This window comes from Halobacillus karajensis, assembly GCF_900108515.1.
In the GTDB taxonomy this organism is placed as follows: Bacteria; Bacillota; Bacilli; order Bacillales; family Halobacillaceae; genus Halobacillus; species Halobacillus karajensis.
The window spans coordinates 1-87,371 of record NZ_FNWW01000012.1 but is presented as its reverse complement, the minus strand read 5'-3'; the positions used below and the strand labels follow the sequence as shown (position 1 = coordinate 87,371).

90 protein-coding genes, 3 pseudogenes and 1 riboswitch are annotated in these 87,371 nt (G+C 39.2%); of the genes and pseudogenes, 26 read left to right on the top strand and 67 right to left on the bottom strand.

The window, feature by feature from the left end; genetic code table 11:
• Positions 1-191, bottom strand: a 191-nt coding sequence (locus BLW54_RS18375) for a KGG domain-containing protein (RefSeq protein WP_074736186.1), incomplete at its 3' end; no start/stop codon positions are given.
• An 85-nt stretch (positions 192-276) separates the two neighbouring features.
• A complete protein-coding gene (locus BLW54_RS18370; protein ID WP_074736184.1) occupies positions 277-1,701 on the bottom strand; it encodes a DUF2254 domain-containing protein in 1,425 nt (474 codons plus the stop codon).
• 290 nt (positions 1,702-1,991) lie between these two features.
• Between BLW54_RS18370 and BLW54_RS18365 the strand changes: the two genes are divergently transcribed.
• Entirely contained in the window at positions 1,992-2,171 is a 180-nt protein-coding gene (locus BLW54_RS18365) for a hypothetical protein (protein ID WP_074736182.1), read from the top strand.
• A gap of 81 nt (positions 2,172-2,252) precedes the next feature.
• On the opposite strand, the gene BLW54_RS18360 is transcribed toward BLW54_RS18365, so the two are convergent.
• The 3 genes from BLW54_RS18360 to BLW54_RS18350 all read right to left on the bottom strand — a co-directional run bounded on the left by BLW54_RS18360 (position 2,253) and on the right by BLW54_RS18350 (position 4,319).
• Positions 2,253-2,558: a hypothetical protein gene (locus BLW54_RS18360; RefSeq protein ID WP_341853320.1), complete on the bottom strand. Its 306-nt coding sequence runs from the start codon at positions 2,556-2,558 to the stop codon at positions 2,253-2,255.
• A gap of 440 nt (positions 2,559-2,998) precedes the next feature.
• The gene (locus tag BLW54_RS18355) at positions 2,999-3,598 is read right to left on the bottom strand and encodes a class I SAM-dependent methyltransferase (RefSeq protein WP_074736180.1); all 600 of its coding nucleotides are present in this window, start codon (positions 3,596-3,598) and stop codon (positions 2,999-3,001) included.
• A 202-nt stretch (positions 3,599-3,800) separates the two neighbouring features.
• On the bottom strand, positions 3,801-4,319 hold the full coding sequence (locus BLW54_RS18350) for an SRPBCC family protein (RefSeq protein ID WP_074736178.1): 519 nt from the start codon (positions 4,317-4,319) through the stop codon (positions 3,801-3,803).
• Positions 4,320-4,543: 224 nt separating this feature from the next.
• Here BLW54_RS18350 and nhaC point away from each other — a divergent pair, with 224 nt between their 5' ends.
• Both nhaC and BLW54_RS18340 read left to right on the top strand, forming a co-directional pair.
• Positions 4,544-5,971 (top strand): Na+/H+ antiporter NhaC, encoded by a 1,428-nt coding sequence (gene nhaC / locus BLW54_RS18345; protein ID WP_074736176.1) that lies wholly within the window; start codon positions 4,544-4,546, stop codon positions 5,969-5,971.
• 308 nt (positions 5,972-6,279) lie between these two features.
• Positions 6,280-6,468 (top strand): hypothetical protein, encoded by a 189-nt coding sequence (locus tag BLW54_RS18340; RefSeq protein WP_074736174.1) that lies wholly within the window; start codon positions 6,280-6,282, stop codon positions 6,466-6,468.
• A gap of 141 nt (positions 6,469-6,609) precedes the next feature.
• On the opposite strand, the gene BLW54_RS18335 is transcribed toward BLW54_RS18340, so the two are convergent.
• Positions 6,610-6,822: a hypothetical protein gene (locus tag BLW54_RS18335; protein WP_035511501.1), complete on the bottom strand. Its 213-nt coding sequence runs from the start codon at positions 6,820-6,822 to the stop codon at positions 6,610-6,612.
• 100 nt (positions 6,823-6,922) lie between these two features.
• Positions 6,923-7,981: a M20/M25/M40 family metallo-hydrolase gene (locus tag BLW54_RS18330; protein WP_074736172.1), complete on the bottom strand. Its 1,059-nt coding sequence runs from the start codon at positions 7,979-7,981 to the stop codon at positions 6,923-6,925.
• 118 nt (positions 7,982-8,099) lie between these two features.
• Here BLW54_RS18330 and BLW54_RS18325 point away from each other — a divergent pair, with 118 nt between their 5' ends.
• Both BLW54_RS18325 and BLW54_RS18320 read left to right on the top strand, forming a co-directional pair.
• Positions 8,100-8,651, top strand: coding sequence for a thioredoxin family protein (locus tag BLW54_RS18325; RefSeq protein ID WP_074736170.1), 552 nt, complete (start codon positions 8,100-8,102; stop codon positions 8,649-8,651).
• Positions 8,652-8,750: 99 nt separating this feature from the next.
• On the top strand, positions 8,751-9,749 hold the full coding sequence (locus BLW54_RS18320) for a potassium channel family protein (protein ID WP_074736168.1): 999 nt from the start codon (positions 8,751-8,753) through the stop codon (positions 9,747-9,749).
• On the opposite strand, the gene BLW54_RS18315 is transcribed toward BLW54_RS18320, so the two are convergent.
• The 4 genes from BLW54_RS18315 to yugI all read right to left on the bottom strand — a co-directional run bounded on the left by BLW54_RS18315 (position 9,732) and on the right by yugI (position 13,651).
• Positions 9,732-10,148, bottom strand: coding sequence for a YugN-like family protein (locus tag BLW54_RS18315; RefSeq protein WP_035511510.1), 417 nt, complete (start codon positions 10,146-10,148; stop codon positions 9,732-9,734). The genes BLW54_RS18320 and BLW54_RS18315 overlap by 18 nt on opposite strands.
• Positions 10,149-10,231: 83 nt before the next feature.
• Positions 10,232-11,581 (bottom strand): glucose-6-phosphate isomerase, encoded by a 1,350-nt coding sequence (locus BLW54_RS18310; protein WP_074736166.1) that lies wholly within the window; start codon positions 11,579-11,581, stop codon positions 10,232-10,234.
• Between the two features lie 267 nt (positions 11,582-11,848).
• Entirely contained in the window at positions 11,849-13,015 is a 1,167-nt protein-coding gene (locus BLW54_RS18305; protein WP_035511515.1) for an iron-containing alcohol dehydrogenase, read from the bottom strand.
• Positions 13,016-13,267: 252 nt separating this feature from the next.
• Complete coding sequence (yugI, locus tag BLW54_RS18300) at positions 13,268-13,651, bottom strand: S1 domain-containing post-transcriptional regulator GSP13 (protein WP_035511517.1); 384 nt, start codon at positions 13,649-13,651, stop codon at positions 13,268-13,270.
• A 168-nt stretch (positions 13,652-13,819) separates the two neighbouring features.
• Between yugI and BLW54_RS18295 the strand changes: the two genes are divergently transcribed.
• Both BLW54_RS18295 and BLW54_RS18290 read left to right on the top strand, forming a co-directional pair.
• Positions 13,820-14,062, top strand: a complete 243-nt coding sequence (locus tag BLW54_RS18295; RefSeq protein WP_074736163.1) for a helix-turn-helix domain-containing protein — start codon at positions 13,820-13,822, stop codon at positions 14,060-14,062.
• 427 nt (positions 14,063-14,489) lie between these two features.
• Entirely contained in the window at positions 14,490-15,668 is a 1,179-nt protein-coding gene (locus tag BLW54_RS18290; protein WP_074736161.1) for a MalY/PatB family protein, read from the top strand.
• Between the two features lie 167 nt (positions 15,669-15,835).
• On the opposite strand, the gene BLW54_RS18285 is transcribed toward BLW54_RS18290, so the two are convergent.
• Together BLW54_RS18285 and BLW54_RS18280 are read right to left on the bottom strand one after the other, a co-directional pair.
• Positions 15,836-16,411, bottom strand: coding sequence for a superoxide dismutase family protein (locus tag BLW54_RS18285; protein ID WP_074736159.1), 576 nt, complete (start codon positions 16,409-16,411; stop codon positions 15,836-15,838).
• 88 nt (positions 16,412-16,499) lie between these two features.
• Positions 16,500-16,694 carry a hypothetical protein gene (locus BLW54_RS18280; protein WP_035511525.1) on the bottom strand — a complete coding sequence of 65 codons (195 nt, stop codon included), beginning with the start codon at positions 16,692-16,694 and terminating at the stop codon, positions 16,500-16,502.
• 123 nt (positions 16,695-16,817) lie between these two features.
• Here BLW54_RS18280 and kapB point away from each other — a divergent pair, with 123 nt between their 5' ends.
• On the top strand, positions 16,818-17,198 hold the full coding sequence (gene kapB / locus BLW54_RS18275) for a kinase-associated lipoprotein KapB (protein WP_074736157.1): 381 nt from the start codon (positions 16,818-16,820) through the stop codon (positions 17,196-17,198).
• Between the two features lie 91 nt (positions 17,199-17,289).
• Positions 17,290-18,000 (top strand): purine-nucleoside phosphorylase, encoded by a 711-nt coding sequence (gene deoD, locus BLW54_RS18270; protein WP_074736155.1) that lies wholly within the window; start codon positions 17,290-17,292, stop codon positions 17,998-18,000.
• A gap of 269 nt (positions 18,001-18,269) precedes the next feature.
• Here deoD and BLW54_RS18265 read toward each other — a convergent pair whose 3' ends face one another.
• Positions 18,270-19,745: a leucyl aminopeptidase gene (locus BLW54_RS18265; RefSeq protein ID WP_074736153.1), complete on the bottom strand. Its 1,476-nt coding sequence runs from the start codon at positions 19,743-19,745 to the stop codon at positions 18,270-18,272.
• 185 nt (positions 19,746-19,930) lie between these two features.
• Here BLW54_RS18265 and BLW54_RS18260 point away from each other — a divergent pair, with 185 nt between their 5' ends.
• Positions 19,931-20,413: a divergent PAP2 family protein gene (locus BLW54_RS18260; protein ID WP_035511530.1), complete on the top strand. Its 483-nt coding sequence runs from the start codon at positions 19,931-19,933 to the stop codon at positions 20,411-20,413.
• A 45-nt stretch (positions 20,414-20,458) separates the two neighbouring features.
• On the opposite strand, the gene spsC is transcribed toward BLW54_RS18260, so the two are convergent.
• The 3 genes from spsC to BLW54_RS18245 all read right to left on the bottom strand — a co-directional run bounded on the left by spsC (position 20,459) and on the right by BLW54_RS18245 (position 23,101).
• Positions 20,459-21,139: a stationary phase survival protein SpsC gene (gene spsC / locus BLW54_RS18255; RefSeq protein WP_074736151.1), complete on the bottom strand. Its 681-nt coding sequence runs from the start codon at positions 21,137-21,139 to the stop codon at positions 20,459-20,461.
• A 185-nt stretch (positions 21,140-21,324) separates the two neighbouring features.
• On the bottom strand, positions 21,325-21,642 hold the full coding sequence (locus BLW54_RS18250; protein WP_035511531.1) for a YuiB family protein: 318 nt from the start codon (positions 21,640-21,642) through the stop codon (positions 21,325-21,327).
• A gap of 238 nt (positions 21,643-21,880) precedes the next feature.
• Positions 21,881-23,101 carry an NAD(P)/FAD-dependent oxidoreductase gene (locus tag BLW54_RS18245; RefSeq protein WP_074736148.1) on the bottom strand — a complete coding sequence of 407 codons (1,221 nt, stop codon included), beginning with the start codon at positions 23,099-23,101 and terminating at the stop codon, positions 21,881-21,883.
• A gap of 301 nt (positions 23,102-23,402) precedes the next feature.
• Here BLW54_RS18245 and BLW54_RS18240 point away from each other — a divergent pair, with 301 nt between their 5' ends.
• Positions 23,403-24,389: an NAD(P)/FAD-dependent oxidoreductase gene (locus tag BLW54_RS18240; RefSeq protein WP_035511534.1), complete on the top strand. Its 987-nt coding sequence runs from the start codon at positions 23,403-23,405 to the stop codon at positions 24,387-24,389.
• A 252-nt stretch (positions 24,390-24,641) separates the two neighbouring features.
• Here the strand turns inward: BLW54_RS18240 and BLW54_RS18235 are convergent, their stop codons facing one another.
• The 3 genes from BLW54_RS18235 to BLW54_RS18225 form a co-directional block, all read right to left on the bottom strand.
• Positions 24,642-24,998, bottom strand: a complete 357-nt coding sequence (locus BLW54_RS18235; protein WP_035511536.1) for a HesB/IscA family protein — start codon at positions 24,996-24,998, stop codon at positions 24,642-24,644.
• A 131-nt stretch (positions 24,999-25,129) separates the two neighbouring features.
• A complete protein-coding gene (locus BLW54_RS18230; protein ID WP_035511537.1) occupies positions 25,130-25,360 on the bottom strand; it encodes a YuzB family protein in 231 nt (76 codons plus the stop codon).
• A gap of 66 nt (positions 25,361-25,426) precedes the next feature.
• Positions 25,427-25,762, bottom strand: coding sequence for a YuzD family protein (locus BLW54_RS18225; protein ID WP_074736146.1), 336 nt, complete (start codon positions 25,760-25,762; stop codon positions 25,427-25,429).
• A gap of 166 nt (positions 25,763-25,928) precedes the next feature.
• On the opposite strand from BLW54_RS18225, the gene BLW54_RS18220 reads away from it, so the two are divergent.
• Positions 25,929-26,150 (top strand): NifU family protein, encoded by a 222-nt coding sequence (locus BLW54_RS18220; RefSeq protein ID WP_035511544.1) that lies wholly within the window; start codon positions 25,929-25,931, stop codon positions 26,148-26,150.
• 39 nt (positions 26,151-26,189) lie between these two features.
• Here BLW54_RS18220 and BLW54_RS18215 read toward each other — a convergent pair whose 3' ends face one another.
• Complete coding sequence (locus BLW54_RS18215; protein ID WP_035511546.1) at positions 26,190-27,155, bottom strand: 2-hydroxyacid dehydrogenase; 966 nt, start codon at positions 27,153-27,155, stop codon at positions 26,190-26,192.
• A gap of 185 nt (positions 27,156-27,340) precedes the next feature.
• On the opposite strand from BLW54_RS18215, the gene BLW54_RS18210 reads away from it, so the two are divergent.
• Positions 27,341-27,847, top strand: coding sequence for a phosphatidylglycerophosphatase A family protein (locus BLW54_RS18210; protein ID WP_035511548.1), 507 nt, complete (start codon positions 27,341-27,343; stop codon positions 27,845-27,847).
• A gap of 237 nt (positions 27,848-28,084) precedes the next feature.
• Complete coding sequence (locus BLW54_RS18205) at positions 28,085-29,644, top strand: hypothetical protein (RefSeq protein WP_074736144.1); 1,560 nt, start codon at positions 28,085-28,087, stop codon at positions 29,642-29,644.
• Between the two features lie 74 nt (positions 29,645-29,718).
• On the opposite strand, the gene nucF is transcribed toward BLW54_RS18205, so the two are convergent.
• Together nucF and BLW54_RS18195 are read right to left on the bottom strand one after the other, a co-directional pair.
• The gene (gene nucF / locus BLW54_RS18200; protein ID WP_074736142.1) at positions 29,719-30,486 is read right to left on the bottom strand and encodes a 5' nucleotidase NucF; all 768 of its coding nucleotides are present in this window, start codon (positions 30,484-30,486) and stop codon (positions 29,719-29,721) included.
• A gap of 24 nt (positions 30,487-30,510) precedes the next feature.
• A complete protein-coding gene (locus BLW54_RS18195; protein ID WP_074736140.1) occupies positions 30,511-30,948 on the bottom strand; it encodes a DUF86 domain-containing protein in 438 nt (145 codons plus the stop codon).
• 177 nt (positions 30,949-31,125) lie between these two features.
• Here BLW54_RS18195 and BLW54_RS18190 point away from each other — a divergent pair, with 177 nt between their 5' ends.
• A complete protein-coding gene (locus tag BLW54_RS18190) occupies positions 31,126-31,392 on the top strand; it encodes a DUF3055 domain-containing protein (RefSeq protein WP_035511559.1) in 267 nt (88 codons plus the stop codon).
• 103 nt (positions 31,393-31,495) lie between these two features.
• Here BLW54_RS18190 and BLW54_RS18185 read toward each other — a convergent pair whose 3' ends face one another.
• A complete protein-coding gene (locus BLW54_RS18185; RefSeq protein WP_035511561.1) occupies positions 31,496-31,771 on the bottom strand; it encodes a YutD family protein in 276 nt (91 codons plus the stop codon).
• A gap of 136 nt (positions 31,772-31,907) precedes the next feature.
• Here BLW54_RS18185 and BLW54_RS18180 point away from each other — a divergent pair, with 136 nt between their 5' ends.
• Positions 31,908-32,528 carry a YhcN/YlaJ family sporulation lipoprotein gene (locus tag BLW54_RS18180; RefSeq protein ID WP_074736138.1) on the top strand — a complete coding sequence of 207 codons (621 nt, stop codon included), beginning with the start codon at positions 31,908-31,910 and terminating at the stop codon, positions 32,526-32,528.
• 95 nt (positions 32,529-32,623) lie between these two features.
• Positions 32,624-33,544: a M23 family metallopeptidase gene (locus BLW54_RS18175; protein ID WP_279626565.1), complete on the top strand. Its 921-nt coding sequence runs from the start codon at positions 32,624-32,626 to the stop codon at positions 33,542-33,544.
• 37 nt (positions 33,545-33,581) lie between these two features.
• Here the strand turns inward: BLW54_RS18175 and BLW54_RS18170 are convergent, their stop codons facing one another.
• From BLW54_RS18170 to BLW54_RS18115, 12 genes are all read right to left on the bottom strand, one after another.
• Positions 33,582-33,680, bottom strand: a complete 99-nt coding sequence (locus tag BLW54_RS18170; protein ID WP_074736134.1) for a methionine/alanine import family NSS transporter small subunit — start codon at positions 33,678-33,680, stop codon at positions 33,582-33,584.
• Position 33,681: 1 nt separating this feature from the next.
• Positions 33,682-35,208 (bottom strand): sodium-dependent transporter, encoded by a 1,527-nt coding sequence (locus BLW54_RS18165; RefSeq protein ID WP_074736131.1) that lies wholly within the window; start codon positions 35,206-35,208, stop codon positions 33,682-33,684.
• A 459-nt stretch (positions 35,209-35,667) separates the two neighbouring features.
• The gene (locus tag BLW54_RS18160; RefSeq protein ID WP_074736129.1) at positions 35,668-37,227 is read right to left on the bottom strand and encodes a Na+/H+ antiporter NhaC family protein; all 1,560 of its coding nucleotides are present in this window, start codon (positions 37,225-37,227) and stop codon (positions 35,668-35,670) included.
• 133 nt (positions 37,228-37,360) lie between these two features.
• Positions 37,361-37,544, bottom strand: a riboswitch (Lysine riboswitch).
• 54 nt (positions 37,545-37,598) lie between these two features.
• Complete coding sequence (yunB, locus tag BLW54_RS18155) at positions 37,599-38,372, bottom strand: sporulation protein YunB (RefSeq protein WP_035511570.1); 774 nt, start codon at positions 38,370-38,372, stop codon at positions 37,599-37,601.
• A gap of 114 nt (positions 38,373-38,486) precedes the next feature.
• Complete coding sequence (locus BLW54_RS18150) at positions 38,487-39,872, bottom strand: bifunctional metallophosphatase/5'-nucleotidase (protein WP_035511571.1); 1,386 nt, start codon at positions 39,870-39,872, stop codon at positions 38,487-38,489.
• A gap of 11 nt (positions 39,873-39,883) precedes the next feature.
• Entirely contained in the window at positions 39,884-40,696 is an 813-nt protein-coding gene (locus BLW54_RS18145; RefSeq protein ID WP_074736126.1) for a sulfite exporter TauE/SafE family protein, read from the bottom strand.
• A 546-nt stretch (positions 40,697-41,242) separates the two neighbouring features.
• A complete protein-coding gene (locus BLW54_RS18140; RefSeq protein ID WP_074736124.1) occupies positions 41,243-42,808 on the bottom strand; it encodes a glycoside hydrolase family 32 protein in 1,566 nt (521 codons plus the stop codon).
• Positions 42,809-42,900: 92 nt separating this feature from the next.
• Positions 42,901-44,376: a levansucrase gene (gene sacB, locus BLW54_RS18135; protein WP_074736122.1), complete on the bottom strand. Its 1,476-nt coding sequence runs from the start codon at positions 44,374-44,376 to the stop codon at positions 42,901-42,903.
• Positions 44,377-44,536: 160 nt separating this feature from the next.
• Positions 44,537-45,826 (bottom strand): ABC transporter substrate-binding protein, encoded by a 1,290-nt coding sequence (locus BLW54_RS18130; protein WP_035511579.1) that lies wholly within the window; start codon positions 45,824-45,826, stop codon positions 44,537-44,539.
• A complete protein-coding gene (locus tag BLW54_RS18125; RefSeq protein ID WP_035511581.1) occupies positions 45,819-47,006 on the bottom strand; it encodes a response regulator transcription factor in 1,188 nt (395 codons plus the stop codon). The genes BLW54_RS18130 and BLW54_RS18125 overlap by 8 nt, the downstream gene beginning before the upstream one ends.
• 37 nt (positions 47,007-47,043) lie before the next feature.
• Positions 47,044-48,801: a sensor histidine kinase gene (locus BLW54_RS18120; RefSeq protein WP_074736119.1), complete on the bottom strand. Its 1,758-nt coding sequence runs from the start codon at positions 48,799-48,801 to the stop codon at positions 47,044-47,046.
• A gap of 512 nt (positions 48,802-49,313) precedes the next feature.
• Complete coding sequence (locus BLW54_RS18115; RefSeq protein WP_035511585.1) at positions 49,314-49,877, bottom strand: hypothetical protein; 564 nt, start codon at positions 49,875-49,877, stop codon at positions 49,314-49,316.
• 211 nt (positions 49,878-50,088) lie between these two features.
• Between BLW54_RS18115 and BLW54_RS21060 the strand changes: the two genes are divergently transcribed.
• Positions 50,089-50,493, top strand: a complete 405-nt coding sequence (locus BLW54_RS21060; protein ID WP_231622456.1) for a hypothetical protein — start codon at positions 50,089-50,091, stop codon at positions 50,491-50,493.
• 425 nt (positions 50,494-50,918) lie between these two features.
• On the opposite strand, the gene BLW54_RS18105 is transcribed toward BLW54_RS21060, so the two are convergent.
• The 3 genes from BLW54_RS18105 to BLW54_RS18095 all read right to left on the bottom strand — a co-directional run bounded on the left by BLW54_RS18105 (position 50,919) and on the right by BLW54_RS18095 (position 55,516).
• Positions 50,919-51,182, bottom strand: coding sequence for a hypothetical protein (locus BLW54_RS18105; protein ID WP_035511587.1), 264 nt, complete (start codon positions 51,180-51,182; stop codon positions 50,919-50,921).
• A gap of 624 nt (positions 51,183-51,806) precedes the next feature.
• A complete protein-coding gene (locus tag BLW54_RS18100; RefSeq protein WP_181949682.1) occupies positions 51,807-54,209 on the bottom strand; it encodes a M14 family zinc carboxypeptidase in 2,403 nt (800 codons plus the stop codon).
• Between the two features lie 812 nt (positions 54,210-55,021).
• Positions 55,022-55,516 (bottom strand): DinB family protein, encoded by a 495-nt coding sequence (locus tag BLW54_RS18095; RefSeq protein WP_035511592.1) that lies wholly within the window; start codon positions 55,514-55,516, stop codon positions 55,022-55,024.
• A 374-nt stretch (positions 55,517-55,890) separates the two neighbouring features.
• Here BLW54_RS18095 and BLW54_RS21230 point away from each other — a divergent pair, with 374 nt between their 5' ends.
• Together BLW54_RS21230 and arr are read left to right on the top strand one after the other, a co-directional pair.
• A complete protein-coding gene (locus BLW54_RS21230; RefSeq protein WP_262365327.1) occupies positions 55,891-56,013 on the top strand; it encodes a hypothetical protein in 123 nt (40 codons plus the stop codon).
• A gap of 476 nt (positions 56,014-56,489) precedes the next feature.
• Positions 56,490-56,906: an NAD(+)--rifampin ADP-ribosyltransferase gene (arr, locus tag BLW54_RS18090; RefSeq protein ID WP_035511594.1), complete on the top strand. Its 417-nt coding sequence runs from the start codon at positions 56,490-56,492 to the stop codon at positions 56,904-56,906.
• Between the two features lie 69 nt (positions 56,907-56,975).
• On the opposite strand, the gene BLW54_RS18085 is transcribed toward arr, so the two are convergent.
• From BLW54_RS18085 to BLW54_RS18000, 18 genes and pseudogenes are all read right to left on the bottom strand, one after another.
• On the bottom strand, positions 56,976-57,518 hold the full coding sequence (locus BLW54_RS18085) for a VanZ family protein (protein ID WP_231622457.1): 543 nt from the start codon (positions 57,516-57,518) through the stop codon (positions 56,976-56,978).
• 247 nt (positions 57,519-57,765) lie between these two features.
• A pseudogene (locus BLW54_RS21345) lies at positions 57,766-57,891 on the bottom strand (GNAT family N-acetyltransferase); the annotation flags it as partial.
• Positions 57,892-58,274: 383 nt separating this feature from the next.
• Entirely contained in the window at positions 58,275-59,687 is a 1,413-nt protein-coding gene (locus tag BLW54_RS18080; protein WP_074736117.1) for a sugar porter family MFS transporter, read from the bottom strand.
• 242 nt (positions 59,688-59,929) lie between these two features.
• Positions 59,930-61,492, bottom strand: a complete 1,563-nt coding sequence (locus BLW54_RS18075; protein WP_035511599.1) for a response regulator — start codon at positions 61,490-61,492, stop codon at positions 59,930-59,932.
• Positions 61,486-62,940 carry a sensor histidine kinase gene (locus BLW54_RS18070; protein ID WP_051743993.1) on the bottom strand — a complete coding sequence of 485 codons (1,455 nt, stop codon included), beginning with the start codon at positions 62,938-62,940 and terminating at the stop codon, positions 61,486-61,488. Before BLW54_RS18070 ends, BLW54_RS18075 begins: the two co-directional genes overlap by 7 nt.
• Positions 62,937-63,935, bottom strand: a complete 999-nt coding sequence (locus BLW54_RS18065; protein ID WP_035511601.1) for a sugar-binding protein — start codon at positions 63,933-63,935, stop codon at positions 62,937-62,939. Before BLW54_RS18065 ends, BLW54_RS18070 begins: the two co-directional genes overlap by 4 nt.
• 183 nt (positions 63,936-64,118) lie before the next feature.
• Positions 64,119-65,981, bottom strand: coding sequence for an ABC transporter permease family protein (locus tag BLW54_RS18060; protein WP_139254220.1), 1,863 nt, complete (start codon positions 65,979-65,981; stop codon positions 64,119-64,121).
• Between the two features lie 324 nt (positions 65,982-66,305).
• Positions 66,306-66,677 carry a DUF4181 domain-containing protein gene (locus BLW54_RS18055; RefSeq protein ID WP_035511604.1) on the bottom strand — a complete coding sequence of 124 codons (372 nt, stop codon included), beginning with the start codon at positions 66,675-66,677 and terminating at the stop codon, positions 66,306-66,308.
• Positions 66,678-66,769: 92 nt separating this feature from the next.
• A complete protein-coding gene (locus BLW54_RS18050; protein WP_035511606.1) occupies positions 66,770-67,279 on the bottom strand; it encodes a GNAT family N-acetyltransferase in 510 nt (169 codons plus the stop codon).
• 226 nt (positions 67,280-67,505) lie between these two features.
• Complete coding sequence (locus BLW54_RS18045) at positions 67,506-68,003, bottom strand: DUF5643 domain-containing protein (RefSeq protein WP_139254219.1); 498 nt, start codon at positions 68,001-68,003, stop codon at positions 67,506-67,508.
• Between the two features lie 649 nt (positions 68,004-68,652).
• Positions 68,653-68,913 carry a hypothetical protein gene (locus tag BLW54_RS18035; RefSeq protein WP_035511612.1) on the bottom strand — a complete coding sequence of 87 codons (261 nt, stop codon included), beginning with the start codon at positions 68,911-68,913 and terminating at the stop codon, positions 68,653-68,655.
• A 54-nt stretch (positions 68,914-68,967) separates the two neighbouring features.
• Complete coding sequence (locus tag BLW54_RS18030; RefSeq protein WP_167358837.1) at positions 68,968-69,906, bottom strand: hypothetical protein; 939 nt, start codon at positions 69,904-69,906, stop codon at positions 68,968-68,970.
• A 504-nt stretch (positions 69,907-70,410) separates the two neighbouring features.
• Entirely contained in the window at positions 70,411-71,112 is a 702-nt protein-coding gene (locus tag BLW54_RS18025) for an ABC transporter permease (protein ID WP_035510722.1), read from the bottom strand.
• Positions 71,109-71,960, bottom strand: coding sequence for an ABC transporter ATP-binding protein (locus BLW54_RS18020; protein WP_139254218.1), 852 nt, complete (start codon positions 71,958-71,960; stop codon positions 71,109-71,111). The genes BLW54_RS18025 and BLW54_RS18020 overlap by 4 nt, the downstream gene beginning before the upstream one ends.
• A 188-nt stretch (positions 71,961-72,148) precedes the next feature.
• Entirely contained in the window at positions 72,149-73,207 is a 1,059-nt protein-coding gene (locus BLW54_RS18015) for a LytTR family transcriptional regulator DNA-binding domain-containing protein (protein ID WP_051743994.1), read from the bottom strand.
• A gap of 335 nt (positions 73,208-73,542) precedes the next feature.
• Positions 73,543-73,725 carry a hypothetical protein gene (locus BLW54_RS18010; RefSeq protein WP_035510718.1) on the bottom strand — a complete coding sequence of 61 codons (183 nt, stop codon included), beginning with the start codon at positions 73,723-73,725 and terminating at the stop codon, positions 73,543-73,545.
• A 215-nt stretch (positions 73,726-73,940) separates the two neighbouring features.
• The gene (locus BLW54_RS18005; RefSeq protein ID WP_414625737.1) at positions 73,941-74,324 is read right to left on the bottom strand and encodes a VOC family protein; all 384 of its coding nucleotides are present in this window, start codon (positions 74,322-74,324) and stop codon (positions 73,941-73,943) included.
• A 168-nt stretch (positions 74,325-74,492) separates the two neighbouring features.
• A pseudogene (locus tag BLW54_RS18000) lies at positions 74,493-74,944 on the bottom strand (YoqH family protein).
• Between the two features lie 770 nt (positions 74,945-75,714).
• Here BLW54_RS18000 and BLW54_RS20820 point away from each other — a divergent pair.
• From BLW54_RS20820 to BLW54_RS20520, 4 genes are all read left to right on the top strand, one after another.
• Positions 75,715-75,879, top strand: coding sequence for a hypothetical protein (locus BLW54_RS20820; protein ID WP_155996998.1), 165 nt, complete (start codon positions 75,715-75,717; stop codon positions 75,877-75,879).
• A 139-nt stretch (positions 75,880-76,018) separates the two neighbouring features.
• Complete coding sequence (locus BLW54_RS17995) at positions 76,019-76,327, top strand: hypothetical protein (protein WP_035510715.1); 309 nt, start codon at positions 76,019-76,021, stop codon at positions 76,325-76,327.
• Positions 76,296-76,667 (top strand): DUF2512 family protein, encoded by a 372-nt coding sequence (locus tag BLW54_RS17990; protein WP_244153544.1) that lies wholly within the window; start codon positions 76,296-76,298, stop codon positions 76,665-76,667. The genes BLW54_RS17995 and BLW54_RS17990 overlap by 32 nt, the downstream gene beginning before the upstream one ends.
• Positions 76,668-76,761: 94 nt before the next feature.
• Positions 76,762-76,929 (top strand): YfhE family protein, encoded by a 168-nt coding sequence (locus BLW54_RS20520; protein WP_074736113.1) that lies wholly within the window; start codon positions 76,762-76,764, stop codon positions 76,927-76,929.
• Positions 76,930-77,419: 490 nt separating this feature from the next.
• On the opposite strand, the pseudogene BLW54_RS17975 reads toward BLW54_RS20520, so the two are convergent.
• Together BLW54_RS17975 and BLW54_RS17970 are read right to left on the bottom strand one after the other, a co-directional pair.
• Positions 77,420-77,975 (bottom strand): annotated as a pseudogene (locus BLW54_RS17975) (cysteine hydrolase family protein).
• Between the two features lie 128 nt (positions 77,976-78,103).
• Positions 78,104-78,895 (bottom strand): aminoglycoside adenylyltransferase domain-containing protein, encoded by a 792-nt coding sequence (locus BLW54_RS17970; RefSeq protein WP_035510707.1) that lies wholly within the window; start codon positions 78,893-78,895, stop codon positions 78,104-78,106.
• 334 nt (positions 78,896-79,229) lie between these two features.
• On the opposite strand from BLW54_RS17970, the gene BLW54_RS17965 reads away from it, so the two are divergent.
• Positions 79,230-80,432, top strand: a complete 1,203-nt coding sequence (locus BLW54_RS17965) for an IS110 family RNA-guided transposase (protein ID WP_074736111.1) — start codon at positions 79,230-79,232, stop codon at positions 80,430-80,432.
• A 171-nt stretch (positions 80,433-80,603) separates the two neighbouring features.
• Here the strand turns inward: BLW54_RS17965 and BLW54_RS17960 are convergent, their stop codons facing one another.
• From BLW54_RS17960 to BLW54_RS17925, 8 genes are all read right to left on the bottom strand, one after another.
• Entirely contained in the window at positions 80,604-80,798 is a 195-nt protein-coding gene (locus BLW54_RS17960) for a hypothetical protein (protein WP_035510705.1), read from the bottom strand.
• A 297-nt stretch (positions 80,799-81,095) separates the two neighbouring features.
• Positions 81,096-82,379: a TRAP transporter large permease gene (locus BLW54_RS17955; RefSeq protein ID WP_035510703.1), complete on the bottom strand. Its 1,284-nt coding sequence runs from the start codon at positions 82,377-82,379 to the stop codon at positions 81,096-81,098.
• Positions 82,376-82,870, bottom strand: coding sequence for a TRAP transporter small permease (locus BLW54_RS17950; protein WP_035510701.1), 495 nt, complete (start codon positions 82,868-82,870; stop codon positions 82,376-82,378). Before BLW54_RS17950 ends, BLW54_RS17955 begins: the two co-directional genes overlap by 4 nt.
• A gap of 58 nt (positions 82,871-82,928) precedes the next feature.
• Positions 82,929-83,945: a DctP family TRAP transporter solute-binding subunit gene (locus BLW54_RS17945; RefSeq protein ID WP_035510699.1), complete on the bottom strand. Its 1,017-nt coding sequence runs from the start codon at positions 83,943-83,945 to the stop codon at positions 82,929-82,931.
• 18 nt (positions 83,946-83,963) lie between these two features.
• Positions 83,964-84,608, bottom strand: coding sequence for a GntR family transcriptional regulator (locus BLW54_RS17940; RefSeq protein WP_035510697.1), 645 nt, complete (start codon positions 84,606-84,608; stop codon positions 83,964-83,966).
• A 496-nt stretch (positions 84,609-85,104) separates the two neighbouring features.
• Complete coding sequence (locus tag BLW54_RS17935; RefSeq protein ID WP_074736109.1) at positions 85,105-85,851, bottom strand: hypothetical protein; 747 nt, start codon at positions 85,849-85,851, stop codon at positions 85,105-85,107.
• A 183-nt stretch (positions 85,852-86,034) separates the two neighbouring features.
• Positions 86,035-86,424 carry a hypothetical protein gene (locus tag BLW54_RS17930; RefSeq protein ID WP_035510693.1) on the bottom strand — a complete coding sequence of 130 codons (390 nt, stop codon included), beginning with the start codon at positions 86,422-86,424 and terminating at the stop codon, positions 86,035-86,037.
• Between the two features lie 199 nt (positions 86,425-86,623).
• Positions 86,624-87,028 carry a hypothetical protein gene (locus BLW54_RS17925; RefSeq protein WP_035510690.1) on the bottom strand — a complete coding sequence of 135 codons (405 nt, stop codon included), beginning with the start codon at positions 87,026-87,028 and terminating at the stop codon, positions 86,624-86,626.
• Between the two features lie 90 nt (positions 87,029-87,118).
• Between BLW54_RS17925 and BLW54_RS17920 the strand changes: the two genes are divergently transcribed.
• A partial coding sequence (locus BLW54_RS17920) for a transposase (protein WP_139254217.1) occupies positions 87,119-87,371 on the top strand: 253 nt, incomplete at its 3' end.

Sequence of the window (87,371 nt, the reverse complement as noted above, 5' to 3'; positions counted from 1 at the left end):
GTAGTCTCTCCGCCTTTTTGTCCGATATCTTGATAGAATTCTTTATCATGCTCTTGAGAGGTAGTCTCTCCGCCTTTTTGTCCGATATCTTGATAAAATTCCTTGTCGTGTTCCTTGGAGGTCTTGTTTCCGCCCTTTTGACCTGCTTCCTCTACAGTCATGTTGCGATTGTTATTGTTCTGTTTAGCCATTTTCAATTCCTCCTTTGGTGTTATATATATACCCTTCCTCCTTAGCTACGGGGTTAAAACACACATTATCCACAAATGGGTTTATTTAATGGTTTTGTAACATTCTGTCGTTAAATTTTACAGAGGAACCTTCATATTGTTTGGGGTCCTCCTCTATCAGATTCCTATAATCATCCTCATTTCCCGTTGCTTGTGCGATATTTAACAGCTCATCATAAAACTTTCTTTCATCCAAATGATGCATATACTTTTCAAATCCGTAGGCCGTATATACCGCAAATTCCCAGACAAATCGCTCATCTCGTTTACCTACTGCCCGCGCAATCGCATTGAGAACTTTCAGTAACTCAACGGTAATGACCACATTATCTCTTGCATAATGACGTATAGAAGCGAATCCAATATATAAATAATCGTCAAAATTAAGATTTTGTAAAATTAGGCGAAGGTTATACTCTTTATCGGTCAAATAGGGGGTGAATTTCGCCTTCTGAGAAATGTTTATAAGTAAATCTCCAATATCATAAATGGTGCCTGTTGCTGTTTTGGGGTCATTATTCCCCAAGGCACGGATAGCAATTTCAACAAATTTATTGATACTGAATTCAATATCCTGAATTTCTGTTTGGTTCTTTCCGATATGAAACATATTTTTATATTTAAATTCATCAATGGTTGTTTCCTCTCTCCTTTTCCAATAGGTTAATAATGGGGTTGTTCCAAAGACGAAATTCCCAACTTTGTACTCTAACCGAATAATGAGATCATCCCTACATGCCTCCTCAATCAATGGAATAAAATCAATGGTTTGTAAATAACCAGAAGAATCAATCCCTATTCGATGTCCCTGGTATTCCGGGATTTGGCCCTTTACTGTCTTTTCATCCTCTACCCTGTAAGGCTCAAGCTCACTAAGCAAGGAATTCTCAATAATTCCGATGGATTCCCTTTTCATTTCACCCGTCATATTGGATACTTGAAGCCAGGTGACAATGTGATTAATAAAAAAAGCAAACGTTCCTATACATAAAGCCGTCAGAAATGTAGCTGTTACGGGAATCAAGGAATATTGGGAAGCTGTTTCCCCGTTAAGAAACAGTAGGCAAAACAACACATACAGGAAGCTCCCGTTAAAAATCCCAAGTGTTCGCTGGGTCACTTTCGTCATCATAAAATTCTTTAGGATTCTTGGGGAATATTGGCCGGCGAAGGTCGTTAGAGCTGTTAACACCCCATAAAAGGTAAAGGAATTTAATGATAAAAGTCCTCCTGTTAGTGTACTTAATATGGTTTTGGTCAATTGATAATTTGCACTTAGAATCGAAGGCAACATGCTGCCAAACTCCATCTTCAGATCTGCCCACACCGTTAAGGCAAACAGCAATAGGGATAACCCTGCATACATAATAGGCGTAACCCAAAGGTTTGAGTAAATCTGGTGCCATTTCTCTCTTTTTGACATGTTTTTGTACTTCTTCATTTTGGTTTGGAGTTTATTCCAATTCTTCATCTCGACATCCTTTCAGGGCATGATATTCCCTCTATCCCCCCCTTTCTCGTGTTCTAATCTGTACAGGGAAATGTTGGCTGATCGAACGGTCTTTTAAGTATCAAAAAAATAACCAGCTAAATAATCAGCTGGCAACCTTGAAATTAGTATTGTAACCCCGTGTTAGAACAGGGCTAGTTGAACGGATTGTTTTTGGGGACGAACTCTACTGTAATTAAAATGTTATGTTTATCTTTTGCTTCCTTGTGTTACCGTTTTATTGGAAGCCACCCATTTTCTGGAGGGATAAAATGAGTCAGTACCAGGTAGGAGAATGGATTCAAAAACGATGCAGAAAATGTTTTCATAACGAGTCGCAAATTATTAAGGTTGATGAAAAGGACCTCAATAAAAGGACGGGCACAATTCTGTGGTGTCAATGCCCGGAATGCGGATTGAATGATCATGAACTTACACCAGAAGAAGTCTAAAGAAAGGACCGGAGTTTAACTCTTTTAACTCTGGTCCTCTACATATTCCATTAAAGCGCCCGATTGTTTTACAATACGCCCCTATCCCGATTTAAAAACAACGTAAGTGCATTTAATAAAATGGTAACAATGACAAGTACTGTTGAAGCAACAGCTACACCACGCATTATCCCCCAGAGCAACCCAGTCTCCAATTTTTACCAAGTGAAGGTTATAAAAAATTTGTAAACATATTGCGATAGCGCAAGCGCTGAAACTGATAATAGAAAGAGCAATCCATTTCATATTCTTCTGTTTTTTATCTCCCGCATGATTAATAATAGAAATTATCCAAGCTACTAATCCAAGTATCAAACTGCCGACGTTAAGCCAACCAGCATCAATCATATTTCATCCCACCTTCATTTTTTCTTTCTAAATTTCTCCTCAACAAAATGGCCCTATACATAAAGAAAAGCGCAATCCTTTGCTCGAGAATTGCGCCCTTTTCATGAAGACTTGATTTCAAGATAATACATATGTTCTTACTGCAGAAAGGCTCCTCTCTTTTCAGGAATAAGGCTTGTACTAGTTAGCTTAAGGTTATTTACTGGATCCACTTATTGTTAACGTGTATTAAATTTGTATTAACATTTTACACAGAAACATTTTTACAGTGTGGAATTGACCTCCTCGCTAATATTTGCTATTGGAGGACCTATTTGGCTATTGCTATGGCAATGAATTATAAAAAGTCACAAAGGAATATTGCATCAGTGGGTGCATTTCTTATCCCAGAAAAGCGCCTGTTAATTAACTCACTAAAACTTGGGTTAGAAAGAAAGTCCTTATGGTTTAGCCCATATCAAATATAAATAACCTGCCAATTGGCGCTCTTCCCTAATAATTTTTAAACGAGACTTTTTTACAATTTCAGTAATATTTCTATTCTGATGACACCCTACAAAATTTAATGCTAAAGGATCCAAGGTTTTTTGCAACCAAGCCAATGGTTTGTTGGTGCTGATCCCGTGCTCCATCAAAAGTATTCTTCCTTCTGGCTTACACCATTTTTGAAAGTTATTTAGGACATTGCCAAGTTTTTGATACGCGCATAAGGTTCCAGAAGATACGATTGTATCGAAGGTGTTTTCATTAAATTCAACAAACTCAACATCTTCTTGTATAAATGTAGCTTCAAAAGGATATTCTTTTGCGGCATCCCGTGCTGTTTTCAACATTTCACGACTGAAATCCACCCCTGTCAATTCAACCTCTTTATTGTAGAAGGGAAAATTAAGACCAGAACCAATGGCAACCTCTAGAACCTTGCCTTCTGCCTCTTGAAAAATTCGTTCACGGAATTTATATGCACTGTCATTTTTTCGTCTTTTATTGTATTTATTTGCCTGTTTATCAAACTTTTTAATTAAGGATTCACTATCCATATCTTACCCCTTTCTCCTGTCATATCGAGAAAAGTTCACGGCTCTAGTACATTTATAGCTATGTATTTTGAAAGGTTTCATTCATTCTTATTCAATTAAACGGCCCTATACATTTAGAAAAGCGCAATCCTTTGCTCAAGAATTGCGCCCCTTTGATTGAATAAAAGTTATTCATTAACTTTCATTATTCGGAGTCTCTTCATTACACATGCTGAATCTGTTTCAAATGATCATCAAGACATCTGTATTGTGAATCGGTTCCTTTCACTACACCCATTTCCACAACCTTTTGAAGTGCTTCAACTGACTCAAATTGAGAATGCACAATGAGTTTCGTTACTTCTCCCTGCTCAACAAAATTCATTGTTACCTGCGTCGCTGGCATACCATCAGCCGAATTACCTTCCTCATCCGAGAACACATCGGTGTAAACAATTTTCTCAGGCGGATTGATTTCACTATAAATTGTTTTACCCCAGGATTCCATACCATAGAAGTCTCCTTGATTTTCATCTTTACAACGCATGCAATAATGCCACACACCACCGGGAACAAACTCAAATTTGCGACTTTCGGTTTCCCATCCTTCTGGCCCCCACCATTGTTCCAGGTGATCAGACTCGGAAAATGCTTTAAATACCAGTTCTCTCGGTGCATCAAACATTCTCTCCATCACGAGTGTCCGGCCTTCCGTTTTGTACGTTAATTTGTTCTCTGACATTTAATTTCCTCCTAAAGATAAAAAGTGCCAACTTTTTTTTGCACTATTTTCGTTGCTCACCCCAATGCTGCAACATGCCTAATTGGCACAGAAATTGCATTTTATTTTTATAAAATTATATAATGGAGGGGCGCTTATTTTCAAAATTATACAAAAACTAGTTAGTGGAATGGAATAAAATGATAATTTTGCATTAATCCCAAAGTGAAAGGGGAAACCACCTGATGGAAACACGTCATAAAGAAATGCATTTTGTACTAGCCGTTATCCCGCTGGTTGTTATGATAGCAGCTATGCTTGTTACAATTGTGTTGTTTGATGGAAGTCCTCATATTCCTTTAATTTTAGGCACTTCTGTATCCGCTTTTATAGCCTGGACACGCGGTTATAGGTGGAAAGAGCTTGAGGAAAGCATGTATAAAGGGATTCGTCTTGCCCTTCCCGCCGTGGCCATTATCATGATGGTCGGCCTTACTATCGGGGCATGGATTGGCGGTGGTATCGTTGCGACCATGATCTATTATGGATTAAAGATTATTACACCTTCACTATTTCTTGTTGCGATTGCAATTATTTGTGCCATTGTATCCCTTGCGATTGGAAGCTCCTGGTCAACAATGGGTACTATTGGTGTCGCCGCCATGGGAATTGGAATGAGTATGGGCATTTCCGCGCCAATGGTAGCAGGAGCCATTATTTCAGGGGCTTACTTTGGTGATAAAATGTCACCGCTTTCCGATACAACAAACCTTGCATCAGGTCTAACAGAAACGAATTTGTTTGAACATATCGGGCATATGTTGTATACAACAGTTCCCGCTTTTATGATTACACTTGTTATTTATTGGTTCTTTGGAAGAGATTTCGGTTCCAAAGAAATGGATAAAGGAACAATCGACCAAACCATGAGTGTTATGCAAGATTCCTTTTTTATTTCACCTTGGTTGCTCCTTGTTCCGGTCGCCGTGATCTTTCTTGTTATGCGTAAAGTTCCCGCTTTGCCCGCCTTATTCTTCGGTATTATACTAGGATTTTTATGTCAAATATTGATGCAGGGAGGAAACATTGGCGACGCAGTTAATACGCTGCAAACAGGTTATTCTATCGATACAGGAAATAAAATGGTTGATGGCCTTTTTAATCGCGGAGGGCTTGAATCGATGATGTATACCGTATCTATGACAATTGTCGCGATGACGTTTGGCGGTATTCTAGAAAATACAGGGATGTTAAAAGCGATTGTTGACCAAATTTTAAAATTAGCGAGGTCTTCAAAAGGGCTTATCCCTACAACAATATTGTCTGGATTTGCGACAAATGCTACATGTTCGGAACAATATATTTCGATCGTTGTGCCGGCAAGAATGTACTCCAGAGTATATGCAGAGAAAAAACTTCATTCAAAAAATTTATCCCGTGCTTTGGAAGACGGAGGAACACTGACATCCGTTTTTATACCCTGGAACACATGCGGCGTGTTTATTTTTGGAACATTAGGTGTCCATGCGTTTGAATACGCGCCTTATGCTATACTTAATTTTACCGTTCCAATCATTTCAATTATTTATGCGCTGTTCGGTTTTACAATTGTAAAGTTATCAGATACCGAACAGAAGCAAGTATTAAGCCGATCTGAACAGAAATCAATGTGACAGTGTTAAACAGAATATCAATCGTTTTATGATAATTAGCGAATCACCATGAAGCATGGATACGAAAGGTCAACTGTCAGTTGGAAGCGTGTCATCGAAACAATCAGGTGGTCTAAACCAAACTGTTTTGTAACCGTTTTGAATTGAGTTTTTCATCTAAAGAAACTGTCTCATTCCATTCATTGGGTTAGAATTGGAAATATCCATTTGAATTAACACAATCTGACCTGTTTAGATAACCTCTTAACAGGCAAACTAAATGTGTTCTTTGAAAAAGGACTAAAAATTTCTATAAGGGATGATGACTAATGAACGGTCGACAAAATGGAACTTCATGGTTAGCTTTAGGTACTGCTGGGGCTATTGGTGCTGCAGCTATGTATGGGGTATCACGAATGAATCGTAATGGCGGGGCCCAACAAATGGCTCAGAGAGCAAGAAATAGCCAACCGATGCAAAACCTGCAAAATACACTCCCTGATTTTGATGGGAAATAATAGCTTTTTCCCATCCAATTGCATTTGCGCTATCTGAACAATAGAAATAATGAATAAGAAGAGGCCTTGCAGGGCCTCTTCTCTTATGTCTGAAAAAGTTTCAGTTATAAATGGTTAGAGGTAAACAATGCAAGAATACATTTAAGCAGACGGATGCTGAAGCTTTTCCGTTGCATCAATAAACAAGCGGAGGGTCGAAGAAACCGTTGATACATCCACAAGACCGTCTTCACTATCTTTCACTTTATCAAGCTGCATAAGAAGATATTCATCATATCCTTGCAATTCCAGCTGGCCAGCACAAATTTTTCCTTTTAATCTTAAAATTTGTTGGTGCAGTACTTCCCGATCCATGCAGATCACTCCCTAATATAGAAGATTATATCTGCTATTCTTTCCAATTATGCCACAAATAAACAAAAGTGCCAGGAATGATCCTGACACTTCACACACCCTAATCTTCTAAGGGATTTAAACTCTCTTTCCCTGTCATATTCTTAATCATTTCTACCAATAAAGAGATTTCTTTCTCAATATCATCAATACTTACCGTTTCCACTGGAGAATGCATATAACGGAGAGGCAGGGACACAAGGCTTACCGGCACTCCTCTTCCCGTAAGTCGCATCTTATCTGCATCTGTTCCAGTAACACGCGGAGTCAGTTCATATTGTACATCCATATCCAAAGATCTGGCTCTATTTTCGAGCAGCTTGTTGATCTTTCTGTTAATCGGCGCCCCTTTGGCTAATACAGGACCCCCTTCTAATCGGACATCCCCATATTTATTTTTATTGACTCCTGGGTAATCGGTGGCAAACGTCACATCACATGCTATGGCCATTGTTGGTTCAATACCAGCAGCTGCAAAATAAGCCCCGCCCATGTTTGTCTCCTCATTGACGGTACTGGCTGCATACAAACCGACGTTTATCTTTTCTTCTGAGAGCCTCCTTAGCACTTCTCCCACGATAAACTGCCCTGTTCGATTATCCAATCCGCGACCGGCTATGTAACGATCCATCAAAATTTCTGACTCTCTCTTGTAAACAGCGAGGTCCCCTATTTGAACAAACTTCTCCATTTCCTCTTTTGAGTGAGCCCCACAATCAATAAATAGATCATCTAGACCGAAATCGCCTTTCAGCCCTCCATGGTGTTGAGCATTCACTCCGATTACTCCCGTCACTTCTTTCGCATAGCCGAGCACTCTAACTTTCATGCCTACCGCGGCTTTTGGGTTTATGCCTCCCATTTTATCGATGTGAAGGTACCCTTGTTCGTCTATACGATTGATGACAAGTGCAATTTCATCACAGTGTCCGGCAAGCAATATTTTAAAATCAGCCTCTGGATTAAGGATGGCAATAGCATTTCCTGCGTGGTCGGTTACAATTTCATCAGCTACAGGATCCATCTCTTTGATCCATCTTTTTTGTATTTCCATTTCCATACTGGAAGGAGATGGTGTGGATAACAGTTCCAATAAAAAGTTCAATCGTTCTTTTTCCATGATGTACCCCCTTTTCTTTTATCATAACAAAAAAAGCGATTATCGATTAGAATTAAACGCTTATTCTTTTTTAATTGAGGGAAGATGATGTTGTATGAGTTTTTAGGAGGGATATGAAGTGAATTTAGGAGAATGGTACGCCAAAGGGATGACAACCCAAACCTATGTGGATCAAATGCAGACACATAAGAAAGATTTCATCTATATTTATGAAAACTTCTCTGTGCCCGTAGAAGATCAACCCTTATTTGACAAAATCCAACAACAGAAAATTCGGGCACTTATCCTGACTGAAGATTGGTGTGGGGATGCGATGCTGAACATACCCATCTTTCTGAGGATGGCAGAGAGTGGTCATATTCCTGTTCATTTTCTTCGGAGGGATGAAAACTTGGAATTAATGGATCAATATCTAACCAATGGTGTTTCAAGATCTATTCCTAAAATTATTTTCATCGATGCCACCGGCCATGAAATCAGCCACTGGGGCCCACGAGCACCTGAACTGCAAAAATTTATCGATCAATCGATAGCTGGACTCCCAGAAGAAAAGGCGCCGGACTATCAAGAGAAGAAAAGGGAAATGCTGACATTCGTCACAAAAGCATACCGAGATAATAGAGACTTCTGGTCGTATGTATACAATGATATAAAAAAGCAATGGCTGTAACGCTTAAGGAAAGGTCTTACTTTCAACAGAAGTAAGTCCTTTTTATGTTTGAATAAGATATGGAACAGACATACTGAGGATAAAAAAGGGGCGTATGGTATGCAATCATTACTTCGCCTATACTTTCAACTTCCATTATTTATACGGTTAATAACCATTGTCTTTCTCACAATGACAATCTTCGGATTCCTTATCCATATCATAGAGCCTGCAAATTTCCCTACTTTTTTTGATGGATTATGGTGGGCAATCGTCACAGGCGCCACGGTAGGCTACGGTGATTATGTACCATTGAGCACAATGGGAAAAATAGTGGCCATGGGCCTTATCCTCTCCGGAGGGGGACTGGTAACTTTTTATATGGCTACCATATCCGCTACCACGGTAAAGCATGAAAAAGATTTAACAGAAGGAAAAGTAGATTTTAAGGGAAGTGATCATCTTGTTATTATTGGCTGGAATGAACGAACCAGGCATTTAATCAACATGCTTGAACAACAAAATCTTCATGAACGTATAGTTCTTATCGATCGAAGTATGGATCGTTTGCAGCAAAATATGGCAAGTGTACACTTTGTCCATGGCAGTGCAACGAATGAAGAGATTTTAGAAAAGGCGAACGTAGGTAAAGCAAGAATGGCCATCATTACTGCTGATCCATCTTTGGAAGAAGAACAATCCGATCAAGCCGTTATTCATCAGATTGTCTCCCTAAAGGGCCATCACCCCGGATTATTTATTATTGCCGAGGTGTTGACAGAGAAACAAAAAATCAATGCTGAAAGAGCTGGGGCAAACACTGTCATTCGATCGAATGATTTTATGAGCAGTCTCTTCTACCAGGAACTTTATCGTAATGACCCCGTCAAACCATTTGAACTTCTTCTGGATTTATTGACCGAAAGACAATTTCACGAAGAGAAAATTAATGGAAATCTTGTTGGGATATCGATATTGAACGCTTACGAGCACTTCTTGAAAGAACATTACCAAATCATAGGCATAAAAAAGGGCGAAGATCTTTCGTATGATCTTCACCCAGATATCATATTGGAAGAAGGAGACATCCTTGTTGTTTTCTCACCCCTTCGAAAGTAAAACTTGTTCGACTTGGGCCAGAAGTTCCCTTCCTGTGTTAATATTCTCTTCAGGAAAAGAAGCGTCTTTATCTACAGGTTCCTGAAACTGATCAAACATGGCTCTTACATTTCCTTCTTTGACATGATCGTCAAGACCAGGGTTGTACTTATGAGATAGTAAAAAGGGCTCCTTCATCTCGATCATGGCATAATCACCGGGAGCATCCAGCGACCCGGAGGTCACAACGAAGGGCAGACGGATGAACTGATATCCAACATGATCATCAATCTTATAATCGAAGTAACCATGTTCATAATCCCAGTTATCAGACAGCTTGAAACCCATAGCCTTCAATTCACTTTCCACATCATTGAAGGTGTAGACTTGCCCCGTAATAGGGGAAGATAATGGAAGCACACTCATCAACTCCTTTATGGCTTACTATGCCCAAACATAAAAAACAGAGGCCATCCATTTACTGGATATCCTCTGCTTTTGTATTATTTCAATCGTTTTTCAAGTGCTTTCTTCTCTTCTTCAAATCCTGGTTTCCCAAGCAATGCAAACATATTTACTTTGTATGCTTCTACACCCGGCTGATCAAAAGGATTGACACCTAATAAGTAACCACTAATCGCGCAAGCTTTTTCAAAAAAGTAAACAAGGTACCCGAATGTATAGGCATCACGCTTTGGCAAATGCAAGATCAGGTTCGGAACATCGCCATCTGTGTGTGCAAGCATTGTTCCAAGATAAGCTTTTTCATTAACTTCATCCACTGTTCCACCCGCCAGGTAGTTCAATCCATCTAAGTTCTGCTCATCCTCTTCAATGGTAATGTCAGAAGTCGGCGCTTCCACATGGAGGACCGTTTCAAATAAATCACGGCGTCCTTCCTGTACATATTGACCAAGAGAGTGTAGATCTGTGGAGAAGTTAGCCGACGCAGGGAAAATCCCCTTCTGATCTTTACCTTCACTCTCACCAAACAGTTGTTTCCACCATTCAGAGAAATACTGAAGAGAAGGCTCATAATTAACAAGCATCTCAATCGTTTTTCCTTTATTATAAAGAACATTTCTTACGGCTGCATATTGATAGGCAGGGTTATCAGAAAGGTTGTCTGTACTTAATTCACTCCGAGCAGCCTCGGCACCTTTCATCATTTCATCAATATCAATTCCACTTGCTGCAATCGGAAGAAGACCCACTGCTGTTAATACAGAGTAACGGCCTCCTACATCATCAGGTACAACGAAGCTTTCATAACCTTGTTCGTTTGCAAGAGTCTTCAAGGCTCCTTTTTCTTTATCCGTCGTAGCATAAATACGTTTACGAGCTTCCTCTACCCCATACTTATCCTCAAGGAATTTACGAAAAATACGGAAAGCGATCGCAGGCTCTGTAGTCGTTCCACTCTTTGAAATAACATTGACCGATACATCTTTGCCTTTTAGAACATCAAATAATTCATTCATATATGGTGCACTGATGCTGTTACCAATGAAGAACACTTGAGGAGTCTTTCGGTCATCAGAAGACAACTCGTTATAAAAGCTATGGTTTAACATTTCAAGTGCAGCCCGAGCACCTAAGTATGACCCGCCAATCCCAATAACAAGCAAAACATCAGAATCAGATTTGATTTTTTCGGCCGATTGTTTTATACGGGCAAATTCTTCCTTATCATAATCTTCAGGTAAGTCCAACCACCCTAAAAAGTCGTTTCCTGCACCTGTTTTTTCATGCAAAGACTTGTGTGCAAGGGATACCGCACCTTGCATATATTCAAGTTCATGCTCACCAAAGAAAGGCAGAGCTTTTTCGTAATCAAAACGAACATGTGTCATATATTACCCTCCATATCATCATTTTTCACCTTGACCAATTTCACTTTATCGAAACCTATCCATCAAATCAAGATACCACCAAATTGTAAACGGATACATGTTAAGATTAAATTTAAAGGTCCTGTTTATGGAATAAAATTGGAAAAATCCCGTCCGGGAAAGGAATCCTTTAGAACAAAGGAAGTGGCCAATTTCTACTCCGGGCGTCTATCTAGTATAAAAAGGAAAGTTCAGAGTACATTCTGAACTTTCCTTCCACATGAATCTTTATTTAGACATTTCCAAAATGTTTTTGACGTCTTCATCATGCAATTTATTGAAATTACCAAATGGACCACGTTTCATAGCGCGATCAATGATGACATCAAATTGATCGTCTCCGATTTCATAATCCGCCAAGGTTTCTGGTGCACCGATTGAACTCCAGAATTGTCGTAAAGCCTGAATTCCTTCTTTAGCCACTTCCCGATCGCTCTTACCTTCAGGGTTGACACCGAACACTTTCGTTGCCAAACGACGGAAACGCTCTTCGTTCACATCCAAGTTGTGTTTCATCCAATTAGGGAACAAGATAGCCAGCCCGCCTGCATGAGGAATATCATACACAGCTGATACGGCATGCTCGATGTTATGACTAGCCCAGTCTCCACGATAGCCCATTTGAAGCATTCCATTCAACGCTACCGTTCCTGCATACAGAATCGTTTCGCGATGTTCAAGTGATTCGAGATCCTCCAGTAATTTCGGTGCTGTTTCGATCACAGTTCTTAGAACACCTTCAATCATTTCGTCCTGGACAGGAGATTGGGTAGGGTTGTGGAAATATTGTTCGAACAAGTGTGTCATCATATCCACAATACCGTAAATCGTTTGATCTTTTGGTACACTGACCGTATAGGCAGGATCCAGAATTGAAAAGGTTGGGTTCGTTAATGGGGCGGCTCCCCATCCATATTTCTCATTCGTTTCCCAGTTCGTAATGACTGCCCCAGCATTCATTTCTGAACCTGTAGCTGCAAGAGTCAATACAGTACCAAAAGGAAGGGCCGAATCAGGTGTGGCTTTACGTGTAACGAGATCCCATGGAGCTCCCTCATATTTCGCCCCTGCAGCAATCGTTTTTGTGCAATCAATAACGCTTCCTCCCCCTACAGCAAGAAGGAAATCAATGTTTTCTTTTTTACAGATTTCGACACCTTTTTCAACGGTGGTCAATTTTGGATTAGGCTCGACTCCTGATAATTCAAGAACGTCTACACCCACTTTATTGAGTTGTTCCATTACTTGATCATAAACACCATTTTTCTTAATGCTTCCTCCACCATAAACGATCAGCACTTTTTTTGTACCGTTTGGAAGTTCTGACGGCAACTGGCTAATTTGGTCTTTACCGAAAATTAATTTCGTTGGATTATGAAATTTAAAAGCATCCATGTAAACATACCCCTTTCTCATCTATGCGTGCCATCCTATTATCCCCGATTTACAAAGTATTCTCAAAGAATATGCAACTTGTATAATATTTTCACTTGCGTTAAAGCTATGAACGAATGGATAAAAAAAGAAAGTTTTTTAATGATTTGGCTGAATTGCATTGCGGAGCAGCCGACTGGGACTCATTGGTTTGTAGGTGAACCCGCTAAATGCAAAAAAGGACCTGTCCATGGGACAAGTCCTTTTGCTGTCTTATTTACGGAATTTTTCTCGATCGTCGGATTGTTTGATCCAATCTTCCAGCTTATCTTTCAGCGTGTTAAAACCAGCTGTGGATTCTTCCTGCTTAGGTGCTACTGCTTGCTTACGAGGGCGGCGTACAGCTTTAGGTGCTTCTTGTGTCGCACGAATGGAAAGAGAGTATTTGTTGCTCTTTTCATCAATGTTAAGAATTTTAACTTGTACTTCATCTCCTTCAGAAAGGTGCTCATTGATATCCTTCACGTAACCATGTGTAACTTCAGAGATGTGGACAAGACCTTGTACTTGTTCGTCAAGTGCAACGAATGCACCGTATGGCTGAATTCCTGTAACTTTACCTTCTAATACTTGACCTTCTTGAAACTTATCTGACATTTCTATACAACTCCTGATTTTTTATTATTCGCTTCTTTTCACGCAATAAATGATTTTACCACAAAAGGGGCCTTTTAGCAAAGAAACTTATATTCTTCAAAAATCGTTCAAAATCTTCACCCTTACAAAATGGTATAATATAGGAAAGAAAAGAGGAGGCTGATTTCAATGTCCACCGGAAACAATATACGTAAGTACCGGGAGTTGAAGAACTTCACAAAAGAGGAGCTCGCTCTTAAAGCAAGAATAGGTATTCAAACTCTAGAAGCTTATGAATCTGACGAACGGGAGCCTAAACTGGATACAATTCTTAAGATCTCAACTGTCCTTGATATTCCTGCCTCTGATTTACTGGAAAACAAAGAAAAGAATACGGAGGAGATGGATTCTGAATTGAAAGAACCTCATTAATGAAATCGACATCAAACATTCCTCCCTATTAAAAAAGGCGCTGGCTTCTTGGAAACAAGATGTTCTTAGAGCCATGAAGCTTCTTTTCGATTTAAATCTGTAAAATAATAAAAAAAGGTTTATAATCTATGAAAACGGGTTATATTAAATAACGTAAGACTTTCTCGTATTCCCCCTGTGTAAGCAGAGCGAACATTCGCTTTGCTTTTTTTTTTGGGTTTTTTAGGAATTTGGAATTTTATTTTACAGACTCAGAAAATGAAGGAATATGAATCCTTTATATAATGGAAACCATTCAACCACATATCGATCCAAAGTGATAGCGGACATCCCCTTAACGCAGATATCATCCACAAACAGCTTAGTTTCATTCCATCCATAAATTCGGGTATGATAGATAAAAAGCGGAGTATTAGGAGGAAAGACAATGGAACGTTTCGAAAAAGTAGTACCAAGAAAAGGAACACGATCTGTTAAATGGGATATGGCAGAAGACTTATATCAAGACAAAGACGTATTGCCTATGTGGGTGGCAGATATGGACTTCGAAACCCCACGGGCTGTAACAGAAGCTTTAAAAGAAAGAGTAGAACACGGAATCTTCGGATATACCATCCCTGATGACCTAGTGAAAAAAGAAATTACTCAATGGTTGGAAAATCGTCATCGATGGGAAATTCACGCCGATTGGATTTCTTATAGTCCTGGAGTTATCCCTTCATTGCACATGATTATCCAGTCACTTACTGAAATTGGTGATCACATCCTTATTCAAACACCTGTATATCCTCCCTTCTATAGTGTGATTAAAGATCATGGCAGGCATGTAGTCAAAAATCCACTTTATCTGAATGAGGAAAGGTACAACATAGACTTTGATGATTTTGAGAAAAAAATAAAAGAAAATCAGGTCACCATGTTCATTCTCTGTAATCCTCATAATCCTGTCGGCCGAGTATGGTCTAAAGAAGAATTAGAAAGAATGATGGATATTTGTTTGAAACATGATGTAAAAGTAGTGGCGGACGAAATTCACGCAGACCTTATTTATAAAGGAAATGTCCATATACCAATCGCTAGTTTATCTAAAGAGGCTGCTAATCAAACCATTACCTGTCTTTCACCAACCAAAACTTTCAATCTGGCAGGATTGCAAGCCTCATATCTAGTCATCCCCAATGATTCAGATAAAAAGAAAGTCGACCGTCACTTTAAAAACCAAGGAATGATGATGCTCAATACGCTAGGAGTAACGGCAATGGAGGCCGCATACCGGCATGGTGAGGAATGGCTTGATCATTTAAATACAGTATTAGAAAGCCACCGTGACTATGTCATTCACCGTTTCCATAGCGAAACATCCTCTATTCGAGTTCTTCCAGCAGAAGGTACTTATTTGTTATGGATGGACTGTCGGGAGTTAGGAATGACTCAAAGTGAGCTGAAATCCTTTATGCAGAAAGAAGCAAAGGTCGGATTAAATGACGGGGCCTCTTTCGGCGTAGAAGGAGAAGGCTTCATGCGCCTTAATATCGCCGCGCCAAAATCAATCATCGAAGAAGGCGTTTCGCGAATGGTTAAAGCCGTACAAGATAAAGAAAAATAACGAAATTCAGAACAAAACGGCGAACGCTTTCTCAGCAAGAATGGGCTTAGCTAACGAAGGTATTGGTAGCTCATCCTCCTTCCATCATGGAAATATATATACAAAAAAACTTGTAGAGAATTTAGGGTTCTCTACAAGCTGAAAGTCTCTCCTATGGGGAGGCTTTTTTAATTTCCTTCTTGCTTTTTATCTGGTTCAGTGGGGTCACTTGCCTCATCTTCATCCGCTTTAAGGGTTATGGCACCACATGCAACCCGCTCTCCTGCGTCTCCCGCCGGCTGTGTCATCCCATCATCTTGTCCACTATGAATGACAATCGAAGTCCCCTCATCACGTAATAATGATTTTTGGCCTTCCTTCATCTTCGCTTCAGGCAGCATTAATTCTGTATCGATCATACCACTTTGATCAGCTTCGACATTTGGCATATCACCAACATGAGCACCTTTGGGGTTCATTAGTCCGTGCTCTTTGGATAGAGGGTTAAAGTGATTGCCCGCACTTTTAAAGTCAGGAGTTTCACATTTCGGAAACTCGTGAACATGCACAGCATGCATGCCAGGTTCCAGTCCCTCTACCTTCAGCTTCACTTGTACACCGTCTGGCTGCTCTGTTAGTGTTGCCGTTCCTATTTTATCGTTGTCGGCGTTATAGATGGAGGTTTTCAACGGGGATCGTTCCTCGCCGGAGCACCCTGAGACCACCAGTAATAATGCACTCAATACACCGATTATAACTTTCATTAAAGATCCTCCGTTCCATGAAATATTCCATGGATAGTATCCCCATTGTTGAAGAAAAATATAACAAAGCCACGTTCTGGCTTATACCTTAACGTGGCTCTTTGTTCCGTTGTTTCACCTTTTGTTCTACATTGTAGGTCTGATCTATTTTTTGTTCTTCTTTCTGAGAAGCTCTTATGATCCAGATCATTGTTACAGCAGCACCGACAATAAAAAGCAGCAACATGATAACAGCAGGGATATACTCTGATTTATCTTGAGGAAAGTAAAGAAATTCCATCATAGTGCAACACATCCTTCTAAACCCAGTATATCAGAAACCAGTCCTCCCCTTGAAGTCCTTCACGATATCTACATATTTTCATTTTTTGTTACAATAGAAAGAGATTGTAGGAGGGGTGGATTTATGTCAGATATACAAAATGGAACCATCGTCACAGCTCATTATAAAACAGGTATCTATATTGGAGAAGTCATGGAAGACCGCAACCGTTTTTACTTAGTTAAAGTTCTTGCTGTTCAAAAACATCCGATGCAAGGGGACCTCCATAATCCTGGCAAAACGGAGAATGTCTTTTTTCATCAACGCAAAGCGTTAAGTTATAACGAAAAAGCAAACGTGCAAAAAGAAGCGGTCAAGGCGTATGATGGTGAAATCCCATCATATGAGGAATCCCTAAAAAATGCTGTTCTTGCCTTGAAAACGAAATTGACCAGAAGAGAAACGGAATTCAATCAGAGCGCTAAGCAACAGCTGGATGATTTAGAAAGCCACTATTTCGGATAAGCGCGATGATGAGAGCGCTTTTTTGAATTTGTTTTCTGCCAGAGGGTATGGTAATTTTATATAGTCAAAAGTAATGGAGGAGGTCATATCCATGACAACACATATCGGCGCAAAGCCCGGAGAAATTGCAGAAAAGATTCTTCTTCCTGGTGATCCACTCCGAGCAAAATATATTGCCGAAAACTTTTTAGAAGACGCAACATGCTATAACGAAGTCCGAGGCATGTATGGGTATACTGGTACTTACAAAGGTGAAAAAATCTCCGTTCAAGGAACAGGCATGGGAGTGCCATCGATCTCTATTTACGTTAATGAACTAATGGACAGCTATGGGGTTCAGAAGTTAATCCGTGTTGGTTCTTGTGGCGCGCTGCAAAGTGACGTAAAAGTACGTGACGTCATCCTTGCTTCCACCTCAACAACAGATTCTCAAATGAATCGTATGGTATTCGGAGGCATTGACTTCGCTCCAACAGCTGACTTCAACCTATTAAAGAACGCTTATGATGCCGGTACAGACAAAGGATTAAAGCTGCGTGTCGGTAATGTATTTACAAGTGACAGCTTCTATCGCGATGAAGCGATGGACCTTTTCAATTTATTGGCTAAATATAATGTTCTGGCTGTAGAAATGGAAACAACAGCCTTATATACTTTAGCAGCGAAGTATAACCGACAAGCGCTATCCGTTCTAACCGTAAGCGATCATATCCTGACTGGTGAAGAAACAACAGCCGAAGAACGTCAGACAACATTCAATGAGATGATTGAAGTCGCTCTGGAAGCTGCCATCCAAGACTAATACGACTGTATTGAATAGGAAACACAAACAGGCACCCCTATACTTGTAGCGGGTGCTTTTTACTATGATTTCACTGCGCAAATCTGTACTCCGCTTCCTGTCTATCCTTTCTCTACCCAAACTCTTTCATCCTGACCTCAAAAGGGCCCTTGTGAACTTTGTCCAGCAGCCAACCGAAACATTTAGATCCTTCTAGACCTTTATACTCAGTGCCCGGTAATGGTCTGTTAAAAGATAAGAACCCCCTCCCAGAAGAGGAAGGGGGGTGGTTAACTTATAATATATCCTGACAGTGTTTTGGCCATGACACCTGTCGGTCCTTTGGGCCCTAAATCATGAGCGCCTTCAACTACAGAAGTACCAGCAATATCCAAATGAACCCAAGGTACTTCTTCTACGAACGCCCCCACAAAAGCTCCACCCATAACCGCATGAGCCTTTCTTGTTGGCGAATTATTTAAGTCTGCAATGTCGCTTTTTCTTACTTGTGCTTTGTAGTCTTCATTATAAGGAAGAAGCCAAATAGGCTCTCCTACAGACTTTCCAACGTTTTCAATTTCTTTATAAAAATCCTCGTTGTTTGTCATAGCCCCTGTCATCCATGAACCAAGGGCAGTCACAACTCCACCTGTCAAAGTGGCTACATCAATAATACGATCTGCTCCCTTGCTTTGTGCGTAAGTCACACCATCAGCAAGGGCTAAGCGACCTTCAGCATCTGTATTCAGCACCTCGATCGTCTTCCCACTCATCGATGTGATCACATCATCCGGTTTAAACGCATTTCCGGAAATCATGTTATCTGTGGAAGGAATAACAGCGATGACATTCTTTTTTGGTTTCATTTGACCAATGGTTTCCATAGCCCCAAGGACAGCTGCAGCTCCGCCCATGTCTCCTTTCATCCCAAGCATCCCTGTTTTCGTTTTAATCGAATAACCACCGGTATCGTAGGTAATGCCTTTCCCGACAAGAGCGGTAATATCTTTCCACTCTTCCATCCCCTGATATTTAAGGACAATCATTTTTGGCGGTTCTACGGATCCTTGATTGACTGCGAGCAAAGCCCCCATCCCGAGCTCTTCCATATCTTCTTTTCCTAAAACATCTAACTCAAAATCATAATCTTCTGCCATCGTTGTGGCAAATTCAGCCATCTCAGAAGCAGTCAAAACATTCGCAGGAAGATGGGTCAAATATCGCGCTGTGTTTACCCCGTCGGCTAAAGCACGACCCTTTTCAAGAGATTTATGGATGATAATGGAATCTTCTTCTGTCCATATCGTAAGTTCTCTATCTTCCACATCCGTCTGTTTACCTGTTTTGAATGTTGGAAGTCGGTATGTAGAAGTCAACATGGCTTCAGCAATGAGTAACGAACACCTTTCCTTACTCCAATGATCAGGTGTAAAGCTTTCTAGCAGAATAGCCGTAGATAAAACATGATCAGAATCGATTTTTTTAAACAAACGGCCTATCATTTTCCTATAGTTATTTTCCCCAAGATTTTGAGAAGAGCCTAAACCAAGAAAATAAATTCTTACTAATCCTTCGTTCTTCGGTATGAGCACTTTTTCGATATGGTTCTTATGAGAAGATAGATCATCCGTCTCCATATATGTTCTCAAATCCACTCCAAACAAACTTTCAATCTTACGAAAAACCTCCCTCTTTTTCTCTTTTTCATCAAAAAGTCCAACCATTAGAGTCTGACCTTTATTCCATTCATTTGTCACTGTAAACATTTATTTAAGCACCTCCACATCAAGTATACATAAAGAAAAGATTTTTGACTCCTAATACCGAATCATCCTTCGCTCTGTCTGGTGAAAATATGGTATAATGACTTTGTTTCTATACTATATGAAAGCTTTGACAGACTACATAAAATTTCATTTCTACCCCTCGAAAAGTAAGAAAGGATGTCATGATGCTATTAGATTTACTGCATAATTTCCCTCTTTGGGCATCGATCGCGGCTATTTTTTTCGCCCAAATCATCAAAATTCCGATTCAATTTATCGCTTCCCGACAACTTAACACGAGTCTCGCTTTTAGCACAGGTGGTATGCCAAGCAGTCACTCTGCTGCCGTTACAGCCTTAGCTACAGGTGTGGGAATCGAACAAGGGTTTGGCTCATCCGTCTTTGCTATCGCTTGTGTATTCAGTATTATTGTTATGTTTGACAGCACGGGGGTTAGACGGCAGACAGGCGAACAAGCCATTATGTTGAACATCCTGCTGAACGATTTCAATAGGTTTGTAAGTGAGGCCAAGAGCTGGCAGCAAAAAGAAGGATATCAGAAAAAAGAAGAACTGAAAGAACTGCTCGGCCACCAGCCTATCGAAGTTTTTTTCGGGGGTCTTACAGGTATTTTACTCACGTTTCTCTTACATGCACTCATTTATTAAAGGCAAAGCAAAAACTCTTCCGTCCTGCTTTTACGGAAGAGTTTTTTATTGGCGTATTTGGGAGCGAAACACTTGTAAAGATTCATCTTGATTTAAATTCTCCAAATCCTCTTCAGTTATCTCACCTGTACCTTCTTGAACGACATAAACATCCAGCGTTTGTTTTCCCCATTGTTGGTACACGTCATTTACCGTCGGGAAGTAAAGATCAAGTTTATTTCCCTTGATCGCTCCCCCTATATCCGCCACGACTCCATAACCATAGCCCGGAATAAAGAGAATCGTTCCTAAAGGAAACAGATCTAAATCAGCGGCAATGGTTGAGTACAAGTCTCGTTTCACATTCACTCCAGAAAACGTGACCCCGTACGCAGGATGTTCCGGCGTTTTACCAGTCGACTCATAACCAGCTGTATAACCTGTCGCCACTACCTCACGACTTGGATATTGACTAAGGTCAATAGATTCCTCAAGCAGCTGAACAGCTTCAACCACCGCACTGGAAACATAAGTCTGTGGAGCGTTTTTCGCTTTCAGTCCTTTTTCAGACAACTCTTGTTCTTTATAGATAAGTGCTTCTACATCACGCGTTTCTTTATTATTAAATTTAGCAGCCATCCATTCATCAAGATCTGAGAGAGATAGATTTGTCACATGAGAAACAGTACTGTAAAAAGCAAAAAGAAACAACAAAATGAAAAAGACGGATTTCGTGCGTTTAGACATGATATCACCTCTAGGTGTAATCATGTCCAAGCCTATCCTGTTTTATTCAAATATACCTGTCCAAAAAGTCCGATTAAGCCAGTTAGCTTTTCCGTCGATTTTTACACCAATCGCTCACCATCCTGAGAACTTTGACGCCTCTAAAAAAAGCTGCCAAGGAGTTATAACTCTTTGGCAGCTTGAGTTCAAAACATTTGATATCCACTTTTGCGAAGTTTCTTAATGACTATCCCTGCCACAATCGTTCCAGCAAACCCACTGGCCAGGATCACAATATCCACTACTTTCAAATTTGCCAACCGCCCAAAAACGGCCGGAAATGCAGTACCCGGTTCTGAGAAGTAATGGGTCCAAGTGAAATTATCTACGATAAACAGAACAATGATTGGGTATACAAAAGACATAATCCATGATGAACGCAGGAGCATATTTAATAAAAATGAAATTCCAAAAAAGAGAACAAAAAACAATAACATTGAAACAATGAACTGCACGATATTCACTAACGTTTCCCCCTATGTATGTTCAACAAAACACAAACGAATCCAAACCTCATTCTATAACGGTTACAAAAAAAGCGCAAGAGTCCTAGTGATCATTGATTAAGCGGAATCAGGGAACCCTTCACATTCCAGGTAGTCCTCCAAACTACCAATGGAGATGCCTTTGAACTTCAACACTTACCTCCTTTTCAACATAAAAAAGCGAAAGCAGATTGTCGCTGCCTTCGCTTTCATCTATTTAATAAAAGAAATTAAGCTTACCTTTTTTAAGAAGTAATGGAAGACCTCCAAGTTTAAGTAGGTAACGATTATCGATGATTTTCTTCATCGCCGTTGCTGACCAACCAAATAACTTCTTATCACCGAATACAACCCCAATGGCATCGTTATGACCAAGGGATGCTACTGTACCTTTCAAGTCAGGTTCAAATGGTTCTAAATGGTCCTCACCTTTGATAAGGCCAGTCAGATTCGCCGCCGTCTGTTCTGCTTGCTGGATAGCAATCTGAGCCGTTGGCGGGTAAGGGCGGCCTGTCTCTTCGTTTATAATCAAAGCACAATCACCCACTATGAACACATCATCATAACCAGCAGGACGAAGATCACCTTGAACGGGAATACGGCCACGGTTGGCTTCAAATCCTGCTTTCTCAACAAGAGAATGACCACGAACACCGGCAGCCCAGACGACAGTATTGGTTTCAATTTCTTCCCGTTGTCCGTCTTTTTCAAAGACAAGCTTGTTTTCTGTAACTTCTTTAATCATCGCACCGATTTTGAATTCAACCCCGCGTGCTTCTAAAGAATTCATTGCATATTCAACAAGTTCCGGATCGAATCCTGGAAGCGCAGTAGGAGCAGCTTCGACGTTAATAATACGTACGTCTTCAGGTGGTATATCATACTCTTTGCAAAGTTCTGGAATTCGATTCGCAAGCTCACCAACAAACTCGATTCCAGTGAAACCCGCTCCACCCACAACAATATTCAAGCGTTCTTGTTTTTTCACTGCTTCATTGTTGTATTTTGCAAAGTTATATTCAATGTGTTGACGAATTAAGCGAGCACTGTTAATACTTCCTATCGTGAATGCATTTTCCTTCAATCCGGAGATGCCGAACGTGGCTGCCTCGAATCCAAGACCAATGACAAGATAATCGTATGCAAGCTCACCGCTTTCAAGCGTTACTTTCTTTTCTTCTGGTTTAATCTCTGTCACTGTATCTTGAACAAACTTGATTTTGCCTGTGTTTATAACATCCTTAATTTGGATGCGGGTACGGTCATGATGGAGGGTACCTGCTGCATTTTCATGTAGCCAAGTTGTTTGATAGTGATAACTATGCTTGTTCACTAGGGTTACATTTGCATCGTTGGCACCTAAGCTCTTTTGTAATTTAACTGCTGTCATAATTCCGCCATAACCAGCTCCAAGAATGACAATGTTAGGGTTTCTCATGAATAATCACTTCCATCTTTTATTTATGAAATCCGTTAACTCTCCACTTGTGACACTTTTCACACAAGAAGCTATTAAAAAAACCTGCATCTATTCCAGGTGAATTTTGTCACAAAATGTTCTTAATATAAGATCTGATCTCATATTAGACCTTTTATCCTTGATTTTCAACCCTTAATCAATTTATCGAAATTGTGTAACAACTCTTTGTTTGTAAGGGCTTACATCGACCCATAGTTCCCATCATAAAAATTTTTATGATAGAATGTACATTAGTGAAATTTCCATCAGGAGGTAAATTATGAGTGAAAAAATATATGATATAACGGTGATCGGCGGAGGCCCTGTCGGTTTATTCACAGCATTTTATGGTGGGATGCGTGAAGCAAGCGTCAATATAATAGAGAGCCTGCCACACCTTGGCGGCCAACTAACAGCCCTGTATCCGGAAAAATACATCTTTGATGTCGCTGGTTTTCCAAAAGTGCGTGCCCAAGAATTGATAGATAACTTGGAAGAACAAGCCATGGCCTTTAACCCAACGGTTTCCTTAAATCAAGAAGTTGTCTCTGTTGAGCGCATGGATGATGAAACTATTAAGCTTACAACAGATAAAGCTGTTCATTATACAAGAACCATTGTTATCACCGCTGGAAATGGTGCATTCCAGCCACGAAAACTGAAAATGGAAGATACCGAACGTTTTGAACAAACGAATCTGCACTACCATGTCAGCAACATGGATCAGTTCCGTGACAGAAAGGTTATGATCGCCGGTGGTGGTGATTCGGCTGTCGACTGGGCACTCATGCTGGAACCGATTGCTGAACAAGTGACCCTCGTCCATAGAAGAGATAAATTTAGAGCACATGAACATAGTGTGTCACAGTTAAACGACTCCAAAGTAAGGATAATGACTCCTTTTACACCTGAAAGAATGATTGGTGAGGATCGTATCGAACAAGTGGAGTTAACTGAAGTAAAAGGCGATCGAGTAGAAACCATTGATGTGGATGATGTGATTGTAAACTATGGTTTCATTTCTTCCCTTGGCCCAATAAAGGATTGGGCATTAGAAATCGATAAAAACAGTATCGTTGTAAATTCCAAAATGGAAACCAACATTAAAGGAATCTACGCTGCTGGAGACATATGTACCTACCCAGGTAAAGTGAAGCTTATTGCTTCTGGTTTTGGCGAAGGCCCAACAGCCGTCAACAACGCCAAAGCTTACATGGATCCCAAAGCTCGTGTCCAACCAAAACACTCAACCAGTATGTTTTCCTAAAACCAAAAGGAAGAAGTCCGCTTTTCACCAAGGACTTCTTCCTTTTCATTTATGATGGAGATGGCCGTATCCTTATATTGATATTCATTCCGATTCGCTCCGAATGCCGTGTAGAGCAATAGTTATTTCATTTAGATGTTTTGTGACCAATGGGGCGGTCTTTTTAAATAGTGGATCTACATTCGTCGTAAAAATACCATGCCTGAATAAAACAAAAACCCTTCTGTATGAAACAGAAAGGTTCCCTATATATTAGCAGTTCGGATCAGGTGTACCCGCATTAGTCGCCGTCTTAAAGGAAGAACCGCAACCACAGGATACAATGGCATTCGGGTTATCAATCGTGAACCCGCCCCCCATCATATTCTGTTTAAAATCAATCGTCGTACCCTCAACAATAGCAGCATCCTGCCGATTGATAACAATAGGAATTCCTCCGGATTCTTCTAATAAGTCAAGCTCTTCATTAATCTCGTCTTCGAAGCCCATGGCATAAGACAATCCACTACAGCCTCCACCTTTAACACCGAAGCGAAGACGTACATCTCCTTCTTCTTTCATCATCTCTTTAATCTGATGACTTGCGGCCTCTGTGATGTTCAGGATCATACCAAGCCTCTCCTTTCTCTTCTTATTTTCAGTATACTAAAGGGGCGGTCTTTTTATCAAATATCCAGATCATCCTTGTCATACAAAAGGCATCCCTATCAGGATACCTTTTCATTGCACGGCTACACCTGTTATAGGGTTTCGTCCAAATGTTCATATATTTTATCGACTAATTCATCAGGTGTGTCCGCCATAACACGATTTCCCTCTACAACAGCATATAAAGTCTGTGAACATAGTCCGCAGTTACGTAAGCAACCATATTCGACGACATCAAGATCTGGATCCTTTTCAAGCCTTTCTTTGGCTTCCTGAGATCCACTGATCAGATTGTTAATACAGAATTCAATTAATGGATTCATCCGTTTCACCTCTTATTGGATGAAACCCTACTCTCCCTAATCATATCATACCCGCGTCAGAATCTGCTATAAATTTCCCAGCTGCTTTATCCCATGTCTTTCCAATACTTGATAAACCTTTTTTAATCTGGGGTCTCCCTCGGTGACCACCTCATTTTCAATCATGACTAGTGGGTAAAATAACTCACCATTCAGAATCTGTTGAATTATAGAATGGTCAGCGTCAGCTTGTTTCTCTTCATGAATATCATAATAAGCATAGATAATATGCGAGTCGTTAAACTTTCTTCCTATAGCTGCCTGCAGCCATTCATAAGTCTCCCTTGAACCAGGTGCGTTCACACAGCTGGCGCATTTCACATCTGCTCCATAAACAACCACACGAATTCCTTTATCCTTCATCGATACCCTTCTCCCCTCAAGGTTTCAATTGGTTTCTATTTTACAAAAGAAGTCATAAAAGATAAAATGATAATAGTTCTCAATATCTTAATACAGAGACAAAGACGACCATAGATTTTTTTTGCATTTCGTTTTATAATAATACTAAGAAAGGGGAAGATTGAACATGCATGAACAAGTTCAAGAGGTACTGAACAAACTTCGCCCATTTTTACTCCGTGACGGTGGAGATGTTGAACTCGTCGATGTAGAAGACGGGATCGTTCGCCTGCGACTAATGGGGGCTTGCGGAAACTGCCCTAGTTCCACAATCACATTAAAAGCAGGTATCGAACGTGCACTTGCACAAGAAGTACCTGGTATTTACGAAGTCGAACAAGTCTTTTAATACAACCATGTTGAAAAGCCGCTCCTATGAGCGGCTTTTTTATGTAACTGGTGTCAATAGCGGTTTCCCTTGGAAATGGCGGACAAGGTTATCCAAACTGAGTGTCATCATTTTATACCTTGTTTCTTTCGTTGCCGATCCAATATGAGGAAGGCAAATAACTTCTGGTAGCGCAAGTAATGGATGATTAGATAAAATCGGTTCTTCTTCAAAAACATCAAGGCCTGCCCCTGCTATTTCATTATCTGTGATTGCTCTATACAAAGCTTGCTCGTCCATGGTCCCTCCTCGTGATACATTAATAAAAAAGGCCTCCGTCTTCATCTTCTTAAATGCAGAAGCATCAAACATGTGTCTTGTTTCATCAGTTAAGGGGGTTAAACAAACGACATAGTCCGCTTGTTCCAGCAAAGAATCAAATGCTGTATAGATGGCTCCAAGATTTTCTTCTACCTCTTTTTTCCGTGAGCGGTTATGATAAAGCACCTTCATACCAAACCCCTTCGCTCTTTTAGCTACGGCTTCACCAATCCTGCCCATCCCAACAATACCTATTGTTTTCCCATGAATGTCACTTCCCGCCAACATGAGTGGCGACCAGTTCTTCCACTGATTGTCTTTTATGTATTGGTTCGCTTCCACTAATCTTCTCGCCGTAGCCATGAGCAAACAAAATGTAAGATCTGCGGTTGTTTCTGTGAGCACATCAGGAGTGTTGGAGACAGCTACATTTTTCTTCCGTGCCCTCACCACATCCACATTGTCATAGCCAACCGCCATATTCGCTACAATGGAGAGGTTCTCCGATTGCTGAAGAAGTTCCTTATCTACCGAATCCGTTAGCATTGTCAAGAGCCCCTCGGATGTTCGGGCATGCTCAAGCAATATGTGGCGGTCTACAGGGACTTCTTTTTCGGGCCACATTTCAATATCCAAATCACCTTTATACGGCTCAATGATTTCATCTGGAAGATTTCTGGTAATATAAACTTTCGGCTTTGACAATTGAATCCCTCCATTCGTTTCCTTACATTTTATCATAGCATCATCGATTTACTCACTGCTCAGTATTTCCGTTTTGCACCTTCTTGACAAAGTTTTGATATAATATACATAATTCCCATCGTTTGTGTAAAAATAAACGCGGGTATGGTACAGTGCAAGTCATGATGAGCAGGGAGGTTTTCACTATGGCAGAAGACAGAAAAGTATCCACTCTTGAGAAAACAGCAAGGGAATGGCTGGTGGATAGAGGGGTCACCATTGATGATATCGCAGATCTCGTCTATTACTTACAGTCCAAATACCATGAAGACTTGTCTATGGATGATTGCCGCTTCAATGTTAATAAAGTACTGACAAAGCGAGAAGTTCAAAATGCAATCATTACTGGAATTCAGATGGATCGGCTGGCAGAAAAAAATATGCTTGAAGAACCATTACAGTCCACCATTGAAGTGGATGAAAGCCTTTATGGAATAGACGAAATTATCGCCTTTTCCATCGTTAACGTATACGGATCTATTGGTTTCACTAATTACGGATATATTGATAAACAAAAACCAGGAATATTACAAAAATTGAATGATAAATCTTCAGGGGAATGTCATACATTTCTTGATGATATTGTCGGGGCCATTGCCGCTGCTGCTTCCAGCCGACTCGCCCACAGTATTGCAGGAGATCCTGAAGACTAAGGTTTAAAAGTCCCAAGTAGTTCAATCAGGGGGTTAAAGAAATTGTCCCTCACCATTGAGCTACTTTTTATTTTGAAAAGAAGGACCGACTATTCAGCCAACATTAAGAAGGAACCCCATAACTCCCCTTCCATTATTCACATTCCTCCCTTTGACTAATAATCTTTTTATTTTTCTGAAACTTTTTTAATTACTCGCACGTAAGCAAATTAGATAAAAAAAGGAAGGGGGAAATGCATGAAAAAATGGAGAGGAAAGATGGTATGGCTGCTTCCATCCCTGATCATTTGTATAGCAGTCCTTCTGCTATTTAATCATAACTACCAGAAGGTGACAGAGCCACCTGATGACAATTGGAGTCGTGCACTGGACATAGGAACAACGCCCATATTACGCTCTCCTCATGCAAAAATGATGAAAGGAAATGCAACTGTTTCCTTCCTTACCCCCAATGGAATTCAAGAGAATAGTTATAATGAGGACTTTGAAAAGGTGGAACGAAAAAATCACGATATTCCTGTAGATAAATTCACACAATTTTACATAGAAGAAGACAGAGTCGTTTATACAGATTACTACCACCTATACGATGAAGAGTCAGGGAAAAAAATTAGTGAGATTCAAAAATTTTTCCCTTTAAAGTCTGAGGCTTTCTACAGAAATGAGGATAAGCTATTCCGTTTAGATACCCATCAACTAGAAGGCGAAGCACTTTTAACCTTAGCTAATCCAAAAGCAGAGCTTAAAATGATAGAAACAGAAAATGGAGTTTATTTACTAATCCGTATGGTATCTATAGAAGGAAACCAACTGACATATTACCAAGTAAAAGGAAACAACCTGCAAAAACTTGGGGAAAATGCTTTTGCAGTAAAAGGTTCAGAAGAAGTACGTGATATTCAATTCACGGTCAAAAATAACATGTATCACATTCTAGTTTCCACATTACAAAAACAAAGCCAATCTGGAGAGGTTGAAAATGATTACTATTACGCTGAAGGACCATTTGAGGAAGATCCCAACTTAAATAGATTAAGCTTTTCTGATCCTTTTTCCAGCACAGAATTAAGAGAAGTATCTGATTTAAGTATGGAATATACGGAAGATGGTACGCTTTTGCTTTTTAAAGCAACTGGGTGGACCGAAACACGATTTCGGGAAAATACCCAATTCAATATTTATCAAGCTAAAATAAAGAATAACAACGAAACAGAAGTCACGCGTTTAAGCAATACGCCCTCATTTTCCAATTTTCCTATACGCGTGAATCCAGATACCATCATCTGGGTGGATCATGGAGGAGAAAATCATAATCTTTTGGTATCTTCCAGCCGGCCAGAGGTAATAACAAAAGCTGATCAAGTTACAAAGCAAGCGCTGTTACACACATCTGGAAAAACCATTGGAATGCTGTCAGCCGGTTTATTTGCTCTGCTTATTTCAATCATTTGGTTTTTATGGCCGCTGCTTTTTATGATTATTATTATGTTTACGAGAGTAGAGGCCATGGATCAAGATCGTTCCTGGGTACTTTATACAGGCATTTTCATTTATCTAATCGCTGCCATATGGACAAAAGATCTATTGTTTTCAGAATCACTTCTTTCCAGAGCGCCGGAATACCTAAGTTTTCCTGGCAGTCCAATCCTTTACTTACTAAGCTTTGGCCTTATCTCTTTTGCCATGTTGAAGATCGGATCCCCCACAAAAGATTGGTCAATCCCTGTCCAACTGACCTATTTCATTGGGGTCCATGTACTCTTGATCACCGTAATCTTCGGTCCATATTTGTTATAAAATTATGGGGAATATACACAAAAAAGACCAGAGTTAGGCTCTGGTCTTTTTTGTAAAAGAGCTATTTGAGAGGTCTATCTTCGCATCCACTCATGTAAGTCTTTATATTTATAGGTAGGTTGATGGTCATAATGTTTAATTTCTTCAAAGGTACTTAATCCTGTTTCCACCATCAACGTGTCCAATCCAGCTGTCATTCCCGCCTTTATATCCGTGTTGTAATTATCCCCGACCATCAAAACCTCTTCTTTCTCATACCCTAAGCGTTTAAGAGCTCTGGACATAATCAAGGGTTCTGGTTTCCCTACGAAAATGGGGGATACCCCTGTACTTACAGATATAACCGAGGTCAGGGCACCGTTACCAGGAACCAGTCCTCTTTCCGTTGGAATAGCTATATCACCGTTCGTACTCACTAATGCCGCACCCGCTCTAACCTCTAAACACGCACGCGCCAGTTTTTCATAACTGATATCGTGATCTATTCCCATCACCACAAAATCTGCGCGTTCCTTCACTAGCTTTAATCCTTTTTTTTCTAAGGCATCAAACAACCCTTCTTCCCCTATCGCAAACACACGAGCCTCTGGTTTTTCACTGCTGATATATTCAGCGGTTGCAAGACTGCTTGTATAAACTTGCTCAGGTTTGGCACGAACACCCATATGGTTTAATTTATCAGCTATTTGATCAGCCGTCTTGGAAGAATTATTCGTTAAATACAGAAAGGGAAGCCCTTTTCCCTCTAAGTGTTCAACAAATTCAGCAGCACCCTCGATTCTTTGTTTTCCCTTATACATCGTTCCATCCAGATCCACCAAGTATCCCTTATACCTTTTCATATTCTTTTCACCTTTCATCTTCTCTCAACTTTTCGAAAAAGCCGAAACTGGTCCGAGTTCATTATCCAAGTAATGACGGATCTTTTCTGGAAATGCTTTAATCGTGTCCCCGTGTGCTTCCCAAACTGTCTCTATTTGGGAATGGTCCACTTCTGTATATTGTTGAATGATCATCTTCCGCAGTTTAATAAATGGTTTATAAGCTTTTTCGTCTACATCAGATAACACTTGTTCGTCTGTAAGAATGTCAATGATATCCTCATAGCTGCCCGGATCTCTCATAATAAAACCATCAATCATCTTATTTCCAACATCAATAATGGCTTCAATATGTAAATGGGTGATCCTTTCCAAAAGAAGTCGGTCCATAAAGTTCTCATAAGTGCGCCCTGTCATTTCCTCTTGAATGGTTTCCATATATGATAAAATCTCTTCAATTTTTTCTCGATCAACAAAATACAATGCGTGAACCTCCTCAAAAAGAATGCTGTTACCCTTATCATACCATAAATGATTTTCAGTATTTTCATCTATCCATGGGACTATTTTTCATGTGAATGGGCATACTAAACCCAAAGTTTTTAACCGCAGCGGATGACAACGTTAAAAACAATTACATCAAACAGGAGATGATACATCATGGCAGAACGTCCGCTTCTTGAAGACATCACTCAAAACACCAGTACCCGTTTTGTTTCTTTTACAGCGGGCAGCCATCGTTTTGAGCTTGCTCTCATGAAAGCAGAGTATTTTAATAATCAAACAATGGTCATCAACTTACCGAAGAATCGTCAAGCCTTACTCGACCATGAGAAAATCAACGAAAATGGCCATCTTGAACACATGTTTCAACTAAGTGCTGTGGAAGCTGAAGAACTTAGAAATTACCTCCCGTACTTACTATAAGAAGTGTCAAAGCATAATGAAATCTCCACGGTCTATTATGAAGCAAAAGGATCTTTTAAATCCATATAAAAAACCGGTGTGCGTGTATACGCGCGCCGGTTTTTTATTTTCGAATCCTTTTTAATACAAAATAGGAACAGCCAAAATTACAGTATTCATACAAATAATCTTCCAATGTGCTGATTTTTGTATCAAACGTGGCTTTGGAATTCTGGTCATCATAAAATCCCTTTAAACGCAACTGTCCATAACCCCAGTCACCAACGATAAAATCATATTTATTTAAAATATCACTAAAACGGCTTTCTACTTCTTCCTGTTGAAAACCTTCCTGGTAATCCTCTAAGATGTCATATGTTTTTCCAGAGAGCTCTATCACATGTATCACCTCTATCCTAAATTTAGTGTATCACATTTCTACAAATCGGAGAAAACCCTTATTAGGTAAACAGGTATGTTTCCTATAAAAATGCTAAATCTAAGGATGACAAAACCACTCTCTTCAAGGAGGAATTATGTTGAATAAATTTTGGAAAACCATTAGCCTTTTTGGAATATTGACCCTCATTACAACAGGATGCCAGGAGACAAAAGAAGAAGAAGCCCGAAACAAAATGGACGATGATACGTTAAATGGAAACGCTATGGATGGATATAATGAAAAACCAAAAGATGGTCAAGTAGGTTATGTTCGTTTCAATAAAAATCAGCTGGACCAGGAATCAGAAGAACATCGAGAAATCAAAGTGAACCGTGAAGAAATGGCCGATATGATCTCCCGGATGGTTTTACGCTACGACCAATTTGACGATGTAGCCACAGTAGTCACCGATAATGAAGTCCTTGTCGCCTACCAAAAAGCCAATGACTTTGATCGTAATAAAGCAGCCGATATGGTGCGAAAAACTGCGTATTCCCTAGTACCAAGCTTTTACCACGTGTATGTATCCGATAATCCAGCATCCTTTGGTGATGTCCAAAGTTTAAGTAATTCCACAGTTTATGATCAAGGCTACAATGACCAAATTAACAGCATCATTAAAAAGATGAAAGAGTCACCACAGGGGAATGTAAAGGAAACGGATCATGAGCGAACAAATTCAGGCGGAAATGAAGAAACCCCTATGGAAAACTGATCACAACCCAATATTTCCATTCATAACATAGGCTCACCTGCTCCATCCTAAAGGTATCAAACACGGAAGGTGAGTTTATGAAATACATCAGTTCGATGATCATATGCCTTTCTATATGGACATTCGTCCCATTCAGCGAAATTCATGCGGATGAAGAAAGCGATGCGCGTATGGCATTATATAAAAAATCAGCAGCCATTACGGATATCCCCTGGGAATACTTGGCTGCTGTCGATCAATATGAAAGACAAGTTCATGATGATCCAAAGAAAGGTCGAGTAACCGCAATCGAAGTTGATCCTATGTTTTGGACTGGATCTACAGGAGAAATGCCATCCACTTTCTTCCCAGATGGCTGGGGGGCTGATGGAAATGGTGATCAGAAAATAGAATTGGATAATGATGAAGATGTTTTATACTCGATAGGTAAATACATCCAATCATACGGAACAACAAAAGAAGATATTAAAATCGCTTTGTGGAATTATTATAAGAGAGATCTTACCGTCCAGACCATTATGAATACAGCTCAGGTATTCAAGAAATTTCAAACGGTCGATTTGACGAACCGCGATTTCCCCCTGCCTATTCAGGCCAACTACAGCTATAGAAGTACATGGGGAGATGCCCGCGGCTTTGGAGGACGGCGCATCCATGAGGGTACTGATATCTTCGCTAATTACGGGGTGCCTGTTAAATCAACCACTTATGGCGTCGTAGAAATGAAAGGTTGGAACAAGTTTGGCGGATGGCGTATAGGAATTAGAGATATTTACAATATTTATCATTACTATGCCCACCTGCAAAGCTTTTCAGAAGATATCCAAGTTGGTGACATTGTTCAACCCGGTGACCAGATTGGCTCTGTCGGGGCATCTGGGTACGGGCCTCCTGGTACCTCTGGGAAGTTCCCACCTCACCTGCACTATGGAATGTATCAAGACAACGGAAAAAATGAATGGTCTTTTGATCCCCATCCTTTCTTAAGGAAATGGGAACGAATGGCCAAAAACTAAAAAGCGCCGCACTTATTTCAAGTGCGACGCTTTTTGCTTATTTCGACTTTTTCACCGCGTTTGTAATACTAGCAGCTAAACCTCCCCAGATCACAATCATACCGACAACCATCATTATAATAGCGCTTGCTGTCATATTAACCTACCTCCTTCTTCACCTCATCGACTGCTTTTGCATCCCAACGTTTCAATGTCATTAGGAAGCCGACAATGATTGCAAAGGCTGCGACAAACCAGCCGCCGTACAAAATGAATCCATCTGTATAACCTTCATAGTTTCCTGTCTCGGTATCAAATTGTTTAAGAAGGTTCGTCTTAAAGAGATCAAACATCATAAAACCAAGGACAATTGGTGTGATAACCCCGAGACAAATTTTCCACCATCCGCCGAGGCGAATATCGGAAATCCCGTTGGCATGTGCCTGAAAATCACTAAGATTATGCAAGAACCAAGCAATGACCACAACCTCCACGAGACCTATAAACGCGACACCAAATTGGTTAATAAAATAATCAGCAGCGTCTAAGAAAAACAGTCCGCCTTGGGTAGCGAAAAGCAAGGAAATAATCGCTGCAAGGCCACCCCCGAATCCCACTGCCGCTTTTCTTGATAATCCAAATTTTTCACTAAACCCAGCTACATAAGTCTCTGAGATAGAGATAAGGGAAGAGAGCCCGGCGAGTACGAGTGAAGCAAAGAACAAGAAACCAAACAGCCCATTCAATGCAGGGAACTCATTAATGATTTGCGGGAAGACTACAAATGCAAGCCCTACTCCTCCACTTACCACTTCACTTACAGGAACATTACTCTGTGATGCCATGAATCCTAAAGCACCAAAGACCCCAATCCCAGCTAAAAGTTCGAAACTTGAGTTACCAAAACCAGCAATAAACGCATTATTCGTTAAATCCGATTTTTTTGGAAGGTAACTGGAATACGTAATCATGATTGCAAATGCAATAGAAAGACTAAAAAATATTTGCCCATACGCCGCTACCCAGACAGAACTGTCGGTAATAGCTTCAAAATTCGGAGCAAAGAACGTTTGAAGTCCTTCAGCAGCTCCTGGAAGGGTAATCGCACGTATCACAATGATTAAGAAAAGAACGACTAGTGTAGGAATGAAAATCTTGTTTGCCACTTCAATTCCTTTTTTGACTCCTTTGAAAAGAACACCTAAAGTAATCACCCAAACAATTAGGAGTGGAATGAGAACACCAGGTACTAGGCTTCCTGTCTGACCAGGATCTACGGATAATTGCAAATAATTATTAAACAAAAAGCCTTCTGTGTCATCACCCCAAGAAAGGTTGAATGAAAAAATACTGTAAGAAATTGCCCAGGCAATAATAACAGCATAATATGTTGAAATAACGAATGATACAAGTACAGCCCACCATCCAAGCCACTCAGTCTTCTTGTTCATTCTAAAGAAGGATAGCGGAGCAGAACCTTTAAACTTGTGCCCAATAGTAAATTCCATCACCAGGAGCGGAATTCCCGCTGTAAGAAGGGCAAATAAATAAGGAATAAAGAAAGCCCCACCACCATTTTCATAAGCTACTGCGGGGAAACGCCAAATGTTACCTAAACCAATAGCTGAACCGACAGCTGCTAGTATAAAACCAGCTCGTGTTCCCCATTGTGCACGATTTTCCATGCAAAAGACCTCCTGAGTAAACACCTTAAAGGAAGATGTTTTTAAATTTTTATTTTTCTGATTATTCTGCTTAAATTATAACCATGAAAGAACGGCTTGTCAAAATAATTTTTAAATTTTCAGAAATTGGTAATGGGTTAAAGGTTTTGAGTGTTATGAACTAACTGAAGATGAAAATTTATGTATTAGTCAAAACTTTATACTCAGTTCGTCATCCGAAAACCCAACGAAAGTTCTGATTTCAAGGAAGATACAAAGCAGAAAGTGCTGTCACAGACCTACAAGGAAGGAATCTATTACCAAACTTCCTCTTTAGTCAGCAGCCTGCATTACCGTTCGGCATAATTTCTTAATAAAGAACAAAAGCGCCTCCTTACTCAATCCCGGATCATAAGCGGTATTTGGTCATAAAACAAAACGCGTATGGAACCTTTTTGGTTCCATACGCGTTTTGTTTTTTTATGACTTGCTGGATATCTTAGGATTAAACTTGTGAATACTCAATGCGATCACTACAACAATAACTAATGTAAGAAGTAATGGCAGCCAGACACTCCCTGACAAACCAAGAATAATATATCCTATTGAAGCAGCTATAGCAGCAATCAGAGCATAAGGAAGCTGTGTCATTACGTGATCAATATGGTTCGATCCTGCCCCTGTAGAAGAAAGGATAGTGGTATCCGAAATTGGGGAACAGTGATCTCCAAAGACAGAGCCTGCTAGAACTGCGGACAGTGCTGGTAAGAGCAACGCAGGGTCACTTACAGCAGCAATTTCACCGGCAATTGGGAGCATAATGCCAAACGTACCCCAGGATGTACCAGTGGACAAAGCCATAAATCCTGATAAAAGGAAGATAATTAGCGGCAGATAGGCCATGTTAAAGTCCGCTTGGCTGAATTGTTGTGCCAGGAATTCGCCAGTTTGTAACTGTCCAATAATATCCCCTATCATCCACGCAAAAATCAGTATATAGATAGCGGGCAGCATTGCTTTCACCCCGTGCCCAAAAACAACAGCAATTCCCGACTTTGGAGCCGGCTGGCTTACATACAGAACGAAACCAACGAGCACCGAAATGACTCCACCTATGAACAGAGAAATATTCACATTCGTATTTGCAAAGATGGACAGGATATCTGCAGACCCTTCTGTATTACGAATTCCTGTAAGAATCATCGTGACTACTGTTCCGGCAACCAAAGCAACAATCGGCCAGATCAAATGGGAGATCTTACCATTATCATGATCTTTGAATTCATCGTTCAAATCGCCAGGAACATCACCTTTTTCAGGGTTGTTCAATTCACCTGTTTCCAACGCTCGTTGTTCATGGACTTTCATAGGACCAATATCCAATCGGAGATAAATGGTCAAAAAGACGAGCAATAACGCTGCAAACACATATAGGTTTGATGGAATCATCAGAACAAATGCCTCAAAAGCCTGATACTTCGTAATTTCATTAGCAGCTAGAATACTCCCAATTGTACCTATAATGTAGGCTCCCCAACTTGATATTGGGGATATAACAGTAATTGGAGCCGAAGTGGAATCAATATAATACGCTAACTTAGCTCGAGATAAGTGATGACGATCCGTCACAGGGCGAGCAACTTGTCCTACAGCCAGCGCATTGAAGTAATCATCGATAAAAATGACGATTCCAAGTAATGAAGGAACAAGTCCGGCTCCTTTTCTTGTACGAATCCGTTCAACGGCCCAACGTCCAAAGGCTTTACTTCCCCCTGAAGCTGTCATGAAGGCGGTGGTAACTCCTAATAAGAATAGAAATGATAGCAGATAAATACTTCCCATATTCAGGGAACCTTCACTAACAAAGATGTTTGCAAAGATCGACCAGATCAAAGCAAGTCCTGCCCCTATATCCATTTGTGTGAGCATGAATGCTCCTATGATTATCCCGATCCCTAAGGATAGGATAACTTTCCTTGTCAGCAAAACAAGGACTAACATTAAAACTGCTGGAATTAAAGAATAGATGGTTCCTTCCATAATGTTTCCCCTCCGTAAATCTTGGTGTAGCGGGATTCGGAAGGCTACTGCGGATAAAATTGAGGAATAAAAAAAAAGACAATGATAGAAAATAATCTACCATTGCCTCGTGGCAATTTGATTATCCTCCATTTCGATCAGTAGCGCCCCATGCACCCAAAAGCATGCATGACAGTGTATCTCTTATTCAGATATACACCAGCGTTTCATAACTTGACTCACCATGAAACACTTCGGCAAACATCCCCTTCCATCAATGATCGTCGCTTGTCGAGCTCCTATTGATTACTGATGGTGTCTGCACCTCTACCTCACCGATCTGATAAGGTCACGCATATTCAATTCTTAGCCATTTTAACAATTGATTGCTCCTATTGCAAGGGTTCCATTGGAACAGAGAAAGATGGATTTTCTCCTTCGCCTCCCATTCCACCATAAAAACGAGGAACCTCTCCCAGAATAGTCGCTTGGTCTATCGGAATATTATTTGTTACTACTGTTGTTTCTGTTGAGAATGGAATGACAATCCTTACATTAACTTCAAAATGAATGGTCAATTCAAATAAAGCTGCATTAATCCCATATTCACTCATCTCAATTTCGACTTCTGATTGGACATCTCCGATGACCCTTAGCTGTACAGGCACTGTTGGTCCAAGGTTTGCGAGCAAGCTGTTATTCGTTGCCACACCTATTGGAAGTTCGATGAGAGTGGCTGGTTGTTCTCCTAACTCTTCCTGACTCATATCAGGATCTATATCAGGCTCAAGAGAGGTATCTTCCATAGGAAGCTCCCCGAGTTCCATCCGTTTAAGGAAATTTTGAACACGAATAGTCGTGTCCCTTAATGCTCTATTGACAACAACAGAATTCCATCCCATATACACGATATTTCCTTGATCGTCTTTTTCCATTTTTACAAGATCATTGAATTGTAAATCTTCTGCAATGGTTTTGCTTACAGCTTCATTAATTGCGTCCCGGGCCAACTGCTGGGCCTTTGTTTCTGCGATTTCTACAAGTGCCGGAGTCACCCCTCTGTTAATAAACCACAGACTTAATGCTGTGAAAAGAGCGAAAAACAGCAGACTAAGTACAATCCGCTTTCCGATCGTGGAGCCAGTAGTCGCACTCTTCTTTGGCATAGAACAACCCTCCTCATCTATCTATATGAAAGAGAAGGAGGGTTTAAGCATGAAGTTAAGATGTTAACTGGCCATCAGTATTTTAAAAGCTGTCTTCTAAGGCAGCTTTTAAAACTATGATTTAAGAGCTTCCGACAAAAGGTCCCGAAGCAATTCCGGCATGTAATATTTCTTTGATTTTGAATAAGCAATCTCTGGAAAAAACCTTCCAAATGTAAACGTATCAGCTGTAGCGAAGCGATAAGTTCGTTGATGGTCAATGGGCTCCCCATTAAAAAACACATTTTTTACATGCTCTTCTCCACTATCATCTTTGTCTATACCAATATCAACCCCAGAAAAAACCATCTTCCCAATGACTTCCCCTCTAAACCCGAAACCTTTCAACCTTATTTCTGTAAGCTCTTTAGTATAAGCCGCACGGATCACCTCAAGCAGCTCATCACCTCTCAGCTCAACACGACACGGATTCATCGGATGTGGACAAATGCGATGAATATCTTCATAAGTAATGTTACCGGCTGGTAAATGATCAAGGAGGACACCTGCGTTCAACATGGCGATATCCGCAGAAGTCCAAATTCTTAACTGTTCTGTTAAACGATCCATAAGTGGTGTGTTCTGAAACCAGGCAATGTGAAGCGGTTCTTTCAAGGTGGTAATAGGAGTTCCTAGTTCATGGACAGCTTTCGAACGGATCTCCTGGACTTTTCCTGTCACCCCGCCATCTTTTCTCATATGTTCCGTCGGAATAGCATAGGCTTCTTTTTTCTCTAAATGACGAGTATCGACATTCCATTCTACTGCGATTTCACCAAGGTGGGTGCCGTGCTTCCCAGCAGCTGTTAAGAGAGCACCATCAATATATTCCCCGTTTTTAAACAAATGATGGGTATGCCCACCAATAATGATGTCAATATCGTGATATCTTCTGGCTATCTCTTCATCTTCATTTATACCAAGGTGTGAAAGCAGGATGATAATGTCTGTCTCTTTTCTGATCTCTTCCATGAGACCGTCCAAAACATCAAATGGGGGTAGGACGTCCCACCCCAACTGTTCATAAAAGGCTTGGAAAGGGGCAGTTAGACCAATGATTCCTATACGAGTACCATAGGAAGACTCTAGAATATGATACGGTTTCAACCAGGAAGGAGAAGAAGTGTGACGGCAATCCAAATTTGCGCAAACCACACGGAATTTTGCTTGGTCATATAAGGAATGCAGATCTTCAGCAGCTAATGTAATTCCTTCATTATTACCAATCGTAGCGATGTCATATCCTGCTTCATTTAATAATTCAACATTCCCTTTTCCCATTAACCCTTCAGCAATGGGATGAAATCGATCGACATGATCCCCATTATCGAATAGCCAGCATTCTTCCCCTTTTTTTTCATGCTTTTTTTTCTGGTCGTTAAAATACCCGACAATTTGGGGCCAATTTTCAAAATGACTGTGTAAATCGCTTGTATAATAAAAGTATAATTTTTCCTTCATCATCAGTCTCCTCACCCTAAACCTTGCCAGATTAAGCGTATGCCGATTAATACAAGCAGTACTCTCAGAAACTTTTCGACCGCTTGTCCATCAAGCAGTCGATTGATCCAGGCACCTAACATTCCTCCTAAGTAAGCTCCCGGAATAAACCATAGTGTATGGCTCCAATCCACATGTCCCAGGATTATATGGGCAGATGAGCTAGTAATGCTTGCAAAAAAGATCATAAACATGGACGTCGCTGTCGCTATATGTGGCGGTATATTCAAAAGAAGAATCATAGCAGGAACCATCAAAGATCCTCCACCTATGCCTAATAAGCCTGAAAGCATCCCCACAGCAAAAGATAAAATTAAACCGACCACAAAAGGCATACGGTATTTATAAACGGTCCCATCGATAACTTTTTCCCTCTCTATTCCCGTTTTAAATAGAGAGTGACCAGCTGTTCTCCTTGGAATAAAAAACAACAGGGATACAGCTATCATAACAATTCCAAAAAATAACGAAAAACCATCAGTTTCAAAAAATTGATTTAACCAAGCTCCCAAAATCCCTCCGGGAATACTACCAAAGAGAAACACTAGTCCAATTTTTTCATCCACACGCTGATGTTTCATATACGAAATAACCGAAGACATTCCAGTAAAAATCATCACAACAAGTGAGATTCCAACAATCGACTGAGGGTTCACCCAATCAAATGAAACAAAATGGTCTCCCAAAAAAAGGAGAACAGGCACCAAAATGACGCCTCCGCCAAGACCGGCTATACTGCCGACAAGGGCTGTAACTATACCTATAATTAACATAACCAAAAACATACTTTATCTTCCTTAACTCTTAATAGATAATATTATAGTATCATGTTTTGTATTCATAAAACATCTTGTCTGAAACACGCACTAAAATTGACGTGATGCCTTTGCTGAGTTGATTCCAGATTAGTTGTCATGCTAAGAACGAATAAGATCTTGAGGAAAGAGGAACTTGTATTGGGCTAGGTACAACTTGCTATTCTTTTGTTTTCTATTTTATCCTCCTAATAAACCACAATTTCTGTTTTTAATCTTCTAACATCTATAATATATAACCATCCGTATTTCTTCTGTGTTATTTTCCCTATAGAGCAACCCCATGGTATGCCTGTATCAAGGAAATATAATGAACATACAAAGAGCCATATTTATTACGGGCGAAGATGTGTTAAAAATAAACCCTTGTCAGAAACATATTCTAACAAGAGTTTACAGTTCTTAAGCGATGGAACTTTCCATTTTAAAATTATTCCAATCGTCGTTCTTATACACTTTTCTTACAATGAGAGAAACATGAGATCGATATTTTTCCTCTTTATTTCTTTAGGCGTTTTAATTATGAGCGGAGTCCATATGTTTAATTTTTACATTTTCAAAAACTGCTCGACCGCCCTCTGAAAATAAAGTGATTCCCTGATCCTCTTTAGGTGGAAATACTTGATTAGAATGAACAACTTTTCCATCATCTATAAATACTTCAACACTTGTTTTGTCCACGAGTACTTTCAAGTGTACTGTTTTTTTATTCTTATCTATTGGGGCCTGGCTTTCAAGCATATGATCGTTATGATCAGGGTGTGCCGTCAAGCCCCGGTTTACATAGGAATAGCCACCTTCTAAAGAAACACCAATATCAATGTGACGAGAGTGATCCTTGGATTCTCTCACTCTGATCCCTGCATTTTTTAGATCCATCAACCTGATATCTGCTTCTAGTTGGTAGACATCCCCCTTTGTTTTCAATGTCTTCATACCATTCACTTCAAGATTTCGATATGAATCAGTGGACTGAATGAATTGGTCAATACCCTTATTTGGCTGGGAAGCAAGAAAATATCCGCCCTGTCCTTCTTTTTTTAACTCTATTTTTCTGACAACCGAGTCTAAGCCATTAAAATTCTCTTCTAGTGTCGGAGTGTTATTTGCATACTTCCAGTTATTCATCCAAGCTAATGCATATCGGTGGCTGAGCTTATCTTCCGTTTTACCATCATCAAAAGTGACTCCCCCATACCAATCAAATCCGTAATCCAGCCATTTAGGTTTTTCATGTTCAGGAACAAACCTTCCTCCCTTGTAGTGTCCAACCCAGTACGCGTAGGTATTAGGTCCCCCTTGTTCCTGGCCATTGGCACTAACTCCCATCACCCATTTGATCGTTCCGTCACTCGCGCGCATTTGAAAAAGATCAGGACATTCAATCAGCCCCATTTTTTCTGTCTGGAATCCGCCTGTATACTTCCAGTCTTTTAGATTTCCTGATTCATAAAAACCAATTTTTGATCCTTCTGCCATTAACATGATCCATTTTTTTGAGTGCACATTCCAAATGACTTTCGGGTCCCGAAAATCTTCAGTGCCAGGATTGGACAAAACAGGTTCGTTCTTATAAGCCGAAAAGGAATCCCCTCCATCCAAACTATACCAGAGGTACTGCTCCTGCTGGCCATTGGCTGAGGGTTGGGTGATAATAGCCACAATGGTGTTCTTGCCAAACCCTGCGGTGTTCTTGTGGTCTACCACAACAGAACCTGACCATACATCACCATTTTCATTCGTGTATTTAGGAATAGCGACCCCTTCATCCTTCCAGTGAACAAAATCCTTAGAGGTAGCATGGCGCCATTCCGTACCATTTCCATCGGGGTAATCTTTATTATAGAGATAATAGTAGTGATATTTACCATTTAAATAGATAGGTCTTTGAGGGTCGTTTTTCCAATGATCTGGAGATGTAAAGTGATAATCTGCTCGATAAGAATATGGGGGTGGATTTTGTACTGTACTTAGTTTAAATTTTGAACCTTCCCAAAGAGACATGTTTAGAACAACAGCTATAAAAAGAAAGAGGAAAGAGGCTGCCAATAACTTTCTGAGGTGATTTTTTAACACATCCATGATTTCTAACCTCCATTTATTTTTTACACTAAAACCCTATGATAAAAAAGAAAATGCCGAAGGGGGATCGGCATTTTCTCCTTGTCAGTTTTTTACTCTTCACCATGCAATGTAATTTGACCTTGGTCAAGGATTCCGTTTTCAACAACAGAAGATTTCTTACCATTTAACTCTAGCTTAAAACTTGGAGCAAAAGTTGATTTGTGGTCCTTGAAGTACCCTCTGTTTGTCATATAACTTGTAACTACTGTTTCATCCGTACCCTCTTGAGGTATTACATAATGTGCGTAGTTCCAAGTGATATCATATGGATCAAGGTCGTGATGAAGGACTATACCTGTTTTGTTCATTGGCTTGAATTCACCAGTTAAAGAATTTGATACATAACCAAGCAAGTAAATATCTTCTTCATCGATCCCATCGATGGTCATTTTGGATCCGCGTGCACTTGTGAATAGATACCATTTCCCATCTTTTTTGAAAATATTTGGACGTTCAATTTCATCCGTCACTGTATTAGAAGCAACCAATGGTTCCATGACTTTCTTTAACTCATAATCGTCAGTGATTTCAATAATTCCGATAGCTCCATTCGCAAGCTCAGCATATTCTTTTTTCGAACTGTTTAAAAGCTGCTCTTTTTCTGTACGGAAGAATTTTTCACTATTACCATAGAAAGCCTTGTTATAAAGGGATTCTTCACCGGAATAACCATAGTTAGTTCCTGTGTTTGCTTCAAACACAAGGTATTTATGCCCATCCTCCTCAATATAGTGAGGGTCTCTAAGTGTATGGTTTTCTTTCCAGTTGATAGTCTCTCCACCGAAAGCTTGCATCACGTTTTGATAAATAGACCCGTCTTGACCTTCAAAGATAGATTTATGATCCTCTACACCATCTACTCGAATGGTTTCATTATTTGCTTCAGAAACATTTACTTGTGCTGTTGTCAATGTCTGTTTACCATATTGTTCTTTGTCTACATTAAATTCTGTGCGGTTTGTATAGAACAAGCGAATTTCTCCGTCAGATGTAAACGTAGCCGACCCGGACCATTCCTCTGACTGATCTTTTAAGAATTGATCATTGGCTTCGAACTTGTCATTTTCGTCAAATACACGCCCTGCGTTTTTCCACGCATCAATAGAAGTTTCATCCGCTTTTTTGTAGAACAAATAAATATGTGTGTCTTCAGGGTGGCCTGGTTTACCTGCTAAGCCGAATAGAAGGTGGTAACCTTGATATTCGGCAACTGTTCCATCCGCGTTCTGGAGAGGCCATGTATCCCATACATCTAACTTAATTTCTTCCCCATTTTCCGTTACCTTTGCAGCAGATGGAATGTTTTGAATAGTGGAAGCATCAAATTTTGGCACCTCAAAATTATCGTTTCCATGCTGTTTGGCCATAGCTTCCATATCAGCACGAGTGATATGGGAAATACCATAATCCTCTTTAGTATCTTCATGAGCTTTTTGTTCCGCGTGAACAAGACCGCTCCCCCCTGCTAGAATGGCTGTACTTAATGTCAATATCGTTGCTTTTTTGGCAAGTAGTTTTAAGTTCATTTTCTTCCTCCTATCATTGTTTTTTATCGGGCCCGATCTCAACACAATTAAAAGTATAAGAAAGTTTTTGGAGGTTGAATATGGTGGATATTGATACCATTTTAGTCGTGAATTGATTAGGATACTGAAGAAGAAAAGAAACGAAAACCTGGGAGCAGACTCAGTTTTTTTTAGCTTGCTCCCAGGTTTTCTGATAATTTCGAAGTAATTGTTCACGAGTTATTTCATGTTCAATATAACGTTGAGTGGCGTGTCCAAATTCCTCCCGTACACCCGCGGGGAATTTAATAATGTTGGAGGATATAGTACGACCTTCCTTGTATTTTTTTATGATGTCATTAGCCAGGGGACCGGATTTATCTGCTTTTATGTACTCAAACGCAGGCACAAACTTTAATTCCTCTGTCATAAACCGCTGGCCTTGTTTAGAATTTACCATCCAGTTCAGGAATTTTTTTGCCTCCCGTTTTTTTGAAGGTGTTGTTTGTTTGTTAACCACCCAATAGCTCGGTGTATTGACAACAAGCGGATTCTTTTGATTATGATTATTGATTGGAATAGGGAGAAGACCAATGTCCATACCAGGAGAACGTTCATCAATCATCGGCTGGATCCAGTTTCCCTGAAGGATCATTGCTGCTTCTCCTGAGGCAAATGTGTGAATTTCCATAATATAATCGGTCGCTAGCGGTTCATCCCCTCCGTATTTGACGGTAAGATCCAATAATTGCAACAGATCACGAAATGCAGGATTGTTTTCTATGGATGATTTCCCACTGTTTAACCTTTTCATAAAAGCCGTAGGATTGTCTTGCCGGACGAGAGCGATATTCATCAAGTGATCCCCAAGCTTCCACTTTTCATAATATCCGGTCGCAAAAGGGGTGATACCGGCCCTCTGTAATTTTTCAGCAGCTGCTTTCAATTCGGATAGAGTAGAAGGGAGAGAGTTGATCCCTGCTTGATCAAATAAATCCTTATTATAAACAAACCCATAGCCTTCTAAATTCATTGGCATTCCATAGATTTTATCATTAATCTTTATAGGTTCTAACGTTTCTTGGTAAGCTTCATCTACCCATGGCTGATCAGATAAATCTTCTAATAAGTTTTTCCATTTCCGGGTATTTTCGAAACCTAGATTTGTAAATATATCAGGCCCCTTACCTGCTGCCATTTGGGCTTTTAAATCAGAAAAATCATCTATTGCCCCTCCAACGGTATGAACTTTAATTTCTATATTCGGGTGCTTTTGTTCATAAGCATCAACCATTCGTTCAAAAGGGGAGGCAATTTCAATTTTTGGATTCCGGATTTCCAAGGTAATCTTTTGCTCTTCTTTGGGTTTTTCCTCTATAGGAGAATTCGACTGACAAGCAGAAAGAAGCAAACCAATCAAACTAATAGGAAGAAGTTTTCTTTTCACTCCAGCAGTCACACGTTTAACCATAAGCCGAACAACCTCCTGATCTATTTTCACCTCTTTTTCGAAATTCGAATGGTGTATAACCGGTTACTTTTTTAAATAGTTTAGAAAAATACTTTTCATCCTGATAACCAAGCATTAAGGAAATTGAATAAATGGTTTCATCTGTTTCTCTTAGCCATGCTTTCGCCTGGTCAATTCTAAGTTTTGTTACGTACTTGGACAAAGGAAGCCCCGTTTCTAGTTTAAATTTCCGGGAGATATGCTCGCGACTAAAGAAAAATAAATTCGATAATTTTTCTAAACTTAAATCTTCCATATAATAGGTATCTACATAGGAAACGATGTCTTTCATCCGTCTCGCCGTATCGAAATCAGCCAATCGGTGGAGTGACCGATATTGATGGTGGTCCATAGCTTCTTGAAGCTCCAAGTACGAATCGAATAGATGATTTAAAGGCTGCGGATGTTTGCTAGTCACCAGCCGCAGCGGGATATCAAAGTGTTCGCATATCCATTCTTCTACATTTAGCCATTCTTCCTCAACTGTTAAAACAAGACAAAGATTTCGGTCATTTTGAAGGGTGAAAGCATTTCCTAACTTTTGCTTGGAGAGCTTTTCTGCCAGAGACTTGATATACGGGTCCGCATGATGCATGTGATAAAAAGAAAGCAGAGACACTTCATAATGATCGGCCTCTGGAAGAAAAGGCTGCAGATCATTCGGATTAAAGGGTTCTCCCATACATGCGTCTGTAACCATTTGATCTATCTTTAATTTCAAATAACCGTCATCCATGATATCTTCTGATGGGTATGTTTTTTGCTCGTCCTTCTTCCAGCTCTCAACAGCCTCTTTTAAAGTCTTATTAAAAGCCTCACCTTCAATAGGCTTTAGTAAATAATCAAAGCTATTGTATTTAATAGCTTTTCGCATGAAGTCATAATCATTATACCCAGTTATGAAAATCACTTTCCCTTGATAAGAAATATAGTTTAACCATTCTATGAGCTCCATTCCGCTCATTCCAGGCATTTTAATATCTGTAAATATAATTTCTGGTTTTTCTGCTTTGATCATGCCTTTTGCTTCTTCCCCTTCACCTGCTTCCAGGATCTCCGTGATGCCATATTTGTCCCATTCACCTAAGAAACGAACGACTTCAAGTACATTTATCTCATCGTCGACTATTAATACCTTCACACCTTTTGCCTCCTTCTAAAAAATACATTGGACAGAGTTATTCAGTGCTCTCCATTTCAATAGGGATGAAAACCTCCACGATAAATCCCCGGCCCTGATCTCTATCCACTTTTATACCAGCCTTACTTCCGTAATTCAGCACCAGTCGGTCGTGAATATTCTTCAATCCAATATGATCCTTCACGGCCACTCCTTTTCGGTGAGATTTATAAATGTATTCTCTTAAAGATTGAAGCTCATTTTCTGTCAGGCTTGCCCCATCATCTTCAACAATAAAGTGGAGAATCCCCTTTTCCATCTCTCCAGAAATTGTCAAGCAGGCATCGGTAAACCCTTCTTCATAACTGTGCTTAAAGAAATTTTCAACAAGCGGCTGTAGAATCATACTGGGAATTTCCATTTCCAGCACCTTGGAACTTATAGTAATAGAATAATTTATATTATTATAGAATCGTTCCATTTGAAGGGAGAGATAAGCTTTTATATAGTTTATTTCCTCCTTAACCAGTACCCACTCATTTGCCTGCATAGAGTAGCGCATCATTTTTGATAAGGAAGTCACTAATTTATAGACATTTGGGGCACCAGATCTTAAAGCAACTGCTCCGATCGACTGAAGGGTGTTAAACAAAAAATGAGGGTTCACTTGTGACTTAAGAGCTCTGAACTGATTTTCTTTATTTTCTATTTCCAGCTTATATTCCCGGTCGATATGACGATTAATACGGGCCATCATATCTTTTATATGTTTTTCTAAATAACCGATTTCATCTTCTCTTCTATTATCAAAAGCCATATTTGTATGTCCACCGTCAATCATTCGTACCTTTCTAGTAAGCCGTTTGATTGGGTTTGAGATTTTATAAGCAATCACACTCATCATTATCAAACCTAAGGCACCAACACCTAATCCAACTAAAATGTATGTATAAACCGTTTGCCGCACCTCATGGAATAGAACTTCGCTAGGAGTGATTTTAACTAATCTCCATTTTTCCAGGGGAGCAGATAATGTTTTGGAGAGAGGGATGTCTCCATTACTATCTTTCTCCCGCTTTAATTGTTTCATTAATTCCGGAGAAGCAGGTTGGCCGATCCGTTTTGAATCACTAGCATAAATAACTTGATTATATTCATTAAGCAGAAAGACAGACTCTTCCTTTTCCTTGGTCAAGTCATCTATGATTTGGGCAACCTTGCTCAGTTCCACGTCCATAGAAATGACGCCGAGAAATTCGTTTGTAAATACATCTGTGATTGTATGATGAAAGGTAAGGACCTTTGTTTGATCGGATTTTGGAACAATGGCTGCATTATTATAATTTTTAATTAGATGCGGCGGTTCAATGATGTTGGACACGTTCGACTCGGTCAGTTGTTTAATATAGGGCTGCTTTAGGAAATTGTTTTTTGATTTCCGAGCACTTACCATAGCGTTGTATACCGTAAAAGATTCTTTATTCTTATCCATATAAAAACGGACTTGCCGAATTTCCTTGCGCATCAGATAAAAATTTTGAATACTCTTTTCAAGATAATTGGAATTTTCCACTTCATTATTAAAGATACGAAACAATTCAGGGTCTCGATACAAAAGAAACGGAAGATCTAGCATCTCACTAAAATATTGCCTCAATTCTTCGGAGCTTTCTTCTATTTGTTCCTGGCTATTTCCAAGCTCATGCTTTTCCACGCTGTTTTTTGTATAGCCATAAATAAGGAGCACAACTAGGAAATAGGGGAAAAGTATAAAGATAAGCAGCATTAGCAAAAGCCGGCTCTGGATACTATTCATTAAAAATTCCCCTTTCTGATTCAGGGATGGAGGCCATCTAATTTTGTTCTGCAAATTCCTAAGCTATCCTATCTAAGCGCTTACCGTCAAACTTCATTAAGAGGTAAACTATAGTCGGAGGTGGAACTAGATTGACTCTATCCATCCTACTTCGCAAACGCTGTCAACATGAAGTTTGGTGCTAGATAACCTGTAAAAATAAAACTATACTCCTATAAAAATAACTCTAGCCAGCCACTTCAAGCATAGAACCTATTTAAAAAGGTCAGCCAGTTTAATCATAACTGGCTGACCTTATAATAAGTAGGGTGCGAAAACTTATTCTCTGGAATTTCGGTTATATAATTTCTCTATGAAGAAGCAATGGAAAGTGTCCACTACGTCCGGTTGAAAATTGTTCTCTCCTAAACAAGCAGAAACAAACGATAGCTTCTATATCCATCGTTTGTATGCTCGATTTCCTTATATGGATCATGTATGTAGAACGTTTTTTACGAGAACAGCTCTATAAATTAGTGATGCCTATTTTTGAACATAAGGAAAAGTCTTGTCATCCATAGCGAAAGGAAAGCAACCGCAATATCAATAAAAACTAGATAGGTTAAGGTCATACCTTTGTGCATTTTCAATAACTCCAAAAAGCTTGATAAACCGCCGAATCCATATCCAAATATGAGGGATACAATAATCGTGTAAACATAAAAGTTTTTCTCCTTATTTGTACAATACTGATATACCAGCATAAAAGTAACGGGAAACAAAACAGCTGTAACTGTAATACCCGTCGGGGTCAAGGAGCTAATAGGATGGGGATGGATTAGATAATTGTTATGAGATAAAACGCTGTCTACATTAGACCATAATATATGTGCTGTATAACCAAAAAAACTGATTTCAAATAACCTATTTTTATCTATTTTTAAATAGAGAATAATAAAAGATATGAGCACACTTGCAATATTAAACCAAAAATACCATGTCTCGAGACCGGAGTATAAACTCCAGTATTCATCTGTCAATTTGCTAAGGCGCTCTTTCGTTTCATAAATTTTAATATAAAGTTGCGATTGATCCATACTAAGCACTCCTTATAATCCTGTCTTTATATATTTGCTAGTACCGCAATTTTTATACTGTAAGGAAAGCTTGATGTTATCTCATAACAAAAAGGAACGTTGTTTTTAAAGGATGTTCCCAAACGCAAGTGTGGCCTTCAAATCTTGAGGAATGAAAAAATTCCCTATAGCAATAATATGAAGGTGCTTTTATTTGGAAGGAGCAGGTTTGATGAAGAAATTAGGGTTTATGATGTTACCTTTGTTATTTCTGCTAACCATGCTACCTGGTCCAATTAGTGCAAATGGGAACACAGAGGAACAAAGTATTAGTCAATCAGAGGTGAAATTCGAAAATGAATTCAGGAGACTTTGGTTTGATCATGTATTATGGACAAGTAATTATAATACAAGTGCAACAACAGCAGGTGCGGAGGATCACAAGCAAGTGCTATCAAGGCTTCTGAAAAATCAGGAAGATATCGGTAATACTGTGAAGTCGATATACGGAGAGGACGCAGGAAGTAAACTTGCAGATTTGCTTAAGGAGCATATTGGTATGGCTGGCAAGATTGTAGATGCCGCTAAAAATGGTAAGGAAGATATGGTTCATCAGCTAAACCAAGAATGTAACTGATGATATAGTAGCGTTCCTTAGTAGGGCCAACCCTAATTTAAAAAATGAGGAATTAAAAAAGTTGTTGGATAAGCATTTAGAATTGGTAACAGATGACTTAACAGCAAGCTTAGAAAAAGATTGGGATGCAAGAATCGTTGCGATTGATGAAGGGGTCACCCATATAATTTAATGTCGATGTAATCTCGGAGGGAATTGTAAAACAATTTCCAGAGAAATTTAAAAAATAATTTAAAGAAGCTTCAGCACGGCTGAAGCTTCTTTAAATTATTTTGCCAAAAGAGGTTATTAATGATTCAAAAAGACTCTATTATCTCACCTTCAAATTACCCTGCCCAATACTTAAGAAAAGACAACTATTCTTATTGAATAATCGCCCCCTTATCTTGAAGACTTGATTTTAGGATGCCTATCCTTTATCGAATTTATTGGTACCATTCACGAATCTGTTTTAAGTCCTCTATAAATTGACTCGACTCTTCTTGACTCAAACGAACAAGCATCTGTTCATTCAAAGTAAGGATTTGACCATCTCCTTCATCTTTATGATTATTCAAATAATCATAAATTGTATCCAATTGCTCTTTATTAAGGGTGGATTGAGTCGTAAAGTGCTTCACTTGATTTAAAACAAATTCGTCATTGATACGATCAAACTCTCCACGAACGATTTTGCCATTAATATCCATACTACCAACTCCTTTATGAAGATAGTTTATTCCAATCGGCAAAATTATATAAACCCTTAGTCAGAAAGAACACAACTCTTCGGAAACTAATATCCACCGAAACCAAGATATTCATCAAGAAATTCTGTTAAATAAGTGTCTTTACCATAGTATAATAACTGCTGGCAGGAGGATAATTTTTAATTTTACCTCCAACTTCATACACCACGATTTTATAAAAGGAACGGGCTTGAAATTCAAACGTGGGTAAAAGTACTTTCTTTGCTCTCTTTTCCTTGGTAATTCTCTGTTAGAACAAAGCGATAATAGAGGTATCCTTGTTATCGTTGATAAATCAACGTTTACTCACGCTCAAGTGCGCCTGATAGCTGTATATAAAAGTGGCTTTTAAGCAACCTCTTTTATTTCAATTAGCCCGTTTATGGAACAAGAAAAAATCCTGCCTATCAACACACAGGATTTTTAATTAAACTTTTTTATAAACGCCGCGACTTTTATTTCAAATTTACACTAAGGAAATCTCGTCAACCTCTAAATCACTTTTACCCCACTTTTTTTCACAAAAAACACCACCTCCAGTCATCCAGAACCTGGTTGACTGAAGGTGGTGAAGATACCCAATTGTTATTTGTTGTAAATGGCGTTGGAGAAGAGCCGGAATAAGTAATCCGTGTGATCACGGAATCCTGCTTCAAGTCCAATAAGCGTTACGTCCTGGTCCTGTTCTTTAATGATGACCGGCTGCCCTTGGGCATCAGCGCGGTCTTCCCAGTGTCCCGCCATGAAGAAATTCCTGCTGTCTTTATAAGTGGCATGGACATCTGTTCCTTCCACATCCGTATACCAAACAGGGTGATAAACGAAACCATAATCGGTTTCTCCATAACCAGAAGTGAGGGAAACAGAATCGTAATTCACTCGGACGATTCCATTACTATTATAACCACCTTTATGAACGGTGACATCCGTTAGCCCCAGTTGCTTCGCGGCATCGGAAGCGCCAGCTCCAACAGCAATATATTTCCCCCCATCTTCAACAAAGGAGTGGATGTTTTCTTTAAAGGCATTATACTGTGCCTCATTTCCGAGTCCGAATTCAGCGTTCGGAGGCGAATTGTTATACGAAATCAAGTTTGACGTGCCACTGTAGAAAAAGACCTCTGTATCTCCTAACCCTTGTTCTGCCAGCTCTCTTGGTGTGATTTCTTGTACTTCAAACCCTAATCGTTCCAAAGCTATAAGTGCGCCTGCGTGAGATTGACCTTTGTTCATACCGCCGTCTTTTAGAATCGTTACTTTCTGAGAAGTTAATGGTTCACCATCAACAGCCTCGATCGATTTGACGGTAATGCCAGACGCCTCCACAAGTTTTCTCAATTCAGGCGACTTGTTTGCATCCACATAGAATTGCTTACCATCCATGGTCACTCTAAACCCGTTCTTCACCAAAGTATTAACAAGATTAATAGCTTTTACAGAAGAGTTAGGAATCACATATGGACCGTTTCCGGTTAACTCCCCATCGGCTTTTACTTTCTTCACATCGCTAGTCTTTACATTAAAGGAGCTGTCCGCTTTAACCTCTACCGCTTCAAAGCCCCACAATTCCGGTAAATTCCAGGCAGAGATATCATACATAGATGGTGTGAGATCGGTAATATCTTCTCCATCCCACAGCATCGTGTTCGCAAGTCCAGCTTTCGCCTGGCTCATGTCTACGATATACGTTCCCGCCGGGTACGAGACACCGTCATATTCGAATGCTTTCTTCGACTCAGAGACATCAATATCATTGAACATCAGATGCTCAACTGCTTTTTCGGTTGCCGTTGAGTCTGTTTCATCTCCTGATAAAATATACGCTTGCGGGAAGAACCCTTCCGTATGGTATGGGTGATCAAATTGGATGCCTCGTTTGAAAACCTCGATTTGGTCTTTGATCATTTGTTCTTTGTTATCATTGGAAAATTCAAGTGCTCCCATAACCGCATCATAATGCCATTGGACGCCATCCCAATCATTAGTAGGTGCTTCAAGCGTATATCCATAAGCCCCGTGGTACATCGCATACATCGGTGTAAAAATCGGCGGATAATCATCCCAGCCTGCTTGATCATCACGCTGCGGAATATATGTACCTGTCATCGATTGATAGTCGACCCCCGAAACATCTGTATTTGTATTTTCATAATCTGCACGGTTTTCTACAATGCTTCCTTCCATAGCTTCAGCCTGATCAAGCGCCCACTTCGAGAATAGATCATACTCATAGTTCGGATTGTGCGGTGGTGTACACGGCTCGATTAAACCTGGATGATCCGGTCCGCCATAGCTTTTCACATAGCCATGCAAATCAAGAAAGACCATGGGGTTCCACTCTTTGATCAACTCAACTGTATGTTTGGTTTCTGCTTGAGACTGTGTAATAAAATCTCGATTCAAGTCAATACCATTGCTGTTAAAACGTGTTGCATCAATCCGACCGTCCGGATTAGCGACCACATTAAAAATAAGAATATGATTTTCAAGTAGCTCCTTCGTTTCCTGATCATTGGCTGTCGCAAAACGCTCAATCAATTGTAGCGCAGCATCTGAACCCACAAACTCTGTGCCATGAATAGACGCATTAATCATCACCGGCACTTTAAAGTCAGGGTGGTTTTCAATAAATGTCTGAGCTTTTTCAGGGTTCTTGAACATCTTCTTTCGTAACGATTTCTGGTACCCATATTTCCCTTTGACGGTTGGATCGGAAATGGTTACCGTATAAAGATCATGTCCGCCAGAAGATTTTGCCGAACTTTCCATTGTGATCCGTTTACTATGTTTAGCAATTTCCCGTAGTTTGTCTTCCACCTTCGAGTACTTCAAAAAATCATAGTTTTCACTGTTAAAAAGACTTTCATCTTCCTCCTGCGTTGTTTCATTCACGTTGACATTGTGCCATTTAGGTGACTCTGCTGCGACCGTTATAGGTGAAGAAAGCATCGTAATGGCTGCCATACCAGTCATTAATGTTTTTTTCATTATGTACCCCCTAGTCTATAAGATATAATGACTAGTTTATACCATAAGTAACAGAAATTGTATAAACCGATCTGACTGTTTAAAGGGAGTGCTTTTGTACTACGTTAATCAATTAAACGTTTAATCTATCCAATCTACCTTGCCTGATCCTCCATCCATCCATTTAACCAAAAAATAAAGTTTGCGTAGAAACGTAGCTTTCTCCGCAAACTTTTAGTGAAATTTCTTTATCCTTTACGTTACCAGAGATCCATCGCTTTTTCTCTATCAACTTCGTTTCATCAAGGGAACGAACAGGTCACCATAAAAGACTGAATCAGATAAGGCTAGCTCTTCTTTCTTAAATCCAGGGGCACAAGCACCGACTTCTACTTTTTCACCTGATTCTCTTCATAACAGCTTCCATTTACACCTCGTTGGCAAAGTTCCCATCTGGGTGATCATCATTTCGTGTCGGTCTTCACTAAACAAATCCTGTCCGAATTAAAGATTATCATCTTCCACACCTAAAAGGTTCATGATGGTCGGCCGTAAATCAATCTGGCCTCCAACCGTGTCTGTTCACTGCCTCCTCCAATCATTTAGAAAGGCAGACTAAGACTCGATTTCGAGATATAACGCACCCTTTAGTTAAAGAAGAAATGCTTTTTATTTAGCAAGTAGTTTAATTATCCGTTTGAATAACAATTTCAGCCAGTTGGTTTTTGGAAAGCCACTTTGTACTCTTTGAATATTAGCTACACAATAAGCGATAGTCATTGTCCAACTCTCGCTCCCAATAAAAGAATAACTGTAAAGCTAATGAATCTTATTTAAAAGCTGCGTTTCTCTGGCCAAGCTCCTTGCATTTTACTAAGGAATACAATTTGCCCAATATGATATGCGTCGTGCATTGCTAAACTTTTCAGTTCAAGCACTAATGAATTATCTTCTCCTGGGACCTGTCTATACAAATCCTCATGTTCTGATTTTGCTAGTATTTTTTCAAGTTCACGATGAACATCAAAGTATTCTTGTTTTGTTTCCTTCCAATTTTCTAACGTCATAGTTGGTAATCGAAATGTAGATTCATTATTTTCTGCCTGTGGTTCATTCGCTGTTTCACCAAGAAATCGCATTAGAAATCTCTTTTCATAGAAAAGTAAATGACAAACTAATTCCCAAATGGAATTCATTGTCCCATCAGCTGGTTTCCAAATGGCCTGTTCAAAAGTGATATCCTCTAGGACTATTTCAAGCGGTGGAAACCAGTCTTGTTCATCTAAGCAGCTTGCCCATTGTTCTAACAAAAGTGTCTTTACATCCATTTTCTCCCCTCCAATTTAATCCCTTTAATAGATAAAACCACACCGAGTTCTCCAAGGAATGATCGGGCATATGGCAACACCATACCGAGTAATACAAATAAAATAATTGTATTCTAAATACCCCTCTTTTCAAAATATTCAATGTGTTTTTCCATTTTCCTGCACAGATTCTCAAGATAAAGAAAAGGCAACTATTATTAACTGAATAAACGATGACACCCTCCAAGTGTTTATTTCTCTTTTTATAGAATGGGGAGGAAGGGATTACCTAAAAAACGACTAAGGGAAATGTTTTATATCAGACAGGTAATGGTTTATAATAAAAAGTGAATCATCTACGTTTGTCTTGTGATGAGAAATAGGAGGTAGGAATCATGTCAAAATTGACGAAGGTTGCAAAACTACTGAATAATCCCAAAGTGAAAAAAGCGGTTAAAGAAAAAGGTATACCGATGATTCAAAAGGAAATCGAAAAAAGAAAAAATAGATCGAAGTAAAGCGATCGCAGGTTGTTGCGGTTGTTTTTTTTGGAGAAAATTAACATAGTTAAACTCCTGCTATTATCGTAATGATCATTGTACCAACGATGAGTTTAAAGCTAGTGGGAGGGGTTGGCAAGTGGATACTTTTATGCTTCATGTTCGAAGAACACCTACATAACAGAATTTGTGATCAGAATTAGGGATTTACCTCTAAATCGAGTCTTCAAGATAACTGCCCAATACTTAAATAAAAAGCCCAATTTCTGAGTCTTACAATTGAGAAGCTGGGCTAGCGCTATAACTTACAAACCATATGGCAGTCATAAAAAAGCGTTGATTGCTATTAAAATGTAAATAGGTAATTGTCGTTCTATATCATTCTCTCTACTTCTATTATACTCCTAATTATTAATGATTTATAGACTACTCTTTTTACGACTTCTACCATATACGGTTATATACAAATCTTAAAAAAATTTAGGTGTGACCGTATGAATGACAAAAAAGATGTCTTAGATAATGGTCCTTTCTTTCATGGAACTAAAGCAGAACTAAAAATTGGGGATCTATTAGAACCGCAACATTTATCAAATTACCAAGACAAAAAATCTAACTATATTTATTTCACTGGAACATTAGATGCTGCTAAATGGGGGGCTGAATTAGCAACATCTAAATCAAAAGAAAGAATTTATATTGTAGAACCATTAGGTGATTTTGAAAATGATCCGAACTTAACAGACAAAAAATTTCCTGGAAACCCCACACGATCTTATAGGTCTGAATCGCCTTTGAACATAATAGCTGAATTAAGGACATGGGAAAGACATTCCGATGAAGAAATAAATCATATGCTTACATCAATAGAAAAGTTACGTGAACAAGGAAAAAATGTAATCTTCGATTAACTTTCTACGTCTAAAAAGTCATGACTTAAAGGAATTTTACTCATTTGGTTTTCAAGCTCCCTTTACCTATTAGACATAACTCCCGTACCTAATAACACCAGTAATTAACAACAGCACTAATGCAAAAATGCATATTGTCCCAATAGAAGCTAAAACATTGAGGATTTTATTTGCTTTTGTACTAAACAGCTTGCAAAATACGATATAAATTCCAACTCCAATAATTCCACCTAATGTATTTCCCATAAGATCAGTTATATCGCTAGCTCCTACAGCAAAGATGAATTGCAATACTTCAAATAACAAACTAAAACCAGCTATAGGTACTATCTTTTTCCAAAAAGACCAATTTGGTTTTAGCATACTGATATAAATTCCAAATGGCATAAATGCAAGTACATTTAATATTACTTCATTAATACCTATTTGATTATCAACAATAACTGAACCAGCAAAAGGGATTAAGTTAATTTCCCTAAAATCCGTGAAATAGCGGAGGTCTTGAAATGATAGTTGCATTTTAAAGGGTACAATCCATATTAATGCCAATAAATATAAGGACATCAAGCCAGTTGTTATTTTATCTTGATTATTTTTAATTTTCCCATGCAAACCCTTAGATCCTCCTTTAAAATGTTGTTTTCCGCGAAAAGTTATCAGTACCTCTTCTTTATATAACTTAACATATATTAGCTCATTTCTAAGTCAATTAGATGGATTTTAAAAGTGGGGGGGTTACCTATATTTAAGATAAGGCCCCGATACTTGAAGACTTGATTTCAGGATATTCTTAGAGTCATAGTGCCTCGTCAAAATACTGACCGCTAATTTTAAGTGCTTCTTCTTCGTACCATATGTTTTAAAAGCCTACATCGGAGTATAACCTCTTTACCCTTTTATTGCTAGATACTACAGTTAAGTTCAGTCTTTCAATTTCTTTTATATCCTTAGCTTTATAAATCGCTTCTTGCAATAAGGACCGTCCAACACCATTCCCTCATCATTCAGTCCTCACGTACACCCCTAATATAATTGCCTTATGATTAAGCTTTGATGGACTTTCTTGCAGCATTGTTATTACGCCTATAATCACACCATCAACAAATGTTCCATATGTAAAGTTTCCTTATTTTTAAGATTCTTTACAACTCCTTCAATTGGAGATTCTTTATTATATGCTTCCTCTTCATAATGCCAAGATTGTCCCTCGTTTATCACTTTTTGAAATGCGATGTCTCTTTCATTGCCTTCCTCTTCATGTATTTACCTAACAGGTTTCATAACCAATACGTTAAAGAAATTAGCTTAAGTATCTGCCTGTTTTCATTTAAAAAAAGATCAGGCGTATGTGCCTGACCTCCATAAAAACTACCCTCGTGTACTTGCCAACCCTTTCCTGACTTCTTCTTTTCCGATTTTCTTATTAGGCTTCCACATTTCCGCAATTTCTTCGAGCGATTTATTTTTCGTTTCAGGAACAATCGTCATTACAAAAGTGAAGCAGATGACATTGATGACTGCGAACATCCAGAAGGTGAATGCGCCGCCCATATTGTTAATCAGAATCGGGGTAAACTGGCCGATAGCCCAATTTGCGCCCCACAGAAACATGGTGGCGATTCCGACTGCTTTTCCGCGCAGGTGGTTCGGGAAAATTTCCGGAATCATGATCCAAGGAATGGGTCCCATAGAGACACAGAAAGCAGCGGTGAATCCGGCAACGAAGATGACAAGCAACGGACCGCTGTTGGCTGGTTCAAAATAGAATATGCTTCCAATTAAGACCATGAAAATGGCCATAAGGCTTGAACCGATTGCCATTAGTTTCTTTCTTCCCAACTTATCAATCAATAAGAGTGCGATAATCGTGAAGACTACCTGTACACTGCCGATGATACTTGTTGCCAAGAACTCGGTATTTTTTTCAAATCCCACACTTCTGAATATATCTGGTCCATAATAGGTAACGGCGTTCATTCCGATCACTTGGTTGAACAAGGCGAGGAAAATCCCAACCCCCATTGCCATGCGCAGGCCAGGCTTCAACAATTCTTTCGCAGAGCCGCTTTGTTCAGTGTCCAATGAAGCCTTTATCTGCTGCGATTCTTTTTTGGCAATTTTTTCTCCGCTGATTTGTTTGAGTGTTTGATATGCTTCTGAATCTCTGCCTTTTTTAATTAGGTATCTAGGGCTTTCAGGAATAAAGAATAACAGGACTAAAAAGATAATTCCCGGTATCGTTCCATACCCGAGCATCCAGCGCCAGCCTTCTTCTAACCCCCATGCATAGCTTCCACTGTTGGCCACGCTATAGTTGATATAGAAGGTGGCGCAAATACCGATGATGGTAAATAACTGATACAGAGATCCAAGCCTGCCCCGGATAGCTGGCGGCGCACATTCACTGATGTAGGTAACAGACAATGCGGAAGCAAAACCGATTCCGAATCCGCCGATGATTCTTGCCCAAACCAGCATCGCAACACTCGTGGCAAATGCTGAACCAAGTGCGGATATAATGAACAGGATGGCTGCGACCATCATGATGTTCTTTCGTCCATACCTATCACTTAAGAAACCAGAAGTCACAACCCCTATGACACCTCCTATCATGACGCAAGATATGACCCATCCTTCCATTGCTGGGCTTAAGTCATATAACTCCTGTAAATAACCGATGGCTCCGGAAATGACTGCCGTATCAAACCCGTATAAAAGCCCGGCCATACCTGCCGACACTGCGATCAAAATAACATACCAAGTCGAATGTTTCTCTAACATGTTTCTCCTCCTCAATAGTAAAAATAAAATTAGAAAATGCTTACTCTTTTGACCAGGTATAACTAAACGACGCCGTCAAGCCAAAAATAAAAGCCCTTTATTCCGAGCTGTAACCAAAATCTATCATGGTAACTTAATCATGATAGCGCTTTAATCTTCACTTTTTTGTAAACTTCTGGACTTTCTTGGCAAAACAGTGTCTTCCCAATAAAAAAACAACGACCTCAGGGATCGTTGTTTTTTTATGGATGATATTTTCTTCTATAATGGCGCGGACTGAGTTTGGTTCCTTTTTTGAACACCCGGCTGAAGTAATTGGGGTCCTTATAGCCGATATTTAGTGCGATTTCCTTCAACGGAATCGTGCTATCCAAAAGAAGTTCCTTCGCCTTTTTCATACGAATACTGGTTAAGTATTCGATAAAGGTCACCTGAAAATGGTCTTTAAATAACTTACTTAAATAATAAGAGCTGATCCCAATCTGATCAGCTACTTCTTCAAGGGTAAGAGCTTTGTGATAATGATTTTGTATGTATCCTTTTGCTTGTACTAGCAAGCCTTTAATCCCATTTATCCGCCATTCTCCTATCCTTTTAATGATAAATAGAAGGTGAGCTTTGGCTGCCTCCTTAATTTGCATTGAGGTCTCCAGCCGCTCAAAACTCTTTTGGGTATCCATATCTAAACCAAGCTCTTTTGTCGTCCTTGTTAACACAATAAAAAAATTCTCCATGGCCTTTTTTAGAAGCTTTGGATGATAATCAGCAGCTTTCTGAATGGATTGGAAATAGGAATCAAACCAAATCAGACCAGTCTGGCTATCGCCTCTCTTGATCGCTTCAATCAGTTCCTTTTCGACATCAAAAGGAATCATATCCTTTCGCTTTCGTCTCAAGTCTTCGGAATAGGTCTCATAGGAGGCGCCTTGATGACTATACACGACTTCAAGTGCATAGATGGCCTCTTCATATGAATCAGAAAAATGGCTTATTCCTTCTACCACTGTTCCTATCCCTGCAAGCAGACGACAGTCATCCACCTGATGCTTCACATGATGAATGACGGACCGGGCAAACTCCTCTTTACTGACATCGGTTTTTTCCGGATCAAACAGGACAAAGACGGGAACTTGAAAAGCTGTTAGTGGTCCTGTCAAACAGGAAAGATATTCTTTCTCCAAGGTACTTTTCAGGATACGATACCATGTACTTTTTTCACGCCGGCTTGGCTGAAGATGATCAGACTGGAAGGAGAATACAGCGGCAAAACCTTGCTTAGCTTCCAAATCTAATGATTCATTCCAATCCTCTACATTAAATTCATGAATGTGGTCCATCATCAGGGAAACGACCAATTCCGTTTCCACGAACGAACTAACACGTTCCAGCTGATGGCTAATTTCTATTCTTTCTCTTTTAAGCCTTCTTTCGTTTTCCATTTCTTTAGCCATACGGTCGAATGCCTCTAAGACTTCCGAGACTTTGCTTGGCTTTAACAAATACTCTTTAATACCAAATTTCATAGCTTTTCTTGCGTAATCAAAGGTATCAAAAGCCGATACCATAATACATTTTGTGTCTGGAAGAACATTCAATATGCTCTCGATTGCTTCTAGTCCATCGTGCTCGGGCATTTTAATATCCATAAAAATCAGATCCGGCTTGCTTGATATGGCTAGGTCTACCGCCTGTTTTCCGTTTTCCGCTTCTGCTGCAATTTCAATATTAGACCGGTTCCTTTCCAGTATTAGCCGCAGACCTTCTCTTTCAATCGGCTCATCGTCCACGAGCATTATTTTTACCATCCCTTGTCCTCCTCTTCAGCCGGTTTCTCTTGTCTAGGTAACCGGATTTTGATGGTTGTCCCTTTTCCAAGTGCTGAATGGATGTTGAATTCGCTTTCTTTTTCAAACAGACGAAGACGGATAATCACATTTTTCATCCCTATCCCTGTGGAATGCCCTGATCCCTTACCTGAAAAAGAAGGCTCATTTTCATCGCCCGCATTCAATAACATGTCAACAGTCTGTTGATCCATCCCCGTTCCATTGTCGGTGACTTCAATACAGACGTCTTCATCCTCTTCATACACATTCAATTCGATTCTGGCTCCTTTCGCCATTTCTTCCACCCCATGGATGAAAGCATTCTCTACAATCGGCTGGATCGTCAGGCATGGAATTTCGATCATTAGGCATGAGGGATCGATATTCTGCTCAAACTCAATCCGTCCTCCGAAGCGGGTCTTTTGGATAAAAAAGTACTCTTCTACAATACCGACTTCATCTTTTAAGGTCGTTTTTCTTTCGATATTGCCGATATTGTACCGGAGCAGGGCCGAAACAGAGGATATTAAATCACTCGTTCTCTCCGCACCTTCGATATACGAGGTTTTTGATATCGTATTCAATGTATTAAAAAGGAAATGGGGGCTGATTTGATTTTGAAGGCTTTTTAGCTCCATTTCCTTCAGCAGCCGTGCAAGTCGTGCCTTTTCTTCAATTTCATTGACCGATTCCAGTACATTTTTTCTCATTTGATTGAACGTTTCCGACAAGAACCAAAGCTCGTCCTTCCTCGAAACGATCACATCTTCGCCGGCATAGTGACCGGCCGAGATTTCCTGCGCAGCCCGCGCCAAACTGGCAATTGTTTTAGTGATTCCGTTGGAAAACCAAATCGCGAACAATACACTTAGAAGAATGATGCAAAAAAAGATGGCTGTTCCCATATTCTTTGTGTCCTGAATTTTTTCATTGGTAAGGGAAAACAGGTCCTGATAATCTGTTAGCTCGGTGTTGATCAGGTTAAGTGTTTCTTCATGTATGTAGACCGATGTTTTCTCTGCCTCGTTCACATGCATGGAATACTGCTGTACGTCTTCATTGTTTACCCCATCGACGGTTTGGTCTGCATGTTCAAGAAAACTGGTGATCATATGCATGAAATTTTCCCGGTCGATCGTCTCTTCTTTGCCAGCCGCAAACTGCTCCTGCAGCTCAAGAAGCTTCTGCTTGTCATCCTCATAAAAAGATAAATTACTTGATAATGGCTCCTCGACATAGATTTGCAGAGACTGAACCGTTTCGTTCGTCACTTGGGTAATTTCATTTAATAGGAAAAAGTGATGCATGCTTTCATTGTGGAGCTTGGTTACTTTATGATCGTTTTGTCCACGCACGAAAAACAAAACCACTATCAATACAAGCACAACTGCAAAATAAATAAGCAACTTAGTACGGATTTTAATCATTGGCGCCCCCCTCTTAAGTCTTGACGATATGGGAGGTTTTGTTTTCGTACGATAGAAGAATTAGTATGATGGATTTTCTTAACTTGCTTTTCATTAATGAGATCAGTCATTATTTTTACGCTTTGGTGTCCCATTTTCCAAGGCTGCTGTTCGACAAGGGCATCGACCTTCCCTTTTTCCAGCAATCGCAGGTTCTCTTCCAATGTATCAAATGTGATCACATACAAATCTTGGCGGTCTAACGACTCAGCAGCTTCGCTTATACCGGTGCCGTCTAAGGCACTTGTACCGTACAATGCCGTTATTTCTTTATGTTCGGTTAACATGTTATGGGCTTTTTCTTCGGCCCCGATTCGATCAATGTTGGACTCTTCAATGGCCACGATATCAATTCCTGCTTCCTGTTCGATGACATCTCTGAATCCCTCTACCCGAAGGGAATGATGAGTATTGTTGAAACGGCCTGTAACAATCCCGACGACTGCTTCTCCACCCGTATCTTCAATCAAGGCTTTCCCAGCCAACTGCCCGGCCGCGTAATTGTCTGTGCCGATATAGGCAGACCGCAGACTGTCAGGAGAATCAGTGTCGATGGTAATCACCGGGATCCCTTTCCCAACCGCCAGATCGATTAAAGGAGTAAACTCATCGTTTAGGGCCTGGACGATGATTCCATCCACTTTTTTTTTAATGGCTTTATCGAGAAGCTTCAACTGTTCTTCCGGGTTAGAACGCTCCGGACCTTCATATTCCACGAACACATCATATTCAGTTTCGTTCTGTTTTGCCCCTTTCCCAACTAAGCGCCAGTAGTCATGATCCAATTCCTCCCCAATCAAAGCAAAATGATAATCAGGAAGAGGCGTACCGGAGGACACAGCTTGTGAAATTTTCACTTTGTCCTGTTGAATTTGTAAATAATAGTAGATAGAAAGCGCTGTCATCGTTAGGAAGGAAAAAACAAGCAGCACATATATGATCGAGCTAAATTTCATAACCGCCTCCTGTTTATCTAGTAGTTTAATAAAAACAATGATAGCATAATCATTTTACTTGAATAAAAGAAAAGCTAAAGACCATCGATACGATCTTCAGCTATTGCCCTAGGTTAATTGGAGTATTGATACCTGATCAATTAATCCCCTTATTGTTTAATTGGATTTAATTCATTTTTACTGTTAGCCATATTTCTTTGGAGGTAAAGTAAACATTTCCTTGTTCTTACATGAATTAACTCCCTGCATTGAATTCACTGATGGATTTCTTTTTTTAGTTGAATATATACCGATCTTTCGTTGTTGATGATCAATAAGACTTTTCATTATAGCTTGTATAGATAAAATCAACAAAATATATAAAACAAGTACGGGGACAATTAGCCAATACCTTTCCGTCATAACACCAACTCGCATTGTCTCAAACAAGGATGTCCAATCATATAAAAGAGATTGAGAAGCTCCTTCTCGATTTCCTCTTATAGTCCCCCCTAAGAAGATGCTTAGAACCCCCAAATGGAGTAATACTTGTAAAACTTGAATCATCTGCTGACCAAGCAAAAGTGTCACCTTAGGTAATAGGTGCAAAGTTATGTGTTTGAAGAAAATTCTACTTCTACTTGCTCCCAAAAGCATAGCTGACTGAATGAATTCTTTTTTTAACATCTCATCCGATTCTTTTCCTAAAGTATTTAATAATACTGGAATGGCGAAGACAATTAAAATAACTACTTCTAATATCATATTAGGAACGATTAAAGACTCAGCAAGAATTCTTTGGTCCTCCTCAAATATGACAACGTCAACGAGCAACAAATACCCCACTAGAGTAAGTGGCAAGAATTGCATTCCATTAGCCAGTTCACTAATTACTTTTTTTGAACGTTTTCCTAACCAAAAAACATAAGAAATGGTCAATAAATATCCAAGTCCAACCCTTACCAAAGCGATAAACATAGTAACCAAGATAGTATATTTAGCACCCAATACCAACATCGTCATGATTGGATAACCATTTAAATTAGACCCAAATATCAATTGACCCTCACCAGGAGGATGAGGAGGTGCATGATAATTTCCATCTTCGTCCTGAAATATTCCTATGCTTTCAACAGGAAGGTCGTAAATAAAAGAATAAATAATGCTAACCCCTAGAATACCTGTTATGTATCCCATTCCCATTAAAAACTTGGGATTTTTAAGCAACTGTAGCCATTCACGCCACAATTTTACCCATAGTGAAAAATTTACTTGGGGCCATCTGTGCGTATCAAAAACTTTGGCATTTTTCATCATAGTTATTGGGATTTGTTTACTAATCTCTTTTAAATCAGTTTTCAGAACCCAGTCAAGTAAAAAGTACAAAATGTAGAAAGGAGTAAAAATTAAGAGTAAAGCTACAGTTATGATAAAAGGTCTTGTATCAAAGAAAATTAAATGTACGATCCCATAGATGTTATGTAAATACTCAACCACTAGTAAACTTGACAACGTAAACCAAAGGATGGGCTTAGATTGAATGATTAAGTTAACCTTAATATTCCTTAAGCAATGGCGTATGAGGATATACGTTTTGCCAAACCCTTTACTTCTAGCCAGGACTACATAGTCTTTCCCCCACTCCTCTTCCAGTAATAAAAGAAAGGTCCTGAAGAATAAAATAGTAGGCAAAATACTCAGAGACAAAACTGGTGATAAATAGATTTTTCCCTCCCCTAAGTAAGCAAACTTAAAAAGTAAAATGTTAAAAGAATTATAAAACCACACGACAAACATTTGCAGGAAAAATATAAAAAGAATATCAGGGAGTGCTTCTAAACTATTCAATATAGTATGTATTGCTCGTTTCCATTTTTGAGGTAAACCAAAAGTTGATAAAGCTAGGATCATCCCTACAATTAGAGCAATGGTTAAAGCAGAGAATAAAATAGTCATGGAGTAAAGGTAATTATCAAAGATGTAAGAAAAAAGTGGTTTTTCTACTATAAGATAGTTGTGGCGATAGTGAAAGAACCATTCAGAAGGAGTGAAAAGCGTCTGAATCACACTCCATACACTTCCTAAATAGTTAGATATATTCCATTGGAAGTTATTATTGAATAAAGCAGGTACACTACTTATTAGAATAATACCTATAACTCCTAATAGGTAATTAAAAATTATATTGAATATCCTCAATTTGTCCCCCCTAACCTTTATTATCAATTTAAAGGTAGCAAATTGCCAACAATCATTCCAATTATTTCAAACTTTACCCTTTCAAATACAACTCAGCTTATAAAAAATTAGCTTATCTTTAAGATAGACTTGTCCGAGATATCTTCGATTAAGACATAACAAACAAAACTGTTATTTTAGTACACTATGTCACTACATCTCCTCTAAAAAAGGAAACTTATCAACGTTATACATAATAATAAGACTCATTAAAAGTATTATCATTGTACTGACATAATGTTTTGAATCCTTAATAAAGGTAAATTCCATAATTGCTTGAAAACCTAATATTATTGCTAAATAGGTCATTAAATAATATTTAATTAAAGCGTCTGAGTTGAAATCAATGACAAACCAAAGTGTGCATAAAAAGACTAACAGAATTATACCTCTCCCCCAACGGTCAAGGGGCTTACCGGATGTTTCTGATATTTTTACCTTTTCAACCCTAAGTATCTTATTTGTAACTTTTTCTGTCACAAACATCAAGGCAATTAATAAAATTAATAACGCTAAGAACTCCACCTAATCCCCCCTTCTTACAGTTATAAAAATACTTCTTATCGGAGAAATGCCCCTATTCAAGAAGAATCGATTTCAAGATAAAGTTAAATCAGCTATTGGATCTTCCGAATGTCTTTCAATCCATAAACGACTTGATTTAATCTTTTCCCAGAGAATTCAATCTCAATAATATCCACTTTTTCAGCTCCAACTTTTTCATAGAAAAAACGGGAATGATTGTCTTCTAAGATTAAAGCAAGCATTGAATATATTCCTTGATTCTCTAGTTCTTGTATTATTGGCTCTAATAGCTGTTTTCCTAACCCTTTTCTTTGATGATCTTTTAATATGTAAATGGCATAAAGTTCTCCTTCAAATCCAGGATACTTTCCTGTCCTTTCAGGCCCGCCGTTAGAGAAGCCTATTATCTTTCCCTTATTGTCTTCAGCTATATAAACTGACTGCTTAGAGATTATTTCTTTCCACTTTTTTCCCCAGCTTTCGTAGGTCATCTTCCTTAAGTACTCGTCAGGTATTATGTTCTTGTATGTTGAATGCCAGCTATCAACCTGAACCTTTGCCACACCCTCTGCATCTGTTACAGTTGCCTTTCTAATCTTCATACTTCACATCCCTTAATCATTAATCTCGTGCCTATATTTAATTCCAATTATTTCAAATCATTACTATTTACTCAACATTATTTATTAAAAAGGCGTAACCCCTTTCTGGAATCACGCCTTGTGACTAAAGACAATAAATATCCTCTACAGAAGGTTTGCTGAATTGCCTCCTTTTCTTGAACACTTGATATCAAGATAATTTGATTTGCAATAAAGTATCAAGTTACTATTGCCAGGAATTTATACTTATTTTTAAAGGCTGTAATTCCAATGGTTTGTTTGTATCTTTTCTGGTTAAAGCTATTTTCGGATAGATTTCAATATAATTTGTATTTCCTTTTAGCTCCTGTGGAATAATGCTTCGCCCTTTAACAATTACTCTGTCATTTTCTTTTCTTTTTTCTAAATCAATACCGTCTATTGAAATATTTATTTTATTCCCTTGATCATCATAAGCTTCTAATCGCACTTGATTATTTTCTCCCTTAACTGGAAATGAAGCTGTATAATTAATTGCTGTAGAAGCTTTTCCGGCTATAATAGAATCGAAGTGCACACTTATATTTGATTCTTGATCAACGCTTTCTTTATCAACATGTAAAACATCATGGGGTAACTGTCTAACTGGAACATTAAACTTCCATACTCCCTCATCTTCACCTATCCTTAAAACTTTCAAGGGAAATGTTGTACCTCCAGACAGCTGTTTATCCGGATAATGCAACTGTATTTGTCCCGTATATCCTTGAGCCGTTTTAACTGCACAATTTCTTTACTATCCGAAATTGTTTCTTCCCCATTAAAAACTTCATAAAATCCGCTGACTTGGCCCTTTTCTTTCTCTTGCACATCACCTGTAACATTAAAAGTCACACCCATCACCGCACCATCGTAATAAGCACTGGTAACGGTAACATTTATATCACCACTACTAGCTGTTTCATTTAATTCGGTGATAAGTTGTTAAGAAGCCAAGTTTCTACCTATTAAGTCATTAAAATTTGAATATAACTGTCCTACTACCGGAACCTCAGCCATTACATGAGATACAGAAGGGACCATAAAGCTGGCCGTAGCTCGTAAATTGACCCCCATCATATTTGCCATTTTAAGAGATTCAAAGCCCTATGTACCTCGCCCTCAAACCAATGATGATTAACTACTTTTTGCAGTTTTAATAATTACACGAGTGAGGTTTATTTGATATGCGAAATTTTATTTAAGTGAGCGTTAAAAAGCTTCTACCTGGTTACTTGACATTTTATAGCTGGTCTTTTATGTAAGACTCAGATTCGAGATATCTCTTACTCTTCCTTTACTTTAGCACCCATTAACACAATACAAATTGTATTTAAGAACATTTTTACAAACGTTCAAATACTAGCGTTACTACGGTAATACTCTACTGCTTCTCTCAATCGCTCATTTTCCTGCTTAAGTTCTTTTATGTTACTCTCTTGCTTCCATTTGTAAATTAGTAACCCAACTACGACTAATAAAGATATACCCCATCCTATTAGATAAAAGGGAAGTGGCTTTTCTTGAGTAATCCAAATTAGAAATCTATACTGCAATATTGTAAATGTAATCAACATCACAAAAGAAATGTAAAACCATCTCCACCAATTCTTCAACTAATCACCCCTTAAATACCTATTACACCAACGTGCACCTTAAATCTTTCACAGTTAGTCCTTCAATGATGGACTAGGTACAATAAAGGCAAACTGTACATCAGCTGTCTTTCTTCCTTCTTCCCTCCATTCAGCGTTTATAATGTAAGTGATCGTAGTATTTTCATCACCCATGATTTCAATGACATTATTCTGTAAAGATTCTTGCATACCTGTTGCACCCTGTAGTTTTTGAATGGAAAGTCGTTTGGGAGCCGGAACACCTTCTGGAAAGTCAATTTTCACTTCATCTCCAATATTGGCATTAACCTCCACTAGATTCACTTTATCTTTCCATTCACTGTATGGATCAGTTCCATTAGTAGGAGGTGCTTCGCAAGCAGTTTCGTTTAAGCAGTTCACATGATATACGGCTGGATAAGATTCTCCATTATGTGTGAACGTTGTATTCTTTAGTTCTACTTCCTTCACATTTTTATCTTTTTCCACGTCTAAGACAAACCCTATTTTCTTTGCCCCTTGAAACTTTCCTTCTTCCGTTCGCCATTCGGCGGATAATAAATAATGTTGCTTACCTTCCCCAGAGACTTCTATCACTTGATCTTCTAGAGATTTACTTTCGATGCTACTGTCTTCTTTCATTCTATAACTCAAACGATCGGGTTGGCTTCCCTCAAATTCGACCTTAATTTTAGTACCCCTACGAACCATAGTAGAAGGTATTCCTTCAGTTTCATTCTCTATTGATGTGTTTTCCGGAGATGTTACTGTCTCCTCATTGCAATTCTCCGTCCAACATTCTAAGACAGTTTCAGCAGCAAGATCGTTAGAGTTCGTTTGAAGAATGATCGTTGGTTTTTCTTCTAGTGCAACTCTATCCTCAGAAATATCATCATTAGTGAGTGAAAATATTTCTTTGTCTTCAGTTTGACATGCGGATAAAACAAGAACTATTACAAATGTTCCAATTATTACCTTTAGATTTTTCATCATTCTCACTTCCCTGGCACTATAGTTTATTCAAAAGGGATTATCCCCCACGTAAACATTAGTAGGTTTGGTCTTACATTATTTGTTCCAATTATTTCAAAATATAATATATATCTCAATAATTAATCACAATAAAGGGGCCTACCCTATTAAGGATAAACCCCAAGTTAGCTAGAGAATTCGAATTCAAGATAAATCTTCGTTGCTCTACTAAATTTACATTATCGTGAACCTAGTATTTTACTTCCCATTGATTGATTTTGAAATAATGGTTATTAAGTGACAAGACAATAATCTCAAAAATGAGTCTTCGAGTATAGGGAAAAAGAATAAAAACACAACATAATAATATCCATATGACTTTACTTTTTATAAATTTTTAGATAAAAGAAAAGCCTCCCAAAAGTTTATAAATACTCTTGAGAGGCTTCTACACCTACTCCGTTAATTTGAAATTGGAATAGAGCAATTTAACAACGTTGACACACTCTCTTTTCCCGATTCAGGCTAATCAAAACGGCGCTTTTTAAAAATAACAACCGCAACAATAACAGAAGCAACAGCCCAGACAGATAGAATGATGAAGTTCTGTGTGACAGACTCCCCTGTACTTAAATGTTCAGCGATCTCTGTAAGCTGATAATCCGGAATATATTCAAAAACGGAAGTAATCCACTCCACATTCACCACGCTGCGAAACAGGGAGCCCATTCCTAAGATAAGCATCACCGGCAGCCCAGCGACAGACGTTTCCATCACTGTACGAGAAATGAGACCGAGGATCGTCCCGACGGCAATGAAAAAGATGAGACTAATGAACAGGGCAGCGGCGAAAATCCCCATCTGATCCGGGAGTGAAAAGCCACCAATCATGATAACGACAGCAACCATAATAACGGTCAGCGCTGCAGAGAGAACACTTTTCCCAATAAATATTTCTCCAATATTCAGCGGGGATAGAAGCAGTCCTCTTAATGTGTTCTTTTCTTTTTCTTCGGCAATCATAGCCGCCTGAATAAAGGAGCCGACAATAACCATCGTCAAGGTAAGGCATAGCACCATCATGGAAGAAACGTCTGCTGCTCCTTCTCTGCTGAATATATAAGCAAATAGTAGCGGCATGAGAGCGGTGGAAAGCATATAGGAATTTTTCATAAGGTCTTTATAGTCCTTCGTTACGACGGCTTGAACTCGTTTTACTGAAATCATCGCAATAGCCCCTTCCCTGTTACACGGGCGAATACTTCTCCTAATGTCGGCTCATTGGAGTGAATCGAAACTAACTGCCCGCTGGTGATTGCCTCGGCAATCAGCTGAGCGCTTTCTGGATCATGGCCAAGCAGATACTCGCGTCCGTTTTTTAAGAAGATGGTGATCGACGAATCAGTATAGTTTAAGCGCAGCTCCTGCGGTGTCCCTTCAATTTGGATACGGCCTTTGTTTAAAAAGGCAAGACGGTCACACATGCGTTCTGCTTCGTGCATATCGTGCGTCGTTAAAAAAATGGTAGTTCCTTCTTCATTTAGCTTACGCAATACTCGATGAATGCGCTCGGTACTTACCGGATCCAGAGAAGATGTCGGTTCATCGAGAAAAAGCAGCTCAGGCTTATGCAGAATCGTCCGGGCGAGTGTTGCTCGCTGCTTCATCCCTTTGGACATCTTGCTGACCTGTTTTCTCTCTTCCCCGCTCAGCCCGACTTCTTCAAGCACCTCATTAATACGGCTATAAGGCAGGTCGTATAAATCGCAGTACAGCTTTAAGTTATCGTAGATCGTCAGGCGGTCATACAGACCTGTATTATCCGTTAAAACCCCTATCCGTTTCATTTGTCCAGGCGCTTTTAACTGCTTTGCAGACTGACCGAACACATGGACTTTGCCTGAGCTGTAAGTCAGCTGGGCAGTCAGTATTTTAATCGTCGTTGTTTTACCTGAACCGCTCGGGCCTAGGAAGCCGAACGTTTCTCCTTTTTTTATAGTAAAAGAGAGAGCGTCCAGCGCTTTCTTACCAACAAACTCCTTCTGCAGATTGTCTACTTCAATTAACTCGCTCACTTGCATTCCCCTTTACAGTTTGGCTTATCACTACCTTAAGTCTACGTCGTAAGGGGCAGGTGTTCATTAAAAAAAGGATGAAAGGAGTATTTTTCGCGATAAATGGAGAGGCAGTTGCGATGAGTGATCATCGAAAAAGCTGAGTGGAGTATTTAACGACTTTTTTCAACATTCCCCGGGAAATATTTCTACACTCTTAGCACATTTTTGAGATCCTGGAGCTTTCCTTTTGATAAAGGGATATTACTTTTTTTATCATCATCGAGAATTAAACTGTAGCTGTTTCGTGTCCACGTCATCACTTCCCGCACCTTCTGCAGGTTAACGATATAGGAGCGGTGACAGCGGAAAAAGCCAAATGGCTCAAGCCTTTCTGTTAGCTGATTTAAAGTGATGGTGCAAGGAAACGAGTTTTCTTTTACATGCAGCTGGACCGCGCCACCCATACTTTCGATAAAATCAATCTCCATCGGGTCAAACAGAAGAATTTTTTCTTCAACCTTAGCGGGTATTCGCTCAAGATGCATTTGAAAGGATTGATTTTCCTTCGGGTCACTTTCTCCATTTTCAGTGGAAACTTCTCCTGATAAAACTTCCGACTGATCTACAACCGATATCTTCTTTAAGCCTGCTTCTGTTAAGCGGTATACATCATTCGTTAGAATGACGGCGCTCTCCATATTGCTTGTAATAATAAGGGCAGATTTCCCCTGTTTCTTCAGGTCACTCACAAGCCCGCGCAGGATCACCTTGCTCTCTAAGTCGATATTTTGATCAGGCTCTTCAAAGATAACGAGAGCCGGGTTATGAACGAGGGCCTTGGCAAACGCCAGCCGCTTCCGCTGTGAATAATCCAGGTGCCTTATCGGCTTCGCTCTAACTCCGTATAAGTTCACCTTATGTAACAATTCATCGATATTACTATTTGATCCATACAATTTTTGAAAAAACTTCAAGTAATCAGAAGGAGCTAATCGCTCATAAACCCCTTCCTCATGCATAACGACACCAACCTGTTGGCGGTATTTTTCCGGCTCGCGAGGATGTGCTTTATTAAAATAAGCGATCGTACCGGAGGACGATTCCTGCCCGATCAGCAGCTGAAAGAGCAGCTTTCCCGTCGCATGATCACATTGGATTGCCGCCACTTCCCTACGATTAAGCTGGAAATCAAAGGGATGGAACCATACTTTATCGCCTTCAGTCATACCTATTTTTTCCATTTTTATCACAACGTCCTGATCCATGGACCTCCCCACCTTCAAGTAAAAATTTCCATTCATACACAGCAATTGCCAAATTTAATCTGTTTGGGACTGTCATAAAAACGTTAATCCTAAAAACTTAGGAGTGGTGTATACAAATCAGTAAGTCTTTCCTTTGCAATATCGTACGATCATTCTTCATTCCAGGGCTCCGAATACAAAACCTTAATGTACAAATCCACAAAATTTTCAATATCAGTCCTTGTTAAGGATCTTAAAACAGTATTCATAATTGCTACCCCTCCTTCACTTAAAATTTGTTTTACTTAAGGAAAGCCCCCCAATGCTTGAAGCGGTGTATTTTTAATAATAAAGGTTTAATCTTCTTCTTTTTTTAAATTCTTCTTTATTCCTGAAGCGATAAGTACACCTATAAGACCACCTATGCTCATAGTAACAATATGTCCCCAGTCCACTTCACCGTTTTGCAACAGACTTAATACAAGTCCAGCTACTACTACACCAAGAACCCAAGTTAGCCAAAATTTTAGTGAATACAAATTCAACCCCTCCAATATTCCCCTTTACTGATTGGCCCCAATACTGTAAGACTTGATTTCAAGGGATCTAAATTTTAACTAGCGTTCGTTAGTTAAAGATAGTCTCCATCTTTCTAAAGGAAAAAGCTGAAGGTAATCTTACTTCAGGTTTTAAGCTCGTTTATGATTGTAACCACTATCTCTACCACCTAAATTTATAAATAGATAAATTTTTATTATTTTGCTTTTGAAACATTTAATTGCCACGAAACTCCGTATTGATCGTCTACCCAACAAAATTTTTCACTTACAGGGGTGTCTGTTATAGGCATATTTACATTTCCATCCTCTGAAAGCTTACTAAAAAGTTCTTCTAGCTCTTCAACTGTGTCGCATTCAACAAACAAAGACATTCCTGGAGTAAAACTAAATTTCTGATTCTGCATGCTATCGATGCACATTAAAGTTTGTCCTTTTATTGAAAACATACCATGTAATACAGTTCCATCCTCATTATGAAAAACATTAATTTTTTCAGCATCTTTAAATGTAGTTGTGTAAAAATCCATAGCCTCTTCTGCTTTCCCTTTGAACATTAAAAAAGTCGTTACTTTCTGCATTGTCATCCTCCTTTATTACCTTATTTCCTTAATTCTGAATTTCGAAGTTGTTATCGGACTATTTCAGCTTAAAATACTTTATGAAAAAAAGCCCCCTTGAATCATCGCTCCCCGTTTCTTTAAGACTCAGTATCAAGATATTTTTGACGTTATATAACTCTAATTACCCTATTTACACTGATCTATATTACTTTTTAGTACAACTGGACCTAACTTTTTGGTTTTGGTATTCGAGAGTCTTACTTGTACCTCTACGTTTTTCATATTCGCTGTAATTAGATCAAATCTTCCTGCCCATGTTGACTAATTCCTTCAGGAGTAGGGAATAGTCTAAACCTCCAACTTATTTCTTCGCGAATATAGGCAAATCCTTCGTAGCTATCAAAATCTCCATAGTTTGAGGGTTCTGGAAGGTGCACAGCAAGAATGCTTATATTAGTGCGAGCAAAACTTGGTGGGAATAGCTGGACTTTATATACTAATGCCGTTCCCTTTGCATTATTTAAATTTTGATCCACAGGTTCTAAAACCATACTGCAGGGCATAGTAATTGCATTTACTTGACTTGGGGACATAATAAGTAAAAAAATAATCATTGGAAACAAAATAAATCGTTTCATAAAACACCTCAACCAATTTGTTTTGGCTAGTATCCCCTATTTTAAAGTCATTAATTATTTTGTTTACCCTTCATAAGTAAAGAAAGAGCGACTACTCATATTGAATAATCACCCCCGATACTGGAAGACTTGGTTTCGAGATAAATTTGTTATAAGCACCTCTATTAATAAAAGAAAGCAACAGTGAGTATATTTTCAACGTGGTAGATGCATTTCCCTTGTTTGGGTTATAAATCTCAAGCTATCATTATGAATTTCTCGTTCTCTTGCCCCTAACCCGCCTGGAATAGATTACTTTCTACCATTTTTATTTGTTTTAGTAGCTGTGAGGATTACTATAAAAAAAGTTATTCCCACCCAAATTAAAACTTGAATAATGAAATCCATTATTACCACACCACCTAATTCTATAGGTAAAGAAAAGAGACGATCCTCTCTTATTGGATAATCGCCCCTAATAGTTTAAGACTTGATTTCAAGATACTTTGAGGTACTTTTCCCTACATATTCACAAAAAAAATATACAAGGCTTCTTCTAGAGTAATATTGTGTCTTATGGTAATGATGTTACCACCTCCATCGGAGTCTAGTAACTTTGCCCAATCCTGTATCAAACAAGCCTTAGCAGGGGGTATTTTGTAGAAGGAGGATAATATATTTTTCAATTTAATTTCAACTCAGTTAAATCCTTGGAATATTTAAGTTTTTTATCTAGTTATGTGATAAAAAGTAATTAAAGGATGGCTGAATTGAAGAAAGGGGTAACCGAAATGTATATTATCGTCCGTAAAAATAATGGCGCAACGGAAACCTTAAAAAAATCAAACAGCCGTGTGAAGAAAACCTTTAATGATTTTTATACCGCACATATGCTTGTAAAGAAACTTAATTCGAATACACTTTCAAGAATGCATTGGGAGGTTCAACAGAAGTAAGCAGGTTTATGCCTGCTTACTTCTTTGTAAAAAGACGACATCCTGTATTTACCTTCTTATCGAAAGTTTGAATTCATAAATAAGTCCTTCTTAACAAACGGGGGATAATCGGGAGTAGTCTTTTGAGGTGTATAACTAAATGTCAATTGTAAGTAAGATAGCTTACGTAAAGCGGAAAAATAGCTATAGTAAAAATGATAAAGAACACGAGACCGACACCAAAGAAAATATCGAGTACACCCTTAATGACCCTAAGACACCGTTCCTACAGTCATTTACATTCATCTCTAATCATGATCTTGATCAAAAAACGTTTAGCTGGCTGAGTAATGGGAATTGTTGTAATAAGCAAGAGTTTATAAATGTTTTGTCTATTTTCTACTTTATCTTAATCTTATTACGAGGAAAGGAGACAAATGATGGAGCACGTAAAAGCGCTGACCATTAAAGGTGTCATGACCATTGCAGGTCTTTATTTAGTACTCGGGTTAGGTTTTAACGTTTCGTTTATAACCATTTTAGCCATCACCGTCATTCTAGGTGTGATTTCATATTTAGTCGGAGACCTTCTATTGTATCCGAAGACGACGAACATGGTAGCCAGCACCGCAGATGTAGGTCTTTCAATCATCATCATCGCCATCGTAGGATCCATGATGGGAAGTCCGGACCAATCTTCCTGGCTTTCTGCAGGCGTCCTAGCTGGAATTGTTTTAGGAGCAGGAGAATTTTTCTTTCACTATTATATAGCAAAAAAGCCCGAACTTCGAGCCTCATTTATTAAGTAGAATGTTTTGAGAATCATTGAGCGAAAGAGTTTAAGATTTTGTAAAAAGTGATACAGTAAGATGTAATCCAATTCCGAAAGAAAGGATGAGAACCATGAGTAGAAACACACAGTATCAGCCTATTAAAGGGATTGGAATCGAATTATCAGATGCACAAGAAGTCCGTTATGCGAAAGAATTTAAACAAGCAGATATAGCCGGCGGTTACCGCAAGCCCCAGGTAAAACAGGCCAAGAAGGAAAACCCTGATTTAAAATCATAATACAAAGCAGCTTGCGGAGAATTTTTTCGTTTTCCGCAAGCTTTTTTGGATAAGGCTTTGTTAAAGTTTATTGTTGATATTGCACACAAAAAGAGGAGTTTCCAATTTTATGGAACTCTTTTTTATATTCAGCTTATTCAACTAAAGCCCCCAATTCATGAAGACTCGATATCAAGATAGTACCGAGGATTTTTTCTTTTTTCTTAAGTGTATGTACTTTTGTGTGATCATCCCTGCATTAAAAACCGATAAAATCATAATGAAATAGAAGAGTATCCGATTGAACAAGAACCTTTCTTCACCAGTAAACTCAATATATGAAAATGAATGAATTATAAAACCGAAGGCAGCTAATAGGATCAAGACAAACTGTCCTTTTATAGACTTAACCATAATTAATAATCGCTCCTCATTGTTTTCAGGCTTTGCCCCCATTTGTTGAAGAATCCGAATCGAGATAACTATAGAAACTGCTTTTCCTTTTATAGATTTACAAAATAGATTTAATAAATTGCTGTGTATTTAATACGGTGGCAAATTCCTTGTGAATAGTCGCAAGAGAAACATCATGAATCGTTTGTGCATCTATATAATTTTCATTATGATCCTTCATTCCAAAAGCTGCTGTTGCATCTGATAGCAGATAAGTATCGTAGCCTAAATTCCCACTCATTCTTGTAGTAGTTGACACACAATGTGGGGTCGTCAAGCCAGCAATGATCACTTTGTCCGTATGAATACTTTTTAAATGTTCGTTAAGATTGGTTCCAATAAAAGCACTATTAACCGTCTTTGTTATCACTTTTTCGTGATTGAGAGGAGCAAGTATGTCTTTTATAGGAAAACCCTCACCATTATAATAAAAAACTGAACTTGGTTTCTCAGACTTGTGTTGAATATGAATTACCTCCCACCCTTTATCACGCCATATATCTAACATTTTTCTAATGTTTTCTTCGGCATTGAGATTATTTCTTCCCCCCCCATTTTTTGTCGTTAAAAGCTTTTTGAACATCTATAATTATTAAAGCTTTGGTATTCTCCATAATTTTCACCTCGCCCTTTCGTTGAAGAAAAATAAAAGAATAGCTGAAGATCAACTATACAGTCTTCAGCTAGTGCCCCCTTATCCGGAAGATTCGGGACTGAGATAAATTAGGTTCTAATTCCCTTCCTACAATAATTCCTGTACATTTCGATGGATGTAGTCTTTTAATCCAAAGAGTTCTTTTTTGTCAAATTTATAAGAAACCTCTTCACTTCTGTAACTATCCAATATTTTTTGAATGGTGTTGCTAAGCCCCTCTAATGTAGCTATCCCCCACTCACCTGCTTCTTGCTTTGATGTAACAGTCCCAGATTTAACGTACAAAAATACTCTCAGCATATTTAACGAGCAATAAATTGGATCATCTTCTATATTTACTAAACATTCCTGATAATCCCCCTCGATGGAAGAGAAGTAGTCCGATTGCGAAATAATAGGGAAAATTTCAGGTATTGGTTCTCCATCAATACAAATTCCCCGTTGATTGAGTATGTAAATATGTGCAGCTAAATCAGGGTCAGTGCTAATATCTTCATTGATATATAAACATTGCTCTTTTGAAATGTCAGTTTCATATCTTTCCCTCCATTGTTCACTATAGTGAAAGTCGAAGGAAGAAGGATGTTTCCAATTATCTAATTGCTCTTTATTCAAGAAACTAATTTCGATTGGGTATGGATCATCAGAATAACTTAAGTATAGATTTGCTAATTTCCTTTTGGTCTCTATGGTTATTGATTCATTTGTGACCACTATTAAATCAAGATCACTTTTATAGGGATTGAATCCCCCCATTGCTAGTGAGCCGTGAAGGTAAAAACCAATAAAGTTATCATCGATGATTGGTTTAGTCTTACTCACTAATTTAAGAACAAAATCCCTTATATCTGAAGAAGAATTATTCCAATTGTAGGACATTTAATAAACCTCCTTCCCCTATAGAATTGAGACAAAGAGTGACAAACATTATCCAGCAATTGCCCCCCTCGTATATTATTATTAACCAGATTATTTCTGGTTTTAAATCCATCATACCTTTAGCTGAAGGTATAATGGCGTTAAATCAGATTGAGGTTGTCGCTCTGCCCCCTTGAAGCATTGTCTTCGTGCTATAGACTGACACCTCTTTCTTTATAGAACTATTCGTATAAGCTGGATGGTACATAGTTGCCGCATATCGAACGAGGTTGAGTATCTATAAAGGTAAGAGGTTTCCTTTCATCTGATTAATATTATGTGGGTGGTATCGTTTATGATTTATCTTGGTATTGATATTGGAAAACGTCATCATGAAGCTGGATTAATCAATGAAAGTGGGAACCCTATTGGAAAAACCATTCGTTTTGCTAATTCCAAAAAGGGTAGTGAAAAGCTTCTGACATTCTTAAACCAACACCAGGTAACACCTGAAAATTGTGCTTGTGGGATGGAAGCTACGGGTCACTATTGGTTATCTCTCTTTTCTTTCCTTCATCAACTTGGATACAAAGTGACGTCTTTCAACCCTATGCAATCGGACGCACTCCGTAATTTTTATATTCGAAAAACCAAAACAGATATTAAAGACGCGTACTTAATTGCTCAAGTGATTCGCATTGACTCTCCAGAAGCGACTCCATTCGTTCAAGAAGACCTCCTTCAACTTAGACACCTCGAGAGGCTGCGTTATGCATTGGTAGACCAAAGTTCAGACGTTAAGCGTAAAATCATTGCTTTACTAGATCAGGTTTTCCCTGAATATGAACAAGTGTTTTCTGATGTATTTGGACTATCTTCGACAGAAATTCTTTTAAACTTTACACTACCCGAAGACCTCTTGGACATCGATACAGACAAACTAGCCGATGTCCTTTATCGTGTCAGTAAAGGACGGTACGGGATTACAAGAGCTCGTTGGAAAGCTGAACAATTGAAAGAAAGTGCCCAAAATACCTTCGGCATTTCCATAGGTACAGAGGGATTTAAAATGCAAATCCATCTTCTCCTAGAACAAATAGCTCTATTTGAAAAACAATTGGCTCAAATAGAAAAAGAATTAAAGGAGCTCTCGGACCGACAACATCATTATTTAACAACCATAACAGGTGTAAATGATGTCACGGCGGCAGTCCTCTTAGGTGAAGTTGGTTCCATTGACCGTTTCGAACATCCAAAACAATTAGTTGCCTTTGCAGGCCTGGATGCTTCCGTGCACCAATCCGGTGAGTTTAATGGATCTAAAACGAAGCTTTCCAAAAGAGGTTCCCCTTACCTTAGACGTGCTATATGGCAAGCAGCTTTCGTGGCTAGCTTTAAGGATCCTGCCCTATCCCTTTATTATCAAAAGCTACGAGAACGTGGGAAAGCTCACGGTACTGCGGTAGGGGCCGTAGCTCGTAAATTGACACACATTATATTTGCCATTTTAAGAGATCAAAAGCCCTATGTAACTCGCCCTCAAACCAATGATGATTAACCACTTTTTACAGTTTTAATAATTACACGAGTGAGGTTTATTTGGTATGAGAAATTTTATTTAAGTGAGCGTTAAAAAGCTTCTACCTGGTTACTTGACATTTTATAGCTGGTCTATTATGTAAGACTTGATTTCGATATATCTTGGATTAGATCTTTTACTAATGCACCTTTAATTTTCTTTATTATCTTTCCAACGATAAAATTGTTTTCTGAAAAATAATACAAATCCTATGAAGATTAAAGTATAAACTAACCAAGGGATAACCCCTTCAAGAGTTGGATATAAAATATACGTTGCCATTCCTAGTACGATAATAGCGCCTATTATGCTGTAAACAATGTTTGCTTTTTCGTTTTTGAACATGGAATGCTCCTTTAAATAAAATAAACGTTTATTGTAGATTTTAACATTTTCATAAATAAAGCACTTTTCAAAAACCCATCCTTACAAAAATTATCATTCGACTAACCTGCACGTTAGCTAAAAAGCGATTGCTCATATTGGACAAGCGCCCCCGTTTTTATAAGACTCGAATTCAAGATAATCAAAGCCAGGGGTGGTTCTTATGCATTTGTCGGAAGCCCTACAACCGTCCCATCGCTTCTATAAAAAAGAAAAGCCTTACAGAGAACCACTCCCCTGCATGACTTTCCCGAAAAACTATCGATACATTTCCGTTAACCACATCGACAATGCAGGAACATACGTAATAATAAACAATGCGAAAATCATCACCACTAAAAGCGGAAGGACGCCTACGACGATTTTTTCAAATTTCACTTTCCCGACAGTGGAGGCAACGAATAAATTGACGCCCACTGGCGGGGTGACAAATCCGATGGCCAGGTTTGCGACTAAAATGACACCGAAGTGAACGGGATCTACGCCGAACTCTGTGACGATCGGCAGCAGAACTGGTGTCAAAATCACTACAGCAGATATCGTATCAATGAACATACCGACGAGCAGAAGCAACAGGTTAATGACGATCAATATGAAAAACGGGTTCGTAGTCAGTCCTGTCAGGTAGTTTGATATTTGATCCGGTAGCTGGACGAGCGTCATAAAATGGGCAAATGAGACGGACAGGCAGATAATGATCATCGTTGTTGAATTGATGATGATCGTTTGAATGAATGAATCATAGACCGTCTTCCATGTCAGTTCTTTGTAAATGAAGGCTCCGATAATGAGAGCGTAGACCACCGATACGACGGCCGCTTCTGTCGGAGAAAAGATACCGCCATAAATTCCGCCTAAGATGATGACTGGAATAAACAGCGCCCACTTCGCATCGTTTAATGCGCGGAACACTTCTTTTCCGCTCGTCTTTGAACCGTCTTCTGGGCGGTAGTTATTTTTCACAGAAATGATGTACGCGGTTACCATTAATAGCACGGCAATGAGCATCCCCGGGAAAATCCCTGCGATGAACATGTCGCCAACGGATACATTCGCAGTCACGCCGTAGATGACAAAAGGGATGCTCGGCGGGATGATAACCCCGATTGAACCTGCTGCAGCCGGTACACTGGCAGCAAAGCCGGGCTTATAATGTTTGGCGATCATCGCTGGAATCATGAAGCCGCCAATAGCGGCCACAGTTGCGGGGCCTGAACCTGAAATGGCTGCGAAAAACATACACGCGACGATCGTGACCATCGACAATCCGCCGGTCATCCAGCCGACCATTGAGGTTGCTAAGTGAAGCAGTCGTTTAGAAACGCCCCCTTTCCCCATCAATATGCCGGCAAGCATGAAGAAGGGGATGGCTAATAAAGGAAAAGAATCTAATGAAGTAAAGGCTTTTTGAACGATGATACCAAGAGGAAGCGTCGTTCCGAAGTAAATGGCTGTTAAAGCCGATACCCCAAGAGATATCGCGATTGGTACCCCGATAAGCAAACAGACGAGCAACGTTCCAAATAAGAGAAGGACACTCATGTGGCAATCCCCTCACTTTTTGGTCTTTCATAGTTCCCTTTCCAAACCTCTATGAGCTGGAAAACTAATCGGATCGCCATCCCCAAAGATCCGATCGGTACAGCGATCATTGGAAGCCACATCGGGATCTGCATCGCAGGTGAACTCTGACCGTAACTGATGGTATCCATCACAAGGTTAGTTCCGAATATCGCTAAAAATAATACGAGCGAAAACCACAAAAGGGCGCTGATCGATTCCAGTATTTTTCTCACTATTCCTTGAAACAGGGTAATGAATGCATCGACACGTATATGTTCTCTCAATTTCACGGCATAACTTGCGCCGATCCACACTTGAAAAATGTGTAAATAGCGGGCGATTTCTTCCGTCCAGCTTGGAGCGGATTGGAAAATGTACCGTCCAACAACTTGTCCAAAAATGAGGATGACCATTAGGACTAGTGTTGATACGAGTATACCTTTTTCAAATTTTGCGAAGATCTTCGCCATGACTGTCCCACCCTATTATGTATTAAAAGGAAGGCAGTCGCCTTCCTTTTTCCTGACGTTATTCACTGGCATTTTGAACGTCTTCGAGGAGATCTTCACCAATCTCATCTTTAAATTCTTCATAAACCGGTTCCACTTCATCTCGGAAGGATTCCATCAATTCTCCAGAAGGTTCATTAACTTCCATGCCTTCTGCTTTTAATTCTTCCAGAAACTCACTATCCTGCTCTTGAGCCAGTTCCCTTTGTTCTTCCCGGTATTCTTCAGAAGCTTCGACTACTAACTCCTGCAAGTCTGGGGAAAGACTCTCGTAAAATTCATTGTTCATCAATAGAGCCGTCGGCGCATACACGTGGCCCGTCAATGTCAAATAGTCCTGTACTTCATAGAACTTATTCGTATAAAACAAGGACACGGGCGCTTCCATTGCGTCATAAGTCCCTTGCTGAAGGGCTGTATAAAGCTCACCAAAAGCGAAAGGTGAAGCATTCATTCCGAGGGCATTGAAGGTTGCCGTGTGAACAGGGCTTTCCAATGTACGCATTTTCAGCCCCTGAATATCCTCCAGGGATTCCACCGGTCCCTCGTTATTCGATAGATGACGGAAACCATTTTCTGCAAAAACAAGTCCTTTAATGTTTTGTTCTGTCAGATCATCAAGTAGTCCCTGTCCAATCTCTCCATCTAGCACTTGATAAGCCTGCTCGTAGTCTTCAAATAAGAAAGGAAGATCAAATACCATGAAGTCTTTATTAAAAGAAGAAATCGATGCAACCGCTGGAATCGTCATTTCCACGTTTCCTTGCTGGACTGCTTCAATCGCTTCCCGATCAGATGGATAAAGTTCCCCATTCGGGTGAATCTCGACTGTAATTTGACCATCCGATTCTTCTTCCACCTTCTCTTTAAAAGATTCCGCTGCAATATGAGAAGATTGATCTTCCGAAACTAAGTGAGCAATACTAATCTTGTGACTTTCTCCTCCGCCATCCTCTGCATCACCACCGGTTGAATCTGGGCGTCCGCAAGCGGCTAACGTGATCAAAGCTACGAATAGAACCATTAACTTCTTCATATGTACTCCCCCTATGTCTTATTGTGTAATTCGTTTAACAATATTGTTCATATGTACATTCATCGCTTCGACGGCTCGTTCCACACCTCCATCCTGTACTGCTTCCAATATGCTTTCATGCTCGCCACAAGCAGCGTCAGCACTTTGAGGCAGCGTGTTGGATAAAATGATAAATGCACGGTAATCCCCTGAATTCATTTGCAAAATCAAATCTTGCAGCTTCTTGTTCCTATTGGCTTTTGTAAGCAATAGATGAAAATCCCGATCCAAATCCACAAAAGTCTCGTAATCTTCCTTTGCAATCGCTTTCCTTTGATTCGATACATTCTTCCGCAGCTGTCCGATGATCTCCTTAGATAAAATAGGGGTGACCGTTCGAAGGTTGTGCGTTTCCAGCAGCGTGCGGACTTCCATCAGATGTAAGGAACTTTCCATTGTAAACGTAGCCACCTTGGCTGGTTTGCCATTTCGCAGAACAACGAGGCCATCCATAGAAAGACGGCGTAAAGCATCACGCAGCGGCGTTCGACTGACACCGATCTGCTTAGCAATTTTCTCTTCCCGTAATTCTTGATCAGGAGAGAGCTCACCAGAAAAAATAGACTGACGCAGCAAGTCGTACGTCTGCTCCGTTACCGACATCTTCTTATGGATTTTTTTCATGAATCACTCCACCCATAAATTTTCTGTATACTGTATACAGAAAATTGTATAGGAGATTAGCGTTTTTGTAAACTGAATTTTTTAAAAATTATAAATATTAAGCAAATAAACCTCTTTAATCCAAAGAGAATCTTCGCCTTTTCCATTTACCATCCCTTTATTCCCTTAATTAACGCCGACCTTAGTTGAAGAAGAATCATTGTTGAACATTCACCACAATAATAGTAGATTAGTTATTAACCCTAAGATTACTAACCCAACAACCAATACATCTATATAAATTAATTCCTTATATTTCTTAAGAATATATCTTCCTCTCGATTTCTTTTAATGAGACTTCACCAGTACCAACTACTTCAAGACTAACAAGGGTACTGAATTTTTTCACTATAAAGAGGCTTACCTTTACTGCAGATAAGCCCCCGATTGTTTAAGACTTGAATTCAAGGTAAATATACATTTCACGTTGAGATAACATTTTTTTATTTATGGTATTTTATCTACCTTGGTATTTTTCACGCTTTAACTTAACTAAAGTTACCAGGATAATAATAAACCCTAGAATCATTGGTAGTAATGGATACATAAAAGGGAAAAATATCGTAGGATAACCCTGCCATGCATTGGTATAAAACCCTAATCTATGAGGTCCAACCACACCTGCGTTTAGTATTTTAGTTTGCAATGCATTCCTTTGAGTTAGTCGAAAATCATCCCTATTAATACTGCCTTCCGGACCGAAAGTATATGTAGTGTACTCTAATTCATTAGATGAAGCCCCACCAGTAATGTCCCCATTCGGCAATTCTTTTTGTATCTCTCGCGTTTTTTTCAAAACCACTACTAATGATTTTTTATTCTTTTTAATATCCGCCATTTTTATGAAGGCTATGTCTCCCCAATATCGACTTAATCCACTTTGTTCAACCCTCACTGGGTATTTTTTCAGCAAATCCTTTACCTCTCCATCAACTATTAAAGCTAGATTACCTATTGCTGTTCTATGTTCCCAAGGGTCAACAAAGGTGTCTTTATTCTTTAATTCCTCATCGATCTTAATTGAATGGTTTGCGTATTCAAAATACGGCTCCCTAGAGGGATAATCATTGTTAAAAGAGGTAAGTTTGTATCGACTTTCCATTAGAGAGGCATGTATAAGCTCAACTAACATTTTTGGGCCTAAGGGAACTGAACTTATAAAAAGTATTGCACCACATATTAAAAAAATCTTCTTCCTATTCATCAAAAATCTCCTAAAACTTTTACTTTTTTGCTGACGCAACATTAAACTTAAATTCTCTCAGCTGCATACTTATTTACATTGTCTTGATTGACGCACAAATTGAGGATGTAAATGAATTGCCACCGATACATGAAGACTTGATTTCGAGACTTTTTCATCTATAGAAAATAACATTTCTAAAATCTACTTAATATTAAGCTCCATTGTTTCTTCGTTCTCCCCCCACTTGACCATAACTTCTATAGTTTCATCTTTGCCAATAAGAGATGACCCCGAGGAAGAAAACTCTTTTTGTTTAGGGGGTTCACCTCCAAACGTTCTTGTGTTTTTTGCACTGGTTTTAGAAGCCTCAAAGGAATACTGTATTTCCTCAATGTCAGATAACTCTTTCAACTCACCTTTATACTTCACCACAAATTCTTCTGTTTTTACTCCACTAGATTCAGACACCTTTATATAGCTTTCCCAATGCTCGCTTTCTCCCTCAAATACATATTCTTCTCCTAAAGAGCACCCCACCAAAAAGAGAAAGAAAAGAAAAGCCAATGTCCCTGAAACTAATCTATTATTCATATAATTCCCCTTTCATATGTATCTGGGTCAGTTTATTCGATCAGAGGAAGATGGCGTCTGAGTGGATAATCCCACCTATATATAACGGAAAACAAAGGATTAAGGTTAAGATGTAATATTCAGGAATGCCCCCAATTATTTAAGACTTGACTTCAAGATATTAAAGCTATAAAAGGACAGTTTTTGGAATTCTATACTATCAATTTAAAATGACTACGCTTGAAAACAAAGTTCCATCGCTAAAGTTTATTTCAATCATATATGAAATTCTTTCACCTGATTTATTGTACAATTGAAGCTCATCTACAATTTCTTTCTCAAATTTAATTCCTTCCTCAAGGTCTGATCTTGTGAAACTTGTATTAACGGCTATAGCCTTACGATTGCGGTCAAAATGAACGTCCTTTATTCGGTCGTTACCCGAAAATTTGTCTTTTATGTATTTAATAATTTCAGCTACTTCTTCCGTATCTTTCATCGTTATTTCACTCTCTTGATTACTTGTTCCTTCCCTATTCATACTTTCGGATCCAAAATAAAGAATAAATCCTCCTGCGATAAGAATGGTCAGTAAAAAAACTCCTGCCCAAGTAGTTTTCCTCAATGTAAACACCTGGATAGGCTACACTTGATTGGACAGTTTCGTTAAGGTCCGGTACACTTTACTAAATATTTCAGTCGAGGAGAGCGGACCATGACCAAAAGAAACCGTCGTACGTTTACGGAGGAATTTAAGAAACAGATTGTTCAGCTTTATGAGAATGGTAAATCTAGAAAAGAAATTATTAAAGAGTATGAATTGACTTCTTCTTCTTTTGATCGATGGATCAGTCAGTATCGGCAATCCGGTTCATTTAAAGAAGAAGATAATCGCACACCTGAACAAAAAGAACTCATCAAGTTACGTAAAGAGAACCAGCGACTAAACATGGAAAACGACATTTTAA

Excerpts from the sequence above, each read along its gene's own strand:
- BLW54_RS17950 (WP_035510701.1), bottom strand. The coding sequence starts at position 82,870 with ATGGCGAAGATCTTCGCAAAATTTGAAAAAGGTATACTCGTATCAACA.
- BLW54_RS18205 (WP_074736144.1), top strand. The coding sequence starts at position 28,085 with ATGAAAAAATGGAGAGGAAAGATGGTATGGCTGCTTCCATCCCTGATC.
- BLW54_RS18080 (WP_074736117.1), bottom strand. The coding sequence starts at position 59,687 with ATGTTAGAGAAACATTCGACTTGGTATGTTATTTTGATCGCAGTGTCG.
- BLW54_RS21060 (WP_231622456.1), top strand. The coding sequence starts at position 50,089 with ATGAAGAAATTAGGGTTTATGATGTTACCTTTGTTATTTCTGCTAACC.
- BLW54_RS18165 (WP_074736131.1), bottom strand. The coding sequence starts at position 35,208 with ATGGAAAATCGTGCACAATGGGGAACACGAGCTGGTTTTATACTAGCA.
- yugI (WP_035511517.1), bottom strand. The coding sequence starts at position 13,651 with ATGTCAGATAAGTTTCAAGAAGGTCAAGTATTAGAAGGTAAAGTTACA.
- BLW54_RS18365 (WP_074736182.1), top strand. The coding sequence starts at position 1,992 with ATGAGTCAGTACCAGGTAGGAGAATGGATTCAAAAACGATGCAGAAAA.
- yunB (WP_035511570.1), bottom strand. The coding sequence starts at position 38,372 with ATGCCAAAGAAGAGTGCGACTACTGGCTCCACGATCGGAAAGCGGATT.
- nhaC (WP_074736176.1), top strand. The coding sequence starts at position 4,544 with ATGGAAACACGTCATAAAGAAATGCATTTTGTACTAGCCGTTATCCCG.
- BLW54_RS17990 (WP_244153544.1), top strand. The coding sequence starts at position 76,296 with ATGATGGAGCACGTAAAAGCGCTGACCATTAAAGGTGTCATGACCATT.
- BLW54_RS18145 (WP_074736126.1), bottom strand. The coding sequence starts at position 40,696 with ATGTTTTTGGTTATGTTAATTATAGGTATAGTTACAGCCCTTGTCGGC.
- BLW54_RS18265 (WP_074736153.1), bottom strand. The coding sequence starts at position 19,745 with ATGTTTACAGTGACAAATGAATGGAATAAAGGTCAGACTCTAATGGTT.
- BLW54_RS18175 (WP_279626565.1), top strand. The coding sequence starts at position 32,624 with ATGATCATATGCCTTTCTATATGGACATTCGTCCCATTCAGCGAAATT.
- spsC (WP_074736151.1), bottom strand. The coding sequence starts at position 21,139 with ATGTCTAAACGCACGAAATCCGTCTTTTTCATTTTGTTGTTTCTTTTT.
- BLW54_RS18005 (WP_414625737.1), bottom strand. The coding sequence starts at position 74,324 with ATGCAGAAAGTAACGACTTTTTTAATGTTCAAAGGGAAAGCAGAAGAG.
- BLW54_RS18235 (WP_035511536.1), bottom strand. The coding sequence starts at position 24,998 with ATGATCCTGAACATCACAGAGGCCGCAAGTCATCAGATTAAAGAGATG.
- BLW54_RS17955 (WP_035510703.1), bottom strand. The coding sequence starts at position 82,379 with ATGAGTGTCCTTCTCTTATTTGGAACGTTGCTCGTCTGTTTGCTTATC.
- BLW54_RS18295 (WP_074736163.1), top strand. The coding sequence starts at position 13,820 with ATGTCCACCGGAAACAATATACGTAAGTACCGGGAGTTGAAGAACTTC.
- BLW54_RS21230 (WP_262365327.1), top strand. The coding sequence starts at position 55,891 with ATGTCAAAATTGACGAAGGTTGCAAAACTACTGAATAATCCCAAAGTG.
- BLW54_RS18025 (WP_035510722.1), bottom strand. The coding sequence starts at position 71,112 with ATGATTTCAGTAAAACGAGTTCAAGCCGTCGTAACGAAGGACTATAAA.
- BLW54_RS18100 (WP_181949682.1), bottom strand. The coding sequence starts at position 54,209 with ATGAAAAAAACATTAATGACTGGTATGGCAGCCATTACGATGCTTTCT.
- BLW54_RS17945 (WP_035510699.1), bottom strand. The coding sequence starts at position 83,945 with ATGAAGAAGTTAATGGTTCTATTCGTAGCTTTGATCACGTTAGCCGCT.
- BLW54_RS18095 (WP_035511592.1), bottom strand. The coding sequence starts at position 55,516 with ATGGATGTAAAGACACTTTTGTTAGAACAATGGGCAAGCTGCTTAGAT.
- BLW54_RS20520 (WP_074736113.1), top strand. The coding sequence starts at position 76,762 with ATGAGTAGAAACACACAGTATCAGCCTATTAAAGGGATTGGAATCGAA.
- BLW54_RS17995 (WP_035510715.1), top strand. The coding sequence starts at position 76,019 with ATGTCAATTGTAAGTAAGATAGCTTACGTAAAGCGGAAAAATAGCTAT.
- BLW54_RS18150 (WP_035511571.1), bottom strand. The coding sequence starts at position 39,872 with ATGAAGGAAAAATTATACTTTTATTATACAAGCGATTTACACAGTCAT.
- BLW54_RS18285 (WP_074736159.1), bottom strand. The coding sequence starts at position 16,411 with ATGAAAGTTATAATCGGTGTATTGAGTGCATTATTACTGGTGGTCTCA.
- BLW54_RS18280 (WP_035511525.1), bottom strand. The coding sequence starts at position 16,694 with ATGATGGAATTTCTTTACTTTCCTCAAGATAAATCAGAGTATATCCCT.
- BLW54_RS17930 (WP_035510693.1), bottom strand. The coding sequence starts at position 86,424 with ATGAATAATAGATTAGTTTCAGGGACATTGGCTTTTCTTTTCTTTCTC.
- BLW54_RS18220 (WP_035511544.1), top strand. The coding sequence starts at position 25,929 with ATGCATGAACAAGTTCAAGAGGTACTGAACAAACTTCGCCCATTTTTA.
- BLW54_RS18260 (WP_035511530.1), top strand. The coding sequence starts at position 19,931 with ATGCTATTAGATTTACTGCATAATTTCCCTCTTTGGGCATCGATCGCG.
- BLW54_RS18065 (WP_035511601.1), bottom strand. The coding sequence starts at position 63,935 with ATGAAATTTAGCTCGATCATATATGTGCTGCTTGTTTTTTCCTTCCTA.
- kapB (WP_074736157.1), top strand. The coding sequence starts at position 16,818 with ATGTCAGATATACAAAATGGAACCATCGTCACAGCTCATTATAAAACA.
- BLW54_RS18140 (WP_074736124.1), bottom strand. The coding sequence starts at position 42,808 with ATGGATGTGTTAAAAAATCACCTCAGAAAGTTATTGGCAGCCTCTTTC.
- BLW54_RS18120 (WP_074736119.1), bottom strand. The coding sequence starts at position 48,801 with ATGAATAGTATCCAGAGCCGGCTTTTGCTAATGCTGCTTATCTTTATA.
- BLW54_RS18245 (WP_074736148.1), bottom strand. The coding sequence starts at position 23,101 with ATGAGAAACCCTAACATTGTCATTCTTGGAGCTGGTTATGGCGGAATT.
- arr (WP_035511594.1), top strand. The coding sequence starts at position 56,490 with ATGAATGACAAAAAAGATGTCTTAGATAATGGTCCTTTCTTTCATGGA.
- BLW54_RS18355 (WP_074736180.1), bottom strand. The coding sequence starts at position 3,598 with ATGGATAGTGAATCCTTAATTAAAAAGTTTGATAAACAGGCAAATAAA.
- deoD (WP_074736155.1), top strand. The coding sequence starts at position 17,290 with ATGACAACACATATCGGCGCAAAGCCCGGAGAAATTGCAGAAAAGATT.
- BLW54_RS18105 (WP_035511587.1), bottom strand. The coding sequence starts at position 51,182 with ATGGATATTAATGGCAAAATCGTTCGTGGAGAGTTTGATCGTATCAAT.
- BLW54_RS18370 (WP_074736184.1), bottom strand. The coding sequence starts at position 1,701 with ATGAAGAATTGGAATAAACTCCAAACCAAAATGAAGAAGTACAAAAAC.
- BLW54_RS18335 (WP_035511501.1), bottom strand. The coding sequence starts at position 6,822 with ATGGATCGGGAAGTACTGCACCAACAAATTTTAAGATTAAAAGGAAAA.
- BLW54_RS18130 (WP_035511579.1), bottom strand. The coding sequence starts at position 45,826 with ATGGTTAAACGTGTGACTGCTGGAGTGAAAAGAAAACTTCTTCCTATT.
- BLW54_RS20820 (WP_155996998.1), top strand. The coding sequence starts at position 75,715 with ATGTATATTATCGTCCGTAAAAATAATGGCGCAACGGAAACCTTAAAA.
- BLW54_RS18190 (WP_035511559.1), top strand. The coding sequence starts at position 31,126 with ATGGCAGAACGTCCGCTTCTTGAAGACATCACTCAAAACACCAGTACC.
- BLW54_RS17935 (WP_074736109.1), bottom strand. The coding sequence starts at position 85,851 with ATGAATAGGAAGAAGATTTTTTTAATATGTGGTGCAATACTTTTTATA.
- BLW54_RS18225 (WP_074736146.1), bottom strand. The coding sequence starts at position 25,762 with ATGAAGGATAAAGGAATTCGTGTGGTTGTTTATGGAGCAGATGTGAAA.
- BLW54_RS18340 (WP_074736174.1), top strand. The coding sequence starts at position 6,280 with ATGAACGGTCGACAAAATGGAACTTCATGGTTAGCTTTAGGTACTGCT.
- nucF (WP_074736142.1), bottom strand. The coding sequence starts at position 30,486 with ATGAAAAGGTATAAGGGATACTTGGTGGATCTGGATGGAACGATGTAT.
- BLW54_RS18290 (WP_074736161.1), top strand. The coding sequence starts at position 14,490 with ATGGAACGTTTCGAAAAAGTAGTACCAAGAAAAGGAACACGATCTGTT.
- BLW54_RS18230 (WP_035511537.1), bottom strand. The coding sequence starts at position 25,360 with ATGAATCCATTAATTGAATTCTGTATTAACAATCTGATCAGTGGATCT.
- BLW54_RS18240 (WP_035511534.1), top strand. The coding sequence starts at position 23,403 with ATGAGTGAAAAAATATATGATATAACGGTGATCGGCGGAGGCCCTGTC.
- BLW54_RS17965 (WP_074736111.1), top strand. The coding sequence starts at position 79,230 with ATGATTTATCTTGGTATTGATATTGGAAAACGTCATCATGAAGCTGGA.
- BLW54_RS18330 (WP_074736172.1), bottom strand. The coding sequence starts at position 7,981 with ATGGAAAAAGAACGATTGAACTTTTTATTGGAACTGTTATCCACACCA.
- BLW54_RS18015 (WP_051743994.1), bottom strand. The coding sequence starts at position 73,207 with ATGGATCAGGACGTTGTGATAAAAATGGAAAAAATAGGTATGACTGAA.
- BLW54_RS18170 (WP_074736134.1), bottom strand. The coding sequence starts at position 33,680 with ATGACAGCAAGCGCTATTATAATGATGGTTGTCGGTATGATTGTGATC.
- BLW54_RS18350 (WP_074736178.1), bottom strand. The coding sequence starts at position 4,319 with ATGTCAGAGAACAAATTAACGTACAAAACGGAAGGCCGGACACTCGTG.
- BLW54_RS17960 (WP_035510705.1), bottom strand. The coding sequence starts at position 80,798 with ATGTTCAAAAACGAAAAAGCAAACATTGTTTACAGCATAATAGGCGCT.
- BLW54_RS18050 (WP_035511606.1), bottom strand. The coding sequence starts at position 67,279 with ATGAAGATTAGAAAGGCAACTGTAACAGATGCAGAGGGTGTGGCAAAG.
- BLW54_RS17940 (WP_035510697.1), bottom strand. The coding sequence starts at position 84,608 with ATGAAAAAAATCCATAAGAAGATGTCGGTAACGGAGCAGACGTACGAC.
- BLW54_RS18180 (WP_074736138.1), top strand. The coding sequence starts at position 31,908 with ATGTTGAATAAATTTTGGAAAACCATTAGCCTTTTTGGAATATTGACC.
- BLW54_RS17970 (WP_035510707.1), bottom strand. The coding sequence starts at position 78,895 with ATGTCCTACAATTGGAATAATTCTTCTTCAGATATAAGGGATTTTGTT.
- BLW54_RS18310 (WP_074736166.1), bottom strand. The coding sequence starts at position 11,581 with ATGACACATGTTCGTTTTGATTACGAAAAAGCTCTGCCTTTCTTTGGT.
- BLW54_RS18210 (WP_035511548.1), top strand. The coding sequence starts at position 27,341 with ATGGCAGAAGACAGAAAAGTATCCACTCTTGAGAAAACAGCAAGGGAA.
- BLW54_RS18160 (WP_074736129.1), bottom strand. The coding sequence starts at position 37,227 with ATGGAAGGAACCATCTATTCTTTAATTCCAGCAGTTTTAATGTTAGTC.
- BLW54_RS18070 (WP_051743993.1), bottom strand. The coding sequence starts at position 62,940 with ATGATTAAAATCCGTACTAAGTTGCTTATTTATTTTGCAGTTGTGCTT.
- BLW54_RS18030 (WP_167358837.1), bottom strand. The coding sequence starts at position 69,906 with ATGATGAAAAATCTAAAGGTAATAATTGGAACATTTGTAATAGTTCTT.
- BLW54_RS18305 (WP_035511515.1), bottom strand. The coding sequence starts at position 13,015 with ATGGATGCTTTTAAATTTCATAATCCAACGAAATTAATTTTCGGTAAA.
- BLW54_RS18360 (WP_341853320.1), bottom strand. The coding sequence starts at position 2,558 with ATGATTGATGCTGGTTGGCTTAACGTCGGCAGTTTGATACTTGGATTA.
- sacB (WP_074736122.1), bottom strand. The coding sequence starts at position 44,376 with ATGAACTTAAAACTACTTGCCAAAAAAGCAACGATATTGACATTAAGT.
- BLW54_RS18075 (WP_035511599.1), bottom strand. The coding sequence starts at position 61,492 with ATGGTAAAAATAATGCTCGTGGACGATGAGCCGATTGAAAGAGAAGGT.
- BLW54_RS18115 (WP_035511585.1), bottom strand. The coding sequence starts at position 49,877 with ATGGATCAATCGCAACTTTATATTAAAATTTATGAAACGAAAGAGCGC.
- BLW54_RS18320 (WP_074736168.1), top strand. The coding sequence starts at position 8,751 with ATGCAATCATTACTTCGCCTATACTTTCAACTTCCATTATTTATACGG.